This window comes from Mesorhizobium sp. EU05-FHT14A09, from assembly GCF_058790995.1.
This window is the reverse complement of sequence record NZ_JBYTDF010000002.1, coordinates 57,672-172,062: the sequence shown is the minus strand read 5'-3', so window position 1 is coordinate 172,062 and position 114,391 is coordinate 57,672. Positions and strand designations below refer to the sequence as shown.

The following is a 114,391-nucleotide window of genomic DNA, read 5'->3' as shown; positions in this document are numbered from 1 at the left end:
TATATCGGCGGCCTGAGCGCTGTTCACCAGTTCGTACGTGTTGGCGACAATGCCTTCCTGGCTGGGTGCTCGGCTTTTGTCGGCGATGTCATCCCTTATGCGATTGCGGTCGGCAATCGTGCCAAGCTGCGCGGACTGAACATTGTTGGCCTGAAACGAGCTGGCCTGGCGCGCTCGGAAATCTACCTGCTGCGGCGCGCCTACCGGGCGATCTTCGATCCGTCGCGCGCCGTTGCCGATAACGTCGAACTGGCAAAGGCGGAGTTTTCCGGTTCTCCTGCGGCAATGAAGATCATCGACTTCATAACCAGCCGTGGCAAGCGGCACTACACCGTGCCGCCGCTGAAAGGCGGCGCCGATGATGACGCCGACGACGACAGCTGAGGGCGACCGCCTTCAGCTTCCGCTGGACGCCCGGGTCGGCATCATTGCCGGTGGTGGCAAGCTCCCAATCGATGTTGCCAATGGTCTGGGCGAGCTGGGTCGCAAGCCGTTCATCCTGATGGTTCAGGGCGAGGCGTCGCCGGAGAGCGCACTTGGGCAATTCGAACACGAGGTGCTTGCGCTTGAGAACATTGGCTCGCTGGTTGGTATCCTGAAACGACGCGGCGTCACGCATGTCGTACTGGCTGGCGAAATCAAACGGCGACCGCGGCTTGGCGGCATGCGCTTCAGCCTTAGCCTGCTTGCCATCGTTCCGCTTGTGATTTCGGCGTTGGCGCGCGGAGACGATGGTCTTCTCAAAGTTGTTGTTCGCGGGCTCGAAGCACGGGGCTTCACCGTTGTCGGGGCGCATCAGATCGTTCCGAACCTGACGGCTAGCAAGGGAGCGCTGACACGCCTTGCGCCTTCCAAGACTGATTGGAAGGACATCGAGGCTGCGCACGAGGCCGCGATTGCCATCGGCACGCTCGACATCGGTCAAGGCGCCGTGGCAATCGGCGGCCGTGCGATCGCGCTGGAAGGGATAGAAGGAACCGATGGCTTGCTGGCGCGCGTGAAGGAATTGCGCGGTCACGGCCGGCTGGCTGGAAAGACCGGCGGTGTGCTGGTCAAATGCGCGAAGCCAGGGCAGGAACTAAGGGTCGACCTGCCATCGATTGGCGTTCAGACCGTCGAAGGAGCGCATGCGGCCGGTCTGGCGGGCATCGCGGTGGAGGCTGGCCGCTCCCTGATCCTGGATAGCGCCGAAGTCATCGCCAGGGCGGACATGCTCGGGCTGTTCGTAGTCGGTCTGGCGGGCAAGGAACGGGTTACCTGATGGCTGAGCCGCTCAAGATCGCCATCGTCGCGGGCGAGGAGTCCGGTGATCTTCTCGGTGCCGATCTGGTCGCGGCGCTGAAGGCAAAGACAGGCCGTGAGATCCGGCTTGTCGGCCTTGGTGGACGTCACCTTCAGGCGCTTGGTCTCAATCCGCCCTTTGATGCCAGCGAGATCGCGTTGATGGGCTTCAGTGCGGTGCTTGCCGGCCTGCCTCGGCTGATCCGTCGCATTGGTCAGGTTGCCTCGCTGATTGCGAGTGAAAATCCGGACTGCCTGATCACGATCGATAGCCCGGATTTTTCACTGCGCGTTGCGAAGAAAGTGCGCGCAGCTGCCCCGAACATTCCGATCGTCCACTATGTGTGCCCGAGTGTTTGGGCGTGGCGGCCAGGCAGGGCGCCAGCGATGAAGCCTCACGTCGATCACATCCTCTGCATTCTTCCGTTCGAGGCGAAGGCCCTGGAGCGTCTCGGCGGGCCGCGGGGGACCTATGTCGGCCACAGGCTGAGCCACGATGCTGGCGTGTTGCGCGCGGCTGCCGTGCAGAACACCCCCCGGAACCTTGACGAAGGCCGGGAGAAGACATTGCTGCTTCTGCCAGGATCACGGCGTGGCGAGGTGAAAAGGCTGCTGGAGCCATTCGGGGAAACCGTCGCGGTACTCGCCGAGCGCGGCAACAGGATGCGGCTGTTGCTGCCGACCGTGCCGCATGTCGCCGAGTTCGTGCGAACCACCGTTTCGTCCTGGCCGCAGCAGCCGGAAATCATCCTGGATGCCACGCGCAAATGGCAGGCATTCGGCGAGGCCGACGCAGCGCTGATCGCTTCCGGCACCGTATCGCTGGAACTGGCATTGTCAGGCGTGCCGATGGTGTCGACCTACAAGCTCGATCCCGTGGCCAAATTGCTGCAGAAGCTGATCACCACCTGGTCGGCACTGTTGCCGAATCTCATTGCCGACCGGGCGCTGGTGACCGAACTCTACGACATCTATGTGCGGCCGCAGAACCTGGCCCGCCAGATTGAGGCCTTGTGGTCGGACGGTGGCATGCGTGCCTGGCAGCAGGACGGATTCGCCGAAGTGCGCCGCCGCATGGCGACCGACCTCCCGGCAGGCGAGATCGCAGCAGCTGTGGTCCTGGCGGAAATCGACAAGCGTCGCTGATCTGGTGGTGTCTTGATCCCGGCGGCCTAGCTTGCCGAGCCGGATGGAGCGGTAGCGGGCTCGGTGTTTTTCTTCCAGTCACCCGTGGTGTTCCACCAACGGTTCGGATTACGACTGTCGTCAAAGCCCTTTGACCGGCTGCTCAGGATCGCCTGGAGGCGGATCACAGGTTCCTGGTAACTGTGAGCCTGGAAGATTGCCTCGATCACACGCTCGGCCAGCAACTGGTCCTGAGGCATTTCAAAAAACACCTCGACGACACCGGGCCGCTTGCGCAGCTCCGTTTCCGGCCCGGCTGCTGCGCCCTGCAACGGGCGATACCGTTCCATGCCCTCGGCCGACTGATAGGAATTGCTGTCATATTTGCCCATGACGAGCGGGATGATCGCGGTGACCTCGGCCATGATGCGGTCGACGTCTTCGGGCGGCGCCTGAAACATCACAAGTAGGACGGGCTGCAGGCTGGCTGATCGGGTTTCGAAGGCGTTCAACATCTCGGCGAGCTCTCCATGAGCGAAGGAACAATCCGAGATTATCCGCTCTATCCTGACAGGCTTGAGTCAGGAGCGTTTGGAGCCTGTCCAACAAAAAACAGCCGGCACGGGCCGGCTGTTTTCACATCTGCTATGTCAGCACGACGTCACTTGTTCTTGCCGAGCACGGCGTCGACGCTCCAAGGACCGGGGCCTGCCGCGGCGATGTAGAGGAAGGCGAAGCAGAACAGCATCGCAGCCTCGCCGCCGTTGAGCGCCGGGAAGAAGTTTTCCGGTGCATGGGCAATGAAATAGGCAAAGGCCATCAGGCCGGAAAGGATGAATGCCACCGGGCGCGAGAACAGGCCGACGACGAGCAGCAGGCCGCCGATGATTTCCAGCACGGCAGCTGTCGTGGTGAGGCCGTTCAGCGGGTAAGGGAATGGAGCCGGCCAGCCGAGCAGTTTCATGGTGCCGTGCGTCAGGAAGGTGGCTGCGGTCGTGATGCGCAGGATGCTGAGCAGCTGCGGCGCCCAGGACTGCAGAAAACCAAATTGCATAGTATCCCTCAATATCTTGGTTGAATGGTTGCGGGTGATCTCAAATGCAGCGAGTGCTGCCAATTCCGCACCTAACGGGGATTCGTGGCATTAACCACCGGCGCCCGGTCACATGAGGGCTGTCTCAAATCAACTGTTGTTGACCGTGTCGTGAGGTCTGCGTCGTGCCGGCTGTGCATGGGGCTTGCCCGCAAGATCGCTCTTTTGCGTTCCCGACAAAAGCAAACCGCCCCTGATGCGATTGGCATCAGGGGCGGCGAAACTTCAAAAACGGAAACGCTCGAGGCGTGAACGGTCAGCGCTTGGCGATGGGCACATAGTCGCGCTCGGGCGCGCCGGTGTAGAGCTGGCGCGGACGGCCGATCTTCTGGTGCGGATCCTCGATCATCTCTTTCCACTGCGCGATCCAGCCGACGGTACGCGCAACAGCGAACAGCACAGTGAACATGGTGGTGGGGAAGCCCAGCGCCTTCAGCGTGATGCCGGAATAGAAGTCGATGTTCGGATAAAGCTTCTTTTCGATGAAATACTCATCGGTCAGCGCGATCTTCTCAAGCTCGATCGCCACGTCGAGCGTCGGATCGTCCTTGATGCCGAGCTCTCCCAGCACCTCATGCGTGGTCTTCTGCATGATCTTGGCGCGCGGATCATAGTTCTTGTAGACGCGATGGCCGAAGCCCATCAGGCGGAACGGATCGTTCTTGTCCTTGGCGCGGGCGATGTATTCCGGGATGCGGTCGACGCTGCCGATCTCGGAAAGCATGTTGAGCGCGGCCTCGTTGGCGCCGCCATGTGCCGGGCCCCACAGACAGGCGATGCCGGCGGCAATGCAGGCGAAGGGATTGGCGCCCGAGGAACCGGCGAGGCGCACGGTCGAGGTCGAGGCGTTCTGCTCATGGTCGGCATGCAGGATGAAGATGCGCTCCATGGCGCGCGCCAGAACAGGATTGACCTTGTACTCCTCGCAAGGCACCGCAAAGCACATATGCAGGAAGTTGGCGGCGAAGTTCAGCTCGTTCTTCGGGTAAACGAAGGGCTGGCCGATATGGTACTTGTAGGCCATGGCCGCGATGGTCGGCATCTTGGCGATCAGGCGTACCGAAGCGACCATGCGCTGGTATGGGTCGGAAATGTCGGTCGAGTCGTGATAGAAGGCCGACAGGGCGCCGACCACGCCGCACATCACCGCCATCGGGTGCGCGTCGCGACGGAAGCCGGTGAAGAACCGGGTCATCTGCTCGTGCACCATGGTGTGGCGCGTGACGCGGTAGTCGAAATCGTCCTTCTGCGCCTTGGTCGGCAGTTCGCCATACAGCAGGAGGTAGCAGACTTCCAGGAAGTCGCCATGCTCGGCGAGCTGGTCGATCGGGTAGCCGCGATGCAGCAGCACGCCGGCATCACCGTCGATATAGGTGATCGCCGACTCACAGCTCGCCGTCGACGTGAAGCCGGGATCGTAGGTGAAAGCGCCGGTGGTCGAATAAAGTGCACCGATGTCGATCACGTCCGGGCCGACCGAACCGCTTCGGACCTTGAACTCGTGCGTCTTTCCACCGAGTTCCAGTTTTGCCGTCTGTCCGGTCATCGCAAACTCCTTCTTGTTCCCTTGTCTGCAGGCCAAGACGTTCCGTTACGCGGAACGCCACAAGCCCTTGAAATGCACGAGATTACAGCCGCCGGAATAATTAGGGCTGATTGATCCGGCGGCAATGTTGCACCGCAAAAGAAACCTTTCAATGCTAAAGTTCTTGGACCAGAACTCCTAATCGATTTGATCGGCGATGCGAGCAAGACTTTCGTCCCGGCCAAGCACTACCAGCACGTCGAAGACGCCCGGCGACGTGCTGCGGCCGGTGAGGGCGGCGCGCAACGGTTGCGCCACTTTGCCGAGTTTGACGCCAGCTGTCTCGGCATAAGCGCGGACGGCGGCTTCGGTCGTGGCGACGGTCCATTCGTCGAGTGCCTGGAAATGGCCGAGCACTGCCTTGAGGACCGCTTTAGCGTCAGCATCGAGCAAGGAGGCTGCCTTTTCGTCGAGCTGGAGCGGGCGCTGCGCCGCGATGAAATAGAGGCTGTCGGCGAGCTCGACCAACGTCTTGGCGCGTTCCTTCAGGCCAGGCATCGCCTGCAGCACCTGGGCCTTCTTCTGCTCGTCCAGCTGGGCGGCCAGCGCCTCGCCATTCGGCAGATGGGGCAGCGTGTCGAAAAACACCTTGGTCAGTGCCGCATCCTCCATGCCGCGCATGTGCACGCCGTTCAGCGCCTCGAGCTTGGCGAAGTCGAAACGAGCGGCACCTTTGTTTACGTCGCCGATGTCGAACCACGACACCATCTGCGCGATCGACATGACCTCGTCGTCGCCATGGCTCCAGCCGAGACGCGCGAGATAGTTGAGCAGCGCCTCGGGCAGGTAGCCCATGGCGCGATAGGCTTCGACCCCGAGCGCGCCATGGCGCTTGGACAGCTTGGCCCCATCGGCGCCGTGGATCAGCGGGATATGTGCCATCTTCGGCACATCCCAGCCCATGGCGCGGTAGATCGCGGTCTGACGCGCAGCGTTGGTCAGATGGTCGTCGCCGCGAATGATGTGGGTGACGCCCATGTCATGGTCGTCGACCACGACTGCGTGCATATAGGTCGGTATGCCGTCCGAACGCAGGATGATGAAGTCGTCGAGATCCTTGTTTGGAAAGCGCACCTCACCCTGCACGAGATCGTCGACGACGGTCTCACCCTCGCGTGGCACCTTGATGCGGATAGCGCCGGCAACACCCTTCGGCGCCTCGGAAGCGTCGCGGTCGCGCCAATGGCCATTGTAGCGCGGCGGCAATCCCTGCGCGCGGGCGCCTTCCCGCATGGCGTCGAGCTCGGCAGGTGTCTCGTAGGCATAATAAGCCTTGCCCAACCGCACCAGTTCCTCGGCGACCTCGCGATGGCGTGCGGCACGCTGGAACTGTGAGACAGCCTCGCCGTCCCAGGTCAGGCCCAGCCAGGTCAGCCCCTCCAGTATGGCGGCAGTGGCGGCCTCGGTTGAGCGCTCGCGATCGGTGTCTTCAATGCGCAGCAGCATCTTGCCATTGGTGTGCTTGGCATACAGCCAATTGAACAGCGCAGTGCGTGCGCCGCCGATGTGCAGATAACCGGTGGGTGAGGGAGCGAAACGGGTGACGACCTGATCGGACATGAAACTCTCGGGGAGAAGCGCAGATGCGCGGACTTTCGTTGTTTGGGCGTTCATGTAGCATAGGAGGTCAGGGGCGCAAGGGGCAGGCCCGATGGCTGGACCGGGGAGGGTTGGGCGAGGGGACGCTGATGCCGAACAAGGCATCAACGAGCGTCTTCTGTTCGCGTCTTCTGCGGCTGACGCCGATGGCGCCACTGCTGTGACGGCGGACGCGCCGGCGATCGAAATGCCGTCAGCGCTCGACGATCTGATCGCGGAACGGCGAAGATTGCGTTCCGAAGCCACAGCCGTTCCCGCTGACGATCCGTCATGGCCGATGGTCCGCTGGCCAGGCTTGCGAAAGCTGATCGGTCGAGATCCGCGCGCTCTGTTGGCCGGCGCGGTTGCGTTGGAGTTCGATCGTGGCGTTGCCTTCCTGTTCGTGCCGGTTTTTCTGGCAACTGGGGCGACGGTCTACTTTTGGCTCGATGCAGAACCGGCCTTCCCGCAACTGATCGCCAGCAGCCTGGTTCTGGCGGTCATCACATTGCTCTCGCGCTCCCGCCCTGGTGTGCACCTTGCGGCGATGGCGATACTGCTCCTCGTGCTCGGCATCCTTGCGGGCAAGGTCGAGACATGGCGCATGCCTGGCGATACGCTGGGAGCACAGGTGTCGACCAGTGTGACCGGCAGGGTCATCTCCGTCGAGCCAACGGCAACCGGGCGGACGCGGTTGACGCTGGACGTCATACGCACCGAGCGGCCCAAGCTGCGCTATCAGCCCCAACGCGTACGGCTGTCAGCGCTGGCAATGCCAGCCGATATCCGTGCCGGATCGATCGTGTCCGGCTACGCTCGACTGATGCCGCCCGCCGGCCCGGTGCGACCTGGCGGCTATGATTTTTCCTTCGAAAGCTATTTCGACGGGATCGGCGCGACCGGCTTCTTCATGGGCAAGCCCAGGCTTGTCTCTCCGGGAGAGGAAACGGCACCGCTCGCCACTCGGCTGTCTGTCGCCGTCGAGACCGCACGCGAGACGATTGCAGATCGCATTCGTGCTTCGATCGGCGGGCCGGAAGGAGAGATCGCCGCAGCGCTGATCGTCGGCGTGCGCGCCGGTATTCCAGATTCTGTCAATGAAGCGATGCGACGGACGGGCATCTATCACATCATCTCGATATCCGGCCTGCATATGGCGTTGGTGGCAGGCACCATAATGCTGCTGTTGCGCGGGGCGTTCGCGCTGTTTCCCGATTTCTCTGCGCGTCGGCCGGTCAAGAAGTATGCCGCTTTCGCTGCTCTCTGTTCGATCGCCGCCTATCTTGCGATCTCCGGCGTGGTGGTGGCGGCAGAACGCAGCTTCATCATGTTGTCGGTGATGCTGATCGCGGTGCTGTTCGATCGTGCGGCGTTGTCGATGCGCAATCTGGCAATCTCGGCGGTGATCGTCATCCTGACCGCGCCGCATGAGGTGGTTGGTCCGTCTTTCCAGATGTCGTTTGCAGCGACCGCTGCGCTGATCGGCGCCTACGCGGCCTGGGCTCAACGGCGTGAAGTGATGCCCGTAGCCGCACCGCCTGCGCGCTCTTTCGTTGGTTTTCTCGCGCATAAGTCTTTGATCGCAGTTGGCGCAATGGCCGCAACCTCGATCGTGGCCGGCCTTGCGACAACGCTGTTCGCGGTTTGGCATTTTCAGCGGGTGTCGCCGCTTAGCCTGTTTGCCAATCTGGCCGTCATGCCGGTGGTTTCGCTTGTCGTCATGCCGGCGGCCGTACTCAGCGCACTCGCGATGCCCTTTGGCGCCGATGGACCGTTCCTTTATGCGATGGGAAAGGGACTTACGGTCATGATGGCAATCGCCGACTGGATTTCCGCGCGCTCGCCTGTCGATGGTGTTGGTCTGGTTTCGACGCAATCGGTGCTTTTCGTCACCGCCGCGCTCGCCATCGGCGCGATGACGACGACATGGTTGCGGTTGCTGGCCTTACCTTTTGCGCTTGCCGGTCTGCTGACGATGGGCAATGTCGAAACACCCGATGTGCTGATCTCCGAGGACGCGCGCCTTGTGGCTCTGCCAATCGGCGGCGACGAGATAGCGGTCAGCAGGGCGCGACCCAATCCGTTTACGTTCGACAACTGGCGCAGGGCGCTCAATCTGGAGACAACAATCTTACCCGAAGATGTTTCGGGTGACGTCGATCTGACTGTTGAAAATGCGCTCGATATGCCCCTCGGAACGCCATTCCTGTGCGCTCGGCGGCTGTGCTTTGCCCGTCACCTGTCAGGTGCCGTCGTGGTGACGGCCGCCAGCACCGAGTCTGCCAAATCGGCCTGCGCGGTTGCGTCGCTTATTGTCATCGACGATGCAACCGCCCCCGACCCCTGCAACGATCCCGCAGTCGTGGTTGTCACCAAGCAGGATCTCGCCCGCGTCGGCAGTGCCGCAGTATGGTTTAACGCCTCTGCAGATAAGCCGGCTAATATCTCGTTCGCGCTCGATACCAAGGATCGACCCTGGCACATGCAACGAGGCTTTACGCGCGAGGCGAGGGGATTACCGCCGCGGCCGGAAAAGGCGTACAAGTCCAAAGGCAGGCCGGACAAGATACCTTCCCGGACTGCCGTCAACGCTGATGTCGTTCATAAAAACGATAAATAGCCGGCTAATTGACTAAGGTCCGCGCTTCAATACCGACGGATCAACCCGACCAACTTGCCTTGTACCTTGACCCGGTCTGGGCCGAAAATGCGGGTCTCGTAGGCGGGATTGGCAGCCTCCAGCGCGATCGAGGCACCCTTGCGACGAAAACGCTTGAGCGTCGCTTCTTCCTCGTCGACGAGAGCCACGACGATTTCGCCCGGATTGGCCGAATTGGCATTGCGGATGATGACCGTATCGCCATCGAAGATACCGGCTTCGATCATGGAGTCACCTTTGACTTCCAGGGCATAGTGCTCGCCGCCCGAAATCATGTCCGGCGGCACGGAAATCGAATGCGTTCGATGTTGGATGGCGTCGATCGGCACACCAGCCGCGATGCGTCCCATGACCGGGATGGAAACGGCGGCGGTAGCGTCGTCGTCATTGCTGGGAGCCTGCAGGCGCTGCGGCTCCTTGGGTACCGTGCGACCCAGGCTGCCCTGGATGACGGCCGGTGAAAACTTCTTGGCCGCATTGAGGCCAGGAGCGATCGAGTCGGGGAGGCGCAGCACCTCGAGTGCACGGGCCCGGTTTGGCAGGCGGCGAATGAAGCCGCGCTCCTCCAGAGCGGTGATCAGCCTGTGGATGCCCGACTTCGACGCCAGATCGAGCGCTTCTTTCATCTCGTCGAAGGACGGTGGAATCCCGCTTTCCTTCAGCCGCTCATGGATGAAGAGCAAAAGCTCGTGTTGCTTGCGTGTCAGCATCGCCACCCTCCGTGGAACGGAACCGGAATCAGAAAAACAAACCCGGAACAAACACTATCTGTTCCATTTGTGTTCCGCAACCATTTAAAGTTTAATGAATTTGTTGACCCTTTGTTCAGCGTAACGGCGGGGATGGCTGCTTCTTGTTCCGCGAGGTCGCGTCGTGGAATCCAGGAAGGCGCGCCGCTCGCACTTAATCAGCAAACAGATTTTCGACCATGTAGTCGACGAAGACACGGACCTTGGGCGAGAGGTGGCGACTTGTTGGCCACAGGATGCGGAAGGTTCCGGTTTCGCCAAGATAATCGGTCAGCAGCGATACAAGTTTGCCCTGGGCCAGTTCGGTCGATACCGCGAATGGCGGCAGGCAAGTGACGCCGAAAGATCGCTCGGCGAGGTAGATCAATGGCTCCAGCGTGCTCGCAACGGTGGTCACGGGAAGATCGAGTTTCACATCGCGCCCATCGCGCATGAGGGGCCAGGGTTCGAGCCGCCCGGAATTCGCATAGCGATGATGAAGGCAACGGTGTTTGAGGAGGTCTTCCGGCGTCTCGGGTGTGCCGTTTTCGGCGAGATATTTCGGCGCTGCCACGATCTTATGCCGGAAAGTGCCGAGCTTGCGGCTCATCAGGCGCGTGTCCCCGACATCTCCGGTGCGGATCACCGCATCAAAGCCCTCTTCGATGACGTCGACGAGCCGGTCGGTAAAATCGAGGTCGAGATTGATATCCGGATATCGTTCCATGAAGGCCGACATTGTCGGCATCAACAGCATGCCCGCGAGCGGGAGGGAAACACGAAGCTGCCCGCGCGGGGTCACCTGCGATCTCGAAAGCTGGACCTGCGCCTGTTCGTATTCCGATTGGATGCGCCGGCATGTCGCAAGGAAGAAGCTTCCCTCTTCAGTAAGGGCCATGCTCCGCGTGGAGCGGTGAAAGAGCCGGGCACCCATTTCGTTTTCAAGGCGCGCGACGGCTTTGCCGACAGCGGAAGCAGTGAGGCCGAGTCGCTGCGCTGCGCCGATAAAGCTTCCGGCTTCCGCGACCTGCACGAAGATGCCGAGTGTTCCAAGTCTGTCCAATTGCGGAATTTTCTTCGTTAGTTATGAGAATGCGAGAATATTTATCTGCCTGTTTGTCCTGAATATCCAGAGGACGCCGCGGCAAGACAGCCGCGATCGTCAGATGGAGACTTTCATGAGCAAACTCACCGCAGGCTTTTCGGCCTCACCGCAGCCGACGACCTTCGTGGTCAACGTTATCCATGCCCATCCGGGGAAGCAGGAAGAAGCTTTCGCCATCATCCAGGATGTCGTGCACTACGTCGCCGAACGCCAGAAGGGCTTTCTGTGGAGCACACTCGCCAGGAGCACCGACGGTGAAACCGTCGTCAATGTCGAAGCGATCCAGGGCGCCGGCAATGTCGAGGAGTTCTTCTCCGATCCCGTGTTCGCGGAAAAATTCCGCAAACTGGATGCCGTCTCGAAATGTGAATTCCATACCTATACGGTCGGCGATCTTGTCCTGCCAAAAAGGGCGTAGCCGATTGGTCACCGGCGACGTCACGTTTTGACGCGCAATGCGTCTGCCACGCCCATCAGGAAGTTGGCTGCTTTGACTTGGACCGGCGTAATGCAAACCAGCCGGCTATGAGCACGGCCAGCATCATGGCGACATTGTGGGCATATTTGGCGAATGGCTCCACCTGACCCGCCAGCGGAAAATAGGTGAATGCCAGCACGCCTCTGCTCACCAGAAAAGCCAGGGCAATGGCGGCGATATGGCGGGTATCCCAGCCTGGTCGCCGCGCTTGCTGCCAGATGAGTCCGCCGATGACAGCGGTAGCAACGACGTTGAAGAGGAAGCCATCCCAGCTTTCCCCGAAGATATCGCTCGCCAATACGAGGGCTGGCAGGAGGGTCAGCGCAAAGACGAAAAGCGGGGCGGGCGCCGCGATATCTCTCGCCAGGTCCAATTTCAGTCGGGAATTTCTTCCTACAACCCACGCGGCTGCAACACATGCGGCGGCCAGACCAGCGGATATGGTGAATTGTGCCGCCGAGGCACTGCGGGAATCTGGTTCCGAGGCGATAAGCACCGCGGTACCCGCATAAGCTATAGCGGCAATCGCTATGCCCACAGGCCCTAGCCAGGGCCTGTGGGCACGATCGGGTCGCCATGCTTCCGCAACCGCGATCGGTGCGCCGAAGCTGAAAATTACGTGGCCGATGATGAAATTGAATGCCTGATTTGCACTGACGGATAGTGCTGGGATAAAAGCCGCCTGCCGGGATTCTGCCCAGCCCTCGTATCCGACATAATCCTGACTGAAGAGAGACTGATCAATCAGGCATGCCTGGGCAATACCCAGCGCAAGCGTGAGCAAGAGCAGCGACGGCCAACCCCATCCGAGTCGACGGGCGACTTCACGCGCGAGCAATGCCGGGGCGCCGTAGAGTGCTGCAAAGAAAATCAATGCGAAGAGAACGGCGGCTATTTTCCCAGTGTTTTCGGCATAAGCTGCCAGCAGTTCCGAGCCAATCGCACACAGCCCCGCCAGACCCAGCACCTGAACGGCTCCGAGATAATCGCGGTGATCTTGTGCAGGGGGCGGCAAAGGCTGTTCTTTCGGAACCAAATTCCCCTCCCGCTCGCCATCCGCGAGCACTCGATCATCGAGCCCTGGTGAATGACGGTCAGGGCCTCTGCCGGCTATCCATCGGCCGAAGCCAAAACGTCGGATCAGCGCAGCATCAATACTTTGCAGATCGAATCGGCTTTGACGGCAGGCGCATGCGGCGGACGAATGATCAATCCGTTGGCTTCCGAGAGCGTTCGCAGCATCGAGGAATCCTGCACGCCGAACGGCGTCGCCGCCAGTGTGTCGCCATCCTGTTCGATTCGGGCACGGATGTAGTCCTGGCGGCGGTCATTTGCGGCCATGTCGGTCGTGAGCCGTGCTTCGCGGATATCCTGGCTGAAAGGCCTTCCGCCGAGCCGCGCGAGCAATGGCTTCAGGAAAAGCTGCGAACAGACGAGGCTGGCCACGGGATTCCCGGGCAATCCTATGCAGCGGACTGCGCCCATCCGCCCGAACATCAGCGGTTTTCCGGGGCGCATGGCGAGCTTCCAGAAGTCCAGCGTCATGCCTTCGCCGGTCAACACCTCGTGGACGAGATCATGGTCTCCAACAGAAGCACCACCCAGAGTGACGATCACGTTGGCGCCGGCATCGACAGCTTGCCGGACCGCGGCGGCGATCGCGTCCTTGTTGTCGGGGGCAATGCCGAGGTCCAGCGCATGCGCGCCGACGGATTGCGCGGCAGCCGCCACGCCATAGGCGTTTGACGAGATGATCTGGTCAGGTCCCGGCGCGCTGCCGGGCAGCAACAATTCGTCGCCGGTGGCGATGATGGCAACCAGTGGCCGACGCACCACGGCGAGCGCCGGATGATTGGCAGAAGCGGCAAGCGACAACGCTGCGGCGTCGAGAACGCGCCCTTTCTTGAGCAAAACATCGCCGGCATTGAAATCCAGGCCCTTACGGCGGACATTGCGTCCCTCGGACGAGGGCTCCTGAACTTCGATCATCCCGTTGCCGAGATCGCGCACGTTCTCCTGGATGACGATGGTGTCGGCGCCGGCGGGCAAGGGGGCGCCGGTGAAGACCCGCACGGTCTCGCCGGTGCTTACGGTGCCGTGAAACCCGCGGCCGGCCGGCGCGCTGCCTATGACCTTCAGCGTCGTTGGTGTCGTTGCGACATCGGCAGCCTTCGCCGCATAGCCATCCATCGCGGAGGCATCGAACGGCGGCTGCGTGCGCAGAGCCGCCAGCGGCGCCATCAGCACCCGGTCAAAAGCATCCGCGAGCGCAACGGTTTCCGCCCCGAGCGGCTCCGCATCGCCCAAAAGTCGTTGTAAAGCTTCCTCGACCGGAACCAGCGACATCAGGCGCCCGCCTTGTAGTCGCCTGACTTTCCACCGGTCTTCTCCACCAGCCTGATACCGGAAATGATCATGGCGCGGTCCACCGCCTTGGCCATGTCGTAGATGGTCAGGCAGGCGACCGAGGCCGCGGTCAGGGCTTCCATCTCGACGCCGGTCTTTCCAGTGACACGCGCGAGCGCCGTGACCTTCAGGCCGGGCAGGGCGTGTTCTGGCTCGATATCGACCGAGACCTTGGTCAGCAGCAAGGGATGGCAGAGCGGAATAAGTTCATGCGCCTTCTTCGCAGCCATGATCCCGGCGACGCGGGCAGTCCCCAGCACGTCGCCTTTCTTGGCATTTCCATCGAGGATCATGGCCAGTGTTGCAGCCTGCATCGAAACAAAACCTTCGGCCACCGCGGTGCGGATCGTTTCGGCTTTGTCGCCGACATCGACCATGTGCGCTTCGCCCTGCGCACCGAGATGGGTGAGGGCGTTTCCGCTCATGTCAGACGGCCTCTGCTCTGGCATCGAGCCCGAGCAACTCGCGGGTTGCGGCCGTCACGTCGACCTGCCGCATCAGGCTTTCCCCAACAAGGAAGGTGCCGATGCCGCTTGTTTCCATGCGGCGGCAGTCGTTATGGGTAAAAATGCCACTTTCGCTGACCAGCAGCCGATCGGCCGGCACAATCGTCGCCAGCCGCTCCGATGTCTCCAGACTGGTCTCGAACGTGCGCAGGTTGCGATTGTTGATGCCGAGAAGGCGCGACTTGAGCTTCAAGGCGCGCTGCGTCTCATCCTCGTCGTGGACTTCGACCAGTGCGTCCATGCCGAGCGAGAAGGCGGTGTCTTCAAGTTCCGCCGCCAATCGATCGTCGACACTCGCCATGATGATCAGGATGGCATCGGCGCCCCAGGCGCGCGCCTCATAGACCTGATAGGGATCGAACATGAAATCCTTACGCAGGGCCGGAAGAGCAACAGCGGCGCGGGCCGCGGTCAGAAATTCCGGCGCACCCTGGAAGGAGGGTGAATCGGTCAGAACCGAAAGGCACGCGGCACCGCCGGCCTGATACGCTTTCGCAAGGACGGGTGGATCGAAGTCGGCTCGGATCAATCCCTTGGATGGACTTGCCTTCTTGATCTCCGCGATCAGCGCAAACGCCCCGGCAGCACGCTTGGCCTCCAGTGCGGCCAGGAAGCCACGTGGACGGTCGGCATCGGCGGCGCGTGCCTTGAGCTCGGCCAGCGGCAGACGCGCCTTGGCAGCGGCGATCTCTTCGCGCTTGTAAGCCTCGATCTTGCGCAGGATATCGGCCATCGTTCGATCCTGACCTACTCGTTGGAAACCTTGACCAGTTTTTCCAACACCGCCTTGGCCTTGCCGGTGTCGATCGCGGCTGCGGCCTGTTTCACGCCGTCTTCCAGTGTCGCGGTCTTGCCGGCGACCACAAGGCCTGCGCCCGCGTTCATGAGCACGGTATCGCGATAGGCCCCCGGTGCTCCGGAAAGCAGCTTGCGCAAGGCTTCGGCATTGTAGCTGGCGTTGCCGCCGCGCAAATCCTTCTTGCTATGGCGTTTCAACCCGACCGCCTCCGGCGTCAACTTGAAAGTACGGATCGCGCCGCCGACCAGTTCGGCCACATCCGTCTCGCCAGTCGTGGTGATTTCGTCATAGCCATCGCCATGGGCGACCCAGGCATGATCGGCTCCCAGCGCCTTCAACGCTTCTGCGACCGGAACGACCCATTCCGGCGCAAAGACACCAACCATCTGGCGGCCAACGCCGGCCGGATTGGAAAGGGGGCCAAGCAGATTGAAGATCGTGCGGGTGCCAAGCTCGCCGCGCACCGGGCCGACATGTTTCATGGCCGGATGATGCGATGGCGCGAACATGAAGCCGACGCCAGCCTTGGCGATGCAATCCCCGATCGCTTCTGGCGTCAGGTCGATCTTGATGCCGAGCCCGGTCAGCACATCGGCCGAGCCGGTCTGCGAAGACAGGCCGCGATTGCCGTGTTTGGCCACGGGCACGCCTGCGCCCGCGATGACGAAGGCGGAGGCCGTGGAAATGTTGAGCGAATGCGAGCCGTCGCCGCCGGTGCCGACAATATCGACCGCACCTGCTGGTGCCTCGACACGCAGCATCTTGTCGCGCATGGTCGCCACCGCGCCGGAAATCTCGCTGACGGCTTCGCCGCGCACGCGCAGCGCCATCAGGAAACCGCCGATCTGGCCGGGCGTGGCATCACCCGACATGATGATGTCGAAGGCCTCGCGCGCTTCCTCGAAGGACAGTGTCTTGCCTGCTGCAACCTTGGCGATATGGGGTTTCAGCGCACTCATTGGATCTGCTGGGCCTGCTCGATCGCCACCTGGTCGACCTTGACGCTGAACTGCGACTGCAATTGCGCGACCAGTTCCTCGAGGAGATCGTCCGACATGCCGGATGCGAACGACTTCTTGACATCGTCAGGAACGGCCGAGGGATCGGCAGCAGCCGGTTCGAACACTTCCGCCACCTTGAACAGGATCTTGGCCGTGCCTGTGGGAGCCGAGACGATGCCCGAACCACCTTCGGCGATGGCGAAAGCAGCCGCTGTGCCCTCCTTGCCGAAATCTGCGTCATCGGCTTCACGCTTCAAGCCGCGCTTGGTCTGCTTTTCGAGCTTCAGCTCACCGGCGACGGTGTCGAGGGTGGCTCCTGCCTTGACGCGCTTTTCCAGTTCGTCGGCCTTGGCGGTAAGCCGCTTCTCTGCCTCAGCCTCGGTCCAGTCGGCGACCACTTTTTGACGCACTTCGTCCAGCGTGCGGTCACGGGCAGGGGTGATGCCGTTCAGCTCGTAGAAGACATAGCCATTGTCGGCGGTCGTCAGCCCTTCGTTCTCGATGCCCTGCTCGGCATCGAACACTGCGCGGATGAGCGATACCGATTCCGGCAGGCCTGCGAGGACTGTACCATCCGGGCGTTGGCCGGTACGATCGATGGCCTCGATCGGCACCACCTTCAGTTTCAGCTTGTCGGCGGATTCCTGCATGGTGGAACCACCGGCGCGTGCGTCTTCGTAGGAATCATGGGTGTCGAGCAGGATGCGGCTCGCTTCGTTGACGGCCAGTTCCTTGCGGATTTGATCCGACACTTCGGCAACCGGTTTCACCACTTCCGGCTTGATTTCGGTGACGCGAAGCAGCACCGGGCCGAAGGCACCCTGAACGACGGGGCTGACCTCATTGGCCTTGAGCGCGAAGGCGGCTTCAGCGACGGCCTTGTCGGCGATCTTGTCCTTGGCCAGCGTACCAAGCAGCGTGTCGGCCTGCGTCTTTCCTTCCGCCGTCACCAGCTTGTCGAAGGTCGCGCCGCTCCGCAATGAATCGAATGCGGCGGTTGCCGCTTCAGGCGATTTGAAGACGAGCTGCTCGATGGTGCGTGTTTCAGGTGTCGTGTAACGGGCCTTGTTCTTCTCGTAGTCGTCCTTGATCTGTTGCTCGGTTACCGCGGACAGATCCATGATGTCCTCGGGCTCGAGGCGGACATAGGAAAACTTGCGGTATTCCGGGGCGGCGTATTTTTTCTTGTTGGCCTCGAAATAGGTCTTCAGGTCGGTGTCGGACGGTGCCGCGATCGGCTCGACCAGCGCTTTCGGCAACACCAGATAGTCGATGGTGCGATCTTCGCCACGATAAAGCGCGACGGCCTTGAGGAACGTATCCGGGGCTTTCATGCCGTCGGACACGGCCTCGACGATCTGCTGGCGGGTCGCAACCTGCACACGGTTCTTCAGATAGTCTTCCGGCCGCATGCCGATCTGGCGCAGTACATAGTCGAACAGCCGGCGATCGAACTGGCCGTTGCCGCCCTTGAAAGCAGGGTCATCGCGGGTGAGTTCGGCAACTCGGTCCTCGGAAAGGCCAAGGCCGAGCTTGCGTGCCTGTTCGTCAAGCACGGCGCCGGAGACCAACTGCACGAGCACGCGGTTGTCGACACCGAGCGCCTTGGCCTGTTCCCGCGTCAGCCGCTGGCCGAACTGCTGCGACATCACATTGAGCTCGCGATCGTAGGCGAGGCGGTATTCCGTTACGGAAACAGACGTGCCACCTGTCGTCAGCACACTATGGTGCCCGGCGATGGTGCCCATCATGCGGCTGGAGATACCCCAAACAGCGAAGCTGATCACCAAGAGGGAGAGCAGGGCTTTTGCGACCCAGGTTCCCGCCGCGCTTCGCAATGTAGAGAGCATGATGTTGTCCGTATTTGAAGTAAGCCAAGCGCAATAGCGTCCTTCAAGCCTACTGTCGATTGCTTTGTGGCCTGTTTTTGGTAGGGAAGGCCCGGACAGAACGATCGGAGAACCGCAGAATGACGCCAGGTATACGTCTCCTCGTGGCAGGCAACTGGAAGATGAACGGAACCGCCGCTTCGCTTGGCGAACTGCGTTCGATCGGTTATGGCTTCATGAGCGGCCTTGACACCGAAACGGACGCGCTGGTCTGTGTTCCGGCGACTTTGCTGTCGCGTGCTGCTGAAGCGGTTGCGGGCACTCCGATCAAGGTTGGCGGTGAGGATTGCCATGCCAGGGAAAATGGTGCGCATACCGGTGACATTTCCGCGGAGATGCTGAAGGACGCCGGTGCCAGCCACGTCATCGTCGGGCATTCCGAGCGTCGCACCGACCACGGCGAAGATGATGCTGCGGTCCATGCCAAAGCGGAGGCGGCGTGGCGAGCAGGCATCGTGGCGATCATCTGCATCGGCGAAACCCGGGAGCAGCGCGAGCAGGGCGCTACGCTCGACGTGCTATCGCGACAGGTAACCGGCTCGGTGCCTGAAAGCGCGACAGCTGCCAACGCGATCCTGGCCTACGAGCCGGTCTGGGCGATCGGCACCGGCCTGACGCCGACGGCTGGCGATGTTGCCGAGGCACACGCCCATATCCGGGCGAAACTTGCCGAAAAGCTCGGAGCTGCCGAAGCCGCCAGGATTCGCATTCTCTATGGTGGTTCCGTCAAGCCTTCCAATGCGGTGGAATTGCTGGGCGTTGCCAATGTCGATGGCGCCCTGGTTGGCGGTGCCAGCCTGAAGGCAGCCGATTTTCTCGGTATCGCCGAGGCTTACAGGAGTCTGTAGGAAACGTTCGGCGGTTGCAAAGGCAACCCCGATCCCCATATTCGGGCACCGGGCTTGGAAATGCCACGAAAGCATTGTATGAGCCGCCACCTGTTCACCGGTCGACGCTGGTGTCCGCGCCAGTTTTGCCAAGGTAGACAATGCAAACCGTCCTGATCGTCATCCATCTCATGATCGTGCTCGCGCTTGTCGGCGTGGTGCTTCTGCAACGCTCTGAGGGCGGCGGTCTTGGTATCGGTGGCGGTTCAGGTTTCATGACCGCGCGTGGCGCTGCCAACGCGCTGACCCGTGCTACGGCGATCCTGGCGGCGGCTTTCTTCGCCACCTCGTTGGTCCTTTCGATCGTTGCGCGTTACGGCGGCAAACCGACCGACTTCCTGGATCGTGCTCCGATTACGCAGCAGACAGGCGGCAAGGGTGTTCTTGATCAGCTACCCGGTAACGTCCCGACTGCACCGGCTGCCGCTCCGACACCGCCTTCCGGTGATGCTGCCGGCACGCAGCCAGCGGCGCCTGCCGGTGGTACAGCGGCTCCTGCCGCAAACGGTACGACGGCTCCGACAACGCAGCAGCCCGCCCAGCCGCAGGTTCCGAACCAATAAGGCTTCCGCCTCACGGCTTTCCTATCGACGCCCGCCAGGATCGACCGTCTTGGTGGGCGTTTTCACGTGACGGTGATTTGTCTTCGGGGCGTAGGCCTTTCGATGGTCTATCCAGACTCAACTTGTCCTACTAGGCTCCGGGCTGTTCGTTACGGAGGAGGCACAAAATGCCAAGCAGCGTCAAAGACATGATGGCAGCGGCGAATGCGGCGGTGCCGAAAATTACCGCAGATGAAGCGCGGAAACTGATCGCCGACGAAAATGCCGTGGTGGTTGACGTGCGCGATGCTCCGGAAGTCCTGGCCAGCGGCAAGATCAAAGGTGCGATCAACATCTCGCGCGGCATGCTCGAGTTCCGTGCCGATGCCGAGACACCTTATCACAATGCCGAGCTTCGCAAGGATCGGCCGATCATTGTCTACTGCGCTTCCGGAGGCCGATCGGCACTGAGCGGCAAGATGCTCAAGGATATGGGCTTCCAGAAGGTCTATAACCTCGGCGGTTTCAAGGACTGGGCCGAGAATGGCGGCGCGGTCGAATCTGGCAGCTAGGCTGGAGGCCCGGATCCCTCCGATCTGGAAAATCTTACACTCGCCGTCGGAGCGGCCTCTCATCTTGCGTCCTTGGTGAAACCTGGGAGCGAAAAATGAGACAAGTGCTCGAGACGTCTTTTGATGCGTTGATACAAAGGAGCTCGGCCACCGGCGGCTGGACCTACGTTGTCTGGCCGCATTCGGCTGAGTTCTTCAAAACGAGGGGTCTGGTGAGAATTCGCGCGATTGTCGATGGTGTCGCGTTCCAGAGTTCCTTCATGGCGCTTGGCGACGGCAATCACAAATTGCCGCTCAAGGCCGATCTTCTGAAGGCCGTCGGCAAACAAGCCGGTGACAGGGTTTCAATCACGCTGACCGAGCGCTTGAACTGAGCCGATCGCAATTACCGCTGAGTCGGTAGCTGTTCTGGTCTTTGGAAGCTTGCGGTGGCCTAGCGCTGGGCGTTCGTTCGATCTTGTCCCAGCCGAGGCTCCGATCCGGAAAAAAGACGCTGAATGTTGGCACGGTGGCGCGCAACCACATAAGCGCTCCCCACGACGATCAGCAATAGATAGGCAAGTGGCTGCTCGAGGCAGAAAACGAGAGCCGTTGCGGTGAAGGCAGCCGCTATGGAAGCAAGGGAAACGATCCGGAAGACAGCCAGAACGGTGCCCCAGGCTGCCAGCGCACCCAAACCGACCGGCAGCGATATCGCCAGCAAGACACCAAGCCCGGTCGCCGCGGACTTCCCGCCTGTGAAATTCAGCCAGATCGAGCGGCCGTGTCCCAACAATGCCGCAAGTCCTGACAGGCAGACGGCCCAAGGCGTCAAGGCCAGGGTGTCGATTGCTGCAGGCGGTGCGAAGGATGGCAGAGTGGGGAGCCAGGTGTAAAACCAGCGGGCAAGGACGATTGCTGCTGCACCCTTTGACACATCGACGCACAGAACTGCCAAGGCGGGCCATTTGCCCAGGGTTCGCAGCACGTTCGTTGCGCCAGTGGAATTGGAGCCATGTTCGCGAATGTCGATGCCGCGAAGCAATTTGCCGACCAGATATCCTGTGGGAATGGAACCCAGCAGATAGGCAACCATCAATCCGACAGCGCTTCCCAGAAAAAGTGCCATGGAGTCTCCGAAGGGTGCCATCCTGACGTCGATCGGGGCAGTCATTCCCCGGACAGCCAGGAAGTCAATTCCATACGCGATCGACGGCATGTACCGAAGCGCCCGACAGTATGCCCTGGCAGTGGGTTGCAGGGGAGGCCTTGGTTTCCAAGTGGCAATAAGCCTGTCAACCGGGTCAAACCATAAGCCGGCGTGCCATTGATAGGGGGCGACGTTGAATCGTTGTCCCGATTGGGCACAGTCGCCGAGGAAGTAACCGCGCCGCACGGCACAGTAACACCATTACCTGTTGTTCCTGGAACACAGTTGGCGCAAATGCGGTGCCTTCACGAAGAATCGATCTCGTACTGGGGTCAAAGGTGCTTGAGCGGTCGGCGCCTGTTCGATTATAGCGAAATTGCGGCAATTGCGGTGCCTTGAAGGCGCCGCCGGTTTGCCGTGGGCAACACGATTCTTCTGGACGGAACTTCGCCATGCGGCTTCGCAGTTTCATTCTCGCCGGCCTTTGTGCCGTGCTCACCGTTGGTGCGCCTGCTTATGCAGCCGCGCCGGCCAATCCGAAGGCAACCAAGGCTGACACCGCAAAGACCAAAAGCGCGGCTGTCGAGCTGAAGCAGCTCAAGAAGAAAAAGAAACCGACCGAGGCTGACCTCGCTCGCATCGAGGATCTGGAAAAGCAGGTCCAGGTCGAACGCGCTCTCGCGAAGGAAAAGGCCCTTGAGGCGCGTAAGCTGGCCATGCGCGAAGCCGCCAAGGTGAAGGCTGAAGCCGCCCGCCAGGAGTTCCTGGCCAAGAAGGGCCAGAAGCCAGTGATTCAGTCGGCGGAGCCGGCAGAGGATGCCAAGCAGGCCAAGAAGCTGGCCAAGCTCGAGCTCACCAAGCCGATCGAGCCGATGCCGGCAGTTGTCGAAGAGCCGCTGACGGTGGAGGCCGAGGACGTCGTTGCCAACGGCAACAATGGCGAGCTGCGTAGCGAGCCGCGTGCCGGCGAAGTCCGCCCACGCAACAACAACGGTCTGTTCGCCGGCCTTTTCGGTGGCAATGCCGGTTCGTCATCGATGTCCATGTTGCCGCAGACGCGTGCGCTGGACGCGGTCATGGACAAAAATTCGGCCAAGAAGCCCTTCAACGTGAAGCCGGAATACGAGCCCCAGGAAGTGACTTTCTCGGGCTATGAGCCCGGCACCATCGTCATCAATACGGCCGAACGCCGGCTCTATCTGGTTGAATCCTGGTCCACTGCCCGTCGCTATGCGATCGCGGTCGGCAAGGAAGGCCTGCAGTACAAGGGCGATACGACCGTCGGCGACAAGCAGGAGTGGCCGCGCTGGATTCCGACGAAAGACATGCAGGAGCGTGAGCCGAAGAAGTACGGCCAGTACAAGGACGGCATGCCCGGCGGTGGCATGAATCCGCTCGGCGCCCGTGCCATCTACCTCTATGACGGCAAGAAGGACACGCATCTGCGTATCCACGGCACCATTGCGCCGCAGACGATTGGTACCAGTTCGTCCAATGGCTGCTTCCGCATGATCAACGATCACGTCATCGAGCTGTACAATCGCGTCAAGATGGGCACCAAGGTCGTCGTCCTGTAACGCTGTACGAAGAATTGACGGAAGGGCCGGCTCCAGCCGGCCCTTTTGTTTTGGCCGAAAACCGGCCCAAGTGAGTAGTTCCGGGAAAAACCACGCGCGGCGGTTTTTCCACTAGCGGAATCGATCAGGCCGCGCTAAGCGATGGTTCCCATGGCGCGATATGTATTCATCACCGGCGGCGTGGTTTCTTCCCTTGGAAAAGGCATTGCCGCAGCGGCTCTCGGAGCCCTGTTGCAGGCGCGCGGCTACCGCGCGCGCATCAAAAAACTCGACCCTTATCTCAACGTCGATCCCGGCACGATGTCGCCTTACCAGCACGGTGAGGTGTTTGTGACGGACGACGGTGCCGAGACAGATCTCGATCTCGGCCACTATGAACGTTTCACCGGCCGTTCAGCCAACCAGAACGACAACATCACCACCGGCCGCATCTACAAGAACATCATCGAACGCGAGCGGCGCGGCGACTATCTCGGCGCCACAGTGCAGGTCATTCCGCACGTCACCGACGAGATCAAGAACTTCGTGCTCGATGGCAATGAAGACTATGACTTCGTGCTGTGCGAAATCGGCGGCACGGTGGGCGACATCGAAGCGATGCCGTTCCTGGAGGCCATTCGTCAACTCGGCAACGACCTGCCGCGCAACAATGCCGTCTATGTGCACCTGACCCTGATGCCCTACATTCCGGCGGCCGGCGAATTGAAGACCAAGCCAACGCAGCATTCGGTCAAGGAACTGCGTTCCATCGGCATTGCACCGGACATCCTTCTGGTGCGTGCCGACCGGTCGATCCCGAAGGAAGAACGGCGCAAGCTGTCGCTGTTCTGCAACGTGCGCGAATCGGCCGTCATCCAGGCGCTCGACGTCGGACACATCTACGATGTGCCGATGGCCTATCACAATGAAGGACTGGATACGGAAGTGCTCGCTGCCTTCGGCATCGAGCCTGCGCCGAAGCCGCGCATGGAGCCGTGGCAGGGCGTGGCAGAACGCATCCATAACCCGGAAGGCGAGGTCACCATCGCCATCGTCGGCAAATACACCGGTCTCAAGGACGCCTATAAGTCGTTGATCGAGGCGCTGTCGCATGGCGGCATGGCCAATCGCGTCAAGGTCAAGCTCGACTGGATCGAAAGCGAAGTCTTCGAGAGGGAAGATCCGGCGCCGTTCCTGGAAAAGGTGCATGGCATTCTGGTGCCCGGCGGATTCGGCGAGCGTGGTTCGGAAGGCAAGATCCTGGCTGCCAAATTCGCCCGTGAGCGCAAGGTGCCGTATTTCGGCATCTGTTTCGGCATGCAGATGGCGTGCATCGAGGCTGCTCGTTCGCTGGCCGGTATCGAAAATGCCTCGTCGACGGAGTTCGGCGCCACCAAGGAGCCTGTCGTCGGCCTGATGACGGAATGGCTGAAGGGCAATATGCTGGAGAAGCGGCAGTCTGCCGGCGATCTCGGCGGCACGATGCGGCTCGGCGCTTATGATGCACGGCTGGAGGCCGGCTCCAAGATCGCTGAGATCTATGGCGATACCGATATTTCGGAGCGTCATCGCCACCGCTACGAAGTCAACATCGACTACAAGCAGCGGCTGGAAGATTGCGGGCTGGTCTTCGCCGGCATGTCTCCGGACGGCGTGTTGCCTGAGACAGTCGAGTATCCCGACCATCCCTGGTTCATCGGTGTGCAGTATCATCCGGAGCTCAAGAGCCGTCCGCTGGAACCGCATCCGCTGTTTGCCTCTTTCATCGAGGCGGCGCTCGAACAGAGCCGGATGGTCTGAGGCAGGGTAGGGCAGTGCGGACCTATATTGCGCTGCTCTATTCCATCGTGCTGACGCCGCAGCGTCGCGTGGTAATGGCCGATCTCAAGGCGATGGCCGAGGGATTGGGGTTCACCAATACGCGCACGCTGGCTGCCAGCGGCAATCTGCTGTTCGATGCGCCGGAAACTTCGATAAGAGCACTGGAAAACCAGCTCGAGGCCGCATTCTCGCAAGCTTTCGGTCGGCATGTCGACATCATCGTGCGTGATGCAGCCGGCTGGCCGGCATTCGCTGCGGGCAACCCGTTTCCGGAAGAGTCCGCCGAGGCGGCGGATCAGGTCGCGGTTCGTGTCATGCGTCAACAGGTGCCCGATGCGGCGATCGAGTCGCTGAAGCCCTATGCTGCGCCGGACGAAAAGATCGCCTTGGTGAATGGCGACATCTGGATCGTCTTTTCACGGGAGCGGCCGAATTCGCGCCTGCTCAGCGTGGTGGGGCACAAGCGCCTTGGCGTCGGCACCTCGCGCAACTGGAACACGGTGCGCAAGCTGGCTGAAATGGTGTAAGTTTAGACTTACCTTTCGAAAATTCACGGCTCGGATCATTTCTGCAGGAACAGGGCGCGCTTTCTGAGCTCGCCCTGTCCTCTTCTCGGTCAGGCCTTGGCCGGTACGCGCACCGACGCTGACGAGCGCAGGACGTAGTAGATGATGCCGGCGATTGCCACGCCGAAGAACCAGCCATAGACACCCCACCATGTTGGCAGCCAATTGGTGAAATTGGGCAGGATCGACGAGAAGATCGCGCCGATGCCCGCGGCGATGAAGGCATTCACATGCCAGCCGCCCTGGAACCGGAATTCCCCGTCCTCGCGATAAAGCGCTTCGACATCGACCTCGCCTTTGCGGATCAGGTAGTAGTCGACCATCATCACACCGAAAATCGGTCCCATGGTGGCGCCGATGATGCCGACAAAAGACGCGGCGCTGCCTTCCCAGGGGGCGAACGGATAGAGCACCAATGCGATCACGGCGGCGATATAGCCGCCCTTCTTGAAGTCGATCTGCTTTGGGAAGACGTTGGCGAAGTCGAAGGCCGGTGAGACGAAATTCGCCACCACGTTGATACCAAGCGTGGCGACCGCAAAAGTCAGTGCCGCCAACAGTGCCAGGAACCAGCTGTCGAACTTGGCCGAGATCTGGTCAGGGTGCAGCAGGACTTCGCCATAGACATCGTAAGCGGCGATCGTGGTCACGCCCGCCACCAGCGAGAACAGGATCAGATTGACCGGCAGGCCCCAGATATTGCCCTTGCGCAGGGCTGCCTTGTCAGGCGCGTAGCGGGCAAAGTCGCAGAAATTCAGGTAAAGCGCGGAGAAGTAGGTGACCCAGATCGCGGCGACGCCGAACAGCGCCGTCCAGGACCCCGGATCGCCCGGAATGCCGGCGTCCTTGGTCTTCTCACGCAGGACATCGAGCGGAATGTCGCTCGTGAAGGCGAACTTGCCCGACTTCACGCAGAGATAGACGGCAAGGATCAGCATCATCACCCACACCGCCGGTCCTGCCCAATCCTGGAACCGGCGGACCGTCTCCATGCCCTTCTGGATGATGAGCAACTGCAGGGCCCAGATCACGACAAAGCAGATCACCTCAAGCGTCGAATGGCCGAGCATGTGGCTGTTCTGGTGGAAGGCCAGCATGCTTTCGTTGCGGATGAGCAGGGCAACGATGGCGCCGGAAGCCGCGGCTGTCTGTGCACCGTACCAGAAGCAGGCAACGATCGCGCGCACCAGCGCCGGGACGTTGGCGCCCCAGATGCCAAAGGACGCCCGCGCCAGGACCGGGTAGGGTACGCCGGTCTTGACCCCGGCATAGCCGACCAGATTCATCAGCGCATAGATAATGAGCGAGCCGATGCCTATCGCGATGATGAAGTTGAGGAACCCGCCGCAGAACAGGAACAGGCTGGCAGCGAGATAATAACCCCACAGGCTGTGGACGTCGGATGTCCACACGTTGAAGATCGAAAATGGCCCCCAGTTTCGGACCTTGGCAGGCGCCAGGTCCTCGTTGTAGAGGTTGGGTGAAGCACCGGGTATGGTCATATAAGTCCCCTCTCATGACCTTATATTTTTGGGCAGGAAGGTTATGCCTGCCGTCGGGGAAGGGGAAGAAACCGATTTGCCGGTTTTCCCGAAAAAGATATTCAATGAGAAAATGGCTTCTCGCGAGGCGATTCAGTCTAAACGCGCGAGAAGCGAGTCGGCATTGCATCGCGCTGCCGGATGGGAGACCAGCGAATGATGGTGGCGCACGATGGTCCAGTCACACTGGAGACCTGGTCTGCGGGCGATATCGACATTCTCGAACGTTGCAACACGCTGGAAGCCAAGCGTTACATTGGCGGGCCGGAAACTCCGGAGAAGCTGCTCGACCGTAATCGGCGCTATCAGGCGTATGGCATTCCCGGCGAAACCCGAATGTTCCGCATTTCCCATGACGGACTTGGTGCCGGATCGATTGGCTATTGGGAACGGTCGTGGCAGGGCGGGCTTGTCTACGAAACCGGTTGGGCGGTGGTCCCCGATCTTCAGGGGCACGGGATCGCAGGCAAGGCGACAGCGCTGTTGATCGAAGTGTTGCTTGGCGAACACCGGCATCGCTACCTGCATGCCTTTCCGGCGCCGGACAATCCTGCCTCCAATGCGATCTGCCGCAGGCTCGGGTTCGAGCTCATGGGTGAATGCGATTTCGAATACCCGCCAGGCAGCGTGATGCGCAGCAACGATTGGCGATTTGATCTCGGGGCACCTGCGACTATCCGACCGGGTCGACGCCATTCTCCTGCGTCACGCGGCTGACGCAGGATCGTGGCAGGGGACGGTGGCGCTGAACGAGCCATTTTCCTTGAACCGGTAGTCGGAATGATGCACATCGCCGCCAGTATGCAACGACCAGTCCATCCACTCGATCATATCGTGCTGCCGACGGCGACGCTTGAAAGCGCCGAGGCGCGTCTTTCTGCATTGGGGTTCACGGTCGCGCCGCGCGGCGTTCATCCGTTCGGCACCGAGAACTGCTGCGTCTATCTTGCCGACGGCACCTTCCTGGAGCCGCTCGCGATAGGCGATGGCGACGTGGCTGCGCAAGCGATCATGGCCGGCAACGTATTCGTGGCCCGCGATCACACCTATCGCGAAGATCACGGTCCTGAAGGTTTCTCAGCGATCGTGTTTGGCACCGACGATGCCGACCACGATCACCGTACCTATGTGGAGGCCGGTATCTCAGCGGGGGAGAGGCTCGATTTCTCGCGCCCCTTTACCGACCGTTCCGGCAGGAGCGATACCGTTTCGTTCAGGCTTGCCTTCGCGTCGGGGCGTGACACCCCTGATGCCTTCGTCTTCGCCTGCCAGAGGATCAACGCGCCGAAGGTGGATCGAGCCGCGTTGCAGGTGCACGCCAACGGTGCCACACGCATCCACCGCATTGTGGCGGTGAGTGACGATCCCGCCGGGCAACAGGCTCTCCTGGCAAAGGCTGCCGGGGTTGGTAGCGCGACGGCTTTTTCGAATGGCCTGTTGGCACTGCCGAATGCGGATGTGTCGGTCCTGCAGCCGGAAGAATTCGGATCCGAATTCGGACTTGATGCCGGCGGCCGCACGGCGCTCCGTTTCGTCGCCGTCATCTTTGCTGTGACGGATCGTGATGCGACAGAGCACCTGCTTGTTTCGGCCGGCATCAGGCCCCATTTGCGGGACGGCCGGCTTGTCGTGCCGCCAGCACCGGGCCAGGGTGCTGCCTTCATCTTCGAGGAACTGAAATGACCAAACCCAATGCCAAGGTGACCGTCGGCCAGACGCTGTTCGCAAACGATGCGCCGTTGTCGCTGATCGCTGGCCCGTGCCAGTTCGAATCGCGCCAGCATGCTTTCGATATGGCAGGCGCGCTGAAGGAGCTGACGGGAAAGCTCGGCATCGGTTTCGTCTACAAATCTTCTTTCGACAAGGCCAACCGCAGCTCATTGAGCAGCACGCGCGGCGCCGGACTGGACGCGGCGCTGCCGGTTTTCTCGGAATTGCGCAAGGAACTCGGTGTAACGATCCTGACCGATATCCACACCGAGGAGCAGTGCGCGATCGTAGCGCCGCATGTCGACGTGCTGCAAATCCCGGCATTCCTGTCGCGTCAGACCGATCTGCTCATTGCTGCCGCCAAGACCGGCAAGGTCGTCAATGTGAAGAAGGGGCAGTTCCTTGCTCCCTGGGACATGAAGAATGTGGTGGCCAAACTGACCGATTCAGGCAATCCGAACGTGCTTGTGACGGAGCGCGGCGCCTCTTTCGGCTACAATACGCTGGTCTCCGACATGCGGGCCCTGCCGATCATGGCCGACATCGGTGCGCCGGTGATCTTCGACGCCACCCACTCCGTGCAGCAGCCGGGCGGGCAGGGCACCACATCGGGCGGCGAGCGCCGCTTCGTCGAGACGCTGGCACGCGCGGCGGTGGCTGTCGGTGTGGCCGGTGTATTTGTCGAGACGCATGAGGACCCCGATAACTCGACCTCGTCCGACGGACCGAACATGGTGCCGTTCAAGGACATGCCGGCGCTGCTGGAACGCCTGATGGCGTTCGACAGGATTGCCAAGGCCTGACCGCCCGCGGCAACGAGACTATCTTTGATTGCAGGCGATGTTGCCCGGTTGTAGGCTTGCCGGGCAAATTGGCTCGTCGTCAGGAGTAGGACATGTCCGTCGCCCGCGTTACCGAGATCACCGCTTCCTCCAAGAAAAGCTTCCAGGATGCCATCGAGAAAGGCGTCGAGCGCGCCTCCAAAACCCTCAAGAATGTCGAGGGTGCCTGGATCCAGGATCAGAAGATCGTGGTCGAGGGCGGCAAGATCGTTGCCTACCGCGTCAACATGAAGGTCACCTTCATTCTCGCGGACTAGCGCGAGGACTGGAACAACGCTTCCTCATTGAAGCAATGGACGCGAAAGTTATGCTCTCATCGGAGCAAGAAGCCGATGGGAGTGGAAAATGGTTGCGGCATTTCCGGTTTTCGATCTTTCGCGTTTCGAACAGGCAGATGTCGCCGACCGCAAGGCGCTCGGTCGTGAAGTCGACGAGATTTGCCGCGCGACCGGTTTCCTGGCGGTCAGCGGGCATTCTGTTCCGCAGGCCGTGATCGATCTCGTATGGTCGAAGGCACGGGAATTCTTCGACCAGCCGGCAGTGTTGAAGGACAAGGTAAGGGCGCCCTATCCGGGCTATCCCTATGGCTATCTCGGCCCCGGGGCCGAGGCTCTGGCCAAGTCCAAAGGTGCCGACACGCCGCCGGACCTCAAGGAAAGTTTCAACGGCGGCCCGCTCTCGGTTCCGCAAGGACTGACCGATTCGCAGGCGCTGGCGTTCTGTTACGCCGAAACGATCTGGCCGCAAGCTCCGGACGGTTTCGTCGATGCCTGGAAGGCATATTATGCGGCCATGGAGGATCTAGCCGCGCGTATCATGCGCGTGTTCGCGGTCGCGCTTGAGCTGCCGGAAGATTATTTCCAGCCAATGATCGACCGGCCAATCAGCGCCTTGCGACCACTGAACTATCCTGAGACCGATACGCCGCCACTCGCCGGCCAACTGCGTGCTGGTGCGCATACCGATTATGGCAGCCTGACCATCCTGTTGCCGCAACCAGGCTCTGGTGGCTTGCAGATATTCACGCCGGAAGGCGACTGGCGCGAAGTGCCGCCTGTAGAGGGAGCGTTCGTCATCAACATCGGCGATCTGATGGCGCTTTGGACCAACGATCGCTGGGTGTCGACACTGCATCGCGTCATCAATCCAGATGTCGGTGCGGCGAACTCGGCGCGGCGCCAGTCGCTGGCCTTCTTCCATCAACCGAACTGGCATCAGCAAATCTCCTGCATCGAGACCTGTCTGAAGCCTGGGGAGGCGCCCCGCTATCAGCCGGTGCAGTCGGGCCCCTACCTGATGTAAATTCAACGCAACGGTGAAGCCGGCCGCCTGACAAAGAGCGGAATCTGCCACCCAGCGCGGTTGCGTTTCGTGAAGCTTTGGCTATTGAGTTTGCGTAGCGTCACCCCGCCGGTGCACCCCTCGCACCGTCCTCATCCCCAAGCAGGAGCCTCACATGACCGCCATCATTGACATAGTTGGCCGTGAAATTCTCGACAGCCGCGGCAATCCGACCGTCGAGGTCGATGTCGTCCTCGAGGATGGCTCAATGGGGCGTGCCGCAGTGCCGTCGGGTGCTTCGACTGGCGCTCACGAAGCCGTCGAATTGCGTGATGGTGGTCCGCGTTATCTCGGCAAGGGTGTCGAGCGTGCCGTCGAGGCCGTCAATGGCGAGATCTTCGAGGCGATCGGCGGTATGGAAGCCGAGCATCAGATCCAGATCGACCAGACCATGATCGAGCTGGACGGCACCGCCAACAAGGGCCGTCTCGGCGCAAACGCCATCCTGGGCGTTTCGCTGGCGGTCGCCAAGGCTGCTGCCGAGGCATCCGGCCTGCCGCTCTATCGCTATGTCGGCGGCCCGAACGCCCGTGTGCTGCCGGTGCCGATGATGAACATCATCAACGGCGGCGCCCACGCCGACAATCCGATCGATTTCCAGGAATTCATGATCATGCCGGTCGGTGCGCCGACGCTGCGTGACGCCGTGCGCTGGGGCGCCGAGATCTTCCACACGCTGAAGAAGGGGCTGAAGGAAGCCGGCCACAACACCAATGTCGGCGATGAGGGCGGCTTCGCGCCGAACCTGAAGAGCGCCCCGCTGGCACTCGACTTCGTGATGGCTTCCATCGAGAAGGCAGGTTTCAAGCCAGGTCAGGACGTGGCGCTTGCGCTGGACTGCGCAGCCACCGAGTTCTTCAAGGATGGCAACTACGTCTACGAAGGTGAGAAGAAAAGCCGCGATCCCAAGGCGCAGGCCAAGTATCTTGCCAAGCTCGCTGCCGATTATCCGATCATCTCCATCGAGGACGGCATGGCCGAAGACGATTGGGAGGGCTGGAAGTACCTGACCGACCTCATCGGCAAAAAGGTACAGCTGGTGGGCGACGATCTGTTCGTCACCAACACGGCACGCCTGCGCGATGGCATCAAGATGGGCGTCGCCAACTCGATTCTCGTCAAGGTCAACCAGATCGGGTCGCTGACCGAGACGCTGGAAGCGGTCGAGACCGCGCATAAGGCTGCCTATACCGCCGTCATGTCGCATCGTTCGGGCGAGACCGAGGATTCTACGATCGCCGACCTCGCAGTCGCGACCAATTGCGGACAGATCAAGACGGGTTCGCTGTCGCGTTCCGATCGCATGGCGAAATACAACCAGCTGATCCGAATCGAAGAAGAGCTCGGCGCGCAGGCGCGTTATGCTGGCACGTCGATCCTCAAGGCTTGATGGCTGATAGCCACAGCATCTATCGCCAGCCACCGATCGGAAGGATCGGTGGCTGCGCTATCTCTTTTGCAATGGCCGCCGTCTTCATGACGGCGGCCATTGCACAGGAGTTGCCGCAAGGCTTCCGCTCGCCGACTGGCAACATCCAGTGCCTGTTTTTCGACGCTTCATCTGTCTGCTGCAACATTGCCGCGGTTTCGAACCGGCTGGCGCAGCGGCCGGCCGACTGCGATCTGGAATGGGACACGATTTCGGCCTGGGAGCGAGCTCACGGGAAGGCGAGCGCCTGTGCGTGGGCGACACCATCGCCGGCACGTATGAGATCCTGCCTTATGGTGAGAGCGCACGCAACGGTGCCATCGTCTGCCGATCGGCGCGCAAGGGCGTGGTCTGTATCAATGACAAGGGTGCTGGCTTCGAGTTATCGCGTTCCCTGCAGCGTGTTTTCTGAGCGCGAATACGTGTTTCTGCGCGCCTGCAGACAAGGCAATTTCCCGCATGTCTGAAGCCATCGCAACTACCTTCGTAACCCTCCATTAAGCACAATCGGGCGACAAGAGGCAGACGAGGAGTCGCGCCATGTGGACACGCCAGCACAAGCAGACAAATACCGGTCGGCTGATCGTGCCGGCTCTTTGTGCCGTGGTTCTGAGCTATTTCGGCTACCATGCCTATCATGGTGCCTTTGGCATCAATTCGAGAGCCAAGCTGCAGGAGCAGGTGGCGAGTCTGCAAGCGCAGCTTGCCACGGTGAAGGAACGCCGGATGGAAATCGAGCAGCGTGTCAGGCTCCTGCATGACGGCTCGATCGAAAAAGACATGCTGGACGAGCAGGCGCGGCGGGCGCTGAATGTGACGAGTGCAAACGAAGTCGTCATCATGCTGCCGTCAAAAGCCGATTAACCTAATGTCGGTTAATCGACGTTATTTCCAATATTTATAACTGCTTAGATGCATGCCAGCCATGCATTTTTCCGCATGGCGTAACGGCACCTTGCGTGCTAGCTTTCCCTCAATCGGTGGGGAGAGACGATCTTCCCCCGTAGTCCGCGAAGAGACGCAACAGGGAGTGAAGCATGGCAACCGCCGCCAGAAAAGCGCCTGCCAAATCCAAGTCCGACAGCAAAAGCCTGACTGCTCCAAAGCCGTTGGACTTTACGAAAGAGCAGGAGCTGTCAGCCTATCGCCTGATGCTCCTGATGCGCCGCTTCGAGGAAAAGGCCGGCCAGCTTTACGGCATGGGTTTCATCGGCGGTTTCTGCCATCTCTACATCGGCCAGGAGGCGGTCGTTACCGGCCTCAAGATGTCGCTCATCGAGGGCGACCAGATGATCACCGCATATCGCGACCACGCCCACATGCTGGCGATGGAGATGAGCCCGCGCGGCGTGATGGCCGAGCTGACCGGGCGCCGTGGAGGCTACTCCAAGGGCAAGGGCGGTTCGATGCACATGTTCTCCAAGGAGAAGAATTTCTACGGCGGCCACGGCATTGTCGGCGCGCAGGTGTCGTTGGGTACCGGGCTGGCTTTTGCCAACCGGTATCGCGGCAACAAGAATGTCTCGGTGACCTATTTCGGCGACGGTGCCGCCAACCAAGGCCAGGTCTACGAAAGCTTCAACATGGCGTCGCTGTGGAAGCTGCCGGTCATCTATGTGATCGAGAACAACCGTTATGCCATGGGCACGTCGGTGTCGCGTTCGTCCGCGGAAACCGATTTCTCGCAACGCGGCCTGTCGTTTCGCATCCCAGGCATCCAGGTCGACGGCATGGACGTGCGTGCAGTGAAGGCGGCCGGCGATCTCGCGACCAACTGGTGCCGCTCCGGCAATGGCCCGATCATCCTCGAGATGGAAACCTATCGCTATCGCGGTCACTCCATGTCGGACCCGGCCAAGTACCGCAGCAAGGAAGAAGTGCAAAAAATGCGCTCCGAGCACGACCCGATCGAGCAGATCAAGGCGCGTCTTGCCGCCAAGAAATGGGCGAGCGAGGACGATCTCAAGGCCATCGACAAGGAAGTGCGCGATATCGTCGCCGATGCCGCCGATTTCGCGCAAACCGATCCCGAGCCGGATGCTTCCGAGCTGTGGACGGACATTCTGGTATAAGGGGAGGGTGCGACCATGCCGATTGAAATTCTCATGCCCGCGCTCTCGCCGACCATGGAAGAGGGCAATCTGTCGAAATGGCTGAAGAACGAGGGCGACAAGGTCGCTCCGGGCGACGTCATTGCCGAAATCGAGACCGACAAGGCGACCATGGAAGTGGAAGCCGTCGACGAAGGTACGCTGGGAAAGATCCTGGTCGCTGCTGGTTCGGAAGGCGTCAAGGTCAACACGCCGATAGCGGTTCTGTTGCAGGACGGTGAAAGCGCCAGCGATGCCGGCAAGACCGCTGCTCCTGCGAAGGCCGAGGCGCCTGCAATCGCCGAACCGGCTAACGCTCCCGCACCAAGTGCCGCTGCTGCCCCGGTCGCTGCCGCACCGAAGGCCGAAGTGGCCGCTGATCCCGATATTCCTGCTGGAACCGAGATGGTCTCCACCACGGTTCGCGAAGCGTTGCGCGACGCCATGGCTGAAGAGATGCGCCGCGACGAAGACGTCTTCGTCATGGGCGAGGAGGTTGCCGAATACCAGGGCGCCTACAAGATCACGCAGGGCTTGCTGCAGGAGTTCGGCGCACGGCGCGTGGTCGATACTCCGATCACCGAGCATGGCTTCGCGGGCGTCGGTGTCGGCGCCGCGATGACGGGTCTGAAGCCGATCGTGGAGTTCATGACCTTCAACTTCGCCATGCAGGCGATCGACCAGATCATCAACTCGGCGGCAAAGACGCTCTACATGTCCGGTGGCCAGATGGGAGCGCCGATCGTCTTCCGCGGGCCGAACGGTGCAGCAGCGCGCGTTGCGGCGCAGCATAGCCAGGACTACGCGGCCTGGTACAGCCACATCCCGGGTCTCAAGGTCATCCAGCCCTACAGCGCGGCCGATGCCAAAGGCCTGCTCAAGGCGGCAATCCGCGACCCCAATCCGGTTATCTTCCTGGAAAACGAAATCCTCTACGGTCACGCCTTCGATGTGCCCAAGCTCGATGATTTCGTGCTGCCGATCGGCAAGGCTCGTATCCACAAGGCCGGCAAGGACGTCACCATCGTGTCGTTCGGCATCGGCATGACCTATGCGGTCAAGGCGGAAGCGGAACTCGCGAAGCTGGGTATCGATGCTGAAATCATCGATCTTAGGACCATCCGGCCGATGGATCTCGACACCGTCATAGCCTCGGTGAAGAAGACCAATCGCCTGGTCACGGTGGAAGAAGGCTTCCCGCAGTCCTCGGTCGGCGATTTCATCGCCAACCAGGTTTCGCGCCAGGCGTTCGACTATCTCGACGCGCCGGTCATCACCATCACCGGCAAGGACGTGCCGATGCCCTACGCGGCCAACCTTGAAAAGCTGGCGCTGCCCAATGTCGCGGATGTGATCGAGGCGGTGAAAGCCGTCACCTATCGCTGATCTGGCCGGGAGGACAACATGCCGATCAACATTACCATGCCGGCCCTATCGCCAACCATGGAAGAGGGCAATCTCGCCAAGTGGCTGGTCAAGGAAGGCGACAAGGTCTCACCGGGCGACGTGATCGCAGAAATCGAGACCGACAAGGCGACTATGGAAGTCGAAGCCGTTGATGAAGGCACCGTCGCCAAGTTGGTCGTTCCCGCCGGCACCGAGGCGGTCAAGGTCAATGCCGTGATCGCCATTCTGGCCGCCGAAGGCGAAGATGCAGGCGCCGCTGCCAAAGGCGGCGAGGCCGCACCTGCCAAAGCCGAGGCTGCCAAGGCTGAAGCAAAGGCGGAGACGCCCAAAGTTGAAGCGGCGAAGGCCGAGCCTGCCTCCGCTCCCGCCGCGCCGAAACCAACCAGCAATGGAGCTGCGCCGGCAACGGGTGAGCGTACCTTTGCCTCGCCGCTCGCACGTCGTATCGCCAAGGATGCCGGTGTCGATGTCGCTGCCGTCACCGGTTCCGGCCCGCACGGTCGTGTGGTGAAGGCCGATGTCGAGGCAGCGATCGCCGGTGGCGGTGTGGCCAAGGCTGCTCCGGCTTCGGCGCAAGCGGCCGCCGCTCCGGCTGCAGCGCCTGCGGTCAAGCCGATGTCGGACGAAGCCGTGCTCAAGCTGTTCGAGCAGGGTTCCTACGACCTCGTCCCGCACGACAATATGAGGAAGACCATCGCCCGCCGTCTGGTCGAAGCGAAGTCGACCATCCCGCATTTCTACCTCACCCTCGACTGCGAGCTGGACGTGCTGCTCAAGCTGCGCTCGGAGCTCAATGCAGCCGCCCCGATGCGGAAGACCGAAAAGGGTGATGTCCCTGCCTACAAGCTTTCGGTCAACGACATGATCATCAAGGCGATGGCGCAGGCGCTGGTTGCCGTGCCGGATGCCAATGCATCGTGGACGGATTCGGCCATGGTCAAGCACAAGCACGCCGATGTCGGCGTCGCGGTGTCGATCCCCGGCGGCCTGATCACGCCGATCGTCAGGAAGGCCGACCAGAAGACGCTGTCGGTCATCTCCAACGAGATGAAGGATCTTGCCAGGCGGGCCCGCGACCGCAAGCTGAAGCCGGAGGAATACCAGGGCGGCACCACGGCGGTGTCAAACCTCGGCATGTTCGGCATCAAGGACTTCGCCGCGGTCATCAACCCGCCGCATGCGACGATCCTGGCGGTTGGTGCGGGTGAAGAGCGGGCTGTGGTGAAGGGCGGCGAGATCAGGATCGCCACCGTCATGTCGGTGACGCTGTCGACCGACCATCGTGCCGTCGACGGTGCGCTGGGAGCCGAACTGCTCGGCGCCTTCAAGCGCATCATCGAAAACCCGATGACCATGCTGGTCTGACAACCGCGGCAGGGCGGATATGAAGACCGTGCTTTGTTACGGCGATTCCTTGACCTGGGGCTACGATGCCGCGGGTCAAGGCCGCCATCGCTACGAAGATCGCTGGCCGAGTGTGCTGCAGGCAGAACTCGGCGCCGCGGCGCGCGTGATTCCGGAAGGGTTGAACGGTCGCACGACGGCCTTTGACGATCATCTGGCGGATTGCGACCGCAACGGCGCGCGCACCCTGCCGACGATCCTTGCGAGCCATGCCCCGCTCGACCTCATCGTTTTGCTGCTTGGCACCAATGACATGAAGTCGTTCATCTGCGGCCGAGCGGTCGGCGCCAGGCAAGGTATGGGACGGCTGGTCGATATCGTGCGTAGTCTCAACTATCCGATGGCTGCCGCCGCTCCCAAGGTGCTGCTGGTGTCACCACCGCTTGTTCGGGAAACGACGAACGTGAATTTTGCCGCCATGTATGGGGAGAGCATCGCGGAGTCGCGAAAACTCGCTCCGTTCTATGCAGCACTTGCCGCAGAAGTGGATTGTGGTTTCTTTGATGCCGGCTCGGTCGCCGAAGCGACACAGCTCGATGGTATCCATCTTGATGCCGAGAACACCCGTCGCATAGGCATCGCGCTGGCGCCAAAAGTGCGCGACATGCTGGAGCTTGACCGTGGCGGATGACATTATTCTGCGACCGGCGAAAAAAAGCGATGCAGCGGAACTTGCTGTTCTGGTGGATGTCAGCTCGCACGGCTTTGCATCCGGGCTCTGGTACGGTGCGGTCCTTGACGGCAGCAAGGAGACGGCATTCGAGCAAGGGCGGTCCTCCATGCGTTCCGATACGGAACGCGGGGCCTGGAAAGATGCCACCGTTGTCGTCGTCGATGAGGAATTGGCTGGCGTCATTATCGGCCATGCCATCGACGCAGCGATCGCGAGCGAAAGTGCGTGGCATCCCGTCGTTGAACCAATCCTGACCTTGCAGAAGATGCTCGTTGGCCACTGGTTCGTCGACAGTCTGGGCGTCTATCGCCACCTGCGCGGGAAGGGGCTGGGCAAGCGTCTGCTGCAGCACGAAATCGGACGCGGTGCCGGGCGTCCAATCAGCCTGATTACCGAAAGTCACAACGAGACCGCGCTCGGGCTTTACAAATCGCACGGATTTGCCGAGGTGACGCGACGGCAGGCCGTGCCGCTGTCGGACGGCAGGATGAAACATGACTGGGTGCTGCTCACGCGCGGTGCCGCTTGATGAGAAGGCAGGAAAAACATGGCTGACAATTACGACGTCATCATCATCGGCTCAGGTCCCGGCGGCTATATTGCTGCCATCCGTTCCGCGCAGCTCGGTTTCAAGACGGCGATCGTCGAACGTGAGCATTTGGCCGGCATCTGCTCCAACTGGGGCTGTATTCCGACCAAGGCGCTGCTGCGTTCGGCCGAAATCTTCCACTATGCCGAGCATGCCAAGAGCTACGGCCTGACTCTCGAAGGTACGATCAAGCCGGATCTCAAGGGCATTGTCGACCGTTCGCGCGGCATTGCTCAGCGCATGAACAATGGCGTCGGCTTCCTGATGAAGAAGAACAAGGTCGACGTGATCTGGGGCGAGGCCAAGATCACCAAGCCCGGCGAGATCGTCGTGGGCAAGTCGTCCAAGAAGCCGATGGAGCCAATGGGACCGATCCCGAAAGGCACGAAGGGGGAAGGTGCTTACACCGCCAAGCATATCGTGATCGCTACCGGTGCGCGGCCACGGGCACTGCCGGGCATCGAGCCGGATGGCAAGCTGATCTGGACCTATTTCGAAGCCATGGTGCCGCAGGAAATGCCGAAGTCGCTGCTGGTGATGGGCTCTGGCGCCATTGGCATCGAATTCGCCTCCTTCTACCGCACCATGGGCGTAGACGTGACCGTGGTCGAAATCATGCCGCAGATCATGCCGGTGGAAGACGCCGAGATTTCCACCTGGGCGAAGAAGCAGCTCGAGAAGCAGGGCATGAAAATCCTGCTCGAGACCAAGGTCACCAAGGTCGAGAAGGGCGCCAATTCCGTGACCGCAACGGTCGAAGGCAAGGATGGCAAGACCCAGACGATCACCGCTGATCGGATGATTTCGGCCGTCGGCGTCCAGTGCAACACTGAAAATCTCGGCCTGGAGACTGTCGGCGTGAAGATTGACCGTGGTGCGATTGTCATCGACGAATTCTGCCGTACGAATGTCCCGGGCATCTATGCCATCGGCGACGTCGCCGGACCGCCGATGCTGGCGCACAAGGCTGAGCACGAAGCGGTGATCTGCATGGAAAAGATCGCGGGTCTTCACGTTCATCCGATGGACAAGCTGAAGATCCCGGGCTGTACCTATTGCAGCCCACAGGTCGCATCCGTCGGCCTGACCGAGGCCAAGGCCAAGGAACAAGGCAAGGATATCCGTGTCGGCCGCTTCCAGTTCGTCGCAAACGGCAAGGCTGTTGCGCTCGGCGAAGATCAGGGGCTGGTCAAGACCATCTTCGACAAGAAGACGGGGCAACTGCTTGGCGCTCATATGGTCGGTGCGGAAGTGACCGAACTTATCCAGGGTTTCGTCGTGGCAATGAACCTCGAGACCACCGAGGAAGAGCTGATGCACACCATCTTCCCGCATCCGACACTCTCGGAAACGATGAAGGAAAGTGTGCTCGACGCCTATGGGCGCGTGCTGAACGCGTAGGAATGCAAAAATGACCGTGGCAGCATGCGTTGCTGCGGTCTTTTTCTTGCCGACGAAAAGCCTTAGATGAGGCTTGTACCCAGTCCCCGACTCCAAAACAGCCTCGGGGAGATGCAGGAAAGATCAGATGGTCACCGTTCTCGATCTCGTCGCCAACAAGCCGCGCCCCCGCCATCCGGAGAAGGCACACCGGCCTGACCAGGAAGTGCTGCGCAAGCCAGAGTGGATCCGCGTCAAGGCGCCGGTTTCCAAGGGATATGCCGAGACGCGCGAGATCGTGAAGTCACACAAGCTGGTGACCGTGTGCGAAGAGGCCGGGTGCCCCAACATCGGCGAATGCTGGGAAAAGAAGCACGCCACCTTCATGATCATGGGCGAGATCTGCACACGCGCCTGCGCTTTCTGCAATGTCGCCACCGGTATCCCGACCGCACTCGATGCTGACGAGCCGAATCGTGTGGCGCAGGCCGTCAAGACGATGGGTCTTTCCCATGTCGTCATCACGTCGGTTGACCGCGATGATCTCGAGGATGGCGGCGCACAGCATTTTGCCGACGTCATCCTGGCCATTCGCGCGGCGGCACCCACGACGACGATCGAAATCCTGACGCCGGACTTCCTGCGCAAGGATGGCGCGTTGGAAATCGTCGTGGCGGCCAGGCCGGACGTGTTCAACCACAATCTGGAAACCGTGCCGTCCAACTATCTGAAGGTTCGCCCGGGCGCCCGCTATTTCCATTCGATCCGGCTGCTGCAGCGCGTGAAAGAACTCGATCCATCGATCTTCACCAAATCCGGCATCATGGTCGGGCTTGGCGAAGAGCGAAACGAGGTTCTGCAATTGATGGACGATCTGCGCTCGGCCGACGTCGACTTCATGACGATCGGCCAGTACCTGCAGCCGTCGAAGAAACATCATCCGGTCAAGGCGTTCGTCACTCCGGAAGAGTTCCAGTCATACGCCATCGTCGGCAAGAGCAAGGGCTTCCTGCTGATGGCGTCGAGCCCGCTGACACGATCCTCGCATCATGCCGGCGATGATTTCGCCAGGCTACGCGAAGCGCGTGAGGAGCACCTCAAGAAAACCGCGCAATAAGCCGGTTTCATGCCGAAATTCGAGGCGACACGTCGCGTATCGCACAGCCCCGACCAGATGTTCGCACTGGTCGCCGATGTGGAGCAGTATCCGCAATTTGTTCCGCTGTGCGAGGCGCTGAGCGTGCGCTCGCGTCGCGAGCGCGATGGGCGCACTGTGCTCATCGCCGACATGAGCGTTGGCTATAAGGCGATCCGCGAGACCTTCACCACCCAGGTGCTGCTGAAGCCGGAGGAGCGCATCATCGACGTCAAGTACATCGATGGTCCGTTCAAATATCTCAGCAACATCTGGGGCTTCGAGCCGGCGAGCGATGGCTGCTTCGTGCGGTTCTTCATCGATTACGAGTTCAAGAGCCGCATTCTGGGTGCGATGATGGGCACGATGTTCGACCGCGCCTTCCGCATGTTCTCCGAAGCGTTCGAAAAGCGCGCCGACGTGGTGTATAGAGATCAGGCTGCATTGCGCTGATGTATTTAGCCAAATACATTTTCCAGGAAAATTTTTGATCTTAATTTAACTAAACTTAGATCTCGTTTTTTGATTCACCTCGATTTCACGAATGTTTATTCTTGTGGAAACTCTTGGTGATTTCATCTAAGTTCTTCGGTGACTGTGGCTGGAGAACCGAAGCAATGGCAATTATCTACGGCACTGCGCTGGCAGATATCCTGGACGGATCTAATCTAAACGACACTATCTTTGGTCTTGATGGCGACGATATCATCCGTGGCGGTCAGGGGACTGACACCCTCTACGGCGACCAGGGCAATGACACGCTTTATGGCGACTCTGGCACCGACGTGTTGCACGGCGGCGATGGAAACGATCAGCTGTTCGGCGGAGATGGCGATGATTGGCTCTATGGCGAAGCAGGAACTGACACGCTCAACGGTGGTGCAGGCAATGACAAGTACTTCATTGACAGTTTGGACGACACGATCGTTGAAACTGCAAATGGAGGTGTCGATGAGATTCAAACCAGTGTCTCATATACATTGGCTGCAGGGCTGAGCATCGAGCGGCTTATTGCTGCACCAGGCGCTTTTGCGATCAATCTTACCGGCAATGAGCTAAACAACGATATCTATGGCAATATTGCCGACAACGTTCTCTACGGCGGCGCTGGAGACGACATGATTGAAGGCGCCGGTGGCAATGACACCATCTATGGCGGCGATGGAAACGATAGGTTTCTAAACGGCAGCATGGGTGATGACACTATTTATGGAGGCGCGGGCTGGGACTATCTTGCAGGAGGGCCGGGACATAACGTTCTGGTTGGCGGCACCGGTGACGACACGTATTCGCTCTGGTGGGACGAACCAGGCACCTCCAACACAATCGTGGAGACTTCCGGTGAGGGGTTTGACAGCGTCCAAACCTACGGCAGTTTCGCGCTTGCTTCGGGTGTCAGCATTGAACGAATAACCGCGTTGGGTTCTGGCGTAACCTTGAGCGGAAACGAACTTAACAACGAGATTTCAGGCAATTATGGTGCTGACGTAATCAGTGGTGGTAACGGCAACGATACTCTGCACGGAAAAGAGGGCAATGATACGCTGACTGGCGGTGATGGCTCCGACTTGTTCGTTTTCGGCGAAGCGGGAGCGGCTGTTGCCGATCAGGTCGTTGATTTTATATCCGGTGTGGACACGATCGAATTGCTCGGAGGCTATTTTAGAGCATTGCCAGCCGGGGCGCTTGACGTGTCTGCGTTTACTATTGGGGCCAGCGCAAATGATGCCGACGATCGTATCGTCTACGATCAGGCTACCGGTAAGCTGTATTACGATACGGACGGTACGGGCATTGGAGTTGCCGAGGAAATCGCGACGTTGCAGGTCAACACTGTGCTCTATGCGTCGGATTTCCTGATCACTTGAGTGCTGGAAGAGGCAATCCCCTGTCGTATCTGGCAGGGGATCATCCAAATTTTCAGGTTGGCGAAGTATCCTTCAGCCGGCGAGGGCCTTCAGTCCCATTTCCAGCGCGTGCCGCACCGTCTCGCGACGGATGAAGTCGCGGCTCCGGTTGTCGAAGATCCGGTACTCGGAGACGGTCGGCTGGCCTTTGGCCGCGAGGCCGAACCAGACGAGCCCGACGGGTTTTTCGGCAGAGCCGCCGTCCGGGCCGGCAATGCCGGTGACCGCCAGTGTTATGCCGGCGCGCGAGCGCGACAGAGCGCCGGCAGCCATCTCCAGTGCCGTTTCGGATGACACAGCGCCAAAGGCTTCCAGCGTCGTTGGCTGGACGCCCAGCATGTCCATCTTGGCTTCATTCGAATAGGTGATGAAACCGCGGTCGACAACGGCCGAGGAACCGGCAATGTCGGTCAGGTGGGCGACGATCATGCCGCCGGTGCAGCTTTCGGCGGTCGCAGCCATGATTTGGCGGGCCCGGCAAACCCTCAGGAAACGATCGGCCAGCGGCGTAAGTTCGCTCATTCCGGTACCTCGCCGGGATAGACGACACTCGCCGTGGCGATTGCTGCGATGCCTTCCTGACGGCCGACGAAGCCGAGTTTTTCGTTCGTCGTCGCCTTGATGGAGATGCGTTCGGCCGCGATGCCCAGCATGTCTGACAGCGCAGCAGTCATCGCCTCGCGGTGCGGACCGACGCGTGGCGCTTCACAGATCAGCGTGATGTCGGCGTTGGCGATGCGACCACCACGAGCCCGCACGATCCTGGCGGCGTGCTCGACGAAAATGCGTGATGCCACGCCTTTCCATTGTGGGTCCGAGGGTGGGAAATGGGTGCCGATATCGCCGGCGCCGCAGGTGGCGAGCAGAGCGTCCGTCAACGCATGCAGGCCGACATCGGCGTCCGAATGGCCGGACAGCTTGCGATCGTGTGGAATGGCAACTCCACAGAGTGTCACGTGATCGCCCGGCTCGAAGGCGTGCACGTCATAGCCATTGCCCGTGCGGATGTCCGGGAAACTTGAGCGCGCGCCATTCAATCGTTGATCTGCCATGACGATATCCCGTGCCCAGGTGAGTTTTACATTATCCGGTGAACCGGCCACGATTTTGACCGGCAATCGTGCCCATTCGGCGATGGCCGCGTCATCGGTGAAATCGTCCCTGCCGGCCTGATGAGCCTGCTCGTGCGCCTCCAGTATCGCGCGGAAGGGAAAGCCCTGAGGCGTCTGTGCGGCATGAAGGCCCGCGCGCGGCACCGTCTCGCCGATGGTGCCGTCACGACTTTCGCGCTTCAATGTGTCGGCCACGGGAAGCGCAGGCAGTGCCCCCTGACCTGCGCCGACGACGTCAATGACACGGTCGATGAGATCGCGATCAGCAAAGGGTCGCACTGCGTCATGGATGAGCACTTTCTCAGGCGTGTTGCCGGCCAATGCGATGAGACCGAGCCGTACCGAGTCTTGCCTCGTGCGACCACCGGTGACGATTGAGACTTCTGGCAGATGATCGCCAACGGCCTTTTGCAGCAGTTCCCGGTCGTCGCTGTGGATAACGACAATGATCCGGCCAATGCGCGGATGCGAAAGGAAGATTTCCAGTGTTCTGGCGAGGATAGCACGGCCGCCAATATGTCGATATTGCTTGGGGCCATCCGCCTGGCCGGCGCGTTCGCCACGGCCAGCCGCCACGATGACGGCGGCGACTCCGCCATCGGCGGATACAGCCTTGATTGCGCTCGGTTCCCTCATGCGCAGAGGCTTAGTCGCGGGCGACGACGAAGGCCAGCTTTTTCCCAAATAAGCCGCAATGCACGTTCATTCTGCATTGCACAATCACCCCGATATGGCTAGTGAATAGGCAAAGATAGACGTTGCTTGGTTTTTGTGCATGACCGATCTGAATAAGCTCGCCTTGCCGCTCGTTGTTGGCGGGGTCGTCGTGCGCAATCGCGTCTTCCTGGCGCCGATGTCCGGTATTACCGACGAGCCATTTCGCAAACGCGCCCACGCCCATGGTGCGGGTCTGGTCGTCTCGGAAATGGTGGCGAGCGGCGAACTCGCACGAGGCAGGGAAGGATTCGACCTGCGCATCCGTCATTCCGGGCTGCCGGTTCATATGGTGCAGCTTGCCGGGCGTGAAGCCGCCCATATGGCGGAGGCCGCGCGTATCGCAGCGGGCGAGGGTGCCGACATCATCGACATCAATATGGGCTGCCCAGCCAAGAAAGTGACGGGCGGCTATGCCGGCTCGGCTTTGATGCGCGATCTCGACCACGCCCTGACCCTGATCGAAGCCGTAATCGGCGCGGTGAAGGTACCGGTGACAGTCAAGATGCGACTTGGCTGGGATGAAGACGCCTTGAACGCGCCGATGCTCGCTCGTCGTGCCGAACAGGCTGGCGTGAGCATGGTGACGATCCATGGCCGCACACGCTGCCAATTCTACCAAGGCAAGGCCGACTGGCGCGCGATCGCCCGTGTGAAGGAGGCCGTATCGATCCCCGTCGTTGCCAATGGCGATGTCGCAACGCCAGGGGATGCGATCGCGATCCTCGAACAATCCGGTGCAGATGCCGTCATGGCTGGGCGCGCGCACTACGGCGCGCCATGGACCGCGGGGGTAATCGCTGCCGCGGCAGTCGGAAACGAGGCTTTCGATTTGCCGAAGGCTGGAGCCGAGCTCGCCGATTATGTCGTCGCCCACTACGAAGATATGCTGACCTTGTATGGCATCGAGAGTGGGTTGAGGCAGGCCAGGAAGCACATAGGCTGGTACCTCGATCGGCAGGCGGCTACGGCACCGGCCGCTTTTCGGAAAGACATCCTGACGTCATTCGAGCCTGCCACAGTCATCAAGCTGTTGCGCACGGTGTTTTTAGACAGTGCACCGTCTGGCGAGATCAGGAGCGCGGCATGACCATCGCGACGCCCGCAGTCGCGGATATGGCCGACGCCGCGCAGATCCTGCTCAACACCATCCGCCGTCCGGTGATCATGGTCGGTCCGGAAGGGCATATCACCTACGCCAATGCCGATGCCGAAGATTTCTTCCGCTCCAGCGCGACCATGCTGGCGCGCAATACCTTGGCCAAGCTCATTCCCTTCGGCAGCCCGCTGCTGACCCTGGTGGATCAGGTTCGCGAACGGCGCGCGCCGGTCAACGAATATCGCGTGGATGTCTCCTCGCCACGTCTCGGCATCGAGAAGATCGTAGACCTCTATGCCGCTCCGGTGCCGGAATTCCCGGATTCCGTGGTGGTCATGTTCCAGGAACGTTCCATGGCCGACAAGATCGACCGGCAGATGACGCACCGTGGCGCAGCGCGTTCCGTCACCGGGCTTGCGGCGATGCTGGCGCATGAGATCAAGAACCCGCTTTCCGGTATCCGCGGTGCCGCGCAACTGCTCGAACTGTCCGCTTCCGACGAGGACCGTGCGCTGACGCGACTGATCACCGATGAGACCGACCGCATCGTGTCGCTGGTCGACCGCATGGAGGTGTTTTCCGACGAGCGGCCGATCGATCGCTATCCCGTCAATATCCATGTGGTCCTGGACCATGTGAAGGCAATCGCCAGAAACGGTTTCGCAAACCGAATCAAGGTCGTAGAAGACTATGATCCATCGTTGCCTTCAGTTTACGGCAATCGGGACCAGCTCATTCAGGTGTTTCTGAACCTGGTGAAGAATGCCGCGGAGGCAATCGGTTCGGATCCGCTCGGCGAGATCACGCTGACCACCGCGTTCCGACCCGGCATTCGCGTCTCCGTGCCTGGCACGCAAGACCGGGTATCGCTGCCGCTTGAATTCTGCGTGCATGACAACGGCTCCGGCGTGTCGGAGGACATCCTGCCGATCCTGTTCGATCCTTTCATCACCACGAAACCCAATGGTTCCGGCCTGGGGCTGGCGCTGGTGGCTAAGATCGTCGGCGAACATGGCGGCATCATCGAGTGCGATTCGACACCGCGCGGCACCACCTTCCGCGTGCTTCTGCCCGCTTGGAAGGAGCCCGCCGAAAGCCATGAAGGATACCGTCCATGAGCACGCGCGGCACCATTCTCGTCGCCGATGACGATGCGGCGATCCGTACCGTACTCAACCAGGCGCTGTCGCGGGCCGGCCATGAGGTGAGGGTGACATCCAATGCATCCACGCTCTGGCGCTGGATTGCCGCAGGCGAGGGCGATATCGTCATTACCGATGTGGTGATGCCCGACGAAAATGCCTTCGACATGCTGCCGCGCATCAAGAAAGCGCGGCCGGAACTGCCCGTCATCGTCATGAGCGCGCAGAACACCTTCATGACCGCGATCCGTGCTTCCGAAACCGGCGCCTACGAATATCTGCCGAAACCTTTCGACCTCACCGAACTGCTCAACATCGTTGCCCGGGCCATGGCCGAGCCACGCCGTCCCAAGGCCGACGTTCGGTCCGAAGAGCAGCCCGAGACGATGCCGCTCGTCGGTCGGTCTGCGGCCATGCAGGACATCTACCGCATGCTCGCGCGCATGATGCAGACGGACCTGACCGTCATGATCAGCGGCGAATCGGGCACCGGCAAGGAACTGGTGGCGAGCGCGCTGCACGAATATGGTCGCCGCCGCGGTGGTCCGTTCGTTGCCATCAACATGGCGGCGATTCCGCGCGACCTGATCGAATCGGAGTTGTTCGGTCACGAGAAGGGCGCTTTCACCGGCGCGCAGAACCGCTCCACCGGCCGTTTCGAACAGGCAGAGGGTGGCACCCTGTTCCTCGACGAGATTGGCGATATGCCGATGGAAGCGCAAACCAGGCTGCTGCGGGTGCTTCAGCAGGGCGAATATACGACGGTCGGTGGACGCACGCCCATCAAGACCGACGTGCGCATCGTTGCGGCAACCAACAAGGATCTGCGCACGCTGATCAATCAGGGGCTGTTTCGCGAGGATCTGTTCTATCGGCTGAACGTCGTGCCTTTGCGGCTGCCGGGGTTGCGCGAGCGCGCCGAGGACATCCCGGATCTGGTGCGGCATTTCTTCAAGCTTGGCGCCAAGGAAGGCCTGCAGACCAAGCGCATCGCGCCAGCCGGTGTCGAACTGATGAAGCGCTATCCGTGGCCTGGCAATGTGCGCGAACTGGAAAACCTGGTGCGCAGGCTGGCCGCGCTCTATCCGCAGGACGAGATCTCCGCCGAGATCATCGACGCGGAACTGAAGACCGGCGAAGCTCCTGCGGCGACCTCCGCCAATGTCCTGATCCCGGACGATCTGTCCATCAGCCAGGCCGTCGAACACTACCTGCAGCGCTATTTCACGTCCTTCGGTGACGATCTGCCACCCCCGGGACTCTATCAGCGCATCCTGGAAGAAGTTGAACACCCGCTGGTGCTGGCGGCCATGACGGCGACGCGAGGCAACCAGATACGCGCAGCCGACCTGCTCGGCCTCAATCGCAACACCTTGCGCAAGAAGATTCGCGATCTTGGCGTCAACGTCTATCGCGGCGCGCGGCAGGGCTAGCCGGCTCTCGCAAAGGCGGTGCGGTATCAGTCCGTCAAAAACCAGTTGATGAGACGTCGAAAGATTTTTGTGATCGGGCGTCTTGTTGCATATTCGCCACAATGCGTTGCATAGATGCTACGCAACCATGACAGCAAGCGGCGAAATGGCTGAGCAGGCCATACCATTGAACGGACCATTGTTTCGGAGATCCGGTGTGCAGGAGGCCAGGCGGCTGATGGCGCTGCCTGGTATCGTTGCGATTATCGGCGCGCTGCTGACAGCTGCAGTTTCCTTCGCAATTCTGGTCGGTGCGACGCCGATTACGCCGGACCGGACAACCACGTTGTGGCTGATCGGCCTCAATGCGCTTTTCATTTTTTTCCTTGTTGCACTGGTTGCCCGCGAAGCGAGGCGAATCATCATGGCGCGTCGCGTCGGCAAGGCCGCGTCGCGTTTGCATGTGCGCATCGTGCTGATGTTTGCGCTGGTCGCGGCGGTGCCGGCGATCCTGGTGGCTATCATTGCAGCCATCACGCTGAACATCGGTCTCGATCGTTGGTTCGAAATCCGCACCAAGACCATCATCAATTCGTCGCTCTCGATTGCCGAAGCCTATGTCCAGGAAAATGCCCGCAATCTGCAGGGCACGACCTTGTCCATGGCCTACGATCTGGACAGCTCGCGCACGCTGTACGGCCTCGACCGGGGCGGCTTCCTTGACCTTATGAACAAGGAAGCGATTGGCCGTGGCCTGGCGCATGCCGCGCTGGTCAAGGAAGACGGCTCCTTTGTGATGAGCGCCAAGACAGGTGCCGACTTCCCCATGCCCGGGCCGCCTGACGGTGCTGTGAAGCAGGCTGTAGACGGCAAGCCGCTGCTAATCGAGCCGCGCACGCGCAACATCATGGGCGCCATCATCAAGCTCAAGGAAATCGAGGGGCTTTACCTCTACACCATTCGCGTCGTCGACCCCGAGGTGATCAGGGCACGTGAAATCGTGCGGGCAAATACAGCCGAGTATCGCGGGCTTGAAACCAATCGTGGCTTCTCGCAGGTGGCCTTTGCGCTGCCCTACATGTCGCTGACACTCATCGTCATTCTCTCCGCCATCTGGACCGGTATTGCGGTGGCGGACCGTCTGGTGCGCCCGATCCGCCAGCTCATCGGCGCGGCAGACGAGGTGGCAACCGGCAATCTCGACGCCTCGGTGCCTGTCCGAAATTCGGATGGCGACGTTGCTCATCTCGGCGACACCTTCAACAAGATGCTGCTGGAGCTGAAATCCCAGCGCAATGAAATCCTGACCGCCAAGGATCTTGCCGACGAACGCCTCCGGTTTTCGGAAGCCGTGCTGGCCGGCGTCACCTCAGGCGTGATCGGCGTCGATCCGTTCGGCACGATCACCATCGTCAACAAGTCGGCCGAAGCGATGCTGGCGATGTCATCCGAGGTCGCGCTGGGGAAGAACCTCTCAGCGGTTCTGCCTCATGTCGGGCGCGTGCTGGAAATCGGCCGCAAGTCCGGCAAGCCGGTCTATCGTGAGCAGGTAACCTTCTTCCGTGCCGGTGCCGAGCGAACCTTCAACGTCCAGGTGACGATCGAGGAAGAGCAGGACGAAGCCTATGAGGGCGAGAAGTCCTATGTCGTGACTGTGGATGACATCACCGATCTCGTCACCGCGCAGCGCACCTCGGCATGGGCCGACGTCGCCCGGCGCATCGCTCATGAAATCAAGAATCCGCTCACACCAATCCAGCTTTCGGCCGAGCGAATCCGGCGCCGTTACGGCAAGGTGATCACAGAGGACCGCGAAGTCTTCGATCAATGCACGGACACCATCATCCGCCAGGTCGAGGATATCGGCCGCATGGTCGATGAATTCTCATCCTTCGCGCGCATGCCGAAGCCGGAAATGAAAGCGATCGATTTGCGCGAGCCGTTGCGCGAGGCATCCTTCCTTGTGGAGGTCAGCCGCTCGGATATCGCATTCGAGCGCGCCTTCGGCGACGAGCCGCTCAAGGGGACGTTCGACAACCGCCTGCTGTCGCAGGCGTTCGGCAACGTCATCAAGAATGCAGCCGAGGCCATGGAAGGGCTTGAGCGGGCGCCGGGTGAGAAAGGCGTCATCCGCGTCCAGGCCGCTCTGGTTGACGGTTCGATCCGTGTCGACGTGATCGACAATGGCAAGGGGCTCCCGCGTGAAAACCGGGGGCGACTGCTCGAGCCGTATATGACGACACGCGAGAAAGGCACCGGGCTTGGCCTCGCGATCGTCAAAAAGATCGTGGAAGACCATGGTGGTCGGCTGGAATTGCATGATGCGCCTGCAAATTTCCACGGCGGGCGAGGGGCCATGATCAGCATCGTCCTTCCCTCGGGTACGGCACAGCGTGGCCGGGAAGCGGCGGAAAACGAACGAGAAACTGAGAAGGTCGGTAATGGCGTCTGATATTCTGATCGTCGACGACGAAGAAGACATCCGCGAACTGGTTGCGGGTATCCTGAGCGACGAAGGCCACGAAACCCGCACGGCTCATGATGCCGACAGCGCGCTTGCGGCAATCGCCGACCGTGCGCCGCGTCTCATCTTCCTCGATATCTGGCTGCAGGGCTCGCGGCTGGACGGCTTGGCGTTGCTCGATGAGATCAAGACCCTGCATCCCAATCTACCGGTGGTGATGATCTCTGGTCACGGCAACATCGAAACGGCGGTGTCGGCCATTCGTCGCGGTGCGTATGATTTCATCGAAAAGCCATTCAAGGCGGACCGGCTGATCCTCGTCGCAGAGCGGGCGCTGGAAACGTCAAAGCTGCGGCGCGAAGTCTCCGACCTGAAGCAGCGCAGCGGTGAGACTTTCGACCTGATCGGCATGTCGTCGGCGATGAGCCAGTTGCGACAGACCATCGAACGCGTGGCGCCGACCAACAGCCGCATCATGATCATGGGGCCCTCGGGCTCGGGCAAGGAACTGGCCGCGCGAGCCATTCATGCCCTTTCTGCCCGTAAGAGCGGCCCGTTCGTGACGTTGAGTGCAGCCAACATCACGCCCGAGCGCATGGAGATCGAGCTGTTCGGCACCGAATCGAACGGAACCGAGCGCAAGGTGGGAGCACTGGAAGAAGCGCACCGCGGCATTCTCTACATCGATGAAGTCGCCGACATGCCGCGCGAAACGCAAAACAAGATCCTGCGTGTCCTGGTCGAGCAACAATTCGAGCGGGTGGGCGGCACCAAGCGCGTCAAGGTCGATGTGCGCATCATCTCCTCGACGGCGCAGAACCTCGAAGCCATGATCGCGGAGGGGCGCTTCCGCGAGGACCTCTATCATCGCCTTGCCGTCGTGCCGGTGGCAGTGCCCGGGCTTGCCGAACGGCGCGAGGATATTCCCTATCTGGTCGACACCTTCGTCAAGCAGATATCGAGGCAGGCGGGCATCAAGGCGCGCCGCATCGGCGACGACGCGATGGCCGTGCTTCAGGCGCACAACTGGCCAGGCAATGTGCGCCAGCTGCGCAACAACATCGAGCGACTGATGATCCTGGCGCGCGGCGATGACGTCGAGGCGCCGATCACCGCGGACCTGCTGCCGGCCGAAATCGGCGATGTGATGCCACGCACCCCCAACCAGTCGGACCAGCACATCATGGCGCTGCCATTGCGTGAGGCACGCGAGCAGTTCGAGAAGGATTACCTGATCGCACAGATCAATCGCTTCGGCGGCAATATCTCCAAGACCGCCGAATTCATCGGCATGGAACGTTCCGCTCTGCACCGAAAGCTCAAGTCTCTTGGCGTTTGACCAGCCGTTGCGGGGCGGCTGGACCATGTGTTTGTTCGATACGCAATCATCGGAATCGCGTAAGAAAGCCTGATATTTCAGAAGGTTCGCCATGCCGCGCATTGCTTATGTCAACGGACGCTACGTCGCTCATCGCGACGCGGCTGTGCACATCGAGGATCGGGGCTACCAGTTTGCCGATGGCGTCTACGAGGTCTGCGAGGTCGCGCGCGGCTTCATCGTGGACATGAGGCGTCATCTCGATCGGCTCGATCGTTCCTTGCGCGAACTTCGCATCGACTGGCCGATCGGCAGGAAGCCGCTCGAGGTCGTGCTGCGCGAAGTTGTCAGGCGGAACCAGGTCTTCAACGGATTGGTTTATGTGCAGGTCACGCGCGGTGTCGCCAGCCGAGACTTCCTGTTTCCAGCGGACACGCTGTCGTCGCTCGTTGTGACCGCCCGGAAAGTCAACCCGGCGCTTGCGGCCAAGCGCGCCGAAGACGGCATCAAGATCATCACGGTGCCGGAGAATCGCTGGGATCGTGTCGACATCAAATCCGTCGGCCTGCTGCCGAACGTGCTTGCGAAGCAGAAGGCCAAGGAAGCTGGCGCCCAGGAGGCCTGGTTCGTCGACGAGAACGACTATGTCAAGGAAGGCGGGTCGTCGAATGCCTGGATCGTCACCAAGGACGGTGTCCTGGTGACGCGACCGGCGGACCACGGGATCTTGCGCGGCATTACCCGCACAACCATATTCGACGTCGCGGCGAAGCTCGGGCTGGAAATTGAAGAACGCGGTTTTTCCGTTGCCGAGGCCAAGGAAGCGCGTGAGGCATTCATCAGTTCTGCGACCACGATCGCCATGCCGGTGGTGGCCATTGACGGACAAACCGTTGCGAATGGTCATCCAGGTTCAATAACACTTTCGTTGCGGCAGGCGTTTTTTGACGTTGCGGAAAAAAGTCCGGCCTGATAACCGGCACAACAGGAATGGACATCAATACATCTCGTTCTACTTGTCGTTGTTCACGACAAGCATGTCTGCAAGCTTGACATATGCCGAGTATTTTGGCGCATTGGCATGCATACCGAAGGGGATCGGCGAAAGATAAGAACAATGGCAGAGCGTTCGCAAAATCTTCAGGACCTGTTCCTGAACTCGGTGCGCAAGAGCAAGAATCCACTCACAATCTTCCTCATCAACGGCGTGAAATTGACCGGGGTGGTGACCTCATTCGACAATTTCTGTGTGTTGCTGCGGCGTGACGGGCACTCACAGCTCGTTTACAAGCATGCCATTTCCACGATCATGCCGAGCCAGCCGGTTCAGATGTTCGATGGTGAGGAAAGCCAAGGCGGCTAATTGACCAAGCAGAACGACGCGAGCCGAAAGGGCCGCGGGCAATCGGTGAATAGTGAGGGCGCGGGCTCCGGAGAAGCGACCCGTGCCCTTGTCGTCGTGCCTGTCTTGCCGAATCACAGCAGGCAGGAGGACGACACTGGCCGCGTACGGTTGGCGCGTTCACCTGAGGCACGGTTGGAAGAAGCCGTCGGCTTGACGCGTGCCATCGATCTCGACCCCGTCCAGACATCGATCGCCATCGTTGCGGAGCCGCGACCGGCGACATTGCTGGGGTCGGGCAAGGTTTCGGAGCTGGCGGAGGCGGTCAAGGACAAGCACGCCGAACTGGCGATCATCGACCATCCGTTGACGCCTGTGCAGCAGCGCAACCTCGAGAAGGAACTGAACGTCAAGGTTCTGGACCGGACCGGCCTCATCCTTGAAATCTTCGGCGAGCGTGCCCGCACCAAGGAAGGCACTCTGCAGGTCGAGCTTGCGCATCTCAATTATCAGAAAGGCCGCCTGGTGCGGTCCTGGACTCACCTTGAACGCCAGCGCGGTGGCGCCGGCTTCCTCGGCGGTCCGGGCGAAACGCAGATTGAAGCGGACCGGCGTGCGCTGCAAGAGAAAATCATCAAGTTGAAGCGCGAGCTGGAGACGGTGCGTCGGACGCGCGACCTGCATCGTGCCAAGCGAAAAAAAGTGCCTTTTCCGGTGGTTGCGATCGTCGGTTACACCAATGCGGGAAAGTCGACGCTGTTCAACAAGCTGACCGGCGCGGGCGTGCTGGCGGAAGACATGCTGTTTGCGACGCTCGACCCGACACTGCGGCGGGTGCGACTGCCTCATGGCACGCCTATCATCCTTTCAGACACCGTGGGCTTCATTTCCGACCTGCCGACACATCTTGTCGCCGCGTTCCGCGCGACCCTCGAAGAGGTCGTGGAAGCGGATCTGGTCATCCATCTGCGCGACATTTCCGACCCGGATACTGCGGCACAGGCAGAAGATGTCGAGCGCATCCTGGGCGACCTCGGCGTGGACGCGGCCAATGCCGACCGTGTGGTTGAGGTCTGGAACAAGATCGATCTGCTGGACGAGGGCAATCGGGAACGTCTTCTGTCTGAAAGCGCTGACACGAAACGTCCGCCGATCGCCATTTCGGCTGTGACGGGCGAGGGCATCGACGCGCTCAAGGCGCTGATCGAAACACGGGTGTCGGGCGAGTTGCAGTCGGTCGAGATAACCCTGCAGCCGGCACAGCTCGGCATGGTCGACTGGCTTTACCGCAACGGTGATGTGGTAAGGCGCGTCGACAACGAAGACGGCAGCGTTTCCCTATCATTAATGGCGACGGAAAGCGCGCGCGAAGAGATCGAAGGCCGACTGCATCGCAGAGGCGGTTGAGATGTCTGGCTGGCCGACGATGCGGGTGGCCAGGCCATCCGACAATCACGACGGCTTTGATGGGATCATAGTCGGGCACCCGCACGCGCCCTACCACCTGGAGTTCACTAGGGCGAACGGCCAAGCCGCCGGCGGCGCACCATCCGAAGACCACCTTCTCGTCTTCTATCTTCCCGACCCCACGGCGTGGACGCATGCGGTCAGATCCATGCAGCGGCGGGTTTTGACCCGGTTCCGTCATTCAATCCTTATTGGGACAGAGTTGTCGTCACCTTTCAGGATCCGGACGGATACCGCGTCGTGCTCCAGCGCGCCGAGTGGAGCCGCTAGAGTAACTCCAAGGCAAGTACTGAGCGGATTTCCGTCCGGAATTGGGTAAACCAAGGATCTGGAGCGTTTCCGCGCTTACGTCAAAAACAGAACGCTCTAGCGCGTTTCGCCTTTCTGTTTCTTGGCTTGCTGCCAAAGCGCTTCCATCTCGTCGAGCGACGCCTTTTCCAGATTGCTGCCAGAGGTTTCAAGTGCCCGTTCCACATAGTGGAAACGCTGGCGAAACTTGTCGTTGGTGCCGGCGAGCGCTGCCTCCGAATCGACTTTGAGGTGTCGTCCGAGATTGACGACGGCAAACAGCGTGTCGCCGAACTCGTCCTTGATAGCGGCTGTATCCCCCTTTGCCAGGGCCTCGCGCAACTCGGCAATCTCTTCCTCGATCTTGTCGAGAATCGGCTCGGCCTCGCTCCAGTCGAACCCCACACGTGCGGCCTTTTCCTGCAGCTTGAGCGCTCTGGTCAGCGCTGGCAGGGCAACCGGCACGGAATCCAGGAATCCCTTGCCGTGATCTTCCGGATCCAGTCCGCGCGCCAGCCGCTCGGCGCGGCGTTCGGCCTTTTCCTCGGCCTTGATCTTCTCCCACATGCCCTTGGCCATGCCGGCGCTGCGGGCTTCTTCATTGCCGAAGACATGCGGGTGCCGCCGAATCATCTTTCGGGTGATGCCTTCGACCACATCGCCAAAGGCAAACTCACCTTGCTCATCAGCCATTTGTGCGTGGTAGACGACCTGCAGCAAGAGGTCGCCAAGTTCTTCGCGCAGATTGTCGACATCATTGCGCGCGATGGCGTCGGCCACCTCGTATGCCTCTTCGATCGTATAGGGCGCGATGGTCGAGAAATTCTGTTCGATATCCCAGGGGCAGCCGGTGACGGGTGCGCGCAGGGCCGCCATGATCTCGATGAGACGGGAAATATCCTTGGAAGGCTTCATGGCCAGAGCCTAGTTCGCATCGAGCTGAACGGCCAATGCCGCCGAATGGGCATTGGCCTCTTGTCCACAGTCTCGCGACCCTTCGGGAGCCTGTGGCGCTTTCTGACTTTTCGAACCTGTTAGAGCGTCGCACGTCCTGTCGGACGCGTAGAGGACGCTCTAACATTTTGATTTGGCGCATGATCCTTTCCAAAAATCGATTCCGATTTTCGGGGTCATGCGTTAGTCTAGGACCGAAACGATTGCCTTGGCGAGGTTGTCGAGGCCGTCCTCGGGCAGGCCGGCCACGTTGATGCGGCTGTCGCCGACCATATACACGCCATGTTCTGTCCGAAGCCGATCGACCTGTGCTTCCGTCAGGCCAAGGCGCGAGAACATGCCGCGGTGTTCCGCAACAAAGTCGAAACGGTCCGAATTGGATTGCCGGCGCAGCGCCTCGGCAAAAGCGACGCGCAGCCGCAGCATGCGCTGGCGCATTTCTTCGAGCTCAGCTTCCCAGTCGGCGCGCAGTTCCTTGTCCTGCAGCACGATACGGACCGCCGCAGCGCCATGATCCGGCGGCATCGAGTAGAGCGTGCGTGCTGCCGCCAGCATGTGGCTCAGCGCGATGTCGGCTTCGGCGCCATTCTTGGCAAGGATCATCGCAGCGCCGACGCGATCGCGATAGACGGCGAAGTTCTTGGAGCAGCTCGAGGCGACCAGCATCTCAGGCACCTTGCCGGCGATGAGGCGCAGGCCGGCAGCATCGGCCTCCAGACCTTCTCCGAAGCCCTGATAGGCAATGTCGACGAAGGGCAACAGGCCGCGTTCCACCAAAAGGTCGGCAACCTTTGCCCACTGTTCGATGGTGAGGTTGGCGCCGGTCGGATTGTGGCAGCAACCATGCAGCAGCACCGCGTCGCCCGGCTTGGCGGTCTTCAGCGTTGCCAGCATGTCGTCGAAGCGGACCAAGCCACTCACCGCATCGAAGTAAGGATACTCGGCAATGGTGAGCCCAGCCTCCCGCATCATCGGGATATGGTTCGGCCAGGTCGGATTTGAAATCCAGATCGTGGCACCCGGCCGGGTACGCTTGAGCAGCTCGGCGGCAAGCCGCAGTGCGCCGGAACCGCCAGGCGCCTGTGCCGTGCGGACGCGGGCAAGATCGGCACCTTCGCCAAAAACCAATCTGGCCATCACTTCATTGAAGGCGAGGTCACCAGCGAGACCGAGATAGGTCTTGGTGTCCTGGCTCTGCAGAAGCCGCGTCTCGGCCTCGCGCACTGCCCGCATCACCGCAGTCTTGCCGTTACGATCCTTGTAGACTCCCACGCCGAGATCGACTTTGTCGTTACGCGGATCGGCGCGGTAGAGCCCGATCAGGGCGAGAATCTTGTCTGTTGGCGCTGGCTGCAGGTCTTCAAACATCTGAGGCTTTCCATGGGCATCGCGCCACCTTTTGGGCGCGGCGGAGTGATACGAAAATCAGCCGTGTTACGCTAGGATATTCGCGCCGGATATCGTTGGGGGCTCCACAACGCCGACAAGCCTGCGGTTGCAGCGCCCGCATCTGCTGATGGCATTGTGCTGGGAATGGATTTCGATATCGCGCGTGTTTTTGAGAAAGCCATCCCAATTCAATCTCGAAAATAGCAATCGACAAAATCTACTGAGTTTATAGACTAATGGGAAATGGAGGACGCAATGGCGAATTTCCTGACCCAGGCTGGTGCGCGAAAGTTCCGCGACCGTGGTATTTCGGTGTCGCCCGCCGGCAATGCCGGCGCTTTGCTGCCTTATGCAGTCTTTGCCGTCTCGTTCCTGTTCGCAAGCGCTTTCATCTTTGGGCTCGTGCCCTGAGTTGACGCGGGCGACGTGATCGCCTGCCATTTCCAGAGGAGTTGAACCGCCAGCCTGTCCACCACAACAAGGGAGAAGTTGTGATGAGCGTTGTGTTCACTTTTGTATCCCCTGCAATTGCCGATCAACCACATGTCGCGTCTAAAGGACATGTTCCTGGAAGCCGGGTTACGCCTGCCCTGGTGTGGCGTGCCGGCTTTCGATCCTGGCTATCCGACCAGCGCAGCAGGACGCTTGAGGGATCCGACCTCGCTTTTGCGAGCGAGATCGAAGCGCAGCAGATCGTGCTGACCCATGATGCTGGCGAACTCGATCCAGTCACCGCGGCTCGTCGGCTGGCGACCCTGCAGCTTCGGCGCAACGGTCGGATTGCGTTGCGTGTGCCGGCGCGTGGGCTCGTCGACACAGACCAGCAGCCGAGCCACATCGCTTTCTGGCGACGCATCGACGAGTATCTGACGCTTCTCAAGCGCCTGTGGGCAAATGAGAAACCGATCGATCATGAGGGACCTTTCTACAGCGTTGTTGGCGGCTTCGTGCCGCGCAAGGGCGCGCGTGGCATCGCTGTACCTGTTCGCATGAGTGGATTGTCAGGAACGGCTTTGAACGTTGCGGGAAAACACGCCGACGTCTTCGAGCTTGCTGCCGTATCGCCGGACGAAGCCCGTTTGCTGGCGAGCCGTGTTCGTTCTGCCGCTGGCCGGCATGGCCGGCAAGGCAAGGTTCGGTTCGCATTGCCGGTTGTCTTTGATGTGGCAGGCCGGGAATCCGGAGCCTCAGGCCAGGTGGTTCTCTCGCGGCAGCCTGCCCAGGCTGCTCTGCAGTTGCTCGGTTTCGTCGACGCTGGCGTCTCGGAATTCATGGTCAAGGGGATTGGGACGATGGAGGACCTTGACGCGTTCGAACATGTTGCGTCTTTCGTGCAGAATTCGTCGTCGCGGCGCGAAGCTGCATGGGCGGCGAGTGCCGGTGTCGCGGCAGGCCGCTTCGATATGGTGCCGGTTCGAAGCTACTAGCTCCGTAGAAGACCCATCGATGGCGGCGCGAATCAAGGTTCGCGCCGCTTTTGATTTGCGTGCGTTCTTTGGCCGTGTGTTTAGAGCCTAGCGGAATCCCGGCACTGCATGCTGAGTCAGTTGTCCAGCCAGTCTGGCGGTCTGATTGCGGATGTCGGGCACGGCGTCGATCTCGAAGAATGTTCCGCGGGTGAGGGGGCCGACGGCAAAGAGACGATCGGACGCGTTGCCATTGCGATCGATCACCGCACAATCCAGGGTCACGTCGAGGCCAAGCCGCAGTGGGTCGGGTCGGGCAAGACCTCGATCGGTCAGCGAGCGGATCACCGCGACCGAGCCGGTCGAAACGTCTTTCACGATGCCGGTGCAGTCGTAGACTCGGGCTACTCGCAGGGTCTCGCTCTCTCGCGCGCGTCGCGGCAGGAGTTTCACCAGCTTGTCGCCATCGTCGGAGGCCGTACCGAGGATGCGCGCGGCAAGCAGCTTCAGCCGGCCGGAGCGAACCGCGTGGTTCACGCGGGCGTGGATCTGCGGGGGCATACGGTGACGGTGGATGTCCCACCATGCCTTGGTGTGTTCCAGGAAGCGGCGTTTTGCGGTCGATGGCCAGTTTTGCCAGATGCGCTGGTTGAAAGGCCGCAAGCCGTCGACAACGTCGCGCCAGTTGCCGCCCGCCTTTTCCGTCTCGCGCACGAGCTTATGGAACCAGTCCACGAAGTAGGACAGTTCCGTGCCGAGCGGGATATCGGCGCTGTCCAGCTTGATCGGGTTGCCTTTTTGATGTGGCCAAGGCAGCAATCCGCGCCGCGACACGGCCGTTATCTCCCCTCTGTGCCCGCGATGTTCGAGGCTCAGCCAGGCATCCACCATGCTCAGCCCGGTGCCAAGGATGAGCACCGGCGCCTCCGGGTCCAATGGCGTGTCGTCGCCAGACCCTAAACGGACGGCGAAGTTCTGATCGGGCGCAGGCTCCTGATCGTGCCCAGTCGCCAGGACAGCTATATGGCCAACCAGGCTGCTACCATCGGCCAATCGAGCCTCGACGCCGGCCGGTGTTGGCACTACGCCAACGCACTCCTGCCGTATCAGACGCAGGCGTCCCGTGGTGCGCTCACGCTCGGCGAGACCTTCGAGTATCTCCTGGAGATAGCGGCCATACGTGCTGCGCGGCGTATAGACGGGACCAGTTTCGCTCGGGACAAGCTGCTTTTCCTGAAGCCAGCGCCAGTAGTGGGACGGGTCGTCGGGGTAAGCGCTCATGTTGGTCGCGGCAACGTTGAGCAGGTGATCGGGCAAGAGGGCGGAGTACGCCATGCCTTTGCCGAAGCTGTCGCGCCGCTCGACCAGGGTGACACGCAGGCCTGGATCGTTTGAACGCAGCAGATGCGCCGCCAGGATAACGCCACTGGCGCCGCCGCCAATGATGATGACGGAATTGCGCGAACGCTCGATCATCGATGGCTCCTCCCTTAAGTCCATAAGGATAGTAAACTTAAGGGCGATTGCGCGAAATGAAATCCTGAAATTAAAGCCAGTTATGACAAGCTAATTCGGTTCAGTCGGATCTAATTGGAATTGCTTTTCTCGGCGAAGCTACCTGGCGGAACGCTCGTACGCCCACTGCATGAGATGATGCTTAGCCTCAAGCGGGGCGCAGGCGGAATTCACATGCGCCCCAACGGATGGATCAAACTGTTTTCCGTCGGCGTATCCTGGAATACGTCCAGTCCAATGCCAGCATCGCCACCAGCGAAATTCCAACCAGCGGGAAGATGAGGCCGCCGATGACCAAGATGGCAAGCAGGCCGCGGAACACGCGCTTGTCTCCTGGCAGAGGCGGGACGCCGAGCGATCCCGATGGCCGCCGTTTCCACCACATGACGGCCGCCGAGACGGCAAGCATGACGATGGCGAGGCAGGCGGCGAGCAGGATCAGCTGGTTCACGAGGCCGAACTGCTGGCCCATATGAACGCTGATGCCCCATTCGATCGCCTTGGCAAACGGACCGTAGTCGGCATAACTGACATCGATCAGCGGCTTGCCGGAATACTGGTCGAGATGGATGACGCGCTGGCTCGCAAGATCGTCGGGAAAGACCGAGCCGGTGTAGACGCCGGATGAATCGGCTGGAAGGTTGACCGCATACCCCCTGTGCAGGCCAAGCTTCTCAAAGGTGACCACCGCCTCATCCAGACTGACCGGTTTCGCCTCGCCGTCCTGTCCTGATGATTGCGGCACCATGGCCTGTTCGAGGGACCAGGACATCTGGGCGATGTGGTTGGCATGTTCGTCCGACATTGGAACACCGGTCCAGACGCCGTTCGGATAACCATAGTTGTTGCCGTTCACCCAGTCGTTGACCTTGGCGCCCCAGACGCCAGACCAGGGCATGCCGGTGACCGCCAGGAACACGATGAATGAGCCGACGAAGATGCCGGTCACCGCGTGCGTGTCCCGCCAGAAGACACGGCGACGCGGCGTCCCCCTTACGCTCACCACGCCGCCCGTCTGGCGCCTGGGCCACCACAGATAGATTCCGGTTCCGACAAGCAGGATCGACCATCCGCCGGCGACCTCGATAAGCATGCGCGCGAACGAACCGAAATATTTGAGGCTGTGCAGGTAGCGGATGGTCCACATCACCGTGCCGCGATCGGGCAGGGCACCAAGCACCTTGCCGGTGTAGGGATCGACATAGACCGCCAGTTTGCCCTGATCGGCGGTTTCGACGGTGATTTCGGCGGAACTCTCCGAAGAGGCCGGATCGGTGAACTTGACGGCAGTTCCAGGATAGGACGCGACGGCGGCACCGACGATTGCCGACGGCTGCACTTTTGCCATGCCTTGCTGGATCTCGACACGCTTGAGATCGGAATGGATGACCGCGTCAATCTCGTCTTTGAAGAGGTAGAGAGCGCCTGTGATCGCGAGCGTGATCATGAAAGGCAGGACGAGTAGACCTGCATAAAAATGCCAGCGCCAGACGGCGCGATAGAGGTCGGACGCGGAGCGCGCGGCAATGCCTGCGGACTCCCGCCCGATGGTGAGTTCGGACATGAGGTTTCTCCTGACATGGTGAGGGACACGACGGGCATGGCCTGTCATGTTCGAGCGATGTGGTCAGGATAGGAGAGGTGGCGCCCGGGGACCTGGAACGAAGCCACGCAGCGACGGCCTGAACGGGTCTGATGTCCGTTGCGGCGGGACAGGCTCGGGGCGGGTTGCCGTCAGATAGACCTGGTCTTGTGCGGCCACGACGGCCGGGGCAGCCAGTCCGGGGATGCTGCACAATGCTGCGCAGGGGCAGGTGCTGCCCTTTCCCATCGGTCCGGCTGGATCGGATGGAGAACCTGCGCCGTCGGTTGTGCAGATGACATGCAGCGGGTCGGCCGCAGCGGCAGCCATCGCGCCTTGCGTCATGCCTGCCACGAAGGCCTGCAGCAGGAACAGGTAGACAAGCATGGCTGCGACGGCGGTGGCCGTCAGCCTGTCCCTGAAGATGTCCCGCATGGCTCCCATGGCGTTCAGATGCCAGACTCTTAAGAGGAAGTCACTGCGGCAGATAAACGGAGCCTTAGAGGGTTCGATGTTGTGCGTCCGCGGTCCGTGTTCCCAGATAGGGTTGTTGGGGTGGAATTTCAATTCCTGAAATAATTATCAATTATATATTCCAATATTTGAAATGAGTTTAATGTATTTTCTGAATTTATGATGAGCTTGTTGACATTTTTATTTCTTGTTGGCATTCGCCGTTTGATTTCCGGGGCGGAGAAGAAATCTTGTGTTCAGCATTTGCCGAGCAAGCAACGCGAACGCGCCATCGAGTCTTGCTTGTGGCGCTCACCCTTGGTGCTTTTGCCGTGGGGCTGGATGCCTATGTCGCTCTGGGAGCGCTCGATGCGGTAATGAAGGAGCTTGCGATCGCCCCGGCGGCGGCTGGATGGATCGTGTCGAGCTACGCGTTCTGCTACGCGGTCTTCGCGCCTTTGAACGCCTGGATGTTTCGTCGGTGGAGCCGGCGCAATGTCTTGATCCTTGCGGTTGGCCTGTTTGCCGCAGCCAATCTGGTCTGCGGGTTTGCCCCAAATTTTGCCGTGTTGATCGTCGGTCGTATCGCTTCCGCCTATGGCGCTGCCATGTTCACTCCGGCGGCAACCGCATTGGCAACCGAACTGCTGCCACCGGACCGCAAGGGGGTGGCGCTGTCGTTCATCTTCGGCGGGATGACTGTTTCGCAGGCGATCGGTGTTCCATTGACGTCATGGATTGCTACGGCCCTATCCTGGCGTTTTTCGTTCTTTTTCGTCGTCTTCTTTGGCTTTCTGGCAACCGTGATGCTTGCCGCGCTTCTGTCCGGCCAGCCTTCCATTCAAGGCAAGCCGGAGGGCCGGGGAGATTGGCGATCACTTCCCGCCGCCGTCTACGGGCTTCTGTCGGTGACCCTGTTTGTCGTGATCGCAGAGTTCATCGTGTATTCCTATGTGAGCCTTCTGCTGGCCGACACGGCCTATGACGGCACCCCAATCTTGCCGGCAGTTCTACTCGCTTATGGAGTTGGAGCAGTGCTCGGTAACATTGCGACCGGAATGCTTACCGACAAAGCAGGACCAACGGTGGTGTTGATTGCGGCAGTCGCAGTGCAAACCGCGCTGTTGGTGGCATTGGTTGTCCTGCGGAACAATGCGCCACTGGCCGTTGCCGTCGCTTTCCTGTGGGGGATTGTCAGTTACATGTATCTCGTTCCGATCCAGCATCGCTTGCTCGCTCATGCCAGCGGCATGTCGAACGTCGTCCTGGCCGCCAACAGCTCACTCATCTATGTCGGCATAGGAACGGGCAGTTGGGTCGGGGGGCTTGTCATCGAGAATATCGGCATACCGGCGCTGGCTGGCGCAACCGCGGTGCTCGGTGTTTGTTCATTGCTCGCGGCTGCCGTGTTCATGCAGCGACCGGTTGCTGCCGTCGAGGGAAAGCCAGCCTGAAGAAGGTGGGGACGGCAAGCCTAAGCATTCGGAAATGGAGCGTGCCTCAGCAGGTGCTGATAGCCGTCGCTGATATCCCGGACGATAGCGACGCGGGCACGGGCGCCGTCGTGTTCGGCGATCGCCGCGACAACTTCGTCATGGTAATCGATCTCCAGGATCGAGGCTAAATTGTTCTCGAACCCGCGGGCCAGATTGCGCAGGAACGGCCCAACCTGCATCCACACGGTCTCGATCAGGAAGATCATCTGATCGTTGCCGCTGTACCGATAGATCGAAAATTTGAAAGCGTAGTTCTTGCGCAGGTAGTCGTTGATGTCTCCGGCCTGCGCCGCCGCCGTCAAGTCTGCGCAATGACGGCGTATCGTGCGTAGTGCATTGCCATTGATACGCTGAGCGGCGAGTTCCGTGGCTGCCCCCTCCAGAAGAGTACGTGTTGCCGTCAACTGCGAAAACCGCTCGGCGGACATGGTGGGCACTTCCATGCTGCCGTTGGGCAGGGGCGACAGAACCTTCAGAGCCTGCAGGCGCATGAAGGCGCTGCGAACCGGCATGTCGCTCGTTCCCAGTTCTTTCGCGACCTTTCGTGACGTCAACTTCTGACCCGGTGCGAACTGGCCCGACATCAGTGTGCGGACCAGTTCGAGGTAGACTTTCTCGTGCAGGGGGGCCGTGTCGACGGCCGTCAGTCCTAAATGCATCTTCTCGGCCATTGGTGGTGCGCGGTTCACTTTTCGCACGGGCTACTGTTCAGCTTGCGAAGCCAATGCGTGTCGATTGCATCTTAGCGCCAGGCGGCCGAAGCTCGCATCATTTCAAGGACATAATGAATTGCGGTAAGCCACATCGCAAGCGCCATCGACAGCTGTGACATGGAGCAGGCTGAAGTACCGCCGCCAAGCCCATCCCGCCGCCGCAACCCGGTCTGAACCGGACCGTTGAGCGGTTGCGATGATAGAGGCCAGTGAAATTGCCCACAGGATATCCACTGCGCCGGGCCGAGAATGCCTTGGATGGCCTGCTTCTGCTACCAGTTGTTGACATGCTGCTGGCATTCTATACCAGATATCGAAGTCGAGGTTCTCCCGAGTCGTCTGGTTCGGGAGCTAAGAGGGAAGCCGGTGCAAAGCCGGTGCTGCCCCCGCAACTGTAAGCAGTGAGCCCGCGTCGAAGAATGCCACTGGTGCCGTAACGCACCGGGAAGGCCGACAAGGGCGACGACCTGCGAGCCAGGAGACCTGCCGCGACGGATTTGAACGAACCTCGGGCGGGGTGTCCCGGAGGTGCGCTTGGCCCGGGCATCGTCGCGTCCGAAATCGCCACTGCGTTCCCCGAATTCCCCGTCCACAGCGCCACGGGGATGATATGGCCACGACTGCAGTATTCACCACGAATGGAGCCTTCCAGGCTTCGCCGCTTGCCGAAAGCGCCGTTGTTGAAAGCCGGGGCACGCCCGCGGCCGAGCCTGGCTACAAGGTGATACGCCGCAATGGCGCCGTGACGCCGTTCGACGCGACGAAGATCGTGGTGGCTTTGACCAAGGCTTTCCTCGCGGTCGAGGGTTCGACCGCAGCAGGCTCGCGGCGTGTGCACGATGTCGTCGAGGACCTGGCCGCGCAGGTGGTCGCGGCGTTGACAAGGCGCTTCGAGGCCGGTCGCACCTTCCACATCGAGGAGATCCAGGATCAGGTCGAACTCGCGCTGATGCGCGGCGAACACCACAAGGTTGCGCGCGCCTATGTGCTCTATCGCGCCGAGCGGGCGCGCGAGCGCCTGGCGGAAAAGACGGATGCGGAAACGCCGAGCGCCTCGCTCCATGTGAAGCGCGAGGATGGAGTTCTCGCACCGCTTGACGAGGCGCGATTCTCGCGCGTCGTCGAGGAGGCCTGCGCCGGTCTGGAGGCCGTTTCGCCGGATGCCATTCTCACCGAGGCACGCCGCAATCTCTATGACGGCATCACGCTGGATGAGTTGTCCTTGGCGCCGATCCTGGCAGCGCGCACGCTCATTGAGACCGAACCGAATTACGCTTTCGTCTCGGCCCGCCTGTTGCTCGACCGCCTGCGTCGCGAGGCCTTGAGTTTCGTCACCGGGCGCGGCGAGCAGGCAACGCAGGCCGAGATGGGCACGCGTTATGCATCCTATTTCGCTGAATTCGTCACGACAGGCATCGACGCCGAATTGATCGATCCAGAACTCGGTCGTTTCGACCTCGCGCGGCTGGGCGCGGCGCTGAAGCCTGAGCGCGACCTGCAATTTCAGTATCTTGGACTGCAGACGCTGTACGACCGCTACTTCCTGCACACCACGGGCAGACGTTTCGAACTGCCGCAGGCCTTTTTCATGCGGGTTGCGATGGGGCTTGCAGTGCGCGAAATCGATCGCGAGGCGAGGGCCATCGAATTCTATGACCTGCTGTCGTCCTTCGACTTCATGGCCTCGACGCCGACGCTGTTCAATTCCGGCACGCTGCGACCGCAGCTGTCGTCTTGCTTCCTGACCACTGTCGCCGACGACCTCGACGGTATCTTCAAGGCGGTCAAGGACAATGCGCTGCTGGCTAAATATTCCGGCGGCCTCGGCAATGACTGGACGCCGGTTCGCGGCCTTGGCGCTCATATCAAGGGCACCAATGGCGAGAGCCAGGGCGTTGTGCCGTTCCTGAAGGTGGCGAATGACACCGCCATCGCCGTCAACCAGGGTGGCAAGCGCAAGGGTGCGGTCTGCGCTTATCTGGAGACCTGGCATGTCGACATCGAGGAGTTCCTCGACCTGCGCAAGAATACAGGTGACGATCGCCGCCGCACGCATGACATGAACACCGCCAACTGGGTGCCGGACCTGTTCATGGAACGGGTCGAGGCCAATGGCGAATGGACGCTGTTCTCACCCGACGAAACGGCCGACCTGCACGATCTCTACGGCTCCGCCTTCCGGCAGGCCTATGAGGCCTGTGAAGCGAAGGCAGCCGCGGGTGGGATCAGGGTGTTCCGCAAGGTCCGCGCGGTCGATCTCTGGCGCAAGATGCTGACCATGCTGTTCGAGACGGGTCATCCCTGGATCACCTTCAAGGATCCCTGCAACATCCGCTCGCCACAAGGCCATGTCGGCGTGGTGCATTCGTCCAACCTGTGCACCGAGATCACACTGAACACGTCGAAGGACGAGGTCGCTGTCTGCAATCTCGGCTCCATCAACCTCGTCAATCACATCACGGAGAAGGGGCTCGACCTCGATCGCCTGGCAAGGACCGTCACTGTTGCCATGCGCATGCTCGACAATGTCGTCGACATCAATTTCTACACCATCCCCGAGGCGCGACGTTCCAACCTGCGCCACCGGCCGGTAGGGCTGGGGCTGATGGGTTTCCAGGATGCGCTTCAGCTCCTGCGCATTCCCTATGCCTCGGATGAGGCGATCGCCTTCGCCGATGCCAGCATGGAGGCGATCAGCTATCAGGCCATCTCGGCGTCGGTCGGCCTCGCCGCCGAGCGTGGCCGTTATCCAAGTTATGACGGATCGCTGTGGTCGAAGGGTATTTTGCCGATCGACTCCATTGCCTTGCTCGAAAAGGCGCGGCCCGGCGTGGAGATGGACGCGTCTTCCACGCTCGACTGGGAGGCGTTGCGCAAGCGGGTCAAGAAAACCGGCATGCGCAACTCGAACTGCATGGCGATCGCGCCGACCGCGACCATTTCCAACATCTGCGGCGTTTCGCAGTCGATCGAGCCCGGCTACCAGAACCTCTTCGTCAAATCGAACATGTCGGGCGACTTCACCGTGGTGAACGCGCAACTCGTGCATGATCTCAAGGCGCGCGGCCTGTGGGACGAGGTGATGATCTCCGACCTCAAATATTTCGACGGCTCGCTTGGCCAGATCGACAGGGTGCCGGATGACGTCAAGGCACTCTACGCGACCGCCTTCGAGATCGACTCGTCCTGGCTGATCGATGCCGCCTCGCGCCGGCAGAAATGGATCGACCAGGCGCAGTCGCTCAACCTCTACATCGCCAACCCGTCTGGCAAGAAACTCGACGAACTCTATCGCCTGGCTTGGCGCAAGGGTTTGAAGACGACCTACTACTTGCGCTCGCGCTCGGCCACGCATGTCGAGAAGTCGACGCTGAAAGGCACTGACGGCAAGCTCAACGCCGTTTCTGCGGTCGTGGCCGCAGCACCACCGGCCGCCCAGCCGATCGTCGTCAATGCCGATGCCGCCTGGGGCAAGGCCTGCGCCATCGACGATCCGGAATGCGAAGCCTGTCAGTGAGCGGCAAACAAAAAGAAGGAGACAACAAGATGCTCGATTGGTCCGAACCCCAGGCTTTAAAGACCCAACCCGAAGTCGTCATCGATCTCGCGCCCGACCTGACATCCGCCGCCGCCACCGGCCTTGGCGAGATCGATCGCAGTGGTGCCCGCGTTTCCGTCGACGAAAAACGCATGATCAACGCGCGCGCCGACGTCAATCAGTTGCTGCCGCTCAAATATCGCTGGGCGTGGGAGAAATATCTCTCCGGCTGCAACAATCACTGGATGCCGACTGAAGTGTCGATGCAGACCGACATCGCGCTGTGGAAGTCAAAGGACGGCCTCACCGACGACGAGCGGCGCATGATCAAGCGCAATCTCGGCTTCTTTGCCGCCTCGGAATCGCTCGTCGCCAACAATATCGTGCTGGCCATCTACCGGCATCTCACCAACCCCGAATGCCGCCAGTATCTGCTGCGCCAGGCTTTCGAAGAGGCTATCCACACCCACACCTTCCAGTACATCGTCGAAAGCCTGTCGCTGGACGAAGGCGAGCTGTTCAACATGTATCGCGAGGTGCCGTCGATCACCGACAAGGCTGCGTGGGCGTTGAAACATACGCAGCATCTCGACGATCCGGATTTCCAGACCGGCACGCTGGAAACGGACCAGGCCTTCCTGCGCGATCTCGTTGCCTTCTACGTCATCTTCGAAGGCATGTGGTTTTATACCGGCTTCGCGCAGATCCTGTCGCTCGGCCGGCGCAACAAGATGGTCGGCATCGCCGAGCAGTACCAGTACATCCTGCGCGACGAGTCGATTCATCTCAATTTCGGCATCGACGTCATCAACCAGATCAAGATCGAAAACCCGCATCTGTGGACGAAGGCGTTCCAGGAAGAGGTGCGCGGCATGATCGCGGATGCCGCGGGACTGGAGGCCTCATACGGCCGCGACACCATGCCGAGGGGGTTCCTCGGGCTGAACGCGGCACTCTGCGAGCAGTACATGCATTTCATCGCCAACCGGCGCTGCGCACAGCTCGGTCTTCTGCCGGTGTTTGCGGAAACCGAAAATCCGTTTCCCTGGATGTCCGAGGCGATGGACCTGAAGAAGGAGAAAAACTTCTTCGAGACCCGTGTCATCGAGTACCAGAACGGTGGGGCGCTGGCATGGGACTGAACGTCGAGCCACGGCACATCGCCGGACAATCGCCAGCCCTGCCGCAGCCGGAAGATGTGTTCCTTTCCTGGCTGGTCACGCAACCTGTCGGGACGGACCTCGCTGCAGCTGCGAAGATCGAGATCGCCAGATTGCGGGGATACCAGGGAGACCATCCAGGACCACGCCGGCTCGTCGAGCTCTTCGAAGCCCTGCAAGGGTCGGTCATCCCGGGGGCGGCGATCCGGCAATGAGGCGCAAGGTCCTCATCGTCGCGATCGGGGCCGGCAATCCGGATTTCGTGACGGTTCAGGTAATTAACGTCCGCGGCCATGTGACTCTGTTTTTTATCCCGGACCACGATCCCGGCGAGGCCCCCGATAAAAGCGCCGGCAAAGGCCGCGACAGAAGATTGAAGGACCCTGAACGCTTTCGAGCGGAGATCGTCGAACTCTATGTGCGGAACCGGCCGTTCCGCACGGCGTCCTACAAGGAGCCGTACCGCAAGGATGGCGACGGAGAACCGGTCGGCGGCTTCCAGCACGCCGGTCTGTCCTTCGAGGAAGCGGATGCTTCCGAATGCGGGGCGTTCCTCGTCTGGAGCGGGTTCCCGTTGAACGAAACGGTGAGACGCATCCTGCAGCGACTGCGATCGTCGGGAGATTTCGAACTCGACTATGAAGTGATCCCAGGCAACAGCGGCATCCAGGTGCTGACGACGGCGCATAAGGTGGCGCTCTGCAATGTCGGCCGATCGATCCTGACCGCGACCGGGCGCTCGATCGCGGGAGGCTTCCCCAACAACGCCGACACCATCGTGTTCATGCAGCCTGCTGTCGCGGCACCGGACACCGTCGTCGGGCAGAACGACGTGCATTGGACCCTCTATGCAGGCATGCCAGACGACATGCTGGTTTCCGGCAGGCTGCGGGAGATCATCGACGGGCTCGAACAGGTTCGCAACGAAGCGCTTGAGGGCAGGGGGTGGATTGTAGAGCCCCTTCTCAGGAAGAAACGCCTGCACGGAAATCTCGGAGAATCCTGAAGTTTTGCCGACTGCGCAACGCGTCGGAGAAGTCAGGTGCCGCGAGACGGGCTGTGGATGTCTCGGTGACGAATCTCGGCCTGATTTGGATATGGCTCCAAAGCCTCACTCTCGCCCGCCCGCTCTTCGGATTGCCGACCGAGCCACCAGAGAATTATCGCTGCAATAAATGGCGTGATCGCCAGAGATACGATCGTCCATCGCAGCCCTGGTCGGCCCAGCCTTCGAGCAGCCAATCCGACAACCCGATGAGAAAGAAAACGGCCATCGGAGAGATATGAGATTGGTTGCAGCTCGCACAAGCTTGTTCGCCATGCCTCGGTTGCGGGTGCCTCTTTTAGGAAGCAGATCCCGTTAACCGTCAGCCGATCACAGATTATTATTGCAAACAATTCTCATTTGCATCAAAGGTCGAGTGCAAATGAGAATTATTCGCAATAAGGAGGCGTTTATGCACGATGGGAAGAGACGGTCGATCCTGGCCGCAACGATAGGCATTGCGATCGCTGCCGTTCTTGCGATTGCGCCGGCTGCGGCAAAGGAAAAATTCAAGGCCGTGACTACCTTCACGGTTATCGCCGACATGGCCAAGAATGTCGCCGGCGACGCCGCGATTGTGGAATCGATCACCAAACCTGGCGCCGAAATCCACAACTACGCGCCGACACCGGGCGATATCCAGCGCGCGCAGGGTGCGAAACTGGTCCTGTGGAATGGCCTCAATCTCGAGCTGTGGTTCGAGAAATTCTTCCAGAATCTGCATGACGTGCCGAGCGCCGTCGTTTCTCAGGGTGTCGAACCGATGGGCATCGTCGAGGGCCCTTACACCGGCAAACCCAATCCGCATGCCTGGATGTCGCCGAAAAACGCGCTGATCTATGTCGACAACATCCGCGACGCTTTTGTCACGAACGATCCAGCCAATGCCGACACCTATCGGGCCAATGCGGAAGCTTACAAGCAGAAGATCGAGGCGACGATCGCTCCGATCCGCCAGAAGCTCGAAGAGATCCCGCAGGACAAGCGCTGGCTGGTGTCGAGCGAAGGCGCTTTCAGCTATCTCGCCCGCGATTTCGGCATGCAGGAACTCTATCTTTGGCCGATCAATGCCGACCAGCAGGGAACACCGCAGCAGGTCCGCAAGGTGATCGATACCGTCAAAGCGAACGGGATCGTCGCGGTCTTCAGTGAAAGCACGGTATCCGACAAGCCGGCGCGGCAGGTCGCGCGCGAGACGGGTGCCCATTATGGCGGCGTTCTCTACGTCGACTCGCTGAGCGAGGCCGATGGGCCGGTGCCGACTTACATCGACCTGTTGCGCGTCACCTCCGACACATTGCGGCAAGGCCTGGCCGAGGGGCTCTCGCAATGACGGCTGCATTCAAGATCGTCGCCCAGCCGGTTTCACCGGCTGGCATCTCCGTCAGGGATGCGACCGTCACCTATCGCAACGGCCAGACCGCGATGCGCGATGCCAGCTTCGAGGTGCCGACCGGAACCATCACGGCGCTGGTCGGCGTCAACGGTTCGGGCAAGTCGACCCTGTTCAAGGCGATCATGGGCTTCGTGCGGTTGGCCAGGGGCAGCATCCAGGTCCTGGGCATGCCCGTCGCCGAGGCATTGCGCAGGAACCTGGTCGCCTATGTGCCGCAAGCCGAAGAGGTCGACTGGAATTTTCCGGTGCTGGTCGAGGATGTCGTCATGATGGGCCGCTACGGTCACATGAACATGATGCGCATTCCGAAGGCTGCTGACCGTGAGGCCGTTTCGGCGGCTCTCGCCCGCGTCGGCATGTCTGAATTCCGCAAGCGCCAGATCGGCGAATTGTCGGGCGGGCAGAAGAAGCGGGTCTTCCTGGCGCGCGCATTGGCCCAGGACGGGCGTGTCATCCTGCTCGACGAGCCGTTCACTGGCGTCGACGTCAAGACCGAGGACGCCATCATCGACCTGCTGCGCGCCTTGCGCGGTGAGGGGCGTGTCATGCTGGTCTCGACCCACAATCTCGGCAGCGTTCCGGAATTCTGCGACCGCACCGTGCTTTTGAAAAACACCGTGCTGGCCTCCGGTCCGACCGCGGAGACCTTCACGCAGGCCAATCTGGAGAGAGCCTTCGGTGGCGTGCTGCGCCATTTCGTGCTCGGCGGCACCGGATTGCATGAGGACAACGACCAGCGTCGCCTCGCCGTCATCACCGATGACGAGCGGCCGCTGGTCTTTTATGGCGAAAGCGGGTCGATGCAGCCGCAGGTGAGGGAGGGCAGCGAATGAGTGTGCTACTCCTCGAGCCATTCGGCTACCGATACATGCTGAACGCCATGTGGGTTTCAGCGCTTGTCGGCGCCGTGTGCGCCTTTCTGTCCTGCTATCTCATGCTGAAGGGCTGGTCGCTGATCGGCGACGCACTCTCGCACTCGATCGTGCCAGGTGTTGCTGGCGCCTATATGCTGGGGTTGCCGTTCTCGATCGGCGCATTCTTCTCCGGCGGTCTCGCCGCTGCGGCAATGCTCTTCCTCAACCAGCGCACCAAGCTGAAGGAGGACGCCATCATCGGGTTGATCTTCTCCTCCTTCTTCGGGCTCGGCCTCTTCATGGTGTCGCTATCGCCGACCTCCGTGAACATCCAGACCATCGTGCTGGGCAACATCCTTGCCATCACGCCCGAAGATACGCTGCAACTGGCCATCATCGGCTTCGTCTCGCTGGCCATATTGCTGGTGAAATGGAAGGACCTGATGGTCGTCTTCTTCGACGAAAGCCATGCCCGTTCGATCGCCCTCAACCCGGCTGCACTCAAGATCATGTTTTTCACCTTGCTGTCGGCATCGACCGTTGCCGCCCTCCAGACGGTCGGCGCATTCCTGGTGATCTGTATGGTGGTGACGCCGGGGGCGACGGCCTATCTCCTGACCGATCGTTTTCCGCGCCTGCTTGTGATCGCCGTATTCATCGGGGCGGCCACGAGCTTCGTCGGCGCCTATGCCAGCTACTTCCTCGACGGCGCGACCGGCGGCATCATCGTGGTGCTGCAGACGCTGATCTTCCTCATCGCATTCTTCTTCGCACCCAAGCACGGCATGCTGGCGGCGCGGCGACGGGCCGCCGAGGCACTGGAAAGGACGGCATGATCATGTTGGACAGCTTGCTTGCTCCCTTCCAGTTCGACTTCATGATCAACGCAATGGCGATCGCCGTTCTGGTTGCGGTTCCTACGGCATTGCTTTCCTGCTTTCTTGTGCTCAAGGGCTGGTCGCTGATGGGGGATGCGATCAGCCATGCCGTCTTTCCCGGCGTGGTGGTTGCCTACATCATCGGCTTGCCATACACGGTCGGCGCCTTTGCTGCCGGCATGATCTGCGCGCTCGCCACCGGCTTTCTCAAGGACAACAGCCGTATCAAGCAGGACACGGTCATGGGCATCGTGTTTTCAGGCATGTTCGGGCTAGGCCTGGTGCTTTACGTCAAGATCCAGTCCGAAGTTCATCTCGACCACATCCTGTTTGGCGACATCCTGGGCATCGGGCTGCGCGATATCGCAGAGACAGCAGTCGTTGCGATGATCACTGCCGGCATCATTGCGCTCAAATGGCGGGACTTCCTGCTGCATGCCTTCGACCCGGCGCAGGCGAGAGCCGTCGGGCTGCGAGTCCGGGTGCTGCACTATGGCCTGCTATGCCTGATCTCGCTGACCATCGTCGGCGCGCTGAAAGCAGTCGGCATCATCCTTGCCATCGCCATGCTGATCGCGCCGGGAGCCATCGCCTTCCTGCTGACCACGCGTTTCAGCGTCATGCTCTGGCTGTCGGTCGTGATTGCGGTGGGCGCGTCGCTGCTCGGCGTCTATCTGTCCTTCTTCATCGACAGCGCGCCGGCGCCGACCATCGTTCTGTTGCTGACGATCCTGTTCATCGCGGCCTTCCTGGCCAGCACGATGCGGGCTGCGCGAGCAGAAACCAACCGTGCCGGCATTTAGATACCGACACGTTTGTCATGACTATGTCCGGCTCCGCTTCAGGGGCCGGACATAAATTTCGAGCCTGTGGCTGACGATGGTGAAGCCATGCTTGCGGGCGATCTCTTCCTGCAGACGCTCGATTTCCTCGGAGTGGAATTCGATCACGCTGCCCGTTTCCACGTCGATGAGGTGGTCATGGTGCTCGCGTGGCGTGGTCTCGTAGCGCGCCCGGCCATCGCCAAAGGTATGACGCTCCAGGACACCTTTCTCGCGCAGCAGGTTGACCGTGCGATAGACGGTCGCCAGCGAAATCGTCGGTTCGATCGCTGTGACACGGCGGTGCAGCTCGACCACATCGGGATGATCGCTCGAATCGGACAGGACCTGCATGATGATTCGCCGCGGGCCGGTGAGTCTCAGTCCGAATTCCCTGCATAGGTCCGCGATGTTCCGTTCCAACCTGTATTTCTCCCGCTTAGCTTCGGCGTTGCAGGCTTCGCCCATTTCTTCGCGCATCCAGTCCTATCTCAGATGCGTCGCATTCGCAAAAAAACAGCAGACATCGCGCAGGAGTTAAATTGGCCTGCATGTTGACATAAAGATGTCTTTATGTGATTGAGTTAAGCGACGTCGTTCCTGGAATGAAGAGTGTCGCAATATGTCTTCGGTCGATGAACTCTTCGGCCCGCTGTCGTCGCGCCCTGACGGCTCGGAAATTCTCGCAGCACTGGAGGCTGCCGCGCAGGAGCGCATCCTTGTGCTGGATGGTGCGATGGGCACCCAGATCCAGGGTCTCGGTTTCGGGGAAGATCATTTCCGCGGCGATCGTTTCGGCGGTTGCGCCTGCCACCAGCAGGGCAACAACGACCTGCTGATCCTGTCGCAGCCAAAGGCCATCGAAGACATTCACTACGCCTATGCCAAGGCCGGTGCCGACATCGTCGAGACCAACACCTTCTCGTCAACGTCGATTGCACAGGCCGACTACGGCATGGAGGACATGGTCTACGAGTTGAACCGCGACGGTGCGCGGCTGGTGCGGCGCGCCCTGCGCCGGGCGGAGCAGGAGGACGGCAGGCACCGTTTTGTCGCCGGTGCGCTAGGACCGACCAATCGCACCGCATCGATCTCGCCGGACGTCAACAATCCCGGCTATCGCGCTGTCACGTTCGACGACCTGCGTCTCGCCTATGGCGAGCAGTTGCGTGGGCTGATCGACGGCGGCGCCGACATCATCCTGATCGAGACGATCTTCGACACGCTCAACGCCAAGGCCGCGATCTTCGCCTGCGAGGAGATCTATGCGGAGAAGGGCGTCCGGCTGCCGATCATGATCTCCGGCACGATCACCGACCTTTCCGGCCGTACGCTGTCCGGTCAGACGCCGACAGCTTTCTGGCATTCGATCCGCCATGCACAGCCTTTCACGATCGGCCTGAACTGTGCGCTCGGGGCCGCCGCGATGCGACCGCATCTGGCAGAACTTTCGGCCGCGGCCGATACCTTCACCTGCGCCTATCCGAACGCCGGGTTGCCGAATGCCTTCGGCCAGTACGACGAGAGCCCGGACTTCATGGCTGCGCAGGTCGAGGAGTTCGCGCGCGAAGGACTGGTCAATGTGGTCGGCGGTTGTTGCGGTTCGACGCCGGAGCATATCGCGGCGATCGCCGAAGCGGTTTCCAGACATGCGCCGCGCAGCCAGCCGAAACGGTCGCCACGCATGCAGCTGTCCGGCCTGGAGCCGTTCACGCTCACCAAGGACATTCCCTTCGTCAATGTCGGCGAACGCACCAACGTCACCGGCTCGGCCAAATTCAGGAAACTGATCACCGCCGGCGACTATGCGGCTGCCCTCGACGTCGCCCGCGACCAGGTCGCCAACGGTGCTCAGGTCATCGACATCAACATGGATGAGGGCCTGATCGATTCGCAAAAGGCGATGGTCGAGTACCTCAACCTTGTCGCCGCCGAACCCGATATCGCCCGCGTGCCGGTGATGATCGATTCCTCGAAATGGGATGTCATCGAGGCCGGGCTGAAATGCGTGCAAGGCAAGGCGATCGTCAATTCGATCTCGATGAAGGAAGGCGAAGAGGCCTTCCTGCATCACGCTAGGCTATGCCGGATGTATGGCGCTGCCGTGGTGGTGATGGCCTTCGACGAGGTCGGACAGGCCGACACGAAGGCGCGCAAGGTCGAGATCTGCACGAGGGCCTACAAGCTGCTCACCGAGCAGGCCGGATTTGCGCCGGAAGACATCATTTTCGATCCCAATGTCTTTGCCGTCGCCACCGGCATCGAAGAGCATGACAATTACGGCGTCGACTTCATCGAGGCGACGGGCGAGATCGTCGCGACGCTGCCGCATGTCCATATCTCCGGCGGCATCTCCAATCTTTCCTTCTCGTTCCGCGGGAATGAGCCGGTGCGGGAAGCCATGCATGCCGTGTTCCTCTACCACGCCATCCAGCGCGGCATGGACATGGGCATCGTCAATGCCGGGCAATTGGCGGTCTATGAATCGATCGATCCCGAGTTGCGCGAAGCCTGCGAGGACGTCGTGCTCAACCGCCAGCCGAAGGTCGGCGGCACGGCGACCGAGCGCATGCTCGAGATTGCCGAGCGCTACAAAGGCACGGCCGGCAGGGAAGCCAAGGAGAAAGACCTCGCCTGGCGCGAATGGTCGGTCGCAGAGCGGATTTCGCATGCGCTGGTCAATGGCATCACCGAATTCATCGATGCCGACACGGAAGAGGCGCGGCTGAAGGCTGAGCGCCCCCTGCACGTCATCGAAGGCCCGTTGATGGCTGGCATGAATGTCGTCGGCGACCTGTTTGGCGCTGGCAAGATGTTCCTGCCGCAGGTGGTGAAATCCGCCCGTGTGATGAAACAGGCGGTCGCGGGATTGTTGCCGCACATGGAGGCCGAGAAGCTCGCCAATGCCGCCGCTGGCATCGACAATGGCGAACGCCAGAGCGCCGGCAAGATCCTGATGGCCACTGTGAAGGGCGATGTCCACGACATCGGCAAGAACATTGTCGGCGTGGTGCTCGCCTGCAACAATTACGAGATCATCGATCTCGGCGTGATGGTGCCGGCAACCAAGATCCTGGAGACGGCGCGCAATGAGAAGGTCGATGTGATCGGCCTTTCCGGCCTCATCACCCCATCGCTCGACGAAATGGTGCATGTGGCTTCGGAGATGGAGCGCGAGGGGTTCGACATCCCCCTGCTGATCGGCGGGGCAACGACCAGCCGCGTCCATACCGCGGTCAAGATCCATCCGCGCTATCACAAGGGACAGGCCGTCTACGTTACCGACGCCAGCCGCGCCGTTGGCGTCGTCTCGAGCTTGCTCTCGCCCGAAATGAAGACGGGATATGTCGACACGATCCAGGCGGAATACCTCAAGGTGACCGAAGCGCATGAGCGCTCGGAGCGGGAAAAGCAGCGACTGCCGCTGGCCAGGGCACGTGCCAACGCACACCGGGTCGATTGGACCGGCTACCAGCCGCCGAAACCGTCCTTCCTCGGAACCAGGGTGTTCGAAAACTGGGACCTTGCCGAACTTGCCCGCTACATCGACTGGACGCCATTCTTCCAGACATGGGAACTGAAGGGCCGCTACCCCAAGATCCTCGAAGACGAAAAGCAGGGGCCGGCCGCGCGCCAGCTGTTCGATGATGCGCAGGCGATGCTCAAGAAGATCATCGAGGAAAAATGGTTCGCGCCGAAAGCCGTTATCGGCTTCTGGCCGGCAAACACGGTTGGCGACGACATCCGGCTTTTTGCCGATGAGGGCAGGGAAGGGGAACTGGCCACTTTCTTTACCTTGCGCCAACAACTGACCAAGCGGGACGGCAAGCCGAATGTCGCACTTTCGGATTTCGTCGCGCCCGCGGACAGCGGCAGGCCCGACTATATCGGCGGCTTCGTCGTGACGGCCGGTATCGAGGAGGTCGCCATCGCCGAACGCTTCGAGCGGGCCAATGACGACTACAATTCGATCCTGGTGAAGGCGCTGGCCGACCGTTTTGCAGAAGCCTTCGCGGAGCGCATGCACGAGAAGGTGCGCAAGGAATACTGGGGCTATGCCGCCGATGAGAACTTGGCGCCCGACGAACTGATCGGTGAGCCCTATCGCGGCATCCGGCCAGCGCCCGGTTATCCGGCCCAGCCGGATCACACCGAGAAGGTGACGTTGTTCAACCTGCTGGATGCCGAGGAGAGGATTGGCGTTCGCCTGACCGAAAGCATGGCAATGTGGCCCGGCTCGTCGGTTTCCGGGCTCTATCTGGCACAGCCAGAGAGCTACTATTTCGGGGTCGCCAAGGTCGAGCGCGATCAGGTCGAGGATTATGCGCAGCGCAAGGGCATGGGCGTTGCCGATGTCGAGCGTTGGCTTGGGCCGATTCTCAACTACGTGCCTGCGCCATTTGCAGAGGCTGCCGAGTAATCGCAGCCTGTCGCCTTTGCACTGCGCCGATGTCGCTTTCGTCATCGCACCGGCGCGGCGTCCGTGATCAGATCGTGATGTTCAAGGTGCTCTGCGGCGAACCATGCCGCAGGGATAATTGGGAAGCCGGTTTGATGCCGGCGCTGCCCCCGCAACGGTAGCGAAGCTTCTGTCTCGACGACAGCCACTGGGCGAAGGCTTGGGAAGGTGTCGAGACGGGTCCGCCAAGGACAGCTTCGGAGCCCGGAAACCAGCCGTGGACTTTTTGGAACTCGACTGATCGCGGTGGGCGGTCAAGAGGCAGAAAGCCGTGCGCCGGTCGAAGACCGTCCAACATGGCCATCTACCCTCCATCACCACCAGTTCAGTCCTTTGACGAGGACAGGACATGGACACACGTCATGAAATGCTGAAGCTCATTCGCTCCAGGCGCGATGGCTTCTCGCTGGAACAGCCCTTCTACACCGATCCGGATTTCTTCAAGCTCGATATGGAGTTGATCTGGTACCGCGACTGGCTGTTCGTCGGTCATGACTGCGAGATCACCAAGCCCGGCAGTTTCTTTACTGTCCAGATCGGCGCCTATCCAATCGTGCTGGTGCGCGACCGCGAGAACAAGATCCGCGCCTTCCACAATTCCTGCCGCCATCGCGGCAGCCGCGTCTGCACCGTCGACAAGGGCACCTCTGCCCGGCTGGTCTGCCCCTATCACCAGTGGACCTACGACCTCGATGGCAAGCTTTTGTTCGCCCGGCAGATGGCCGAAGGCTTCGACCGTAACGACTACGGGCTAAAGCCGGTCGCCTGCGAAAGCGCCGGCGGCTACATCTTCGTCTGCCTGGCCGACCAGCCGGCGGACTTCGCCCCCTTCCGCCAGATGATGGAGCCCTATTTCCTGCCGCATCGCCTGGCTGACGCCAAGATCGCCTTCGAAAGTACCATCGTTGAAAAGGGCAACTGGAAGCTGGTCTGGGAGAACAACCGCGAATGCTATCATTGCGCGGGCAACCATCCGGAATTGTGCAAGACCTTCCCGGAAGCGCCTACCGTGACCGGCGTCAACGGCGTCGAGGACGACCCCGAGTTGCTGGAGCACTGGGCGCGCTGCGAGGCCGCCGGGCTGCCTTCACGTTTCGTCATCGATACGGCTGGTCAGTACCGCACGACACGCGCGCCGCTGCTTCCACACGCGGTGAGCTACACCATGACAGGCCAGCGCGCCGTGCAGCGCGACCTCTCCGACGGTGTCGCCACTGATCGTATCGGCACCCTGATGCTTTACCATTATCCGACGACGTGGAACCACATTCTCGGCGATCACGCGGTGACGTTCCGCGTTCTTCCCATCAGCGCCACCGAAACGGCGGTGACCACCAAATGGCTGGTGCACAAGGATGCCGTCGAAGGTGTCGACTACGACCTGCAGAACCTGATCCATGTCTGGACGCTGACCAATGACGAGGATCGCCGCATCGTCGAGGAGAATGCCTTCGGCATCAACTCGCCGGCCTACCAGCCGGGGCCGTATTCCGAATTGCACGAAGGCGGCGTCATCCAGTTCGTCGAGTGGTATGCGCGTTTCATGGAGCCTCGGCTGACCGAGGGCGAAAGACCTGCGCTGCGCAGCGTCGCCTGAGGCCACTGCAATGAACGCCGTTACGAGCATCCACCTCTATCGCCATCTCGACGAGATGGCGCCATGGAACGATCGCCTGCAGGTGCTGGAAGTGGCCGGCATCACCGATGAAGCGCCCGACGTGAAGACGTTCACCTTCCGCTCGGATGCGCAGACCTGGTTCCGCTACAAGCCGGGCCAGTTCATCACGCTGGAGCTGCCGACGGCCGAGGGGCCACTGATGCGCACCTACACACTGGCCTCGTCACCGTCACGACCGCTTTCGATCGCCATAACTGTCAAGGCGCAGGCCGGCAGCGTCGGCACGCGCTGGATGTTCGACAATCTCAAGCGGGGCTCGCGCATCAAGGCACGCGGCCCAGCCGGTGATTTCTCGCATCACAACCACCCTGCCGCGAAATATCTCTTCGTTTCGGCCGGTTCCGGCATCACCCCGATGATGTCGATGCTGCGCTGGCTGAACGACTGTGCGCCATGGACGGACATCGCCTTTGTCAACTGCGCCAGGCGGCCGGAAGAAATCATCTTCCGCAAGGAGCTTGAGCTGCTCGGCGCCAACATGCCGGGGCTGTCGCTCGGTTTCATGATCGAAGAGCGGTCCAGCCGCGAAAGCTGGTTCGGGCATATGGGGCGGATCGATGCCGTCAGGTTGCCGCTGCTGTCGCCCGACTTCCATGAGCGCGAGGTGTTCTGCTGTGGACCGGATCCGTTCATGCGCGCCGTGCGCGGCATGCTTGAAGCCGCCGGCTTCGACATGGCCCACTACCACCAGGAGAGTTTCGGTGCTCCTCCGGCGGAGGTCCTGCCACCGGACACGACGGAGGCTGGTGCTGCAATACCGGTAGAGACGGCCGTGCTGGTGCGTTTCACTGGCTCCAATGTCGACGGGCACTGTGTTCCTGGCCAGACGGTGCTGCAAGCGGCGAGGGCCAGTGGCGTTCGCATCTCGGCGGCCTGCGAGTTCGGCCTGTGCGGCACCTGTCGCGTCAGGAAGGTCTCGGGCGACGTCGAGATGAACCACAATGGTGGCATCCTCGATGAGGAGATCGCCGACGGCTACATCCTCGCCTGTTGTTCAAAGCCGCTCACCGCGCTGGAGATCGAGGCATGACCATCCGCGACGACGAGAAGACTGTTGTGGCGCGGTCGCGAAAGGTCGACCGCATGATCCTGGCCGCGATCTCTCCGCTGCCGCCACCGGAGGAGGTCTTTGCCGACTGGCTGATGTCCGTACCGGCCGGCATCAGGCTTGAGATCGCCGCACAACGACAGATCGAGCTGATCGACCGCCGTGGATCGATCCCCCCAGACGTCATCGTGCTGCGCAGCCTTCTGGCGGCTGTTGCCTGCTCGGACGATTGGCCAAGACCTGTCCCCAATCTTTGAAGATTTGGCTCAGCCCGCGCCAACCCTGCCAAGCCAACGACGAGTAGCCAGCGATGAGCATAGCGCACCTCCAACAATCATCTCCTGCCGATGACGTGATCGGCGACCTGATCACAGCGCATCGGCAGGGACATGGCCTTGCCCGCCCGTTCTACATGGATCGCGCGATCTTTGAGCGTGACATGGAGCGCCTGTTCCGTCGGCACTGGCATTGCCTGGCTCACGGCAGTGTCATCCCCAACTCCGGCGACTTCGAGCTGTTTCGGCTCGGTGACGAGCAGATCATCCTCACGCGCGCGGCCGATGGCGCGATCCACGCCATGCTCAATGTGTGCCGGCATCGCGGCGCGGAGGTCTGTACCAAGCCGAAAGGCAATGCACGTTTCTTCGTCTGTCCCTATCACGCCTGGACCTACACAAATGACGGATCATTGCGTGCCGCGCGCCTGATGCCGAAGGATTTCGACCGCAGCGCCCACGGGTTGAAGAAATTGCACGTTCGCGTCGCTGCCGGGCTTGTCTTCATCTCCTTCGCCGAGACGCCGCTCGACTTCGACCCGATCGAGCAGTCGCTGCGCACCAGCTGCGGCCAATATGGCTGGGGTGAAGCGAAGGTCGCGCATCGCGAACTCTATCCGCTACAGGCGAACTGGAAACTGGCGGTCGAAAATTACGTCGAGTGTTATCACTGCGGACCGGCGCATCCCGAATATTCGCAGACCCATGCGCTGGAGCAGCCACTCGAGATGATCGAGAAGCTCAACCAGGCGATGGAGGCGCGCACCTGCGCGCTGGGCATCGAGGTCGTCAGTGGCGATCGCTGGCAGAATTCGGCAACGGGGCAGGAGGCGATCCACACCTTCCGTTACGCGCTTTATGACGGCGTCTCCACCGGTAGCCGGGACGGCACGCCGGTGGCGCCGCTGATGGGCCGCTTCGCCGAATATGATGGAGGGGTCACCTCGATCCATCTCGGCGGCACGACGTTCCTCGTCTGCTACCCCGATCACGGCATGATCTACCGCTTCATCCCCAAGACGGCCGATACCTGCGAAATGGAGTTGATCTGGCTCGTGCGCGGCGACGCCGAGGAAGGCCGCGACTACGACCTCGAAAAGCTGACCTGGCTTTGGAAGGTCACCACTGAAGAGGACAAGAAGATCATCGAACACACCGCGTGCGGCGTGCGCTCGCACTACTTTGTGCCCGGCCCGATCGCGCCGATGGAGCATAACGAGCTTCGCTACATCAACTGGTATCTGGAGGAAATCGGGCGCCGTTAGAGCGTTTCCGTTTCTCACGGAAACGCGGAAACGCTCTAACTCTTTGTTTTCACGCAATTCCGGACGGAAAACCGTTGCACACTTTTCCTGGAATTGCCCGTAGCGAAAAACTTGGCGGGAAGTCCAACAGGGAGGATAGGATGAGCAGAAACAGAGGCGTGGTCTATCTCGGACCGGGCAAGGTCGAAGTCCAGGACATCGAGGACCCCAAATTCGTGGCACCGGATGGCCGACGCATCGAGCATGCCGTGATCCTGAAAGTGGTCTCCACCAACATCTGCGGCTCCGACCAGCATATGGTTCGCGGACGCACGACTGCCGAAGCAGGACTGGTCCTTGGCCATGAGATCACCGGCGAGGTGATCGAAAAAGGCGGCGACGTCGAAATGCTCGAAGTCGGCGATATCGTCTCCGTGCCCTTCAACGTGGCTTGCGGACGTTGCCGCTGCTGCAAGGGACAGGACACCGGCGTGTGCCTGACCGTAAATCCGTCCCGCGCCGGCGGCGCCTACGGCTATGTTGACATGGGCGGCTGGATCGGCGGGCAGGCCCGCTATGTCATGGTACCCTATGCTGACTTCAACCTGCTGAAGTTCCCCGATCGCGACCGTGCCATGGAAAAGATCCGCGATCTCACCATGCTGTCCGATATCCTGCCGACCGGCTTCCATGGCGCCGTTCGCGCCGGCGTCGGTGTCGGCTCTATCGTCTATATCGCCGGTGCGGGACCGGTCGGCCTGGCGGCGGCCGCGTCGGCCCGTATCCTGGGCGCTGCCGCCGTCATGGTCGGCGATTTCAACAAGGAACGGTTGGCCCACGCAGCCCGGGTCGGGTTCGAACCCGTCGATCTTTCCGCGAGCGACCGGCTTGGCGACATGATCGCTGAAATCACCGGCTCCAACGAAGTCGATTGCGCGATCGACGCAGTCGGTTTCGAAGCGCGCGGCCACAGCGGCGGCGAGCAGCCGGCAATCGTGCTGAACCAGATGATGGAGATCACCCGTGCTGCCGGCTCGATCGGCATTCCCGGGCTCTATGTGACGGAAGATCCGGGCGCCGTCGAAGCTGCGGCCAAGCATGGCAGCCTTTCGCTGCGCTTCGGCCTGGGATGGGCCAAGGCGCTATCGTTCCATACCGGACAGACGCCGGTGCTCAAATACAATCGGCAATTGATGCAGGCCATCCTGCATGACCGCCTGCCGATCGCGGATATCGTCAACGCCAGGGTGATCTCGCTCGAGGACGCAGCACGAGGCTACGAGAGCTTCGATCACGGTGCTGCCGTCAAATACGTGCTTGACCCGCATGGCGATATTTCGAAAGCTGCCTGAGTGGGACGACCAAAAAGGGTCGCAACGGTGGTGCAAGCCATGGGAAAACCGGAAGCCTGCACCACCCCCTGATGGCAAACCGGCAGCTGCCGGGGTTTGTTCGAGCCTGGAGATTGATCCATGAATTCCCCGGCGAAGCTGCGCGTGGGTTTTGTCCTTGGCCGCTCTTTCACTTTGTCGGCCTTCGCGCTTTTCATCGACACGCTCCGATTGGCGAGCGACGAACTGGATCGATCGGGACGTGTGACCGCCGATTGGCATGTGCTTGCAAGTTCGAAGAATCCGGTGAAATCGAGCTGCGGCGTACAGGTTGTGCCGACGTCCGGGTTTGTGGAGCCTACGAATTTCAGCCACATCGTCGTGGTCGGTGGTCTTCTCAACGTCGAAGAACCTGTCGATGCTGAGACGGTGCGCTATCTGCGTCGCGCAGCCGCTGCGAATGTGCCACTCATAGGCCTGTGCACCGGTACGTTCATTCTTGCGGAGGCGGGGCTCATGAAAAAACATGAGTGCTGCGTCAGCTGGCTGCATGCGCGTGATTTCCAGGATCGCTTCCCCGATCACGTCGTTCGTTCGGACCGGATATTTCATCTCGATGAAAGCCGTGGCTCCTGTGCAGGCGGCAGCAGTGCCGCCGACATGGCTGCGCTGATCGTGCGCAGCCACATCAGCGAGGATGCCGAACGCAACGCGCTGGAGGTGCTCCAGATCGACCACGCTCGTTCGCCGCTCCATCTTCAGGCGCGGAGAACCTTTGCCGATGAAGCCGAAGACGTGCGCATCAAGGCGACACTTCTGGCGATGGAGCAGCACATAAACGATCGCATCCCGATTGTTCAGTTGGCGCGGCAGGTCGGCGTAAGTCGTCGCCAGCTTGAGCGCCTTTTCAAGGAAAAGGCGGGGATGTCGCCGGCAAATGCCTACAAGCGCGTAAGGTTGATCCACGCGAAAGCCCTGGTTGCGAACACCGATGCCTCGATGCTGGAAATAGCGCTGGAGGCGGGATTCGAAAGCGCTTCGCACTTCGCCAGGACCTTCAAGAAGTTCCACGGCCAGAGCCCGTCGGAGCTGCGCACAGCGGCGGTCCACATCTGACGGGAACGTCGCGCGAAACCGTAATGGCGGGTTCGCGGGATTTGTTGGCAGGGGCGCGAGAGCCGCCCGGACGCCGCTATGGCATGGTTGAGATATCACTCATGCCATCGACGGGTTCGCCGATCGACCTGGTCAATTGAAGGAAACGGACGAATGTTGCTGGACGATACGCGCTTCCCGCTTGTCTTCGCGCGGGAAGAGGGACAATCGCCTGCCTCGATCCTCGCCGAACTCGAAGGGCTTTTGAATCGGCAGGCGCCATTCGTCCTGATCACCGATCACGCACCTGATGACCATCACGCGGAAACGGCCGAGGAGCGCAAGGAAAAGGCGCTGTTTTTCAAGCGGACCAAGGATCGTTTCAGGAAGTATTGCCGCGCCATGATCGTGATAGAGGGCAAGAAGCCCACCAGCACTGCGGTGCGGCTGGCGGCGGCAACCGCGAGCAAGGCGTTCGGCTTTTCTGTTCTCTTCGAGACGGACGAGAGGCGAGCGGCGGCCAGAGGCATGCTTGTGCTGCTCGAGACGCGTGCCGGAACATAGGCTCCCCGGGGACCTCCATGACACACCGCATGGGTTTGCGATACGCTGCCGGTTTGGCTGATCCGGATCGGAAGAGGCAGGTGAATTTTCCACGAATACAGGGCTTCGGGCAGGTGGATGACGTGCCACGCCCCGTCTTCAGCCTGATCACCGAAACGACTTTCGTCGGCGAGACGGAGCCCCACCATCATGACAAGGCGCAGCTGATGTGTGTCATCAGCGGCGTGCTGACGATGCGGGCTGCCGGCGGGCTCTGGACCGTGCCGCCGCATTGCGCCATGTGGATACCGAGCGACGTCTCTCATGCCGGCCGGGTCGCCGGGCATATCAAGATCCTCAACCTCTACATCGATGCTGACCTGGCCGCTTCGCTTGGCCAGGATTGCGGCATCCTGTTCGTCCAGCCGTTCCTGCGCGAGCTCATCCTGCGGTTCGACTGCGAGACGCCGCCGGCCGCGATGGGGCGCGAGCGCGAGGCAAGGCTCATCGCCGTGCTGCTCGACGAACTGGCGACCGCAACGCTGGAACCGATCCATCTGCCCATGCCGAACGACAGAAGGCTTCAGCGGCTGACCAACACGATGATCGAGCATCCGGACCAACGCTTCACGATCGACGAATGGGGCGCCCGTGTCGGAGCCAGCAACAGGACGTTGAGCCGGCTTTTCCAACGGGATACCGGAATGTCGTTCGTTCGCTGGCGACAGCAATTGCACGTCGGCCTGGCATTGCGGCGTCTTGGCGAGGGCCAGTCTGTGACCAACATCGCCGGCGATCTCGGCTATGACAGCGTCAGCGCATTCATCTCCATGTTCAAGCGCATGCTGGGAACAACTCCGGCACGCTATTTCGAGGACGTTGCCGCGGGCATTCCCGAGGGAAATACGAGAAGGACGCTTGCTCACGAAGCCCGGGAGACTGGGGAAGCGCCGAACATCATCCCGCTGAAAAAGCGGCCGGTGTGATGCGATACACCGCGCAACTGCACGTCTGTCGGAGCCGTCGCCGGACCAGGCGACGGCCCCGATCGTCTTAGGCAGCTTCAGCTTTCCGGCGCAGCTGATGTGCTGCCGCTACCATATTGACCAGGGCAGGGCGCACCTCTTCCCATCTGCGTGTCTTCAATCCGCAATCGGGGTTCACCCAGAGCTGGCTTTCGCCGATCCGCTCGCTGGCCAAAGTCAGCAGTTCCGCCATTTCGGCCACTTCCGGAATGCGCGGCGAATGGATGTCATAGACACCGGGTCCAATCTCGTTGGGATATTTGAAACTCCTAAAGACATCGAGCAATTCCATGCGCGAGCGCGATGTCTCAATCGATATGACGTCGGCATCCATGGCTGCGATCGCGTCGATGATCTGATTGAACTCCGAGTAACACATATGGGTATGGATCTGCGTCTCGTTGGCGACCCCGCTCGAACAGATGCGGAAACTCTCGACGGCCCAGTCGAGATAGCCCTTCCAGTCCGATTTGCGTAGCGGCAAGCCTTCCCTGAGAGCCGCTTCGTCGATCTGGATCATTGCGGCGCCGGCCGCCTCCAGGTCAACGACCTCGTCGCGGATGGCCAGCGCGATCTGGCGGCTGACCGCCTCGCGGGGCAGATCATCCCGAACGAAGGACCAGTTGAGAATGGTGACAGGCCCGGTGAGCATGCCCTTGACCGGCTTCGAGGTCAGCGACTGCGCATACTGCCACCACCTGACCGTCATCGGGTTGGGGCGCGACACATCGCCGAAAATGATCGGCGGGCGGACGTAACGCGAGCCATAGCTCTGCACCCAGGCGTGCTGGGTGAAGGCGAAGCCCGACAACTGTTCGCCGAAATACTGGACCATGTCGTTGCGCTCGAATTCGCCATGAACAAGCACATCGAGACCGATCTCTTCCTGCCAGCGTATGGCGCTCTCAGTCTCTTTCTTCAGGAAGGCCTCATAGTCCAGGTAGCTGAGCTCACCCTTGGCATGGGCGGACCTCGCCTTGCGCACTTCCGCGGTCTGCGGGAAGGAGCCGATGGTCGTGGTCGGAAAGGCCGGCAGGCCGAGTTTCCTGTCCTGCTGATGACGTCGCCTCGCAAAGTCGCTCTGGCGCCGTTTCATGGCGTCAGCGACGCCAGCAAGACGACCTTCGACCAGGGGATCATGCACCTTCAACGACACTGAGCGTGCGCTGGCGGTTTCGGTGGAAGCTTGAAGCTGCGCGATGACAGCGCTTCGGCCTTTTGAAAGCGCTTCTGACAGTACGGCCAGTTCATCGATCTTTTGCAGGGCAAACGCCAGCCAGCGTTTGATATCAGGATCAAGCGCCGTCTCGCTCTCGACGTCGATCGGCACGTGCAGCAGCGAGCACGATGGTGCGACTTCGAGGGATTGCGGGTCACGCACAGCCAGGATCGGCTCGATACGATCGAGAATAGAGACGAGATTGGCGCGCCAGACATTGCGACCGTCGACGAGGCCAAGCGACAGGACAAGGTCCTTGCGAGCGCCGATGACCACGCTTTCCAACTGCTCCGGCGCACGCACGAGATCGATGTGCAGTCCCGCCACCGGCAGCGACAGCGCCGTATCGAGGTTGTCGCCCAGCGCACCGAAATAGGTCGCCAGCATCAGCTTCAATCCCGGCGCTGCCTGAGCGAGTCTGCCATAGGCGAATTCGAAGGCATGGCGTTCGTTCGGAATGAGATCGAGCACCAGCGCCGGCTCGTCGATCTGGACCCAGTCGGCCCCGGCGGCCGCGAGCTTGCGCAAAAGCTCCTCATAGACCGGCAGCAACCTTGGCAACAGGGAGATTGGGTTGAACCCCTCCTGATGAGACTTGGCGAGCTTGAGAAAAGTGATCGGGCCGAGGATCACCGGCCTGGTGTGAATACCCAGTTGCCTGGCTTCCAGGAAATGGTCGACAGGCTTGGCAGAAGCCAGCGAAAAGGCCTGATCATCGGTCAGTTCGGGGACCATGTAATGATAGTTGGTGTCGAACCATTTGGTCATCTCCAGAGCGGTGACGCCGTGACCATGGCCTGGATGATTGCAAGCGGATGCGGCGCCACCCTGGCTGCCGCGTGCCATGGCGAAATAGCTGTCGAGCGGCAGTTCGCCGCCGTCCCAATGATAAGCAGACGGGATGGCGCCGACCATGACGGCCGTATCGAGCACATGGTCATATAGCGAGAAGTCGTTGGACGGGATCTTTGTAACGCCGCGCCTGGCTTGCTCGGTCCAGCCTGCCGCGCGCAGCGCCTTGGCCGTTTCGAAAAGATCTGCGACAGACGACTTGCCCGACCAGTAGGATTCCAGTGCGAATTTCAGTTCTCGCCGCGGGCCGATCCGCGGCACGCCGAGGGTGGCTACAGCAATTGTGGATTGAGACATGACTTACCCCGATTGAGCTGGGGCAGGGCAATGGACGCATGGCAGTGAAAACCGCACGGAGCGGCTGTTGCTGCGACGCACCGGGACACCCCGCCCGTGGACGATGTTTCGCCATGGCAGGTCTCCTGGCTCGCGGGTCGTCACTTTCGTCCGTCTTCCCAAGGCTTTCGCCTCAGTGACATCAATGGACTTCAGCTCGCCGCTTACAGTTGCGGGGGCAGCTCCGGCATTGCATTTGCGCGCACCGGCTTCCCTCTTAGCTCCGGCGCATCGCGCCGGAGAACCATGACAATCGTTAGTCTTCCGCAGAAGAGAGAGAAAGTCAATATCATATAAAGAAATGCTTATATCTTTACGTCTCCACGCAAGAAGAGTCGGGGTATGTCTCGCAGATTTCGAGGAGCGCTGGTCGCTCAGCAGGTCGTCAAATCAACGACCTTGAGAGGTGAGGCGAAACAACGCCCTGCCAATCCCTTTCGCTTTTTGCCCGTCGACGGTCGAAGCGTCGCTGGGTAGCAACGTCGCGACCTTGTCCACGCCGAGATCTGCAAGCTGGTAGGGCGTGCCGTGGCCATATTCCAGGTGGCCGCGGCCGATGATGCCGATCACGAGCGGCGGGACATCTGTTTGCCGGGCACTGGCGATGTTGCAGGCGAAGGCCCTGTCCCAGGTCTGCTGAGCCCTGACGAAGCGGTCGAACTGCGGCGCTTCGGGCGAGGCGGCATTGCGAGACGGGGTGGCACCGCCGGTGATGTCGAACAGGTATTGCCGGTAAGCGGGTGTGGCAGGCGCTGCAGGCGTGAGACCGTCCCGCTCTTCGACCGCAACCGCCTCCCAGCCTTCCTTGCCAACGCGCGTGACCAGTTCCCGGTAGCAGTTGAGTGCCAGCATGGGGACAGCGAACTCGCGGCAGAAATGAAAGATGGGCAGATAGAGGTCGGCGGCGAAGCCCCAGACCTTGCCCCATCCGGCCGAACTCAGAAAGGTTTCCTGGTCCAGTGTGCCTCGGACCCATTCGTCGAGCACTGGTTGCACACGTCGCGGAAACATTTCGAAACCGATGGCAATATCGTCGCGCAGGCTGCGCATGGCGGCACATACATGCAATTGCCAGCGATGAATGTCGTAGCGGTCGTGGGTTTCCCCGAGCAGCACCACATTGGCTTCGGCGGCCTCGCGCATGAGACGTGAATGTTCGATCAAGCCGCCGGTGTCGGGGTCGAGCCATGTCGCCGGCGGATGGTTCCAATCGGTGGTCATGGCGTCACACAAAGCTTGTGGTCGGGCCTGCCACGGCGAGCCCCGTCTCGCTGCCGTTGTCGGCGAGGGCCAGAAAGCGTGTCCACGCGTCATTGTCTTCGCGCCGCCAACCGGCAACGGAGCCGCCCTTGAGGTGCAAATGGAAGTCGGGCTGGATGATGTTCACGTAGCCCATGGCGGGTTTGACGCCCGGCATGTTGCCCTCCCAGCGTTGCCGGAAAGAGAGGGTCGACAGCGTGACTTCAATGCGACTGTTGTTGCGCTCGGCTGCCCGAAACGGTGTCAGGCCTGGATCGTTGTCGTCGAGCTCCGTCCGGGCATCGCCGCCGGAACTGCGCTCTTCAACCGGCAATCCGATACCCTGCGGGAAGGCCGAAAGAACTGCGTCGAACGGCTCCAGTCCTTCGAAACCGGTGACGTTGGCGATCGTTTCACCTTTCGTGTCACGCAGCTCGATCCTCGGATAGGATTTCTCGCGCATCACCGATGTGCAGTCGACGATGATGTTCGCGATTGCGGCAAGCTCGATGCGTGAATCGTGCCCGGCCCCTTCACAGATCATCCAGCCGTTTTCGATGCGGACCTTTTCGACCTGGCCGATGCGCTCATGCGTTGCGCCTCGATGTTCGGCATTGATCATCACGCGACCGATCGCCGGCAAGCGGGTCAGCAAGGCGGCAGGGTTGATGTCCAGTTGCGCTCGCTGGTGCTTTGGGCGGTTTGACATGCTTCCTACGCTTCCTGAAGTTCTGGCATCGGGGCCGGTTGGCCGGCACGGCTATCGAGGTCGACGATGCGCTTGCTGCCGATCCCGGACGGATTGCGATGTGACACGATGACGATGGTCGCGGCGGGCAGTTTCCGGCGCAGCAGTGCCAGCAATTGCGCTTCCGCGGCCTCATCAAGCGCACTTGTCGCCTCGTCGAGGAACAGCCAGTCAGGCCGGTGGAGCAGGGCGCGGGCCATCGCGAGCCGCTGCAGTTCGCCGCCCGAGAGACCCGTCAGCACCAGGGGATGGCCATCGACCTCCTCGTCGAGCCGGAGCATGTCGGCGCCACCAAGGCCGACGGCTTCGATTGCCTGCCGGATCACCGCTCTGTCGAACGTGCCGGCTGTCGCTGGATAGGCAACGGCGCCGTGGAGGTCGGTCTGGGGGAAATAGGTCTTCTGCGACAGGAACAGCTTGCTGGCGGACGGCATCTCGATATGGCCTTCGCCGTGATCCCAGCCGCCGGCCATCGCTTTCATCAGCGTGGTTTTGCCGAGGCCGGACTGGCCACGCAACCACACGGTTTCGCCGGCCCCTATATCCAGCCGTGCGATGTCGAGCAGGCCGCGACCTTCTGGGGTACGCAGCTTCAGGTTTCGCAGCCGCAGGCCGCGGACGGAAACATCGCGGTTGATCCCGGAGGGACGCTGTCGTACCGCCGAAGTCGCGGCGAGGAAGCCGTCGAGGCGCGCCGATGCTGCGACCAGGTTCGACAACGGCTTGTACGAGAAGATGAACCACGACAGCGTCGTGACGACATTGGAAAATGCCATCGCAATCTGCATCAATCCGCCGAGCGCGATGCTGCCGGCGAGAAAGCCGGGCAGGGCCACGAACAGCGGAATGCGCAGCACGGTATGCTGATAGGGGAAGGTGAAGCAGCCAAGCATGAATTCCCGGACCGCCAGCTTGCGCCAATTGTCGGCAACGCTGTCAAAGCGCCGGTCGAGGATGCCGCGTTCGGCCTTTTCACCGCCCATCAGCGCAATCTCGTCGGCTGACTGGCGGATGCGGGCCATGGCAAAGCGGAAATCGCCTTCGCGCTTCTGCTGGGCAAAGATCAATGATTTCAATGAGCGTCCGAGCAGATGGGTGAGCCCACTCGACAGGGCGACATAGATGAAAGCGGCCCACACCATGTAGCGTGGGATCGAGACTTGCGCGCCGAACAGCGTGAAGGTCAGTGCAAAGGTCGACAATCCCCAAAGCAGGATGAGGTAGGAGAAGATGCCGACGATCTTGGTGATCAGTTCGATGCCTTCGTCGAGCATGCCCCTCACGAACAGGCCGCAGTCGTCGGCAATGCGCTGGTCGGGATTGTCAACCTCGCGCGGGCATTCGCCTTGCGTCAGTTTCCAGTAGGCGCGACCGCTGAACCAGGAACCGAGGGCCGCCTCGGTCAATGATTGCCGCCAGCGGATATGCAGCATCTTCTGGATGTATTCGGCAGCCAGGCCCCGCGCCGAGTTGGCGGTCACGATCATGGCGAACACGCCGATTTGCCAGACGGCGGCCTGGGCGTCGACCTTCTCCAGTGCGCCGTAGAAGGCGGATGTCCAGGTCACGAGCCGGATGGTGAAATAGATGCCGGCAAGTTGCAGGGCGACCACGACGGCAAACAGCAGCAGGCTTGTCTTGCCTCCATTGCCGGACAGGCACAGTTTCAACAGGCGTGTGAACTGCTTGAGGATCGTGATCAACTGGAGTGCCTTTCAGGGGGGCGCGGAACCAGCAAGCCCCGCGCCGGGCCATCGCTCAGAAGCGGATGGTTGCGCCGAGCTTGAAGGTACGCCCCGGAGCGACCTGCATTTCCGGATTGTTGGCTTCGGCCACGTTGGCGGGGACCACGTTGGTGATCGTTCCGGAGATGGTGTTGGGGAAATAGCGCCGGTCGAAGATGTTCTGGATGCCGAAATCGACATCGATGTTGTCGGTCGGCTTCCAGCGCGCATAGGCATCGAAAACGGCGTAGCCGCTTGGTTTGAAGGCGTTGGGATCGGCACGCTGGGTGACGCCATGGGCGAAGGTCGCGACCACTTCGGTCTCCAGTTTCCAATCCGGGATCAAGTAGCGGCCGCCAAGCACGGCCGTCAGCGGTACGGCACCATCGAACGCTGTTTTCGCGGCACTCGCGGAGAGACGTTGCTCGCCCTTCTGGTATGAGAGGGCTGCGTTGAGGAAGAGGTTGTCATAGACCTCGTATTCGCCGCCGAACTCGACTCCCCAGACTTTCACATCCTCGACGTTGTCAGAGGTGTATTTTGCCGCAGTGCCGGGTACGAGCTGAAGCGACCGGATGAAGTCCTTGTAGTCTGCGTAAAAGCCGGTGAGGCTCAGGTAGCCGCGATCGAGCTTGCCGCGCACCCCCACTTCGTAGCTGCGGACGAATTCGGGCTTGAGGTTGGGGTTTGGGATCACCTCGACCAGTCCGGTCGTTCCGATCGACAGTGACGATACGAACAGCTGCTGCGAGGTCGGCATCTTGAAGCCTTCGCCGTAGCCCGCATAGAGCGAGTAGGTATCGTTCAACTCGTACATGGCGCTGACGCGCTTGATCAGCTTGGTCTCGTCGATCTTCTTCGGCTCGAACCCTGGCAGCGCCACGTAATCCTTGTCGCCGGAAGGGTCGATCGAGTAGTGCGCCAGGCGCATGCCAGGCGTGATGGTCAGCCGGTCGTCGAGCAGCTTGATCTCGTCTTGCAGGTAGATATCGGCCCTTGTGGTTTCGACGGTCGGGAAATTGAAACCCTGGTTGTTCGCCCGGGTCGAACTGCCAGTGTTCAGGTTGTTGGTGATGTTGTAGCCGTCATAGCTGCTGTTGGTGAGGTCACCGTCAAAGCCATAGGTCAGCCTGTGCGACAGGCCGCCAAGATCGAAAGAAGAGGTTGCCTGGATATCCGCTTCCAGGAAGTTCTCGCCGTAGTTGCGAACCTGGATGTTCTGCTGGCGACGGGTCGGATAGGTGCGCAGCTGATTGCTGTAGGTGTCGCGCTTCTGCGGCGAATAGGACAGCTGCCATTTGATGTCGTCAAGCCAGGAAGCACCGACTTTCCAGTCATGAGACAGGGCGATCCTGTAGCGCTCCATGTCAAGTTGGCGTTGCCAGTCGGTGTTCTTGTATCCGCCCATGGCAGCCGAGGTGTCAAACATCTGCTGGATGGTGGTCTTGCGATTGAACCATTCTCCGGCGACTTCGAACTTGTGGTCCGCCGATGGTGTCCACTGCAGCTTCATGAGGCCGTTGTAGGCGTCGGTATCGGCAGGGAAGGCCTTGTTGCAAGGCCATATCGCCTGCCGGGGGCAACCCCATTGGCCGCCGTCGGCGCGCGCCTTCCTGAAGTCGCCCTCAGAAGCACCGAGGTGGCCGAAGCTGCCCAGGAACTTGAAGTCGCCCGCCTGTGCCGCTGCGGTTGCCTGCTGGCGGAACGAGTCGTCGTAGCTGTCATAGGCCGTCTTCACCTCCGCCGCCCAGGGCTTGCTGCCATTCAGCAGGTCGTCGGGCTCGATCGTGCGGAATGCCACGGCGCCACCGAGCGCGTCGGCCCCTTGCAGCACCGAGTTGGGGCCACGGACCAGTTCGACGGCGCGCATGGTGAAGGGATCCACGAAGTCACGGCTGCCATCGATGATCTGTTCCTGGATACGCGATCCGTCGACGGTCATCTGGACGCGGTTGCCGCCCATGGCCCGGATGTTGAAGCCGGTGAGCTGGCCGAAAGGATTGGTGAACGAGGTTTGGCGGGTGACGCTGATGCCCGGCTCGTAACGCACCATATCCTGGATGTCGCGGACGACGCGGCGCTGCAGCGTCTCCCGGTCGATGACGGTAACCGACATCGGGACATCGAGAACAGAACCGGTCGTGCGCGCCGCCGAGATGACGATCCGGTCGAGCACGGTCCGTTCTTCGGGCGTCAGCAGCGGTTTGGCCTCTTCCTGTTTTTTCTGGGCAGGGGCCGCCGACTGAGCAAGAGTTGAGTTCGTGCACTGAAGCACCGCCAGGCAAGTGCCGGCCAGCAGAATGGACGACCGCAAAATACGGTCGGCAGGATATCTCGACATGACAGCCCCTCTGAATTCCGATCTGCTGGCTGTTCACGAGGAAGAAGCTGGCTAAAAGATGAGTCATAGACTCAAGTTTGATGATGGGCGTATATTGATGTCCTTTGGTTACGTCAAGCTATGTAGGTAAACAGTTCAAATTCCGGGACGAACTGCCCCTGAGCGCGCAACCGAAATAATCATGATAGGGATCCTCAAGTTATTTGACGAGTGTGCACCAATGGCCTAGCCATGGGACCGATTCCCTCATATGGCGGCGCACGATGCGATTTCGCGAAACGATGATTTCCTTGCGTCGCCTGCCGCTCGACGGCTGGTCGATGCTCTTGCCCATGCTGTTCATGTTTCGTGGCCGCTTTGCGCTTGCCATGTCGCTGGCGGTCGCAGGTATCGCGCTTTCAGTGACTGTTCCGATCTTGTCGCAGAAGATCATCGACAGCGTGATGGTCGGCCGTAGTGGTTTGGTGGCGGCGGCCTTTGCGGCTGCCGCGATCGCGGCAGCTGTCTTGCGTCACGTTGGTAGCCGCTGGCAGAACACCATCATCAACGACCTTGAGGCGCGGCTTACCGCCCGGCTGTCAAAGCGCATTTATGTCAGGATGATGCGGTTGCCTTATGAAAGCTCCACATCAACCGGCGGCAGCACCGTAAACCTGCTCAATGAAGCTCAGCGTGTTGCAAACTTCATGTTATCTGCCGCGCCGAATTTCCTGTTCACGATGCTGGGGGCCGTCGTTTCATTCGTCGTCGCCCTTTACTACGACTACGTCATCTGTTTGTCGGCAGTTGCCGTCGCGGCGGTGTTTGCGCTGTTTGCCCGCAAGACCAACGCACAGCTGGGACAAGCCAGCCGAGCGAGCTTCAAGCTGAACGGCGCCCTCCAGGGGACGACATCCGAGACCGTCAACAATCTGCGCGCCATCAAATCCAATGCGGCCGAACGTTTCTTCATTCGCCGGTGGTTGGCGAAGTCCGATGAAGCCATCCGCGCCCGTTGGCATATCCTTGATCTGTCCCATTCCTATTCATTCAGTCTTGGCCTGCTGACCGAGATCCTGACCTTGCTCGTCGTGCTGGTCGGCTGCCTGCGTATCCTGAACGGCGACCTGACCATCGGCGGATTGCTGGCGCTTCAAATGCTTATTTCGCGGGCTGTCATGCCCTTGATGACGAGCGCCGGCATCCTGGTGCAGTTTCATTCGGTGAGCACCACGGTCAACGCAATTTCGGCATTCCTCAAGCGCACACCCGAGCGTGCCAATCGCACGCCTGCCTACCGGCCGACACATTTTGGATCCGTGTCGATAAAGGGCGTGACGCTGTCATATGCCGGGGCATTGCAACCCGCACTCAAGCGTATCTCTCTCGACCTGCCGGCTACAGGGGTGGTGGCGATTGTAGGGCGCAACGGCTCGGGAAAGTCCAGCCTGGTGCGAGCATTGACGGGGCTCGAACGCAACTATGACGGCGTGATCGAGATTGGCGACATGGATGTTCGCGCCTATGCGCCGCGATGGCTTCGCCAGAAGATAGGCATCGTCGACCAGGAAACGTCCCTGTTTTCGGGAACCGTTCTGGAGAACATCCAGGCCGCTGCCCGACAGAACCTGACCAAAGGCGAAATTGACGCGGCGCTGCGGTTCTCGTCAGCCCAGGGCTTTGTCGGCGGCCTGCCGAATGGGCTCGATACCGAATTGCTTCCTGCTGCCCAGAACCTCTCCGGGGGACAGCGCCAGCGGCTGGCGATCTCTCGCGCTGTCTCCAGGTCGCCGGAAATCGTGATTTTCGATGAACCGACCTCGGCACTCGACGCGGAACAGGCGCTGGCGCTCGAGCGCAAAATCCTTGCCCTGGGGCAGCAACGTCTCGTCGTGCTGGTGACCCATCATCTGTTTTCCGCACGATCGGCCGACCTGATCGTGGTGCTTGACGAAGGCGAGATCTCGGGCAGGGGAAGTCACGATCATCTTGTCGAAGTTTGCGAACCCTACAAATCGCTCTGGCGTGACTATGTGCGGGCCTAGAGCAATTTTCCGGCGGCGAATGCGAGATCGGCGATCGCACGTGCTGCCCTCAAGGATACGCTATCAGCTCGGCCATCAGTTGCCGGCAGCGATTTCTGGATACAGGGCCTTGGCGAGATCACGTATGGCATCGGCTGTGCGCGGGCCGAAACCGATCATGTAGGCGCCGTCGAGCACAAGAAGCGTCCTGGTTTTCGCCGCAGGGGTCGCAGCCAGTGCCGGCACAGCGAACACTTCGCTCGCTGTCGGCCCGCCCTTGCCATCGCCCATCATCAAGATGACGTCAGGCGCCAGTTCGATCAATTTCTCTTCCGATGCGGCCTTGTAGCCAACCACCTCCGCCATCGGATTGACGCCACCGGCATAACGGATGATGGCATCGGCGGCGGTGCCGGAACCTGCCGCTGTCAGGCGTACCAGTCCGTGAAAAAACACCACCTTCTTGCGGTTTTCGGCCGGGATGCCGGTGGTAAGCTTTGCCGCGGCGTCGAATGTCTCCAGCACCTTGTGGGAAAGGTCGGCACCTGGCTGCCTGAGGTCGAGCGCCGCGGCCACGAGGTCGATCTTGCGAAGGATCCCGTCGCGGGAATTGTCCTCCGGAATGTAAACGATAGGGATCGTCAGGGACGACAACACATCGACGGCTTCCGCGGGCCCGATATCCTCGGCGGCTATGATCAAGTCCGGATCGAGGGCGGCCAGACCTTCGACGGAGAGCTTGCGTCTGTAACCGACATTCGGCTTGTCGGCCGCAGCTTGCGGATATTTGCTGCCTCTGTCGACGGCGACGATACGGTCTCCGGCGTCGAGCGCGTAGACGATCTCCGTGATGTCGGACCCAAGTGTGACGATGCGCTTTCCAGGGCCTGTGTCGACGTGGCGTCCGCGCGCATCGACCAGTTCCGCCGCTTCCGCATTCAGGGAGAATGCCGCAATCAGGAAGGACAAAGCGAGGATTGCGAGGTGCTTTGTCGACCGGCAGGCCGAAACGTTACCCGGGTGCAGGCCTGTGGGCATATGTCAGTCCTTGATCTCAGCAGGGGCTCATATTTTGTTTGATGCCTATACGATTAAAGTTGACTAATGTCATCAAGTTTAAATATCTAACGCTGCCGCCTGCCGATCGGCAGCACATTCAAAACTGCCAGCCGCGCCCATCGGGTACCGCCAGCCATGCATTTCATGAGCGGGGGCTCGATCCGAATGAGACTGACAAGCAAGACGACATGGCTGGCAGGGACAGCGATTCCAATCCTCTGCTGCACTGTCGTGGCACTCCCGGCCAACGCCCAAAACGCACAGCCGACAACCAAGTCTGTCGAGACCGGGAAGCCGAATTCAACAGAAGCGCAGCAACCGACGATGCTCGATCGCATCACCATTACGGCCACCATGGTGAGAGGTGCAGTCGTCGATGCGTTGGCGGCGATCAGCGCCGTCGACAGCACGGAGCTTGAACGCATCCAGCCCGACACAGCGGCGGATATCTTCCGGGCGACACCCGGCGTTGCCGCCTCGATGAACGGGGACGATCCTGCAACGGCGATCAACATTCGCGGCCTGGAGCAATATGGCCGGGTCGTCGTGACGCTGGACGGTGCCAGACAGGACTATTGGCGTGTCGGCCACGGCTCCGGATCGTTTTACGTGGAGCCGGAGTTGATCAAGGAAGCAACCGTCATTCGCGGACCAAGCTCCAATGCCTACGGCTCTGGCGGTATCGGCGGCGTTGTTTCCTTCGATACCAAGGATGCAAGCGACTTCCTCGTCGCCGAGGAACGGTGGGCGCTGAGCGAAAAGCTCGGCTATGAAAGCAACGGCCGCGGCTTCACGACCAGCACGACCGGCGCCTATCGCTTCAGTGAAAATGCCGACGTCATCGGCAATCTGGTTTACCGAAACCGCCGCGCCTACAAGGATGGCGATGGCAGCGAGGTGCCATGGACCGGCGAGAAGGTGACGAGCGGCTATTTCAAGACGACGTTGCGTCCGGCGGACGGCCATGAACTCAAACTCGGCCTGATCCTGCAGGATTACAACGATTTCATCACCGGCTCGAGCGGCTCCACATCGCCGACGCTCAGTCGCTACGACGCCGATACAGTCAATCAGACCTATACGGCCGCCTATACCTTCCGGCCCGAAGACAACCGGCTGATCGACTTCAGCGCCAATCTCTATCACAACCGGACCAAGGCGGATCAGGCGCAGGTCTGGCCGAAATCGGCCATCGGCCAGTCACGCTACTACGATGTCGCGACGACGGGCTTCAATCTCAGGAACTCCTCGCGTTTCGAGGCTTCCGGACTTGCCCATACCGTCACCTATGGCGCGGACTACTACCATCTGACCGGGGATTCCGACGCCGCGCATTTCGGCGCGGGCAAGCAGCAGGCCTATGGCGGTTTCCTGCAATGGCAAGGTGACTACGGCAATTGGCTGCAGGTCATCACGGCACTGCGTTACGACGGCTATACACTCGACGGGCAAACCAGGACCAAGCCGCCGGTCAATGCCTCGGTCTCCGGTGATCGCTGGTCGCCACGCGTCACCGTCGGCGTCACTCCGGTTGAAGGATTTCAGGTCTACGGAACCTATTCGGAAGGCTACAGGGCACCAGGACTGCAGGACGTTTATCGCGGCGGTGGTGCACATGGTTCCGGCGACAACTACATTCCCAACCTGCTGCTGCAGCCGGAAACGGCGAGGAGTTGGGAAGCCGGCGTCAATCTCAAATACAACGACGTCCTGACGGCAGGCGATCTGGTGCGCGGCAAGGTCAATCTGTTCCACACCGATGTCGAAGACTACATCGATGTGGATCTGACCAGGACATTGAGGACAGCCATCAACATCGGCAATGCGCGCCTCAAAGGCGTCGAAGCCGAGATGGTCTATGACTACGGTGCGGGCTTCGTTAACCTTTCCGGTGCGCTGATCGACGCCAAGATCCTTGATGGCGTCTATGCAGGCCAGACCTTGAACAACACGCCGCTCGACCGGTTCGCGGCAACCGTTGGCTTTCGCGCCCTTGAGGACAAGCTGACCTTTGGTGCGCAATTCCTGAGCATTGGCGAGATCACGCGCACAAGCCGGTCGAGGCCAAAGGATCCAGCGATCGTCGATCCCGGCTTCAACCTGGTGAACGTGTTCGCGAATTGGCAGATCAACGATCATACCCGGCTGGACTTCGGCATCGATAACGTCTTCGACAAGTCCTACACGGACCCGCAAAGCTCATGGTCGACAACGGCGGCGACCGAGCAAGGGAAGGGCAGGACTTTCAAGATTGCGCTGACCGGTCGCATCGGCGGTTGAGGAGGAGGGGTCATGGACGTCTTGAATTGCGAAGCGCGCCTGCAACTGCCGAACCTGGAGCAGTACCTGGATCTCATCACCGACAGGATACGGAGTTTCGATGCCGGCATCTCAGGGAGCGGGGAACGGATCGATTTCCGCTTTGCCTTTGGTGCGGCGACTTTTGAAATGAAACCCGGCCTGCTGGTTCTGCGCGCCGGTGCCGGCGATCGTGATGGGCTCGCACGCATCAAGGACATTCTTGCCTCTGCGGTCGAGATTTATGCCAGGCAGGACGCGCCCGAGATTGCCTGGACGGGCGACCTTGCCGGAGACACGCGCCTTGCGCAGTTTCGCGAAATGACAGTCACCGATATCATCGATTTGACGCCGCACATGCGGCGCATCCGGCTGGCAGGAAAGGATCTCGCCCGTTTCGGCAAATTTCAAGGCATGCATGTTCGCATCCTGTTTCCGACAGCGGCCGTCCCGGATCCGATCTGGCCGAGCCTTGGTGCCAACGGATTGCCGGTCTGGGCTTCGGACGACCGGCGACCGACGGCTCGTGTCTACACGATCCGTGCGCTCGATCTGAGGGCCGGGCACATGGACGTGGATTTCCTCCTCCATGAAGGGGAAAGCGTCGGCTCGGCCTGGGCTATCCAGGCGCGGGCAGGGCAGAAAGTTGGCATCATGGGTCCCGTCGGGCGGCCTGTGCGTTCAGCCGACTGGTATGTGCTCGGGGCTGATGAAACAGGACTGCCGGCCGTTGGTCGGTTGCTGGAGACCTTGCCGTCGCACACGAAGGGCGTTGCCTTCGTCGAGATCGCTGACAGCAGCGAGAGACAGCAGATCAACAATGTTACCCAGATCGAACTGTGCTGGCTGGAACGAGACGGCAAGGCGCCGGGGACGGATGGGCGCCTTGCCGAACAGATTCTATCGGCACGATGGCCAGAGAATGGCACCGCCTTTGGCTGGTTCGCGGCAGAGGCGGAAGCCGCCAAGCTTGTTCGAACCACCTGGCGCGATCAGATGGGGCTGGGGCGAGACCAGACCATTGCCGCTGCCTATTGGCGTCGCGGACAGGCCGGCCTGATGGCCGGCTGATAGGCCGCCTGCCAGGGCCGGGGATTGCTGCTGCGAGCCGACACGAAGGCGCCGGTGTTGTCTCCCGGCAATTCGTGGAGGGCAGGATCTCTTACCGACGACATATCGGTTTGCCGTCTTCGATCTCGGCAAAGGACTTGGCAGCGGTGTCGTATCGATAGGTTATCAGCTGCGTCGTACATGCGTCCTCATATCTGGCGCATGCTTGCATTGAAACGCACAGATGGCGGCCGACAGCCCAGACCTTTGCCGGGGGATTGTCGTAGATGCCGTCATAGATCGTCTGTGTGTGATCGCCGCCGTCTTGCCAGGCTGCCGCTATCTCCGAACGGAAGTGGTCGTAGCCGATGCTGCTGTAGCCGACGGTGTATCGGACAGGTCCAACACCGGAAATGTTGATGGTGCCTGAGACCTGGTCAGTCCAGGCCTCGGCTTCCCCGGCGCAGGCAGAGTTGGCGGCGAGCGCGAGAAAGCCGCAAAGCATGTAGGCGGCCGATTGCAACAAGACCCGTCGGGACAGATGTTCGCGATAGTTCAATCGGATCGACTCCTGTTATCCATCCCAGGTGCTCTGCGGTTGGCCGGCCTTGCCGAAGCAGATTGGCGGGAGACGACTAGCCGTATATCCCAAGAGCATGAAGCTTGTCGGGAATCTGGTCATCTCCGCTGTCTTGGCATTTGCTGCCAGCCTGGTGGTGGCGGGGCTGTTTTTGCCCGTCTACGGCATTTTCGAGGGTGGTCCGCATAACTGTCTGAACGACGGTGTCGGGGAATGTCTTTCTTTCATTCCCTTGAGCGCACTGATCTATGGGCCATTGTTCTGTCTCACGGGCGTCCTGATCGGGACGCCTTTTTTCATGGTGATCCTTGCATGGCGTGATTGACCGGGGCGCACCGACGGCCCGCGTGTGCCTTCCGCAGACAACGACTTAGCATGTCGCGTCTGAGCGATTGCGTCGTCAGAAAGGGCTGAGGATAGGCTGGCCGTCTGTCGAATTTCGACATACATGAAAGTCGCATAAGATAGATTATGGAACTTATCTGTATCGGCGGATGCTGCTTTTGAACGACGTTGCGTCTGCAACAGCTCTGGCGTTTGCGATCCGATCGCCGACACGGCTACGATCCCACTGTTCGCATCGTGTGCGAACAAACGCGTATTCTAGTTTGAATCGTATGGGATTTCGATGACCATGCCGTCGAATGCCGGTTCGACATTGTCTGGCGTTTCGGCCTGTACGACAGCGTAATCCAGCGGCACATGCATATGCGTCAGCACGGCGCGTTTCGGCGCTAGCCGTTCGATCCATTCCAGCGCTTCGCCCAGCGAAAAATGACTGGGATGCGTTCTGTATTGCAGTGCGTCGATGATGAGGACGTCGAGATCCTTCAGGTGGGCGGCCGTCGGTGCAGGAAAGTCGGATACGTCTGGACAATAAGCCAGCTGCCCGAGACGGAAGGCCAGGGAGACGATGTCGCCGTGCACCTGCGGCAACGGCTCGAAGGTGAGGGCGCCGCCCTCTCCTTCCACCGAGAATGGCTGGTGGTGGTCGATCAGATGCGGTCGCAAAATCGGCGGATAAGAGCTTCCGGGCGGCGTTTTGAAACAATAGCCGAAACCCTGTTTCAGCCGCTCCATCGTTGGCCCATCGGCATGGATATCCATCAGGCGATCCCGTCCGATCACAAAGGTGCGCAGGTCGTCGATACCATGGATGTGATCGGCATGCGCATGGGTGTAGACGACGGCGTCGATGTGCTTGACCGAGGCCAGCAGCATCTGGGCGCGGAAATCCGGCCCGGTGTCGATGGCGACCGTGGTCCTGGCGCCGTTGGCATTGATGCGCTCAACCAGGGCCGCGGCGCGCATGCGGCGGTTCTTCGGATTGGCCGGGTCGCAATTGCCCCAGTCGCCGTTCAGGCGCGGCACCCCAGGCGATGAGCCGCACCCCAGAATGGTCAGGCGGAGCCGGTCGGCCACGTCAGCCGCCCAGCAGTGCCGGGCGCGGCATTTTCGAGAACAGACGGAAGAAATTGTCGGTGGTGATGCGGGCGATCTCGTCCCGGCTCACACCGATCGTTTCAGCCAAAACCCTTGCCGTTTCAACGACGTAGGCCGGTTCGTTGCGCTGGCCGCGATGCGGCACGGGCGCGAGGTAAGGCGCATCGGTTTCCACCAGCAGCCGGTCGTGTGGAACGCCCTTCGCGATTTCCCGCAACTCGGGTGAGTTCTTGAAGGTCAGGATACCGGAGAAGGAAACATAACCACCCAATGCCACGCCGACCTCGGCCAACTGCTGGCCGGAGGAAAAGCAGTGCAGGATGAAAGGGAAGGCGCCCTTCCCTGTTTCATCCTCAAGGATCGCAATCATGTCGTCGTCGGCATTGCGTGCGTGGATGACCAGCGGCAGTCGGGTTTGGCGCGCTGCGGCGATATGGGCCCGTAAGCCTTGTGCCTGTGCGTCGCGCGGTGCCTTGTCGTAGAAATAGTCGAGACCGGCCTCGCCAATGGCGACCACTTTCGGGTGCTGGGCCAGCCGGACAAGATCCTCGGTGGTAATGTCGAGCTCTTCAGCCGCATTGTGCGGATGGGTGCCGACAGAGCAGAAGATTTCTTCGAAAGAGTCCGCGATTTCAAGGATCTGCTGGAAGCGCTTCACGCGTGTCGAGATCGTGACCATGCGCCCGACGCCGGCCGCCAGGGCGCGGGCGACGACAGCCGCCCGCTCCTCGGCGAAATCCGGAAAGTCGAGATGGCAATGGCTGTCGACCAGCATCAGGCTGTCGCTTCCGGCGACTGGTCGACATAGCGTGGAAACACCGGCTGCGGTGCCGGCAACGCGGTACCGGGCACCAGCGCATTCGCATCCGGCAGATGCTCGAAGTCGCGCTTGTCAGCCGCGACTGCAAGCGTATCGAGCAGCTTTGCTGCCGAACCCGGTATATAGGGCTGGCACAGGATGCCAACGCGCCGGATGATCTCCGCGGTCGTCCACAGCACGGTTTCCATGCGGGCCGGGTCGGTCTTCTTCAGCGCCCAGGGCTCCTGTGCCGCGAAATAGCGGTTGGCATCCGCGACGACAGCGAAGATTGCGGCCAGCGCCTGATGGATGGTCTGTTCCGACATCGCCTTGCGCGCCGTTGCCAGCGCTGCTGAGGCCTGTTCGAGGATCGCCTTGTCGGCTTCGGCAAGCGCCCCCCGCTGTGGCACCACGCCGTTGCAGTTCTTGGCGATCATCGACAGCGAACGCTGCGCCAGATTGCCGAGATCGTTGGCGAGGTCGGCATTGGTGCGGTTGACAATCGCCTCATGGCTGTAGCTGCCGTCCTGGCCGAACGGCACCTCGCGCAGGAAGAAATAGCGAACCTGGTCGAGACCGTAGTGGTCGACCATCGTGAAAGGGTCGATGACGTTGCCGACCGACTTCGACATCTTCTCGCCGCGGTTGAACAGGAAACCGTGCGCGAACACGCGCTTCGGCAGCTCGATGCCTGCGGACATCAGGAAGGCCGGCCAATAGACGGCGTGAAAACGCACGATATCCTTGCCGATGATGTGGGTGGCCGGCCAGTAGTTCCACGACGGCGACTGGGTATCCGGATAGCCGGCGGCGGTGATGTAGTTGGTGAGCGCGTCCACCCAGACATACATCACATGCTTTTCGTCGCCTGGAACCGGGATGCCCCAGTCAAAGGTCGTGCGCGAGATCGACAGGTCCTTCAGGCCGGATTTGACGAAGGAAACCACCTCGTTGCGGCGCTCGGACGGGCCGACGAAGTCGGGTTGGCTCTCATAGAGCGCCAGCAGTCTGTCCTGGTAGGCCGAGAGGCGGAAGAAGTAGCTCTCCTCCTCGACCCATTCCACCGGCGTGCCCTGCGGACCATAGCGGATGTCGTCGGCGCGGACTTCGGTCTCTTCCTCGCCATAATAGGCTTCGTCGCGCACCGAATACCAGCCGGCATAGCCACCCTTATAGATGTCGCCATTGGCTTCCATCGCTTTCCAGATGGCCTGCGAAGAGGCGTGATGGCGTTCCTCGGTGGTGCGGATGAAGTCGTCGTTGGAAGCGTTAAGCGCCTGCGCCATGCGCCGGAATTCGGCGGCGTTGCGATCTGCCAGTTCGCGTGGCGTGATTCCTTCCTTCTTTGCCGTCTGCAGCATCTTGATGCCGTGCTCGTCGGTGCCAGTCAGGAAGAAGACATCCTTTCCGTCGAGCCGCTGAAAGCGTGCAAGCGCATCCGTGGCGAGCAGTTCGTAGGCATGGCCGATATGCGGCTTGCCGTTCGGATAGGAAATGGCGGTGGTGATATAGAATTTCTCACGGGACATGGCGGGCCGTCATGAATGTCTGAATGGAAGAATGTCTGAGCGGATATCGGGGCGTGGATATCGCATCGGCATGGCGAAAGCCATCCCGGTAGGGCAGTCACATTCGCATCGCAGAATTCAGTCGGTCGATCATCGTGAGTGCGTGTTGTTTCTTGTCGAGATTGTACGTCTCTGTCTCAGATATAGCGCGCTGCGCGTCTTGCCAAGTGTCGGACAGAAGTTTGGCGCGTGCCAGATCGCCTGCGATGGCGGACGAGCTGGCGGCGCCCGACAACAGTTCCAGCGCATGGCGATTGAACGTCTCAAACGGGATCGCCTGGTCGCGGCCGGCGACCGTTTCGGCCAGTTTATAGGCGCTTGCGACGTCCACCCTGCCCGCCGAAACCAGCTTTTCGAGCGCGGCGGCGATCTCCAGACCGCCATACTGGGTGAGCAGAATGGCGGATCGGGCACTGCCCCCTGCCCGTTCCGCCAGCGCGGCGCGCTGGGCGCCGTCACCGGGTGTCGCCTGCCCGATCGCGTCCAGCGTGGTCATCAGATCATGCTCGTCGAGCGGCGAAAGCCTCAGCACCTGGCAGCGCGAGCGGATGGTCGGCAACAAGCTGCCCGGCGCATGCACGATGAGGATGAAGACAGTACGCTGAGGCGGTTCTTCAAGATTCTTCAATAAGGCATTGGCAGCGTTGGTGTTCATGTCGTCGGCCGGGTCGACGATCACCACCCTGTAGCCGCCGTCATGCGAGGTCATCGACAGGAACTGTCCGACCTTGCGGATCTCGTCGACTGTCACCACGCTCTTGAAGGCCTTGGTACGGTCATTCATCGGTCGCGTGAGATGCAGCACCGAAGGATGCGCGCCCATGGCAATCTGCCGGTAGAGTCCGGTTGTCGGATCGGGAACGGCCAGTGTCTCGGGTGCCTGCCTGCCATCGGGATGTTTCAGCAAATGGTGGGCAAGGTGGAAGGCGAGCGTGGCCTTGCCGATTCCGGCCGCCCCGCACAGCATCAGCGCATGGGGAAGCTTGCCAGCCCTGTAGGCCGAAGCCAATGTCGTTGCGATTTCCCCATGGCCGACCAGGCGCGGGTTCTCCGCGGGTTCCGGGACTTCATCCAGCGTATCATGCTGCTCAGGCGCCAGCCGCACGAAGCTCATGCCGGTGCCTTGTGACTGGTCTTGGCCGGTCTGGACTTCTCAAGCATGGCGAAGACGGCATCCGTCACCGCATGTTCGACTGTGTTGGCATCACCGGAGGCGTCGATGACCACGCAGCGCTTGGCCTCGGCCCGGGCTATGGCCAGATAGGCGTCGCGGCGCTGCTGATGAATGGCCAGCGTCTCCTTCTCGAAACGGTCGGGCGTTTCGCCGGGAGTGCGGCGGGCCGTCGCGCGGCGCAAGCCTTCCTCAGGATCGATGTCGAGGATCAACGTCAGGTTTGGCACCATGCCGTTGATGGCGACGCGTTGCAGCGTGTCGATGAAGGCCGGGTCGAGGCCGCCGGTGGCGCCCTGATAGACCCGGGAGGAATCGATGAAACGGTCGCACAATACGATCGTGCCGCGTTCAACGGCCGGCCGGATCACCTGTTCGACGTGGTCGGAGCGAGCGGCGGCAAAGAGCAACGCCTCCATCTTCGGGCCGAAGGATTCGGCTGCCCCGGACAACAGGACGTGCCGGATGGCCTCCGCCCCCGGTGAGCCACCCGGCTCGCGGGTGACCAGGACGTCGTATTTCTTGCCGCGCAGCCGATCGGCCAGCCGCTTGATCTGCGTCGACTTGCCGGCGCCCTCGCCGCCTTCGAAAGTGATGAAAGATCCGTTCGCCAAACGCTGCGCCTCGGTTGTGGCCCCGACATCAAACATAGGTGTCCAATGCCGCCGCGGCGAGAGGACTAGCGCATCGGCCGGAAAATCGGAATCGATTTTCGACAAGCGCGCTGCGGGAATCTAGGTATCGGAATGTGCCTTGCCGATCGACCCACTCATAGTGCCGGCTCGCAGCCAGGTCCACAACCGACACACAAGAGCGTGCACAAGAATTGGCGCTTGGTACCGGCCTTCGCCCGCGTCTAGCGCAACCAGCCGACCGCCATTTCCTTGACCGCGTCTGCAGCGCGGCGCGGGAGCGAACCGACTTCCACGGTTTCGGCGGCGAACACCGGCGTTTCCTGGCTCAGCGTGTCGCCGATCCAGACGCGCAGTGTGCCAACCGGCTGTCCAGCCTCGACAGGCGCAGGCAGGGGACCATTGTAGACGATGCGCGCGGTGACCTTGTCGCGGTTGGCGATCGGCAGCAGCAGGTCGATCGGTCCCTTGGCTTTCAACGCCACGCCTGATTTGACGCCGCCAAATACGGCCGCCTCCCCGACGACCTCGTCTCTTGCAAAGATCTCTGTCTTCTCGAAGGAACGCAGGCCCCATTCCAGCAGCTTGCGGGCTTCCTCGGAGCGCTCGCGGTCATTGGCCAGGCCCCCCATGGCGGCGATCACCCGTTTGCCACCCTGGTTGAGCGCCCCGACGAGGGCAAAGCCGTCCTGTTCACTGGCGCCGACCGCCAGTCCCTCGGCTCCGGTATCCATGGCCAGCAGCGGGTTGCGATTGCGCTGGGTAATCTTGTTCCAGGTGAAGTCCTTGAGGGCGAAATAAGGATAGAATTCCGGATATTCGCGTGACAGGCGCAATGCCAGCTGCGTCATCTCGCGAACCGTCGTCTTCTGCCCGTCCGCCGGCAGGCCGGTGGCGTTGACGAAGGTCGAGACCGGCATGCCGATCTGGCGGGCGCGCTCATTCATCTGCAGGGCGAAGTTTCCTTCCGAGCCGGCAAATCCTTCGGCAATGATGATACAGCCGTCATTGGCAGCCTGCACGGCGATGCCCTTCATCAGATCCTCCAGCCGGATCGCCGACTTGAGCGCGGCGAACATGGTGGAGGTTCCGGAAGGGGCCCCGCCCTTGCGCCAGGCGTTTTCGCTGACGACGAACGTGTCGTCGAGCGTCATGCGCCCGCTTTTGACGGCATTGAAAGCCATTTCCAGCGTCATCAGCTTGGCGAGCGACGCCGGCTGGATCGGTTTGTCCGCCTGTTTGGAAAACAGCACCGTGCCGGTTTCTGCGTCGATCATATATGCGGTGGCCGCCTTGGTTTCGAACAGCTGCGCGGCGGCAGGCAATGCCGACAGCGCCAGCAAGGCAACGCCGAGCAGGCCGGCCAAGGAGGAAAAACGGGATTTGGCAATCATAATGGGACGTTATCAGGATCGCCGGTCATGGATCAATCGCCGGCGCGGCGCCCACGCGAAGATATTGATCATCTTTCGCGCGACCATAACCCGCAGTAGACTGATCGACCTGATTTGGGATCCCTGAGCGTTTTGAAGATCGTTCGTGGCATGTCCACGAAACGAGCAAATTTCTCCGCCTTTGCAATTTCGTCGGCAGGACCAAACCAAAATTGGAAGAATGGCTTGGGGAGTTTTGATTTCACATATTTGATCTTGACGACAAGGGACTCCCCGCCACCTTTAGGTGACGAAAATTTACAATCCATCGTCAAAGGCCGCATTCCGGCCTTATCCATCTGCTTTCCGTAAGAAATTGTTTGACTTACGCTCTTCCAATCCCCGCTCCGAGGCGCACTCGCGTCCGTGGCTGATATGCATCCCGATAAAACCATGCCAGTCAGCGTCACCGCTCCAATCGAATGCATCCCGAGGAGCCGTCGACGTTGACATTTCATTTTGAGATACTCCTGCTGAGTTCTCTCTGGGCGTTATTCAGTCGCGAACCGCAAAAGCATCCGGCGCGCCATGACTCCAGGCCGCCTCCAGCATGCTATCCACACTCATGCGGCCGTCCTGGTATAAGTTGACCGAATACCAGTCCTTGCCGTCGAGCTTTGCCTCGTCGATCTCGACACGGCCATAGGCCTTCAGTGCCGTTGCTACCTGTTTTGCTTCCCTGGCATTGTCGAACGTACCGGCTGCCACGTAGTCGTCGGACGGATCCTCCGGTTGCTTCCAGCTGCCCAGCGCAGCTGCCGGCCCCTCGAGCGCCGCAAAGGCGCTCGCGGAACGCTCCGTGCGCTCTGCGGCATAGTTCAGGCTCGCCATTTCGAACGGCAGTTTCGGGCTCACGGCGAAGTCGGGCCGCGCCGGCGCGATCGGACCGAAATCCGGCAGCGCAACGCTGTCGGCTCCCACTGGCTGCGCGGCCAGGACAGGCTCAGGCAGCGACGTTGTATCCGTCAATTGGCCGGGGAATGGAATGGCAGAGGCACTTGCACGAACTGGGACACTCGGCATCGACCCGTTCATGGCGACCATCACACCGGTCGGCAGTCCATCGGATGGATCCGGAATCCGGTTGCCGGGATGGTAGGAGGCCATGAGATAGGAATCGTCATTGCCTTCGAGCGGTGCGCGCCCGACATAGTCGACCTTGACCCGGGCAGTGCCGATTTTCGAATAACCCAACATATCCGCGGCGCGCTTGGACAGGTCGATCAGCCGCCCCTCGTGATAGGGGCCGCGATCGTTGACGCGCACGATGACCGAACTACCGTTGTCGAGATTGGTGACACGGGCATAGCTGGGCAACGGCATGGTCGGATGTGCGCCGGTGAGCTGCGACAGGTCATAGACCTCGCCATTGGCGGTCATGCGGCTATGGAAAGCCTCACCATACCAGGACGCGGTCCCGGTCTTGGAGTAGCGCTTTTCTTCCTTCGGATAATACCACTTGCCGCGTACCTGATACGGCTTGCCGAGCTGATCGCGCCCGCCTCCGCGGCGCATGGCGACGCGCGGGCTGGCTTTGACGCCATATTCGGATTCGGCAAAATATTCCTTCGAGCGCTTCTTGCTCACCATGCTCTTCGGTTCGGATGAAGCACAGGCAGCAAGCAGACCGGCCGAGATGGCCAACAGCGCATAAGTGGAGATACGACGAAAACGCGCCGGGCCTGCCATACTGAACTGTCCCCTCCAAACAACGGCGACGCTACTCAAACACGGGCGAAGCCGAAGCGTATCGTGTGACAGACTTGTCCGACGCCCCGATCCCCAGAGCCCCTTTTTTGCGCAGGAAATGCTTATCACACACTTAACCGACTATGGTTCGAACCGGGCGAGATTGTGGCGGAATGACGGCATTGTGCCGCGAGGTCCTCGTAAGTTGCCGGTTCCGGTCGCTCAACTTTCCTGCCTTTGATGTACTCAAAGCATCAATCTTCCTTCGGCGGCCACCACTCCGCTTGCGCTGATCCGCACCGCGATGTTGTCGATTTCAACTTCGATTAGGCTCGGACGGCCGAGTTTCGTGCCCTGCTCGATAATAACGCGTCCAGGCAGAGCAAGGCCGTGACGGACGAGATGGGCAGCCAGTGGGCCTGCTGCCGTACCCGTCGCTGGATCCTCGGCGATACCCATTGTCGGATTGAAGAAGCGGGCATAGGCGAGTGCGCCGGAGGTTGGTGGGTCTAGGCTGAAAACATAGCAGCCTTCGCCACCGGCCTGTCGCAGGATCGCGCCGAGCGCGTCAACATCCGGCCTGGCGGCATCGACGGCTTCGCGGTCTCGGAGCGCGACCATCAGGTGGCCCGCACCGGTATCGACTACCTGTATCGGCGGGCCGTCGCCATTGACGGTGTCGGGCGCAAGGCCGAGCGAAGCAGTCACGCCTGCGTGATCCTCCACCTGGTTTCCCCATCGGGCGGGAGATTGCGCCATCGTGACGCGGATCGGTTGGCGGGGCGTTGCGTCGATGGACAAAGGAAAGAGTTGCCCGCCGATCTCTTGTATGAAGTCTGTTCGCCCTTCCCTCAATTCCAGCCGTCCGGATTGCGCAAGCCAGAGCCAGGCACCGAGGGAATTGTGTCCTCCTGCCCCGAAAACCTCGTGCCCCGCGGCGGTGAAAGAGCGCAACCGCCGCGTTGCACCGGGAAGCGTCGCTTGCAGGACGAAGGTCGTCTCGACCAGGTTGAACTCGCCCGCGATGGCGGCCAGCCTGTCGTCCGGCAGTTGTTCGCCGCCTTGGACGACGGCCAGCGGATTGCCTGCAAGTGGGCTGGAGGCGAAGACATCAATGATGGCGAATGGCAACGACATGGCTGTTCTCGCGAAAGTTAGCGTTCAAGCGGTCAGTTTCGAAAAGAATGCGCGGATATCCTGCGCCAACAGATCCGGCGCGTCCGACGCGGCAAAATGGCTGCCGCGCGGCATCTCGGTCCAATGCGCGATGTTGTTGGCGCGTTCGGCGAAGCTGCGTACGGAGCGGAAATCATTTGGGAAAACCGCGACGCCGGTTGGCGTCGGGTTCATCACTTCGCGGTAGCCGGCACCCGTCTGCTGGTCTTCGTAGTAGACGTTCGCCGCAGATCCGCCAGTTCCCGTGAACCAGTAGAGCGATGCCTGCGCCAGGAAACGGTTGCGATCGACATTGTCGATGTTGTTGCCGTCGAAACCGAACCAGAGCTCGGTGTTCCAGGCCATCTGGGCGACGGGCGAGTCGACGAGCCCGTAGGCAAGCGTACCGGGACGCTTTGCCTGTATCTGATGATAGCCGTTGTACTTCTCGAAATTGGCGAGGATCGCCATACCCTCCATCTCGAAAGGCGTGAGCCTGTCCATTTCGCCATCCGCGCCGGTGGGAAAGGCGAAGATCTGCAGCACATGCGTGCCGACGAGGCCGTTCGGTTGCAGGATTCCCAGTTCGCGCCCGATGCCGGAGCCAACATCGCCGCCATGCGCGCCATAGTGGCCATAGCCCAATCGTTTCATGAGCGTGTCCCATGCCCTGGCGATCCGAACCGAATCCCAGCCGCGCTCACGCAGCGGACTGGAGAAGCCGAATCCGGGCAGCGAGGGGATCACCAGATCGAAGGCCTGCCCGCCACTGGTCGGGTTGGTCAGCGGCTCGATCAGGTCGAGGAACTCCATCACGCTACCCGGCCATCCGTGGCTGAGAATCAGCGGAAACGCACCGGGATGCCTGGACCTGATGTGCAGGAAATGGATTGGCTGACCGTCGATCTCCGTGATGAATTGCGGATAGCTGTTCAACCGGGATTCATGCTCGCGCCAGTCGAAGTCATTCATCCACTGGTCGACGAGTTCCATCACGAAGCTGGCCGGCTGCCCACGCGAATGATCGTTGGTCGTGGCGTAGGGCCAGCGGGTCCTTTCGAGACGTGCTTTCAGGTCGGCGATTTGCATGTCGGACACTGCGATCTGGAATGGCCGGATTGCGGTAAGATCCGATGGGGCGGCGCGGCTGGCCAAGGACATGTTTTCCTCCTTGCTTGGAGCGTTTCGATGTCCAGACTTTCGTTCTCGCGGCCCATGAAAAAAATGGAGATTTTGCCCTCGAGCCTATAGAATATCTATATGGTTGCTCTGAATCGCATTCCCCTGAATGGCCTGCGCGCGATCGAAGTGGCGGGCCGCCTTGGCTCGTTGGCAAAGGCGGCGGATGAGATGGGCATCAGTGTTGGCGCGGTGAGCCAGCATGTCATCCGCACCGAGAAGCTGCTTGGACGCCCCGTGTTCGAGCGCACTGCGCGCGGTCTGACACCGACGCCATTCGGTGCGCGGATGCTGACTGCGCTGGCGCCGGCGTTCCGCTCGATCACACAGGCACTGGATCAGGCCGGTTCGAACGACCGTACCGTGCTGGCTGTAACCACCACGCCGGTCTTCGCCACCCGATGGCTGGTGCCGCGGCTCAGCGCGTTTCAGCGGAAGCGGCCAGAAATCCAGGTGCGTATCGAAACGGGTCTTACTTTGACCGACCTCGATCGGTCCGACCTCGATGTCGCTCTGCGCATGGGCCGGGGCACGTGGCCGGGCACCAGCGCGGAATTGCTTCTGCGGCAGCGCATCTTTCCGGTCTGTGCCCCGGCGCTCGCTTCCAATCTGAGGATGCCGGCCGATCTGAAATCAGCTCCAGTGATCCGTTACCCTGCCATGGAGAACTGGACGGACTGGCTGGCCCCGCACGGCATGGTCGAGGCGGATTTGCCGCAAGGGTTGAGTTTCTCCGATGCATCCCTGTCGCTTGAAGCGGCGACGGCCGGCCTCGGGGTGATGATCGCCTGGCAGGCGATCGCCGCTGACGCGCTTGCCGACGGCAGGCTGGTCAAGCCATTCGAGTGGGAAGTCGAAACCGG

Annotated in this window: 103 protein-coding genes, 1 pseudogene and 3 riboswitches (2 of these 107 only partly in view); of the genes and pseudogenes, 64 read left to right on the top strand and 40 right to left on the bottom strand. The window is 61.0% G+C overall.

What is annotated here, in order from left to right; translation table 11 throughout:
• The 3 genes in view from lpxA to lpxB are tightly spaced (each overlapping or abutting the next) and all read left to right on the top strand, a layout consistent with a single transcriptional unit that may run on beyond the window.
• Positions 1-384: the 3' portion of an acyl-ACP--UDP-N-acetylglucosamine O-acyltransferase gene (gene lpxA / locus AC3WTO_RS08145; RefSeq protein ID WP_492460208.1), read on the top strand. Its footprint begins 450 nt before the window's first position; the window shows 384 of its 834 coding nt (coding positions 451-834); its start codon lies off the left edge, out of view; the stop codon is at positions 382-384.
• A complete protein-coding gene (locus AC3WTO_RS08140) occupies positions 362-1,261 on the top strand; it encodes an LpxI family protein (protein ID WP_492460830.1) in 900 nt (299 codons plus the stop codon). Before lpxA ends, AC3WTO_RS08140 begins: the two co-directional genes overlap by 23 nt.
• Positions 1,261-2,427, top strand: coding sequence for a lipid-A-disaccharide synthase (lpxB, locus tag AC3WTO_RS08135; protein WP_492460207.1), 1,167 nt, complete (start codon positions 1,261-1,263; stop codon positions 2,425-2,427). Before AC3WTO_RS08140 ends, lpxB begins: the two co-directional genes overlap by 1 nt.
• A 26-nt stretch (positions 2,428-2,453) precedes the next feature.
• Here lpxB and AC3WTO_RS08130 read toward each other — a convergent pair whose 3' ends face one another.
• The 4 genes from AC3WTO_RS08130 to gltX form a co-directional block, all read right to left on the bottom strand.
• Positions 2,454-2,867: a YqfO family protein gene (locus AC3WTO_RS08130; RefSeq protein WP_492558411.1), complete on the bottom strand. Its 414-nt coding sequence runs from the start codon at positions 2,865-2,867 to the stop codon at positions 2,454-2,456.
• Between the two features lie 200 nt (positions 2,868-3,067).
• Positions 3,068-3,460, bottom strand: a complete 393-nt coding sequence (locus AC3WTO_RS08125) for a DoxX family protein (protein ID WP_492460205.1) — start codon at positions 3,458-3,460, stop codon at positions 3,068-3,070.
• Between the two features lie 295 nt (positions 3,461-3,755).
• Complete coding sequence (gltA, locus tag AC3WTO_RS08120; protein WP_492460204.1) at positions 3,756-5,045, bottom strand: citrate synthase; 1,290 nt, start codon at positions 5,043-5,045, stop codon at positions 3,756-3,758.
• A gap of 177 nt (positions 5,046-5,222) precedes the next feature.
• Entirely contained in the window at positions 5,223-6,644 is a 1,422-nt protein-coding gene (gltX, locus tag AC3WTO_RS08115; RefSeq protein WP_492460203.1) for a glutamate--tRNA ligase, read from the bottom strand.
• 91 nt (positions 6,645-6,735) lie between these two features.
• Here gltX and AC3WTO_RS08110 point away from each other — a divergent pair, with 91 nt between their 5' ends.
• Complete coding sequence (locus tag AC3WTO_RS08110) at positions 6,736-9,282, top strand: ComEC/Rec2 family competence protein (RefSeq protein ID WP_492460202.1); 2,547 nt, start codon at positions 6,736-6,738, stop codon at positions 9,280-9,282.
• A gap of 26 nt (positions 9,283-9,308) precedes the next feature.
• On the opposite strand, the gene lexA is transcribed toward AC3WTO_RS08110, so the two are convergent.
• Together lexA and AC3WTO_RS08100 are read right to left on the bottom strand one after the other, a co-directional pair.
• Positions 9,309-10,031: a transcriptional repressor LexA gene (gene lexA, locus AC3WTO_RS08105; RefSeq protein WP_492460201.1), complete on the bottom strand. Its 723-nt coding sequence runs from the start codon at positions 10,029-10,031 to the stop codon at positions 9,309-9,311.
• A 193-nt stretch (positions 10,032-10,224) separates the two neighbouring features.
• Positions 10,225-11,112, bottom strand: a complete 888-nt coding sequence (locus AC3WTO_RS08100; RefSeq protein WP_492460200.1) for a LysR family transcriptional regulator — start codon at positions 11,110-11,112, stop codon at positions 10,225-10,227.
• A 115-nt stretch (positions 11,113-11,227) separates the two neighbouring features.
• Here AC3WTO_RS08100 and AC3WTO_RS08095 point away from each other — a divergent pair, with 115 nt between their 5' ends.
• Positions 11,228-11,572 (top strand): antibiotic biosynthesis monooxygenase, encoded by a 345-nt coding sequence (locus tag AC3WTO_RS08095; RefSeq protein ID WP_492460199.1) that lies wholly within the window; start codon positions 11,228-11,230, stop codon positions 11,570-11,572.
• A gap of 55 nt (positions 11,573-11,627) precedes the next feature.
• Here the strand turns inward: AC3WTO_RS08095 and AC3WTO_RS08090 are convergent, their stop codons facing one another.
• From AC3WTO_RS08090 to AC3WTO_RS08065, 6 genes are all read right to left on the bottom strand, one after another.
• Positions 11,628-12,668, bottom strand: a complete 1,041-nt coding sequence (locus AC3WTO_RS08090; protein ID WP_492460198.1) for a hypothetical protein — start codon at positions 12,666-12,668, stop codon at positions 11,628-11,630.
• 104 nt (positions 12,669-12,772) lie between these two features.
• On the bottom strand, positions 12,773-13,978 hold the full coding sequence (locus AC3WTO_RS08085; RefSeq protein WP_492460197.1) for a molybdopterin molybdotransferase MoeA: 1,206 nt from the start codon (positions 13,976-13,978) through the stop codon (positions 12,773-12,775).
• Positions 13,978-14,463 (bottom strand): cyclic pyranopterin monophosphate synthase MoaC, encoded by a 486-nt coding sequence (gene moaC / locus AC3WTO_RS08080; protein WP_492460196.1) that lies wholly within the window; start codon positions 14,461-14,463, stop codon positions 13,978-13,980. The genes AC3WTO_RS08085 and moaC overlap by 1 nt, the downstream gene beginning before the upstream one ends.
• 1 nt (position 14,464) lies before the next feature.
• Complete coding sequence (gene trpC / locus AC3WTO_RS08075) at positions 14,465-15,277, bottom strand: indole-3-glycerol phosphate synthase TrpC (RefSeq protein WP_492460195.1); 813 nt, start codon at positions 15,275-15,277, stop codon at positions 14,465-14,467.
• 14 nt (positions 15,278-15,291) lie between these two features.
• Complete coding sequence (gene trpD, locus AC3WTO_RS08070) at positions 15,292-16,302, bottom strand: anthranilate phosphoribosyltransferase (RefSeq protein WP_492460194.1); 1,011 nt, start codon at positions 16,300-16,302, stop codon at positions 15,292-15,294.
• Positions 16,299-18,194: a peptidyl-prolyl cis-trans isomerase gene (locus tag AC3WTO_RS08065; protein WP_492460193.1), complete on the bottom strand. Its 1,896-nt coding sequence runs from the start codon at positions 18,192-18,194 to the stop codon at positions 16,299-16,301. The genes trpD and AC3WTO_RS08065 overlap by 4 nt, the downstream gene beginning before the upstream one ends.
• 119 nt (positions 18,195-18,313) lie before the next feature.
• Between AC3WTO_RS08065 and tpiA the strand changes: the two genes are divergently transcribed.
• From tpiA to AC3WTO_RS08045, 4 genes are all read left to right on the top strand, one after another.
• Positions 18,314-19,081 carry a triose-phosphate isomerase gene (gene tpiA / locus AC3WTO_RS08060; protein WP_492460192.1) on the top strand — a complete coding sequence of 256 codons (768 nt, stop codon included), beginning with the start codon at positions 18,314-18,316 and terminating at the stop codon, positions 19,079-19,081.
• 140 nt (positions 19,082-19,221) lie between these two features.
• A complete protein-coding gene (gene secG / locus AC3WTO_RS08055) occupies positions 19,222-19,683 on the top strand; it encodes a preprotein translocase subunit SecG (RefSeq protein ID WP_492460191.1) in 462 nt (153 codons plus the stop codon).
• A 167-nt stretch (positions 19,684-19,850) separates the two neighbouring features.
• Positions 19,851-20,234 carry a rhodanese-like domain-containing protein gene (locus tag AC3WTO_RS08050; protein ID WP_492460190.1) on the top strand — a complete coding sequence of 128 codons (384 nt, stop codon included), beginning with the start codon at positions 19,851-19,853 and terminating at the stop codon, positions 20,232-20,234.
• A gap of 95 nt (positions 20,235-20,329) precedes the next feature.
• The gene (locus AC3WTO_RS08045; RefSeq protein WP_492460189.1) at positions 20,330-20,608 is read left to right on the top strand and encodes a DUF1905 domain-containing protein; all 279 of its coding nucleotides are present in this window, start codon (positions 20,330-20,332) and stop codon (positions 20,606-20,608) included.
• Positions 20,609-20,667: 59 nt separating this feature from the next.
• Here the strand turns inward: AC3WTO_RS08045 and plsY are convergent, their stop codons facing one another.
• Positions 20,668-21,342: a glycerol-3-phosphate 1-O-acyltransferase PlsY gene (gene plsY / locus AC3WTO_RS08040; RefSeq protein WP_492460188.1), complete on the bottom strand. Its 675-nt coding sequence runs from the start codon at positions 21,340-21,342 to the stop codon at positions 20,668-20,670.
• Between the two features lie 473 nt (positions 21,343-21,815).
• Here plsY and AC3WTO_RS08035 point away from each other — a divergent pair, with 473 nt between their 5' ends.
• The 3 genes from AC3WTO_RS08035 to AC3WTO_RS08025 all read left to right on the top strand — a co-directional run bounded on the left by AC3WTO_RS08035 (position 21,816) and on the right by AC3WTO_RS08025 (position 25,267).
• Entirely contained in the window at positions 21,816-22,940 is a 1,125-nt protein-coding gene (locus AC3WTO_RS08035; RefSeq protein ID WP_492460187.1) for a L,D-transpeptidase, read from the top strand.
• Between the two features lie 150 nt (positions 22,941-23,090).
• Positions 23,091-24,719: a CTP synthase gene (pyrG, locus tag AC3WTO_RS08030; RefSeq protein WP_492460186.1), complete on the top strand. Its 1,629-nt coding sequence runs from the start codon at positions 23,091-23,093 to the stop codon at positions 24,717-24,719.
• Between the two features lie 14 nt (positions 24,720-24,733).
• Complete coding sequence (locus AC3WTO_RS08025; protein WP_492460185.1) at positions 24,734-25,267, top strand: DUF1697 domain-containing protein; 534 nt, start codon at positions 24,734-24,736, stop codon at positions 25,265-25,267.
• A gap of 89 nt (positions 25,268-25,356) precedes the next feature.
• Here the strand turns inward: AC3WTO_RS08025 and AC3WTO_RS08020 are convergent, their stop codons facing one another.
• Positions 25,357-26,808, bottom strand: coding sequence for an NCS1 family nucleobase:cation symporter-1 (locus AC3WTO_RS08020; protein WP_492460184.1), 1,452 nt, complete (start codon positions 26,806-26,808; stop codon positions 25,357-25,359).
• A gap of 195 nt (positions 26,809-27,003) precedes the next feature.
• On the opposite strand from AC3WTO_RS08020, the gene AC3WTO_RS08015 reads away from it, so the two are divergent.
• The 17 genes from AC3WTO_RS08015 to AC3WTO_RS07935 all read left to right on the top strand — a co-directional run bounded on the left by AC3WTO_RS08015 (position 27,004) and on the right by AC3WTO_RS07935 (position 42,715).
• Positions 27,004-27,564 (top strand): GNAT family N-acetyltransferase, encoded by a 561-nt coding sequence (locus tag AC3WTO_RS08015; protein WP_492460183.1) that lies wholly within the window; start codon positions 27,004-27,006, stop codon positions 27,562-27,564.
• A 63-nt stretch (positions 27,565-27,627) separates the two neighbouring features.
• Entirely contained in the window at positions 27,628-28,530 is a 903-nt protein-coding gene (locus tag AC3WTO_RS08010) for a VOC family protein (RefSeq protein WP_492460182.1), read from the top strand.
• On the top strand, positions 28,527-29,360 hold the full coding sequence (kdsA, locus tag AC3WTO_RS08005; protein ID WP_492460181.1) for a 3-deoxy-8-phosphooctulonate synthase: 834 nt from the start codon (positions 28,527-28,529) through the stop codon (positions 29,358-29,360). The genes AC3WTO_RS08010 and kdsA overlap by 4 nt, the downstream gene beginning before the upstream one ends.
• Positions 29,361-29,452: 92 nt before the next feature.
• Positions 29,453-29,656, top strand: coding sequence for a dodecin family protein (locus AC3WTO_RS08000; protein ID WP_101937016.1), 204 nt, complete (start codon positions 29,453-29,455; stop codon positions 29,654-29,656).
• 88 nt (positions 29,657-29,744) lie between these two features.
• Positions 29,745-30,701, top strand: coding sequence for an isopenicillin N synthase family dioxygenase (locus tag AC3WTO_RS07995; protein ID WP_492460180.1), 957 nt, complete (start codon positions 29,745-29,747; stop codon positions 30,699-30,701).
• A 154-nt stretch (positions 30,702-30,855) separates the two neighbouring features.
• The gene (gene eno, locus AC3WTO_RS07990) at positions 30,856-32,130 is read left to right on the top strand and encodes a phosphopyruvate hydratase (protein WP_492460179.1); all 1,275 of its coding nucleotides are present in this window, start codon (positions 30,856-30,858) and stop codon (positions 32,128-32,130) included.
• A gap of 238 nt (positions 32,131-32,368) precedes the next feature.
• Positions 32,369-32,581 carry a hypothetical protein gene (locus AC3WTO_RS07985; RefSeq protein ID WP_492460178.1) on the top strand — a complete coding sequence of 71 codons (213 nt, stop codon included), beginning with the start codon at positions 32,369-32,371 and terminating at the stop codon, positions 32,579-32,581.
• A gap of 128 nt (positions 32,582-32,709) precedes the next feature.
• Positions 32,710-33,033, top strand: coding sequence for an FtsB family cell division protein (locus AC3WTO_RS07980; RefSeq protein WP_492460177.1), 324 nt, complete (start codon positions 32,710-32,712; stop codon positions 33,031-33,033).
• Positions 33,034-33,206: 173 nt separating this feature from the next.
• Positions 33,207-34,241 (top strand): pyruvate dehydrogenase (acetyl-transferring) E1 component subunit alpha, encoded by a 1,035-nt coding sequence (gene pdhA / locus AC3WTO_RS07975; protein ID WP_492460176.1) that lies wholly within the window; start codon positions 33,207-33,209, stop codon positions 34,239-34,241.
• Positions 34,242-34,256: 15 nt separating this feature from the next.
• Positions 34,257-35,645, top strand: a complete 1,389-nt coding sequence (locus AC3WTO_RS07970; RefSeq protein ID WP_492460175.1) for a pyruvate dehydrogenase complex E1 component subunit beta — start codon at positions 34,257-34,259, stop codon at positions 35,643-35,645.
• An 18-nt stretch (positions 35,646-35,663) separates the two neighbouring features.
• On the top strand, positions 35,664-37,031 hold the full coding sequence (locus AC3WTO_RS07965) for a pyruvate dehydrogenase complex dihydrolipoamide acetyltransferase (protein ID WP_492460174.1): 1,368 nt from the start codon (positions 35,664-35,666) through the stop codon (positions 37,029-37,031).
• Positions 37,032-37,050: 19 nt separating this feature from the next.
• Positions 37,051-37,701 (top strand): SGNH/GDSL hydrolase family protein, encoded by a 651-nt coding sequence (locus tag AC3WTO_RS07960; RefSeq protein ID WP_492460173.1) that lies wholly within the window; start codon positions 37,051-37,053, stop codon positions 37,699-37,701.
• The gene (locus AC3WTO_RS07955; protein WP_492460172.1) at positions 37,685-38,272 is read left to right on the top strand and encodes a GNAT family N-acetyltransferase; all 588 of its coding nucleotides are present in this window, start codon (positions 37,685-37,687) and stop codon (positions 38,270-38,272) included. The genes AC3WTO_RS07960 and AC3WTO_RS07955 overlap by 17 nt, the downstream gene beginning before the upstream one ends.
• An 18-nt stretch (positions 38,273-38,290) precedes the next feature.
• The gene (gene lpdA, locus AC3WTO_RS07950) at positions 38,291-39,733 is read left to right on the top strand and encodes a dihydrolipoyl dehydrogenase (protein ID WP_492460171.1); all 1,443 of its coding nucleotides are present in this window, start codon (positions 38,291-38,293) and stop codon (positions 39,731-39,733) included.
• Positions 39,734-39,860: 127 nt separating this feature from the next.
• Complete coding sequence (gene lipA, locus AC3WTO_RS07945) at positions 39,861-40,829, top strand: lipoyl synthase (RefSeq protein WP_492460170.1); 969 nt, start codon at positions 39,861-39,863, stop codon at positions 40,827-40,829.
• A gap of 9 nt (positions 40,830-40,838) precedes the next feature.
• Positions 40,839-41,300, top strand: a complete 462-nt coding sequence (locus AC3WTO_RS07940) for a type II toxin-antitoxin system RatA family toxin (protein WP_492460169.1) — start codon at positions 40,839-40,841, stop codon at positions 41,298-41,300.
• 164 nt (positions 41,301-41,464) lie between these two features.
• The gene (locus tag AC3WTO_RS07935) at positions 41,465-42,715 is read left to right on the top strand and encodes a calcium-binding protein (RefSeq protein ID WP_492460168.1); all 1,251 of its coding nucleotides are present in this window, start codon (positions 41,465-41,467) and stop codon (positions 42,713-42,715) included.
• A gap of 72 nt (positions 42,716-42,787) precedes the next feature.
• Here AC3WTO_RS07935 and AC3WTO_RS07930 read toward each other — a convergent pair whose 3' ends face one another.
• Entirely contained in the window at positions 42,788-43,276 is a 489-nt protein-coding gene (locus AC3WTO_RS07930) for a CinA family protein (RefSeq protein WP_492460167.1), read from the bottom strand.
• Positions 43,273-44,502: a bifunctional 2-C-methyl-D-erythritol 4-phosphate cytidylyltransferase/2-C-methyl-D-erythritol 2,4-cyclodiphosphate synthase gene (locus tag AC3WTO_RS07925; protein WP_492460166.1), complete on the bottom strand. Its 1,230-nt coding sequence runs from the start codon at positions 44,500-44,502 to the stop codon at positions 43,273-43,275. Before AC3WTO_RS07925 ends, AC3WTO_RS07930 begins: the two co-directional genes overlap by 4 nt.
• Before the next feature lie 139 nt (positions 44,503-44,641).
• Between AC3WTO_RS07925 and dusB the strand changes: the two genes are divergently transcribed.
• The 10 genes and pseudogenes from dusB (at position 44,642) to AC3WTO_RS07875 (ending at position 55,094) form a co-directional block, all read left to right on the top strand.
• Positions 44,642-45,670, top strand: coding sequence for a tRNA dihydrouridine synthase DusB (gene dusB, locus AC3WTO_RS07920; RefSeq protein WP_492460165.1), 1,029 nt, complete (start codon positions 44,642-44,644; stop codon positions 45,668-45,670).
• Entirely contained in the window at positions 45,667-46,797 is a 1,131-nt protein-coding gene (locus AC3WTO_RS07915) for a two-component system sensor histidine kinase NtrB (protein WP_492460164.1), read from the top strand. The genes dusB and AC3WTO_RS07915 overlap by 4 nt, the downstream gene beginning before the upstream one ends.
• Positions 46,794-48,254 (top strand): nitrogen regulation protein NR(I), encoded by a 1,461-nt coding sequence (gene ntrC, locus AC3WTO_RS07910; RefSeq protein WP_492460163.1) that lies wholly within the window; start codon positions 46,794-46,796, stop codon positions 48,252-48,254. The genes AC3WTO_RS07915 and ntrC overlap by 4 nt, the downstream gene beginning before the upstream one ends.
• A gap of 145 nt (positions 48,255-48,399) precedes the next feature.
• Positions 48,400-50,685 (top strand): sensor histidine kinase NtrY-like, encoded by a 2,286-nt coding sequence (locus tag AC3WTO_RS07905; protein ID WP_492460161.1) that lies wholly within the window; start codon positions 48,400-48,402, stop codon positions 50,683-50,685.
• Complete coding sequence (gene ntrX / locus AC3WTO_RS07900) at positions 50,675-52,036, top strand: nitrogen assimilation response regulator NtrX (RefSeq protein WP_492460160.1); 1,362 nt, start codon at positions 50,675-50,677, stop codon at positions 52,034-52,036. The genes AC3WTO_RS07905 and ntrX overlap by 11 nt, the downstream gene beginning before the upstream one ends.
• A gap of 91 nt (positions 52,037-52,127) precedes the next feature.
• A complete protein-coding gene (locus AC3WTO_RS07895; protein WP_492460159.1) occupies positions 52,128-52,988 on the top strand; it encodes a D-amino-acid transaminase in 861 nt (286 codons plus the stop codon).
• A 144-nt stretch (positions 52,989-53,132) separates the two neighbouring features.
• Entirely contained in the window at positions 53,133-53,378 is a 246-nt protein-coding gene (gene hfq, locus AC3WTO_RS07890; protein ID WP_018428055.1) for an RNA chaperone Hfq, read from the top strand.
• 45 nt (positions 53,379-53,423) lie between these two features.
• A complete protein-coding gene (gene hflX, locus AC3WTO_RS07885) occupies positions 53,424-54,764 on the top strand; it encodes a GTPase HflX (RefSeq protein ID WP_492460158.1) in 1,341 nt (446 codons plus the stop codon).
• Position 54,765: 1 nt separating this feature from the next.
• Positions 54,766-54,843, top strand: a pseudogene (locus AC3WTO_RS07880) (hypothetical protein); the annotation flags it as partial.
• 107 nt (positions 54,844-54,950) lie between these two features.
• Positions 54,951-55,094, top strand: coding sequence for a hypothetical protein (locus AC3WTO_RS07875; protein WP_492460157.1), 144 nt, complete (start codon positions 54,951-54,953; stop codon positions 55,092-55,094).
• Between the two features lie 96 nt (positions 55,095-55,190).
• Here AC3WTO_RS07875 and mazG read toward each other — a convergent pair whose 3' ends face one another.
• Both mazG and AC3WTO_RS07865 read right to left on the bottom strand, forming a co-directional pair.
• Positions 55,191-56,027 (bottom strand): nucleoside triphosphate pyrophosphohydrolase, encoded by an 837-nt coding sequence (gene mazG / locus AC3WTO_RS07870; RefSeq protein WP_492460156.1) that lies wholly within the window; start codon positions 56,025-56,027, stop codon positions 55,191-55,193.
• 222 nt (positions 56,028-56,249) lie between these two features.
• Entirely contained in the window at positions 56,250-57,434 is a 1,185-nt protein-coding gene (locus tag AC3WTO_RS07865; RefSeq protein ID WP_492460155.1) for an amino acid aminotransferase, read from the bottom strand.
• Between the two features lie 276 nt (positions 57,435-57,710).
• On the opposite strand from AC3WTO_RS07865, the gene AC3WTO_RS07860 reads away from it, so the two are divergent.
• Both AC3WTO_RS07860 and AC3WTO_RS07855 read left to right on the top strand, forming a co-directional pair.
• A complete protein-coding gene (locus AC3WTO_RS07860; RefSeq protein ID WP_492460153.1) occupies positions 57,711-57,866 on the top strand; it encodes a hypothetical protein in 156 nt (51 codons plus the stop codon).
• An 83-nt stretch (positions 57,867-57,949) separates the two neighbouring features.
• Complete coding sequence (locus AC3WTO_RS07855) at positions 57,950-58,882, top strand: LLM class flavin-dependent oxidoreductase (protein WP_492460152.1); 933 nt, start codon at positions 57,950-57,952, stop codon at positions 58,880-58,882.
• An 87-nt stretch (positions 58,883-58,969) separates the two neighbouring features.
• Here AC3WTO_RS07855 and AC3WTO_RS07850 read toward each other — a convergent pair whose 3' ends face one another.
• The 3 genes from AC3WTO_RS07850 to AC3WTO_RS07840 all read right to left on the bottom strand — a co-directional run bounded on the left by AC3WTO_RS07850 (position 58,970) and on the right by AC3WTO_RS07840 (position 62,393).
• A complete protein-coding gene (locus AC3WTO_RS07850) occupies positions 58,970-60,337 on the bottom strand; it encodes an FAD/NAD(P)-binding protein (protein WP_492460151.1) in 1,368 nt (455 codons plus the stop codon).
• 232 nt (positions 60,338-60,569) lie between these two features.
• Positions 60,570-61,940 carry a PepSY-associated TM helix domain-containing protein gene (locus AC3WTO_RS07845; protein WP_492460150.1) on the bottom strand — a complete coding sequence of 457 codons (1,371 nt, stop codon included), beginning with the start codon at positions 61,938-61,940 and terminating at the stop codon, positions 60,570-60,572.
• A gap of 63 nt (positions 61,941-62,003) precedes the next feature.
• On the bottom strand, positions 62,004-62,393 hold the full coding sequence (locus tag AC3WTO_RS07840; RefSeq protein WP_492460149.1) for a DUF2946 family protein: 390 nt from the start codon (positions 62,391-62,393) through the stop codon (positions 62,004-62,006).
• A gap of 323 nt (positions 62,394-62,716) precedes the next feature.
• On the opposite strand from AC3WTO_RS07840, the gene AC3WTO_RS07835 reads away from it, so the two are divergent.
• A complete protein-coding gene (locus AC3WTO_RS07835) occupies positions 62,717-63,865 on the top strand; it encodes an MFS transporter (RefSeq protein ID WP_492460148.1) in 1,149 nt (382 codons plus the stop codon).
• Positions 63,866-63,885: 20 nt separating this feature from the next.
• Here the strand turns inward: AC3WTO_RS07835 and AC3WTO_RS07830 are convergent, their stop codons facing one another.
• A complete protein-coding gene (locus AC3WTO_RS07830) occupies positions 63,886-64,578 on the bottom strand; it encodes a GntR family transcriptional regulator (protein WP_492460147.1) in 693 nt (230 codons plus the stop codon).
• A 347-nt stretch (positions 64,579-64,925) separates the two neighbouring features.
• Positions 64,926-65,125: riboswitch (cobalamin riboswitch) on the top strand.
• 105 nt (positions 65,126-65,230) lie between these two features.
• On the opposite strand from AC3WTO_RS07830, the gene AC3WTO_RS07825 reads away from it, so the two are divergent.
• The 8 genes from AC3WTO_RS07825 to AC3WTO_RS07790 all read left to right on the top strand — a co-directional run bounded on the left by AC3WTO_RS07825 (position 65,231) and on the right by AC3WTO_RS07790 (position 74,294).
• Positions 65,231-68,137, top strand: a complete 2,907-nt coding sequence (locus AC3WTO_RS07825) for a ribonucleoside-diphosphate reductase subunit alpha (protein ID WP_492460146.1) — start codon at positions 65,231-65,233, stop codon at positions 68,135-68,137.
• A 29-nt stretch (positions 68,138-68,166) separates the two neighbouring features.
• Positions 68,167-69,300, top strand: coding sequence for a ribonucleotide-diphosphate reductase subunit beta (locus tag AC3WTO_RS07820; protein WP_492460145.1), 1,134 nt, complete (start codon positions 68,167-68,169; stop codon positions 69,298-69,300).
• Positions 69,291-69,533 (top strand): hypothetical protein, encoded by a 243-nt coding sequence (locus AC3WTO_RS07815; protein WP_492460144.1) that lies wholly within the window; start codon positions 69,291-69,293, stop codon positions 69,531-69,533. Before AC3WTO_RS07820 ends, AC3WTO_RS07815 begins: the two co-directional genes overlap by 10 nt.
• Positions 69,530-70,324, top strand: a complete 795-nt coding sequence (locus AC3WTO_RS07810; protein WP_492460143.1) for an SAM-dependent methyltransferase — start codon at positions 69,530-69,532, stop codon at positions 70,322-70,324. The genes AC3WTO_RS07815 and AC3WTO_RS07810 overlap by 4 nt, the downstream gene beginning before the upstream one ends.
• A 451-nt stretch (positions 70,325-70,775) precedes the next feature.
• Positions 70,776-71,696 (top strand): metal ABC transporter substrate-binding protein, encoded by a 921-nt coding sequence (locus AC3WTO_RS07805; RefSeq protein ID WP_492460142.1) that lies wholly within the window; start codon positions 70,776-70,778, stop codon positions 71,694-71,696.
• A complete protein-coding gene (locus AC3WTO_RS07800) occupies positions 71,693-72,592 on the top strand; it encodes a manganese/iron ABC transporter ATP-binding protein (protein WP_492460141.1) in 900 nt (299 codons plus the stop codon). Before AC3WTO_RS07805 ends, AC3WTO_RS07800 begins: the two co-directional genes overlap by 4 nt.
• The gene (gene sitC / locus AC3WTO_RS07795; RefSeq protein WP_492460140.1) at positions 72,589-73,449 is read left to right on the top strand and encodes an iron/manganese ABC transporter permease subunit SitC; all 861 of its coding nucleotides are present in this window, start codon (positions 72,589-72,591) and stop codon (positions 73,447-73,449) included. The genes AC3WTO_RS07800 and sitC overlap by 4 nt, the downstream gene beginning before the upstream one ends.
• Positions 73,446-74,294: a metal ABC transporter permease gene (locus AC3WTO_RS07790; RefSeq protein WP_492460139.1), complete on the top strand. Its 849-nt coding sequence runs from the start codon at positions 73,446-73,448 to the stop codon at positions 74,292-74,294. Before sitC ends, AC3WTO_RS07790 begins: the two co-directional genes overlap by 4 nt.
• Positions 74,295-74,315: 21 nt before the next feature.
• Here the strand turns inward: AC3WTO_RS07790 and AC3WTO_RS07785 are convergent, their stop codons facing one another.
• Positions 74,316-74,780 (bottom strand): Fur family transcriptional regulator, encoded by a 465-nt coding sequence (locus tag AC3WTO_RS07785; RefSeq protein WP_492558409.1) that lies wholly within the window; start codon positions 74,778-74,780, stop codon positions 74,316-74,318.
• A gap of 154 nt (positions 74,781-74,934) precedes the next feature.
• On the opposite strand from AC3WTO_RS07785, the gene metH reads away from it, so the two are divergent.
• The 9 genes from metH (at position 74,935) to AC3WTO_RS07740 (ending at position 86,971) form a co-directional block, all read left to right on the top strand.
• Positions 74,935-78,732, top strand: coding sequence for a methionine synthase (metH, locus tag AC3WTO_RS07780; RefSeq protein WP_492460137.1), 3,798 nt, complete (start codon positions 74,935-74,937; stop codon positions 78,730-78,732).
• A 67-nt stretch (positions 78,733-78,799) separates the two neighbouring features.
• Positions 78,800-79,005: riboswitch (cobalamin riboswitch) on the top strand.
• Between the two features lie 115 nt (positions 79,006-79,120).
• Positions 79,121-80,368 (top strand): aromatic ring-hydroxylating oxygenase subunit alpha, encoded by a 1,248-nt coding sequence (locus AC3WTO_RS07775; RefSeq protein ID WP_492460136.1) that lies wholly within the window; start codon positions 79,121-79,123, stop codon positions 80,366-80,368.
• A 10-nt stretch (positions 80,369-80,378) separates the two neighbouring features.
• The gene (locus AC3WTO_RS07770) at positions 80,379-81,479 is read left to right on the top strand and encodes an FAD-binding oxidoreductase (RefSeq protein WP_492460135.1); all 1,101 of its coding nucleotides are present in this window, start codon (positions 80,379-80,381) and stop codon (positions 81,477-81,479) included.
• Positions 81,476-81,754 (top strand): hypothetical protein, encoded by a 279-nt coding sequence (locus AC3WTO_RS07765; protein ID WP_492460134.1) that lies wholly within the window; start codon positions 81,476-81,478, stop codon positions 81,752-81,754. The genes AC3WTO_RS07770 and AC3WTO_RS07765 overlap by 4 nt, the downstream gene beginning before the upstream one ends.
• A 53-nt stretch (positions 81,755-81,807) precedes the next feature.
• Positions 81,808-83,037, top strand: coding sequence for an aromatic ring-hydroxylating oxygenase subunit alpha (locus AC3WTO_RS07760; protein WP_492460133.1), 1,230 nt, complete (start codon positions 81,808-81,810; stop codon positions 83,035-83,037).
• Positions 83,038-83,177: 140 nt separating this feature from the next.
• On the top strand, positions 83,178-84,368 hold the full coding sequence (fdhA, locus tag AC3WTO_RS07755) for a formaldehyde dehydrogenase, glutathione-independent (RefSeq protein WP_492460132.1): 1,191 nt from the start codon (positions 83,178-83,180) through the stop codon (positions 84,366-84,368).
• A 120-nt stretch (positions 84,369-84,488) separates the two neighbouring features.
• Positions 84,489-85,463 carry a GlxA family transcriptional regulator gene (locus tag AC3WTO_RS07750; protein WP_492460131.1) on the top strand — a complete coding sequence of 325 codons (975 nt, stop codon included), beginning with the start codon at positions 84,489-84,491 and terminating at the stop codon, positions 85,461-85,463.
• A 153-nt stretch (positions 85,464-85,616) separates the two neighbouring features.
• Positions 85,617-86,006: a hypothetical protein gene (locus AC3WTO_RS07745; protein ID WP_492460130.1), complete on the top strand. Its 390-nt coding sequence runs from the start codon at positions 85,617-85,619 to the stop codon at positions 86,004-86,006.
• Between the two features lie 80 nt (positions 86,007-86,086).
• Positions 86,087-86,971, top strand: a complete 885-nt coding sequence (locus AC3WTO_RS07740; RefSeq protein ID WP_492460129.1) for an AraC family transcriptional regulator — start codon at positions 86,087-86,089, stop codon at positions 86,969-86,971.
• Between the two features lie 67 nt (positions 86,972-87,038).
• Here AC3WTO_RS07740 and metE read toward each other — a convergent pair whose 3' ends face one another.
• From metE to AC3WTO_RS07715, 5 genes are all read right to left on the bottom strand, one after another.
• Entirely contained in the window at positions 87,039-89,378 is a 2,340-nt protein-coding gene (metE, locus tag AC3WTO_RS07735) for a 5-methyltetrahydropteroyltriglutamate--homocysteine S-methyltransferase (RefSeq protein ID WP_492460128.1), read from the bottom strand.
• A gap of 98 nt (positions 89,379-89,476) precedes the next feature.
• Positions 89,477-89,681, bottom strand: a riboswitch (cobalamin riboswitch).
• Between the two features lie 126 nt (positions 89,682-89,807).
• On the bottom strand, positions 89,808-90,560 hold the full coding sequence (locus AC3WTO_RS07730; RefSeq protein WP_492460127.1) for a ChaN family lipoprotein: 753 nt from the start codon (positions 90,558-90,560) through the stop codon (positions 89,808-89,810).
• An 82-nt stretch (positions 90,561-90,642) separates the two neighbouring features.
• The gene (locus AC3WTO_RS07725; RefSeq protein ID WP_492460126.1) at positions 90,643-91,365 is read right to left on the bottom strand and encodes a hypothetical protein; all 723 of its coding nucleotides are present in this window, start codon (positions 91,363-91,365) and stop codon (positions 90,643-90,645) included.
• Between the two features lie 5 nt (positions 91,366-91,370).
• Positions 91,371-93,107: an ABC transporter ATP-binding protein/permease gene (locus tag AC3WTO_RS07720; RefSeq protein ID WP_492460125.1), complete on the bottom strand. Its 1,737-nt coding sequence runs from the start codon at positions 93,105-93,107 to the stop codon at positions 91,371-91,373.
• 55 nt (positions 93,108-93,162) lie between these two features.
• Positions 93,163-95,469, bottom strand: a complete 2,307-nt coding sequence (locus AC3WTO_RS07715; RefSeq protein ID WP_492460124.1) for a TonB-dependent receptor — start codon at positions 95,467-95,469, stop codon at positions 93,163-93,165.
• 263 nt (positions 95,470-95,732) lie between these two features.
• Here AC3WTO_RS07715 and AC3WTO_RS07710 point away from each other — a divergent pair, with 263 nt between their 5' ends.
• Positions 95,733-97,493: a peptidase domain-containing ABC transporter gene (locus AC3WTO_RS07710; RefSeq protein WP_492460123.1), complete on the top strand. Its 1,761-nt coding sequence runs from the start codon at positions 95,733-95,735 to the stop codon at positions 97,491-97,493.
• Between the two features lie 75 nt (positions 97,494-97,568).
• On the opposite strand, the gene AC3WTO_RS07705 is transcribed toward AC3WTO_RS07710, so the two are convergent.
• Entirely contained in the window at positions 97,569-98,510 is a 942-nt protein-coding gene (locus AC3WTO_RS07705; protein WP_492460122.1) for a heme/hemin ABC transporter substrate-binding protein, read from the bottom strand.
• Positions 98,511-98,855: 345 nt separating this feature from the next.
• On the opposite strand from AC3WTO_RS07705, the gene AC3WTO_RS07700 reads away from it, so the two are divergent.
• Both AC3WTO_RS07700 and AC3WTO_RS07695 read left to right on the top strand, forming a co-directional pair.
• Entirely contained in the window at positions 98,856-100,811 is a 1,956-nt protein-coding gene (locus AC3WTO_RS07700; protein WP_492460121.1) for a TonB-dependent hemoglobin/transferrin/lactoferrin family receptor, read from the top strand.
• Between the two features lie 12 nt (positions 100,812-100,823).
• Positions 100,824-101,900 (top strand): siderophore-interacting protein, encoded by a 1,077-nt coding sequence (locus AC3WTO_RS07695; RefSeq protein ID WP_492460120.1) that lies wholly within the window; start codon positions 100,824-100,826, stop codon positions 101,898-101,900.
• 91 nt (positions 101,901-101,991) lie between these two features.
• Here the strand turns inward: AC3WTO_RS07695 and AC3WTO_RS07690 are convergent, their stop codons facing one another.
• Positions 101,992-102,438, bottom strand: coding sequence for a hypothetical protein (locus AC3WTO_RS07690; protein WP_492460119.1), 447 nt, complete (start codon positions 102,436-102,438; stop codon positions 101,992-101,994).
• Positions 102,439-102,535: 97 nt separating this feature from the next.
• Between AC3WTO_RS07690 and AC3WTO_RS07685 the strand changes: the two genes are divergently transcribed.
• Positions 102,536-102,784: a hypothetical protein gene (locus AC3WTO_RS07685; protein WP_492460118.1), complete on the top strand. Its 249-nt coding sequence runs from the start codon at positions 102,536-102,538 to the stop codon at positions 102,782-102,784.
• 278 nt (positions 102,785-103,062) lie between these two features.
• Here AC3WTO_RS07685 and AC3WTO_RS07680 read toward each other — a convergent pair whose 3' ends face one another.
• The 10 genes from AC3WTO_RS07680 to AC3WTO_RS07635 form a co-directional block, all read right to left on the bottom strand.
• Positions 103,063-103,881, bottom strand: a complete 819-nt coding sequence (locus AC3WTO_RS07680; protein WP_492460117.1) for an MBL fold metallo-hydrolase — start codon at positions 103,879-103,881, stop codon at positions 103,063-103,065.
• Position 103,882: 1 nt separating this feature from the next.
• Positions 103,883-104,677: a TatD family hydrolase gene (locus AC3WTO_RS07675; RefSeq protein ID WP_492460116.1), complete on the bottom strand. Its 795-nt coding sequence runs from the start codon at positions 104,675-104,677 to the stop codon at positions 103,883-103,885.
• On the bottom strand, positions 104,677-106,230 hold the full coding sequence (gene metG / locus AC3WTO_RS07670; RefSeq protein WP_492460115.1) for a methionine--tRNA ligase: 1,554 nt from the start codon (positions 106,228-106,230) through the stop codon (positions 104,677-104,679). Before metG ends, AC3WTO_RS07675 begins: the two co-directional genes overlap by 1 nt.
• Positions 106,231-106,327: 97 nt before the next feature.
• Positions 106,328-107,383 (bottom strand): DNA polymerase III subunit delta', encoded by a 1,056-nt coding sequence (locus tag AC3WTO_RS07665; protein WP_492460114.1) that lies wholly within the window; start codon positions 107,381-107,383, stop codon positions 106,328-106,330.
• Positions 107,380-108,054 carry a dTMP kinase gene (tmk, locus tag AC3WTO_RS07660; RefSeq protein WP_492460113.1) on the bottom strand — a complete coding sequence of 225 codons (675 nt, stop codon included), beginning with the start codon at positions 108,052-108,054 and terminating at the stop codon, positions 107,380-107,382. The genes AC3WTO_RS07665 and tmk overlap by 4 nt, the downstream gene beginning before the upstream one ends.
• Before the next feature lie 242 nt (positions 108,055-108,296).
• The gene (locus tag AC3WTO_RS07655) at positions 108,297-109,466 is read right to left on the bottom strand and encodes a D-alanyl-D-alanine carboxypeptidase family protein (RefSeq protein ID WP_492460112.1); all 1,170 of its coding nucleotides are present in this window, start codon (positions 109,464-109,466) and stop codon (positions 108,297-108,299) included.
• Between the two features lie 68 nt (positions 109,467-109,534).
• The gene (locus AC3WTO_RS07650; RefSeq protein WP_492460111.1) at positions 109,535-109,804 is read right to left on the bottom strand and encodes a hypothetical protein; all 270 of its coding nucleotides are present in this window, start codon (positions 109,802-109,804) and stop codon (positions 109,535-109,537) included.
• 196 nt (positions 109,805-110,000) lie between these two features.
• On the bottom strand, positions 110,001-111,194 hold the full coding sequence (locus AC3WTO_RS07645; protein ID WP_492460110.1) for a septal ring lytic transglycosylase RlpA family protein: 1,194 nt from the start codon (positions 111,192-111,194) through the stop codon (positions 110,001-110,003).
• Between the two features lie 246 nt (positions 111,195-111,440).
• Positions 111,441-112,331, bottom strand: coding sequence for a PhzF family phenazine biosynthesis protein (locus AC3WTO_RS07640; protein WP_492460109.1), 891 nt, complete (start codon positions 112,329-112,331; stop codon positions 111,441-111,443).
• Between the two features lie 24 nt (positions 112,332-112,355).
• Positions 112,356-113,510 (bottom strand): epoxide hydrolase family protein, encoded by a 1,155-nt coding sequence (locus tag AC3WTO_RS07635; RefSeq protein WP_492460108.1) that lies wholly within the window; start codon positions 113,508-113,510, stop codon positions 112,356-112,358.
• Positions 113,511-113,609: 99 nt separating this feature from the next.
• Between AC3WTO_RS07635 and AC3WTO_RS07630 the strand changes: the two genes are divergently transcribed.
• A protein-coding gene (locus tag AC3WTO_RS07630; protein ID WP_492460107.1) for a LysR substrate-binding domain-containing protein crosses the window boundary here: on the top strand, positions 113,610-114,391 show its 5' portion. 100 nt of this gene lie beyond the right edge of the window; 782 of the gene's 882 nt are visible here — the first part of the coding sequence; it begins with the start codon at positions 113,610-113,612; the stop codon falls past the right edge of the window.

Excerpts from the sequence above, each read along its gene's own strand:
- AC3WTO_RS08140 (WP_492460830.1), top strand. The coding sequence starts at position 362 with ATGACGCCGACGACGACAGCTGAGGGCGACCGCCTTCAGCTTCCGCTG.
- lpxB (WP_492460207.1), top strand. The coding sequence starts at position 1,261 with ATGGCTGAGCCGCTCAAGATCGCCATCGTCGCGGGCGAGGAGTCCGGT.
- AC3WTO_RS08130 (WP_492558411.1), bottom strand. The coding sequence starts at position 2,867 with ATGTTTCAGGCGCCGCCCGAAGACGTCGACCGCATCATGGCCGAGGTC.
- AC3WTO_RS08125 (WP_492460205.1), bottom strand. The coding sequence starts at position 3,460 with ATGCAATTTGGTTTTCTGCAGTCCTGGGCGCCGCAGCTGCTCAGCATC.
- gltA (WP_492460204.1), bottom strand. The coding sequence starts at position 5,045 with ATGACCGGACAGACGGCAAAACTGGAACTCGGTGGAAAGACGCACGAG.
- gltX (WP_492460203.1), bottom strand. The coding sequence starts at position 6,644 with ATGTCCGATCAGGTCGTCACCCGTTTCGCTCCCTCACCCACCGGTTAT.
- AC3WTO_RS08110 (WP_492460202.1), top strand. The coding sequence starts at position 6,736 with ATGGCTGGACCGGGGAGGGTTGGGCGAGGGGACGCTGATGCCGAACAA.
- lexA (WP_492460201.1), bottom strand. The coding sequence starts at position 10,031 with ATGCTGACACGCAAGCAACACGAGCTTTTGCTCTTCATCCATGAGCGG.
- AC3WTO_RS08095 (WP_492460199.1), top strand. The coding sequence starts at position 11,228 with ATGAGCAAACTCACCGCAGGCTTTTCGGCCTCACCGCAGCCGACGACC.
- AC3WTO_RS08085 (WP_492460197.1), bottom strand. The coding sequence starts at position 13,978 with ATGTCGCTGGTTCCGGTCGAGGAAGCTTTACAACGACTTTTGGGCGAT.
- moaC (WP_492460196.1), bottom strand. The coding sequence starts at position 14,463 with ATGAGCGGAAACGCCCTCACCCATCTCGGTGCGCAGGGCGAAGCGCAC.
- trpC (WP_492460195.1), bottom strand. The coding sequence starts at position 15,277 with ATGGCCGATATCCTGCGCAAGATCGAGGCTTACAAGCGCGAAGAGATC.
- trpD (WP_492460194.1), bottom strand. The coding sequence starts at position 16,302 with ATGAGTGCGCTGAAACCCCATATCGCCAAGGTTGCAGCAGGCAAGACA.
- AC3WTO_RS08065 (WP_492460193.1), bottom strand. The coding sequence starts at position 18,194 with ATGCTCTCTACATTGCGAAGCGCGGCGGGAACCTGGGTCGCAAAAGCC.
- tpiA (WP_492460192.1), top strand. The coding sequence starts at position 18,314 with ATGACGCCAGGTATACGTCTCCTCGTGGCAGGCAACTGGAAGATGAAC.
- secG (WP_492460191.1), top strand. The coding sequence starts at position 19,222 with ATGCAAACCGTCCTGATCGTCATCCATCTCATGATCGTGCTCGCGCTT.
- AC3WTO_RS08050 (WP_492460190.1), top strand. The coding sequence starts at position 19,851 with ATGCCAAGCAGCGTCAAAGACATGATGGCAGCGGCGAATGCGGCGGTG.
- AC3WTO_RS08045 (WP_492460189.1), top strand. The coding sequence starts at position 20,330 with ATGAGACAAGTGCTCGAGACGTCTTTTGATGCGTTGATACAAAGGAGC.
- plsY (WP_492460188.1), bottom strand. The coding sequence starts at position 21,342 with ATGGCACTTTTTCTGGGAAGCGCTGTCGGATTGATGGTTGCCTATCTG.
- AC3WTO_RS08035 (WP_492460187.1), top strand. The coding sequence starts at position 21,816 with ATGCGGCTTCGCAGTTTCATTCTCGCCGGCCTTTGTGCCGTGCTCACC.
- pyrG (WP_492460186.1), top strand. The coding sequence starts at position 23,091 with ATGGCGCGATATGTATTCATCACCGGCGGCGTGGTTTCTTCCCTTGGA.
- AC3WTO_RS08020 (WP_492460184.1), bottom strand. The coding sequence starts at position 26,808 with ATGACCATACCCGGTGCTTCACCCAACCTCTACAACGAGGACCTGGCG.
- AC3WTO_RS08015 (WP_492460183.1), top strand. The coding sequence starts at position 27,004 with ATGATGGTGGCGCACGATGGTCCAGTCACACTGGAGACCTGGTCTGCG.
- AC3WTO_RS08010 (WP_492460182.1), top strand. The coding sequence starts at position 27,628 with ATGATGCACATCGCCGCCAGTATGCAACGACCAGTCCATCCACTCGAT.
- kdsA (WP_492460181.1), top strand. The coding sequence starts at position 28,527 with ATGACCAAACCCAATGCCAAGGTGACCGTCGGCCAGACGCTGTTCGCA.
- AC3WTO_RS08000 (WP_101937016.1), top strand. The coding sequence starts at position 29,453 with ATGTCCGTCGCCCGCGTTACCGAGATCACCGCTTCCTCCAAGAAAAGC.
- AC3WTO_RS07995 (WP_492460180.1), top strand. The coding sequence starts at position 29,745 with ATGGTTGCGGCATTTCCGGTTTTCGATCTTTCGCGTTTCGAACAGGCA.
- eno (WP_492460179.1), top strand. The coding sequence starts at position 30,856 with ATGACCGCCATCATTGACATAGTTGGCCGTGAAATTCTCGACAGCCGC.
- AC3WTO_RS07985 (WP_492460178.1), top strand. The coding sequence starts at position 32,369 with ATGGGACACGATTTCGGCCTGGGAGCGAGCTCACGGGAAGGCGAGCGC.
- AC3WTO_RS07980 (WP_492460177.1), top strand. The coding sequence starts at position 32,710 with ATGTGGACACGCCAGCACAAGCAGACAAATACCGGTCGGCTGATCGTG.
- pdhA (WP_492460176.1), top strand. The coding sequence starts at position 33,207 with ATGGCAACCGCCGCCAGAAAAGCGCCTGCCAAATCCAAGTCCGACAGC.
- AC3WTO_RS07970 (WP_492460175.1), top strand. The coding sequence starts at position 34,257 with ATGCCGATTGAAATTCTCATGCCCGCGCTCTCGCCGACCATGGAAGAG.
- AC3WTO_RS07965 (WP_492460174.1), top strand. The coding sequence starts at position 35,664 with ATGCCGATCAACATTACCATGCCGGCCCTATCGCCAACCATGGAAGAG.
- AC3WTO_RS07960 (WP_492460173.1), top strand. The coding sequence starts at position 37,051 with ATGAAGACCGTGCTTTGTTACGGCGATTCCTTGACCTGGGGCTACGAT.
- lpdA (WP_492460171.1), top strand. The coding sequence starts at position 38,291 with ATGGCTGACAATTACGACGTCATCATCATCGGCTCAGGTCCCGGCGGC.
- lipA (WP_492460170.1), top strand. The coding sequence starts at position 39,861 with ATGGTCACCGTTCTCGATCTCGTCGCCAACAAGCCGCGCCCCCGCCAT.
- AC3WTO_RS07940 (WP_492460169.1), top strand. The coding sequence starts at position 40,839 with ATGCCGAAATTCGAGGCGACACGTCGCGTATCGCACAGCCCCGACCAG.
- AC3WTO_RS07935 (WP_492460168.1), top strand. The coding sequence starts at position 41,465 with ATGGCAATTATCTACGGCACTGCGCTGGCAGATATCCTGGACGGATCT.
- AC3WTO_RS07930 (WP_492460167.1), bottom strand. The coding sequence starts at position 43,276 with ATGAGCGAACTTACGCCGCTGGCCGATCGTTTCCTGAGGGTTTGCCGG.
- AC3WTO_RS07925 (WP_492460166.1), bottom strand. The coding sequence starts at position 44,502 with ATGAGGGAACCGAGCGCAATCAAGGCTGTATCCGCCGATGGCGGAGTC.
- dusB (WP_492460165.1), top strand. The coding sequence starts at position 44,642 with ATGACCGATCTGAATAAGCTCGCCTTGCCGCTCGTTGTTGGCGGGGTC.
- AC3WTO_RS07915 (WP_492460164.1), top strand. The coding sequence starts at position 45,667 with ATGACCATCGCGACGCCCGCAGTCGCGGATATGGCCGACGCCGCGCAG.
- ntrC (WP_492460163.1), top strand. The coding sequence starts at position 46,794 with ATGAGCACGCGCGGCACCATTCTCGTCGCCGATGACGATGCGGCGATC.
- AC3WTO_RS07905 (WP_492460161.1), top strand. The coding sequence starts at position 48,400 with ATGGCTGAGCAGGCCATACCATTGAACGGACCATTGTTTCGGAGATCC.
- ntrX (WP_492460160.1), top strand. The coding sequence starts at position 50,675 with ATGGCGTCTGATATTCTGATCGTCGACGACGAAGAAGACATCCGCGAA.
- AC3WTO_RS07895 (WP_492460159.1), top strand. The coding sequence starts at position 52,128 with ATGCCGCGCATTGCTTATGTCAACGGACGCTACGTCGCTCATCGCGAC.
- hfq (WP_018428055.1), top strand. The coding sequence starts at position 53,133 with ATGGCAGAGCGTTCGCAAAATCTTCAGGACCTGTTCCTGAACTCGGTG.
- mazG (WP_492460156.1), bottom strand. The coding sequence starts at position 56,027 with ATGAAGCCTTCCAAGGATATTTCCCGTCTCATCGAGATCATGGCGGCC.
- AC3WTO_RS07865 (WP_492460155.1), bottom strand. The coding sequence starts at position 57,434 with ATGTTTGAAGACCTGCAGCCAGCGCCAACAGACAAGATTCTCGCCCTG.
- AC3WTO_RS07860 (WP_492460153.1), top strand. The coding sequence starts at position 57,711 with ATGGCGAATTTCCTGACCCAGGCTGGTGCGCGAAAGTTCCGCGACCGT.
- AC3WTO_RS07855 (WP_492460152.1), top strand. The coding sequence starts at position 57,950 with ATGAGCGTTGTGTTCACTTTTGTATCCCCTGCAATTGCCGATCAACCA.
- AC3WTO_RS07850 (WP_492460151.1), bottom strand. The coding sequence starts at position 60,337 with ATGATCGAGCGTTCGCGCAATTCCGTCATCATCATTGGCGGCGGCGCC.
- AC3WTO_RS07845 (WP_492460150.1), bottom strand. The coding sequence starts at position 61,940 with ATGTCCGAACTCACCATCGGGCGGGAGTCCGCAGGCATTGCCGCGCGC.
- AC3WTO_RS07840 (WP_492460149.1), bottom strand. The coding sequence starts at position 62,393 with ATGCGGGACATCTTCAGGGACAGGCTGACGGCCACCGCCGTCGCAGCC.
- AC3WTO_RS07830 (WP_492460147.1), bottom strand. The coding sequence starts at position 64,578 with ATGGCCGAGAAGATGCATTTAGGACTGACGGCCGTCGACACGGCCCCC.
- AC3WTO_RS07825 (WP_492460146.1), top strand. The coding sequence starts at position 65,231 with ATGGCCACGACTGCAGTATTCACCACGAATGGAGCCTTCCAGGCTTCG.
- AC3WTO_RS07820 (WP_492460145.1), top strand. The coding sequence starts at position 68,167 with ATGCTCGATTGGTCCGAACCCCAGGCTTTAAAGACCCAACCCGAAGTC.
- AC3WTO_RS07815 (WP_492460144.1), top strand. The coding sequence starts at position 69,291 with ATGGGACTGAACGTCGAGCCACGGCACATCGCCGGACAATCGCCAGCC.
- AC3WTO_RS07810 (WP_492460143.1), top strand. The coding sequence starts at position 69,530 with ATGAGGCGCAAGGTCCTCATCGTCGCGATCGGGGCCGGCAATCCGGAT.
- AC3WTO_RS07805 (WP_492460142.1), top strand. The coding sequence starts at position 70,776 with ATGCACGATGGGAAGAGACGGTCGATCCTGGCCGCAACGATAGGCATT.
- AC3WTO_RS07800 (WP_492460141.1), top strand. The coding sequence starts at position 71,693 with ATGACGGCTGCATTCAAGATCGTCGCCCAGCCGGTTTCACCGGCTGGC.
- sitC (WP_492460140.1), top strand. The coding sequence starts at position 72,589 with ATGAGTGTGCTACTCCTCGAGCCATTCGGCTACCGATACATGCTGAAC.
- AC3WTO_RS07790 (WP_492460139.1), top strand. The coding sequence starts at position 73,446 with ATGATCATGTTGGACAGCTTGCTTGCTCCCTTCCAGTTCGACTTCATG.
- AC3WTO_RS07785 (WP_492558409.1), bottom strand. The coding sequence starts at position 74,780 with ATGGGCGAAGCCTGCAACGCCGAAGCTAAGCGGGAGAAATACAGGTTG.
- metH (WP_492460137.1), top strand. The coding sequence starts at position 74,935 with ATGTCTTCGGTCGATGAACTCTTCGGCCCGCTGTCGTCGCGCCCTGAC.
- AC3WTO_RS07775 (WP_492460136.1), top strand. The coding sequence starts at position 79,121 with ATGGACACACGTCATGAAATGCTGAAGCTCATTCGCTCCAGGCGCGAT.
- AC3WTO_RS07770 (WP_492460135.1), top strand. The coding sequence starts at position 80,379 with ATGAACGCCGTTACGAGCATCCACCTCTATCGCCATCTCGACGAGATG.
- AC3WTO_RS07765 (WP_492460134.1), top strand. The coding sequence starts at position 81,476 with ATGACCATCCGCGACGACGAGAAGACTGTTGTGGCGCGGTCGCGAAAG.
- AC3WTO_RS07760 (WP_492460133.1), top strand. The coding sequence starts at position 81,808 with ATGAGCATAGCGCACCTCCAACAATCATCTCCTGCCGATGACGTGATC.
- fdhA (WP_492460132.1), top strand. The coding sequence starts at position 83,178 with ATGAGCAGAAACAGAGGCGTGGTCTATCTCGGACCGGGCAAGGTCGAA.
- AC3WTO_RS07750 (WP_492460131.1), top strand. The coding sequence starts at position 84,489 with ATGAATTCCCCGGCGAAGCTGCGCGTGGGTTTTGTCCTTGGCCGCTCT.
- AC3WTO_RS07745 (WP_492460130.1), top strand. The coding sequence starts at position 85,617 with ATGTTGCTGGACGATACGCGCTTCCCGCTTGTCTTCGCGCGGGAAGAG.
- metE (WP_492460128.1), bottom strand. The coding sequence starts at position 89,378 with ATGTCTCAATCCACAATTGCTGTAGCCACCCTCGGCGTGCCGCGGATC.
- AC3WTO_RS07730 (WP_492460127.1), bottom strand. The coding sequence starts at position 90,560 with ATGCGCGAGGCCGCCGAAGCCAATGTGGTGCTGCTCGGGGAAACCCAC.
- AC3WTO_RS07725 (WP_492460126.1), bottom strand. The coding sequence starts at position 91,365 with ATGTCAAACCGCCCAAAGCACCAGCGAGCGCAACTGGACATCAACCCT.
- AC3WTO_RS07715 (WP_492460124.1), bottom strand. The coding sequence starts at position 95,469 with ATGTCGAGATATCCTGCCGACCGTATTTTGCGGTCGTCCATTCTGCTG.
- AC3WTO_RS07710 (WP_492460123.1), top strand. The coding sequence starts at position 95,733 with ATGCGATTTCGCGAAACGATGATTTCCTTGCGTCGCCTGCCGCTCGAC.
- AC3WTO_RS07705 (WP_492460122.1), bottom strand. The coding sequence starts at position 98,510 with ATGCCCACAGGCCTGCACCCGGGTAACGTTTCGGCCTGCCGGTCGACA.
- AC3WTO_RS07700 (WP_492460121.1), top strand. The coding sequence starts at position 98,856 with ATGCTCGATCGCATCACCATTACGGCCACCATGGTGAGAGGTGCAGTC.
- AC3WTO_RS07695 (WP_492460120.1), top strand. The coding sequence starts at position 100,824 with ATGGACGTCTTGAATTGCGAAGCGCGCCTGCAACTGCCGAACCTGGAG.
- AC3WTO_RS07685 (WP_492460118.1), top strand. The coding sequence starts at position 102,536 with ATGAAGCTTGTCGGGAATCTGGTCATCTCCGCTGTCTTGGCATTTGCT.
- AC3WTO_RS07675 (WP_492460116.1), bottom strand. The coding sequence starts at position 104,677 with ATGCTGGTCGACAGCCATTGCCATCTCGACTTTCCGGATTTCGCCGAG.
- metG (WP_492460115.1), bottom strand. The coding sequence starts at position 106,230 with ATGTCCCGTGAGAAATTCTATATCACCACCGCCATTTCCTATCCGAAC.
- AC3WTO_RS07665 (WP_492460114.1), bottom strand. The coding sequence starts at position 107,383 with ATGAGCTTCGTGCGGCTGGCGCCTGAGCAGCATGATACGCTGGATGAA.
- AC3WTO_RS07655 (WP_492460112.1), bottom strand. The coding sequence starts at position 109,466 with ATGATTGCCAAATCCCGTTTTTCCTCCTTGGCCGGCCTGCTCGGCGTT.
- AC3WTO_RS07650 (WP_492460111.1), bottom strand. The coding sequence starts at position 109,804 with ATGGATAAGGCCGGAATGCGGCCTTTGACGATGGATTGTAAATTTTCG.
- AC3WTO_RS07645 (WP_492460110.1), bottom strand. The coding sequence starts at position 111,194 with ATGGCAGGCCCGGCGCGTTTTCGTCGTATCTCCACTTATGCGCTGTTG.
- AC3WTO_RS07640 (WP_492460109.1), bottom strand. The coding sequence starts at position 112,331 with ATGTCGTTGCCATTCGCCATCATTGATGTCTTCGCCTCCAGCCCACTT.
- AC3WTO_RS07635 (WP_492460108.1), bottom strand. The coding sequence starts at position 113,510 with ATGTCCTTGGCCAGCCGCGCCGCCCCATCGGATCTTACCGCAATCCGG.